Origin of the sequence: Vibrio sp. 779(2023), assembly GCF_033344285.1 — a bacterium.
Classification (GTDB): Bacteria; Pseudomonadota; Gammaproteobacteria; order Enterobacterales; family Vibrionaceae; genus Vibrio; species Vibrio alginolyticus.
Map to the genome: position 1 here is coordinate 1 of NZ_JAWPOM010000003.1, position 114,498 is coordinate 114,498.

Annotated in this window: 113 protein-coding genes (1 of these 113 only partly in view); 61 read left to right on the forward strand and 52 right to left on the reverse strand. The window is 44.9% G+C overall.

What is annotated here, in order from left to right; genetic code table 11:
• Together R8O70_RS05040 and R8O70_RS05045 are read left to right on the forward strand one after the other, a co-directional pair.
• The coding region (locus R8O70_RS05040; RefSeq protein ID WP_318184070.1) for a UTRA domain-containing protein at positions 1-516 on the forward strand (516 nt) is incomplete at its 5' end.
• Between the two features lie 66 nt (positions 517-582).
• A complete protein-coding gene (locus tag R8O70_RS05045) occupies positions 583-1,488 on the forward strand; it encodes an EamA family transporter (protein WP_053349359.1) in 906 nt (301 codons plus the stop codon).
• 68 nt (positions 1,489-1,556) lie between these two features.
• On the opposite strand, the gene R8O70_RS05050 is transcribed toward R8O70_RS05045, so the two are convergent.
• The gene (locus R8O70_RS05050) at positions 1,557-2,108 is read right to left on the reverse strand and encodes an outer membrane beta-barrel protein (RefSeq protein WP_062731083.1); all 552 of its coding nucleotides are present in this window, start codon (positions 2,106-2,108) and stop codon (positions 1,557-1,559) included.
• 12 nt (positions 2,109-2,120) lie between these two features.
• Positions 2,121-3,047 carry a VirK/YbjX family protein gene (locus R8O70_RS05055; protein WP_005384371.1) on the reverse strand — a complete coding sequence of 309 codons (927 nt, stop codon included), beginning with the start codon at positions 3,045-3,047 and terminating at the stop codon, positions 2,121-2,123.
• Positions 3,048-3,459: 412 nt separating this feature from the next.
• Here R8O70_RS05055 and R8O70_RS05060 point away from each other — a divergent pair, with 412 nt between their 5' ends.
• The 5 genes from R8O70_RS05060 to R8O70_RS05080 all read left to right on the forward strand — a co-directional run bounded on the left by R8O70_RS05060 (position 3,460) and on the right by R8O70_RS05080 (position 9,118).
• Positions 3,460-3,819 (forward strand): DUF3316 domain-containing protein, encoded by a 360-nt coding sequence (locus tag R8O70_RS05060; RefSeq protein ID WP_053349357.1) that lies wholly within the window; start codon positions 3,460-3,462, stop codon positions 3,817-3,819.
• A gap of 219 nt (positions 3,820-4,038) precedes the next feature.
• Positions 4,039-5,439, forward strand: a complete 1,401-nt coding sequence (locus R8O70_RS05065; protein WP_053349356.1) for an FAD-dependent oxidoreductase — start codon at positions 4,039-4,041, stop codon at positions 5,437-5,439.
• Positions 5,440-5,552: 113 nt separating this feature from the next.
• Complete coding sequence (locus R8O70_RS05070) at positions 5,553-6,677, forward strand: M14-type cytosolic carboxypeptidase (protein WP_017819760.1); 1,125 nt, start codon at positions 5,553-5,555, stop codon at positions 6,675-6,677.
• 454 nt (positions 6,678-7,131) lie between these two features.
• Positions 7,132-8,112 (forward strand): OmpA family protein, encoded by a 981-nt coding sequence (locus R8O70_RS05075; RefSeq protein WP_005374035.1) that lies wholly within the window; start codon positions 7,132-7,134, stop codon positions 8,110-8,112.
• Positions 8,113-8,248: 136 nt separating this feature from the next.
• Positions 8,249-9,118, forward strand: a complete 870-nt coding sequence (locus R8O70_RS05080) for a LysR substrate-binding domain-containing protein (protein WP_115386473.1) — start codon at positions 8,249-8,251, stop codon at positions 9,116-9,118.
• A gap of 68 nt (positions 9,119-9,186) precedes the next feature.
• On the opposite strand, the gene R8O70_RS05085 is transcribed toward R8O70_RS05080, so the two are convergent.
• Entirely contained in the window at positions 9,187-10,062 is an 876-nt protein-coding gene (locus R8O70_RS05085; protein ID WP_318184074.1) for a LysR family transcriptional regulator, read from the reverse strand.
• Positions 10,063-10,310: 248 nt separating this feature from the next.
• Here R8O70_RS05085 and R8O70_RS05090 point away from each other — a divergent pair, with 248 nt between their 5' ends.
• Positions 10,311-10,547, forward strand: a complete 237-nt coding sequence (locus tag R8O70_RS05090; RefSeq protein ID WP_054579233.1) for a hypothetical protein — start codon at positions 10,311-10,313, stop codon at positions 10,545-10,547.
• A gap of 121 nt (positions 10,548-10,668) precedes the next feature.
• Here R8O70_RS05090 and R8O70_RS05095 read toward each other — a convergent pair whose 3' ends face one another.
• Positions 10,669-12,039, reverse strand: a complete 1,371-nt coding sequence (locus R8O70_RS05095; RefSeq protein ID WP_017819764.1) for an L-serine ammonia-lyase — start codon at positions 12,037-12,039, stop codon at positions 10,669-10,671.
• A 131-nt stretch (positions 12,040-12,170) separates the two neighbouring features.
• Between R8O70_RS05095 and R8O70_RS05100 the strand changes: the two genes are divergently transcribed.
• Complete coding sequence (locus R8O70_RS05100; RefSeq protein WP_054579234.1) at positions 12,171-13,013, forward strand: YdcF family protein; 843 nt, start codon at positions 12,171-12,173, stop codon at positions 13,011-13,013.
• Here the strand turns inward: R8O70_RS05100 and R8O70_RS05105 are convergent.
• Together R8O70_RS05105 and R8O70_RS05110 are read right to left on the reverse strand one after the other, a co-directional pair.
• Positions 13,003-13,659, reverse strand: coding sequence for a hypothetical protein (locus tag R8O70_RS05105; protein ID WP_005374025.1), 657 nt, complete (start codon positions 13,657-13,659; stop codon positions 13,003-13,005). The two genes, R8O70_RS05100 and R8O70_RS05105, sit on opposite strands and share 11 nt — an antisense overlap.
• A gap of 249 nt (positions 13,660-13,908) precedes the next feature.
• Entirely contained in the window at positions 13,909-14,175 is a 267-nt protein-coding gene (locus R8O70_RS05110; RefSeq protein WP_005374023.1) for a DUF333 domain-containing protein, read from the reverse strand.
• Positions 14,176-14,452: 277 nt separating this feature from the next.
• Between R8O70_RS05110 and R8O70_RS05115 the strand changes: the two genes are divergently transcribed.
• Positions 14,453-14,971, forward strand: coding sequence for an NUDIX hydrolase (locus R8O70_RS05115; RefSeq protein WP_005374021.1), 519 nt, complete (start codon positions 14,453-14,455; stop codon positions 14,969-14,971).
• A 434-nt stretch (positions 14,972-15,405) separates the two neighbouring features.
• On the opposite strand, the gene R8O70_RS05120 is transcribed toward R8O70_RS05115, so the two are convergent.
• The 4 genes from R8O70_RS05120 to flgA form a co-directional block, all read right to left on the reverse strand.
• The gene (locus R8O70_RS05120) at positions 15,406-16,152 is read right to left on the reverse strand and encodes a lytic transglycosylase domain-containing protein (RefSeq protein WP_031780892.1); all 747 of its coding nucleotides are present in this window, start codon (positions 16,150-16,152) and stop codon (positions 15,406-15,408) included.
• Entirely contained in the window at positions 16,133-16,570 is a 438-nt protein-coding gene (flgN, locus tag R8O70_RS05125; RefSeq protein WP_005374018.1) for a flagellar export chaperone FlgN, read from the reverse strand. The genes R8O70_RS05120 and flgN overlap by 20 nt, the downstream gene beginning before the upstream one ends.
• Positions 16,571-16,590: 20 nt before the next feature.
• A complete protein-coding gene (flgM, locus tag R8O70_RS05130) occupies positions 16,591-16,872 on the reverse strand; it encodes a flagellar biosynthesis anti-sigma factor FlgM (protein WP_005374016.1) in 282 nt (93 codons plus the stop codon).
• Between the two features lie 136 nt (positions 16,873-17,008).
• Positions 17,009-17,806 (reverse strand): flagellar basal body P-ring formation chaperone FlgA, encoded by a 798-nt coding sequence (gene flgA, locus R8O70_RS05135; RefSeq protein ID WP_318125872.1) that lies wholly within the window; start codon positions 17,804-17,806, stop codon positions 17,009-17,011.
• A 77-nt stretch (positions 17,807-17,883) separates the two neighbouring features.
• Between flgA and flgB the strand changes: the two genes are divergently transcribed.
• Genes flgB through R8O70_RS05195 form a run of 12 tightly spaced genes read left to right on the forward strand, consistent with a single transcriptional unit; the run spans position 17,884 to position 27,874 of the window.
• Positions 17,884-18,246 (forward strand): flagellar basal body rod protein FlgB, encoded by a 363-nt coding sequence (flgB, locus tag R8O70_RS05140; protein WP_005374013.1) that lies wholly within the window; start codon positions 17,884-17,886, stop codon positions 18,244-18,246.
• Positions 18,247-18,248: 2 nt separating this feature from the next.
• Positions 18,249-18,683: a flagellar basal body rod protein FlgC gene (gene flgC, locus R8O70_RS05145; protein ID WP_005374012.1), complete on the forward strand. Its 435-nt coding sequence runs from the start codon at positions 18,249-18,251 to the stop codon at positions 18,681-18,683.
• Positions 18,683-19,366, forward strand: a complete 684-nt coding sequence (gene flgD / locus R8O70_RS05150) for a flagellar hook assembly protein FlgD (RefSeq protein WP_005384410.1) — start codon at positions 18,683-18,685, stop codon at positions 19,364-19,366. The genes flgC and flgD overlap by 1 nt, the downstream gene beginning before the upstream one ends.
• A gap of 27 nt (positions 19,367-19,393) precedes the next feature.
• On the forward strand, positions 19,394-20,590 hold the full coding sequence (gene flgE, locus R8O70_RS05155) for a flagellar hook protein FlgE (protein WP_005374010.1): 1,197 nt from the start codon (positions 19,394-19,396) through the stop codon (positions 20,588-20,590).
• 12 nt (positions 20,591-20,602) lie between these two features.
• Positions 20,603-21,334, forward strand: coding sequence for a flagellar basal-body rod protein FlgF (flgF, locus tag R8O70_RS05160; RefSeq protein WP_005374009.1), 732 nt, complete (start codon positions 20,603-20,605; stop codon positions 21,332-21,334).
• A 24-nt stretch (positions 21,335-21,358) separates the two neighbouring features.
• Entirely contained in the window at positions 21,359-22,144 is a 786-nt protein-coding gene (gene flgG / locus R8O70_RS05165) for a flagellar basal-body rod protein FlgG (RefSeq protein ID WP_005374008.1), read from the forward strand.
• A 32-nt stretch (positions 22,145-22,176) separates the two neighbouring features.
• Positions 22,177-22,848, forward strand: a complete 672-nt coding sequence (flgH, locus tag R8O70_RS05170; RefSeq protein ID WP_017635111.1) for a flagellar basal body L-ring protein FlgH — start codon at positions 22,177-22,179, stop codon at positions 22,846-22,848.
• The gene (locus R8O70_RS05175; protein ID WP_086026720.1) at positions 22,833-23,969 is read left to right on the forward strand and encodes a flagellar basal body P-ring protein FlgI; all 1,137 of its coding nucleotides are present in this window, start codon (positions 22,833-22,835) and stop codon (positions 23,967-23,969) included. The genes flgH and R8O70_RS05175 overlap by 16 nt, the downstream gene beginning before the upstream one ends.
• Before the next feature lie 10 nt (positions 23,970-23,979).
• Positions 23,980-24,528 (forward strand): rod-binding protein, encoded by a 549-nt coding sequence (locus R8O70_RS05180; protein WP_005374002.1) that lies wholly within the window; start codon positions 23,980-23,982, stop codon positions 24,526-24,528.
• Positions 24,529-25,902 (forward strand): flagellar hook-associated protein FlgK, encoded by a 1,374-nt coding sequence (gene flgK / locus R8O70_RS05185; protein ID WP_005374000.1) that lies wholly within the window; start codon positions 24,529-24,531, stop codon positions 25,900-25,902. It begins immediately after the preceding gene.
• Positions 25,903-25,915: 13 nt separating this feature from the next.
• Positions 25,916-26,815 (forward strand): flagellar hook-associated protein FlgL, encoded by a 900-nt coding sequence (gene flgL / locus R8O70_RS05190; RefSeq protein WP_005373998.1) that lies wholly within the window; start codon positions 25,916-25,918, stop codon positions 26,813-26,815.
• Between the two features lie 18 nt (positions 26,816-26,833).
• On the forward strand, positions 26,834-27,874 hold the full coding sequence (locus R8O70_RS05195) for a flagellin (RefSeq protein ID WP_042523339.1): 1,041 nt from the start codon (positions 26,834-26,836) through the stop codon (positions 27,872-27,874).
• A gap of 88 nt (positions 27,875-27,962) precedes the next feature.
• Here the strand turns inward: R8O70_RS05195 and R8O70_RS05200 are convergent, their stop codons facing one another.
• Positions 27,963-30,626 (reverse strand): DUF2339 domain-containing protein, encoded by a 2,664-nt coding sequence (locus R8O70_RS05200; protein ID WP_054576171.1) that lies wholly within the window; start codon positions 30,624-30,626, stop codon positions 27,963-27,965.
• A 440-nt stretch (positions 30,627-31,066) separates the two neighbouring features.
• On the opposite strand from R8O70_RS05200, the gene R8O70_RS05205 reads away from it, so the two are divergent.
• From R8O70_RS05205 to R8O70_RS05220, 4 genes are all read left to right on the forward strand, one after another.
• Complete coding sequence (locus R8O70_RS05205; protein WP_005373994.1) at positions 31,067-32,866, forward strand: cation:proton antiporter; 1,800 nt, start codon at positions 31,067-31,069, stop codon at positions 32,864-32,866.
• Between the two features lie 238 nt (positions 32,867-33,104).
• Positions 33,105-34,124 carry a type 2 isopentenyl-diphosphate Delta-isomerase gene (fni, locus tag R8O70_RS05210; protein WP_258457521.1) on the forward strand — a complete coding sequence of 340 codons (1,020 nt, stop codon included), beginning with the start codon at positions 33,105-33,107 and terminating at the stop codon, positions 34,122-34,124.
• Positions 34,125-34,318: 194 nt separating this feature from the next.
• Complete coding sequence (locus R8O70_RS05215; protein ID WP_005373992.1) at positions 34,319-34,582, forward strand: DUF3012 domain-containing protein; 264 nt, start codon at positions 34,319-34,321, stop codon at positions 34,580-34,582.
• Between the two features lie 251 nt (positions 34,583-34,833).
• The gene (locus tag R8O70_RS05220) at positions 34,834-35,232 is read left to right on the forward strand and encodes a GFA family protein (protein WP_206954549.1); all 399 of its coding nucleotides are present in this window, start codon (positions 34,834-34,836) and stop codon (positions 35,230-35,232) included.
• Between the two features lie 93 nt (positions 35,233-35,325).
• Here R8O70_RS05220 and R8O70_RS05225 read toward each other — a convergent pair whose 3' ends face one another.
• A complete protein-coding gene (locus R8O70_RS05225) occupies positions 35,326-35,676 on the reverse strand; it encodes a rhodanese-like domain-containing protein (protein ID WP_151515805.1) in 351 nt (116 codons plus the stop codon).
• A 267-nt stretch (positions 35,677-35,943) separates the two neighbouring features.
• Here R8O70_RS05225 and R8O70_RS05230 point away from each other — a divergent pair, with 267 nt between their 5' ends.
• The 3 genes from R8O70_RS05230 to R8O70_RS05240 all read left to right on the forward strand — a co-directional run bounded on the left by R8O70_RS05230 (position 35,944) and on the right by R8O70_RS05240 (position 38,181).
• The gene (locus tag R8O70_RS05230; protein ID WP_005373989.1) at positions 35,944-36,234 is read left to right on the forward strand and encodes a co-chaperone GroES; all 291 of its coding nucleotides are present in this window, start codon (positions 35,944-35,946) and stop codon (positions 36,232-36,234) included.
• A gap of 33 nt (positions 36,235-36,267) precedes the next feature.
• On the forward strand, positions 36,268-37,866 hold the full coding sequence (gene groL / locus R8O70_RS05235) for a chaperonin GroEL (protein ID WP_005388702.1): 1,599 nt from the start codon (positions 36,268-36,270) through the stop codon (positions 37,864-37,866).
• Between the two features lie 105 nt (positions 37,867-37,971).
• Positions 37,972-38,181, forward strand: a complete 210-nt coding sequence (locus R8O70_RS05240) for a hypothetical protein (RefSeq protein WP_005373984.1) — start codon at positions 37,972-37,974, stop codon at positions 38,179-38,181.
• A 131-nt stretch (positions 38,182-38,312) separates the two neighbouring features.
• Here R8O70_RS05240 and R8O70_RS05245 read toward each other — a convergent pair whose 3' ends face one another.
• The gene (locus R8O70_RS05245; protein WP_258624656.1) at positions 38,313-38,924 is read right to left on the reverse strand and encodes a LysE family translocator; all 612 of its coding nucleotides are present in this window, start codon (positions 38,922-38,924) and stop codon (positions 38,313-38,315) included.
• Positions 38,925-39,033: 109 nt separating this feature from the next.
• On the opposite strand from R8O70_RS05245, the gene R8O70_RS05250 reads away from it, so the two are divergent.
• Both R8O70_RS05250 and R8O70_RS05255 read left to right on the forward strand, forming a co-directional pair.
• A complete protein-coding gene (locus R8O70_RS05250; protein ID WP_005388706.1) occupies positions 39,034-39,924 on the forward strand; it encodes a LysR family transcriptional regulator in 891 nt (296 codons plus the stop codon).
• Between the two features lie 59 nt (positions 39,925-39,983).
• Positions 39,984-40,355: a VOC family protein gene (locus tag R8O70_RS05255; protein ID WP_005373979.1), complete on the forward strand. Its 372-nt coding sequence runs from the start codon at positions 39,984-39,986 to the stop codon at positions 40,353-40,355.
• Positions 40,356-40,453: 98 nt separating this feature from the next.
• Here R8O70_RS05255 and R8O70_RS05260 read toward each other — a convergent pair whose 3' ends face one another.
• Positions 40,454-40,675 carry a hypothetical protein gene (locus R8O70_RS05260; RefSeq protein WP_017635120.1) on the reverse strand — a complete coding sequence of 74 codons (222 nt, stop codon included), beginning with the start codon at positions 40,673-40,675 and terminating at the stop codon, positions 40,454-40,456.
• 122 nt (positions 40,676-40,797) lie between these two features.
• Between R8O70_RS05260 and R8O70_RS05265 the strand changes: the two genes are divergently transcribed.
• Positions 40,798-41,325, forward strand: coding sequence for a TetR/AcrR family transcriptional regulator (locus tag R8O70_RS05265; RefSeq protein WP_005373975.1), 528 nt, complete (start codon positions 40,798-40,800; stop codon positions 41,323-41,325).
• 44 nt (positions 41,326-41,369) lie between these two features.
• On the opposite strand, the gene R8O70_RS05270 is transcribed toward R8O70_RS05265, so the two are convergent.
• Entirely contained in the window at positions 41,370-42,320 is a 951-nt protein-coding gene (locus tag R8O70_RS05270) for a helix-turn-helix domain-containing protein (RefSeq protein WP_161440815.1), read from the reverse strand.
• Between the two features lie 184 nt (positions 42,321-42,504).
• Here R8O70_RS05270 and R8O70_RS05275 point away from each other — a divergent pair, with 184 nt between their 5' ends.
• The 4 genes from R8O70_RS05275 (at position 42,505) to R8O70_RS05290 (ending at position 47,452) form a co-directional block, all read left to right on the forward strand.
• Complete coding sequence (locus R8O70_RS05275) at positions 42,505-43,917, forward strand: ethanolamine ammonia-lyase subunit EutB (RefSeq protein ID WP_005373972.1); 1,413 nt, start codon at positions 42,505-42,507, stop codon at positions 43,915-43,917.
• The gene (gene eutC, locus R8O70_RS05280; protein ID WP_017635123.1) at positions 43,910-44,794 is read left to right on the forward strand and encodes an ethanolamine ammonia-lyase subunit EutC; all 885 of its coding nucleotides are present in this window, start codon (positions 43,910-43,912) and stop codon (positions 44,792-44,794) included. Before R8O70_RS05275 ends, eutC begins: the two co-directional genes overlap by 8 nt.
• 11 nt (positions 44,795-44,805) lie before the next feature.
• Entirely contained in the window at positions 44,806-46,209 is a 1,404-nt protein-coding gene (gene eat / locus R8O70_RS05285; protein WP_318184075.1) for an ethanolamine permease, read from the forward strand.
• 187 nt (positions 46,210-46,396) lie between these two features.
• On the forward strand, positions 46,397-47,452 hold the full coding sequence (locus R8O70_RS05290) for an NAD(P)H-dependent flavin oxidoreductase (RefSeq protein ID WP_017635125.1): 1,056 nt from the start codon (positions 46,397-46,399) through the stop codon (positions 47,450-47,452).
• 38 nt (positions 47,453-47,490) lie between these two features.
• On the opposite strand, the gene R8O70_RS05295 is transcribed toward R8O70_RS05290, so the two are convergent.
• Complete coding sequence (locus R8O70_RS05295) at positions 47,491-47,970, reverse strand: peptide-methionine (S)-S-oxide reductase (RefSeq protein ID WP_017635126.1); 480 nt, start codon at positions 47,968-47,970, stop codon at positions 47,491-47,493.
• Positions 47,971-48,187: 217 nt separating this feature from the next.
• On the opposite strand from R8O70_RS05295, the gene R8O70_RS05300 reads away from it, so the two are divergent.
• A complete protein-coding gene (locus R8O70_RS05300) occupies positions 48,188-48,928 on the forward strand; it encodes a DNA-binding transcriptional regulator YciT (protein ID WP_054865466.1) in 741 nt (246 codons plus the stop codon).
• Here the strand turns inward: R8O70_RS05300 and R8O70_RS05305 are convergent, their stop codons facing one another.
• The 4 genes from R8O70_RS05305 to R8O70_RS05320 all read right to left on the reverse strand — a co-directional run bounded on the left by R8O70_RS05305 (position 48,929) and on the right by R8O70_RS05320 (position 51,774).
• On the reverse strand, positions 48,929-49,822 hold the full coding sequence (locus tag R8O70_RS05305) for a DMT family transporter (RefSeq protein ID WP_064354514.1): 894 nt from the start codon (positions 49,820-49,822) through the stop codon (positions 48,929-48,931).
• A 154-nt stretch (positions 49,823-49,976) separates the two neighbouring features.
• Positions 49,977-50,333: a VOC family protein gene (locus tag R8O70_RS05310; RefSeq protein WP_042523322.1), complete on the reverse strand. Its 357-nt coding sequence runs from the start codon at positions 50,331-50,333 to the stop codon at positions 49,977-49,979.
• Between the two features lie 29 nt (positions 50,334-50,362).
• Positions 50,363-51,016, reverse strand: a complete 654-nt coding sequence (locus R8O70_RS05315; RefSeq protein WP_053307171.1) for an isochorismatase family protein — start codon at positions 51,014-51,016, stop codon at positions 50,363-50,365.
• 32 nt (positions 51,017-51,048) lie between these two features.
• Positions 51,049-51,774: an NUDIX domain-containing protein gene (locus tag R8O70_RS05320; protein ID WP_005373953.1), complete on the reverse strand. Its 726-nt coding sequence runs from the start codon at positions 51,772-51,774 to the stop codon at positions 51,049-51,051.
• 298 nt (positions 51,775-52,072) lie between these two features.
• Between R8O70_RS05320 and pncB the strand changes: the two genes are divergently transcribed.
• The 4 genes from pncB (at position 52,073) to R8O70_RS05340 (ending at position 55,746) form a co-directional block, all read left to right on the forward strand.
• Positions 52,073-53,383 carry a nicotinate phosphoribosyltransferase gene (pncB, locus tag R8O70_RS05325; RefSeq protein WP_318184076.1) on the forward strand — a complete coding sequence of 437 codons (1,311 nt, stop codon included), beginning with the start codon at positions 52,073-52,075 and terminating at the stop codon, positions 53,381-53,383.
• 320 nt (positions 53,384-53,703) lie between these two features.
• Positions 53,704-54,063, forward strand: coding sequence for a hypothetical protein (locus R8O70_RS05330; RefSeq protein ID WP_005373947.1), 360 nt, complete (start codon positions 53,704-53,706; stop codon positions 54,061-54,063).
• Positions 54,064-54,277: 214 nt separating this feature from the next.
• On the forward strand, positions 54,278-54,796 hold the full coding sequence (locus R8O70_RS05335) for a glycine zipper 2TM domain-containing protein (protein WP_005373945.1): 519 nt from the start codon (positions 54,278-54,280) through the stop codon (positions 54,794-54,796).
• A 170-nt stretch (positions 54,797-54,966) separates the two neighbouring features.
• Positions 54,967-55,746 carry a class I SAM-dependent methyltransferase gene (locus R8O70_RS05340; protein ID WP_258624654.1) on the forward strand — a complete coding sequence of 260 codons (780 nt, stop codon included), beginning with the start codon at positions 54,967-54,969 and terminating at the stop codon, positions 55,744-55,746.
• Positions 55,747-55,808: 62 nt separating this feature from the next.
• Here R8O70_RS05340 and R8O70_RS05345 read toward each other — a convergent pair whose 3' ends face one another.
• Positions 55,809-56,690: a DMT family transporter gene (locus tag R8O70_RS05345; protein WP_005373940.1), complete on the reverse strand. Its 882-nt coding sequence runs from the start codon at positions 56,688-56,690 to the stop codon at positions 55,809-55,811.
• 93 nt (positions 56,691-56,783) lie between these two features.
• On the opposite strand from R8O70_RS05345, the gene R8O70_RS05350 reads away from it, so the two are divergent.
• The 3 genes from R8O70_RS05350 to R8O70_RS05360 all read left to right on the forward strand — a co-directional run bounded on the left by R8O70_RS05350 (position 56,784) and on the right by R8O70_RS05360 (position 60,292).
• Complete coding sequence (locus tag R8O70_RS05350) at positions 56,784-57,668, forward strand: LysR family transcriptional regulator (protein ID WP_005387224.1); 885 nt, start codon at positions 56,784-56,786, stop codon at positions 57,666-57,668.
• A 180-nt stretch (positions 57,669-57,848) separates the two neighbouring features.
• A complete protein-coding gene (locus tag R8O70_RS05355) occupies positions 57,849-58,463 on the forward strand; it encodes an outer membrane beta-barrel protein (protein ID WP_005373936.1) in 615 nt (204 codons plus the stop codon).
• Positions 58,464-58,624: 161 nt separating this feature from the next.
• The gene (locus tag R8O70_RS05360; RefSeq protein WP_017819787.1) at positions 58,625-60,292 is read left to right on the forward strand and encodes an ABC transporter substrate-binding protein; all 1,668 of its coding nucleotides are present in this window, start codon (positions 58,625-58,627) and stop codon (positions 60,290-60,292) included.
• A 75-nt stretch (positions 60,293-60,367) separates the two neighbouring features.
• Here the strand turns inward: R8O70_RS05360 and ompV are convergent, their stop codons facing one another.
• The 4 genes from ompV to R8O70_RS05380 form a co-directional block, all read right to left on the reverse strand.
• Positions 60,368-61,144: an outer membrane protein OmpV gene (ompV, locus tag R8O70_RS05365; RefSeq protein ID WP_054576164.1), complete on the reverse strand. Its 777-nt coding sequence runs from the start codon at positions 61,142-61,144 to the stop codon at positions 60,368-60,370.
• 222 nt (positions 61,145-61,366) lie between these two features.
• Positions 61,367-61,900, reverse strand: coding sequence for a copper resistance protein NlpE (locus R8O70_RS05370; protein WP_005373930.1), 534 nt, complete (start codon positions 61,898-61,900; stop codon positions 61,367-61,369).
• A 261-nt stretch (positions 61,901-62,161) separates the two neighbouring features.
• Positions 62,162-63,391 carry a quaternary amine ABC transporter ATP-binding protein gene (locus tag R8O70_RS05375; RefSeq protein WP_005373928.1) on the reverse strand — a complete coding sequence of 410 codons (1,230 nt, stop codon included), beginning with the start codon at positions 63,389-63,391 and terminating at the stop codon, positions 62,162-62,164.
• Positions 63,384-64,283, reverse strand: a complete 900-nt coding sequence (locus R8O70_RS05380) for a proline/glycine betaine ABC transporter permease (protein WP_318184077.1) — start codon at positions 64,281-64,283, stop codon at positions 63,384-63,386. Before R8O70_RS05380 ends, R8O70_RS05375 begins: the two co-directional genes overlap by 8 nt.
• A gap of 499 nt (positions 64,284-64,782) precedes the next feature.
• Between R8O70_RS05380 and R8O70_RS05385 the strand changes: the two genes are divergently transcribed.
• The 3 genes from R8O70_RS05385 to nqrM are packed head-to-tail and all read left to right on the forward strand — an operon-like array spanning position 64,783 to position 65,787.
• Positions 64,783-65,073 carry a DUF134 domain-containing protein gene (locus R8O70_RS05385; protein ID WP_005373924.1) on the forward strand — a complete coding sequence of 97 codons (291 nt, stop codon included), beginning with the start codon at positions 64,783-64,785 and terminating at the stop codon, positions 65,071-65,073.
• Positions 65,070-65,576 carry a NifB/NifX family molybdenum-iron cluster-binding protein gene (locus R8O70_RS05390; protein WP_005373923.1) on the forward strand — a complete coding sequence of 169 codons (507 nt, stop codon included), beginning with the start codon at positions 65,070-65,072 and terminating at the stop codon, positions 65,574-65,576. Before R8O70_RS05385 ends, R8O70_RS05390 begins: the two co-directional genes overlap by 4 nt.
• A gap of 1 nt (position 65,577) precedes the next feature.
• Positions 65,578-65,787: a (Na+)-NQR maturation NqrM gene (nqrM, locus tag R8O70_RS05395; RefSeq protein WP_017635136.1), complete on the forward strand. Its 210-nt coding sequence runs from the start codon at positions 65,578-65,580 to the stop codon at positions 65,785-65,787.
• Here the strand turns inward: nqrM and R8O70_RS05400 are convergent.
• Entirely contained in the window at positions 65,765-66,577 is an 813-nt protein-coding gene (locus R8O70_RS05400) for an aminoglycoside phosphotransferase family protein (RefSeq protein ID WP_213872733.1), read from the reverse strand. The two genes, nqrM and R8O70_RS05400, sit on opposite strands and share 23 nt — an antisense overlap.
• 187 nt (positions 66,578-66,764) lie before the next feature.
• Between R8O70_RS05400 and R8O70_RS05405 the strand changes: the two genes are divergently transcribed.
• A complete protein-coding gene (locus R8O70_RS05405; RefSeq protein WP_005373920.1) occupies positions 66,765-66,959 on the forward strand; it encodes a hypothetical protein in 195 nt (64 codons plus the stop codon).
• Positions 66,960-67,034: 75 nt separating this feature from the next.
• Here the strand turns inward: R8O70_RS05405 and fusA are convergent, their stop codons facing one another.
• From fusA to R8O70_RS05430, 5 genes are all read right to left on the reverse strand, one after another.
• Entirely contained in the window at positions 67,035-69,059 is a 2,025-nt protein-coding gene (gene fusA, locus R8O70_RS05410) for an elongation factor G (RefSeq protein ID WP_047102779.1), read from the reverse strand.
• Between the two features lie 293 nt (positions 69,060-69,352).
• Positions 69,353-70,345, reverse strand: coding sequence for an N-acetyl-D-Glu racemase DgcA (gene dgcA, locus R8O70_RS05415; protein WP_258624649.1), 993 nt, complete (start codon positions 70,343-70,345; stop codon positions 69,353-69,355).
• A 50-nt stretch (positions 70,346-70,395) separates the two neighbouring features.
• The gene (dgcN, locus tag R8O70_RS05420; RefSeq protein ID WP_139059311.1) at positions 70,396-71,400 is read right to left on the reverse strand and encodes an N-acetyltransferase DgcN; all 1,005 of its coding nucleotides are present in this window, start codon (positions 71,398-71,400) and stop codon (positions 70,396-70,398) included.
• A 101-nt stretch (positions 71,401-71,501) separates the two neighbouring features.
• Positions 71,502-72,383 carry a LysR family transcriptional regulator gene (locus R8O70_RS05425; RefSeq protein WP_005373905.1) on the reverse strand — a complete coding sequence of 294 codons (882 nt, stop codon included), beginning with the start codon at positions 72,381-72,383 and terminating at the stop codon, positions 71,502-71,504.
• Positions 72,384-72,537: 154 nt separating this feature from the next.
• Positions 72,538-73,746, reverse strand: coding sequence for an MFS transporter (locus R8O70_RS05430; protein WP_005373900.1), 1,209 nt, complete (start codon positions 73,744-73,746; stop codon positions 72,538-72,540).
• Between the two features lie 201 nt (positions 73,747-73,947).
• Here R8O70_RS05430 and soxR point away from each other — a divergent pair, with 201 nt between their 5' ends.
• Entirely contained in the window at positions 73,948-74,382 is a 435-nt protein-coding gene (gene soxR / locus R8O70_RS05435; RefSeq protein WP_258624646.1) for a redox-sensitive transcriptional activator SoxR, read from the forward strand.
• A 9-nt stretch (positions 74,383-74,391) separates the two neighbouring features.
• On the opposite strand, the gene R8O70_RS05440 is transcribed toward soxR, so the two are convergent.
• Both R8O70_RS05440 and R8O70_RS05445 read right to left on the reverse strand, forming a co-directional pair.
• Entirely contained in the window at positions 74,392-74,787 is a 396-nt protein-coding gene (locus R8O70_RS05440; RefSeq protein ID WP_005373896.1) for a DUF2391 family protein, read from the reverse strand.
• A gap of 13 nt (positions 74,788-74,800) precedes the next feature.
• The gene (locus tag R8O70_RS05445; RefSeq protein ID WP_005373890.1) at positions 74,801-75,646 is read right to left on the reverse strand and encodes a tetratricopeptide repeat protein; all 846 of its coding nucleotides are present in this window, start codon (positions 75,644-75,646) and stop codon (positions 74,801-74,803) included.
• Positions 75,647-75,846: 200 nt separating this feature from the next.
• Between R8O70_RS05445 and R8O70_RS05450 the strand changes: the two genes are divergently transcribed.
• Positions 75,847-76,317 carry an ASCH domain-containing protein gene (locus tag R8O70_RS05450; RefSeq protein ID WP_005373887.1) on the forward strand — a complete coding sequence of 157 codons (471 nt, stop codon included), beginning with the start codon at positions 75,847-75,849 and terminating at the stop codon, positions 76,315-76,317.
• A 54-nt stretch (positions 76,318-76,371) separates the two neighbouring features.
• On the opposite strand, the gene R8O70_RS05455 is transcribed toward R8O70_RS05450, so the two are convergent.
• Both R8O70_RS05455 and R8O70_RS05460 read right to left on the reverse strand, forming a co-directional pair.
• Positions 76,372-76,959: a class I SAM-dependent methyltransferase gene (locus R8O70_RS05455; RefSeq protein ID WP_005373885.1), complete on the reverse strand. Its 588-nt coding sequence runs from the start codon at positions 76,957-76,959 to the stop codon at positions 76,372-76,374.
• Positions 76,960-77,049: 90 nt separating this feature from the next.
• Positions 77,050-78,567: a phospholipase D family protein gene (locus R8O70_RS05460; RefSeq protein ID WP_258624643.1), complete on the reverse strand. Its 1,518-nt coding sequence runs from the start codon at positions 78,565-78,567 to the stop codon at positions 77,050-77,052.
• A gap of 518 nt (positions 78,568-79,085) precedes the next feature.
• On the opposite strand from R8O70_RS05460, the gene R8O70_RS05465 reads away from it, so the two are divergent.
• The 4 genes from R8O70_RS05465 (at position 79,086) to R8O70_RS05480 (ending at position 85,241) form a co-directional block, all read left to right on the forward strand.
• Entirely contained in the window at positions 79,086-80,243 is a 1,158-nt protein-coding gene (locus R8O70_RS05465; RefSeq protein WP_258624641.1) for an efflux RND transporter periplasmic adaptor subunit, read from the forward strand.
• A 13-nt stretch (positions 80,244-80,256) separates the two neighbouring features.
• Positions 80,257-83,415, forward strand: a complete 3,159-nt coding sequence (locus R8O70_RS05470; protein ID WP_053304607.1) for an efflux RND transporter permease subunit — start codon at positions 80,257-80,259, stop codon at positions 83,413-83,415.
• 324 nt (positions 83,416-83,739) lie between these two features.
• The gene (locus R8O70_RS05475) at positions 83,740-84,006 is read left to right on the forward strand and encodes a hypothetical protein (protein ID WP_005373876.1); all 267 of its coding nucleotides are present in this window, start codon (positions 83,740-83,742) and stop codon (positions 84,004-84,006) included.
• A gap of 395 nt (positions 84,007-84,401) precedes the next feature.
• The gene (locus tag R8O70_RS05480; protein WP_258624637.1) at positions 84,402-85,241 is read left to right on the forward strand and encodes a DNAase; all 840 of its coding nucleotides are present in this window, start codon (positions 84,402-84,404) and stop codon (positions 85,239-85,241) included.
• A gap of 507 nt (positions 85,242-85,748) precedes the next feature.
• On the opposite strand, the gene R8O70_RS05485 is transcribed toward R8O70_RS05480, so the two are convergent.
• From R8O70_RS05485 to R8O70_RS05525, 9 genes are all read right to left on the reverse strand, one after another.
• The gene (locus tag R8O70_RS05485) at positions 85,749-88,850 is read right to left on the reverse strand and encodes an efflux RND transporter permease subunit (protein WP_132696597.1); all 3,102 of its coding nucleotides are present in this window, start codon (positions 88,848-88,850) and stop codon (positions 85,749-85,751) included.
• Entirely contained in the window at positions 88,847-90,175 is a 1,329-nt protein-coding gene (locus tag R8O70_RS05490; protein WP_258624633.1) for an efflux RND transporter periplasmic adaptor subunit, read from the reverse strand. Before R8O70_RS05490 ends, R8O70_RS05485 begins: the two co-directional genes overlap by 4 nt.
• Positions 90,162-90,818 (reverse strand): TetR/AcrR family transcriptional regulator, encoded by a 657-nt coding sequence (locus R8O70_RS05495; RefSeq protein ID WP_021707693.1) that lies wholly within the window; start codon positions 90,816-90,818, stop codon positions 90,162-90,164. Before R8O70_RS05495 ends, R8O70_RS05490 begins: the two co-directional genes overlap by 14 nt.
• Before the next feature lie 192 nt (positions 90,819-91,010).
• Entirely contained in the window at positions 91,011-91,670 is a 660-nt protein-coding gene (locus R8O70_RS05500; protein WP_017633566.1) for an HAD family hydrolase, read from the reverse strand.
• A 2-nt stretch (positions 91,671-91,672) separates the two neighbouring features.
• A complete protein-coding gene (locus tag R8O70_RS05505) occupies positions 91,673-92,692 on the reverse strand; it encodes an ABC transporter ATP-binding protein (protein WP_005373862.1) in 1,020 nt (339 codons plus the stop codon).
• Complete coding sequence (locus R8O70_RS05510; protein ID WP_065969830.1) at positions 92,689-93,477, reverse strand: ABC transporter permease; 789 nt, start codon at positions 93,475-93,477, stop codon at positions 92,689-92,691. The genes R8O70_RS05505 and R8O70_RS05510 overlap by 4 nt, the downstream gene beginning before the upstream one ends.
• Before the next feature lie 2 nt (positions 93,478-93,479).
• Positions 93,480-94,370, reverse strand: coding sequence for an ABC transporter permease (locus R8O70_RS05515; RefSeq protein ID WP_158159465.1), 891 nt, complete (start codon positions 94,368-94,370; stop codon positions 93,480-93,482).
• Positions 94,367-95,191, reverse strand: a complete 825-nt coding sequence (locus R8O70_RS05520) for an alkaline phosphatase family protein (RefSeq protein WP_005373854.1) — start codon at positions 95,189-95,191, stop codon at positions 94,367-94,369. The genes R8O70_RS05515 and R8O70_RS05520 overlap by 4 nt, the downstream gene beginning before the upstream one ends.
• A gap of 12 nt (positions 95,192-95,203) precedes the next feature.
• The gene (locus R8O70_RS05525) at positions 95,204-96,271 is read right to left on the reverse strand and encodes an ABC transporter substrate-binding protein (RefSeq protein ID WP_005373851.1); all 1,068 of its coding nucleotides are present in this window, start codon (positions 96,269-96,271) and stop codon (positions 95,204-95,206) included.
• Positions 96,272-96,481: 210 nt separating this feature from the next.
• Between R8O70_RS05525 and R8O70_RS05530 the strand changes: the two genes are divergently transcribed.
• On the forward strand, positions 96,482-97,210 hold the full coding sequence (locus R8O70_RS05530; RefSeq protein ID WP_005387087.1) for a UTRA domain-containing protein: 729 nt from the start codon (positions 96,482-96,484) through the stop codon (positions 97,208-97,210).
• A 62-nt stretch (positions 97,211-97,272) separates the two neighbouring features.
• On the opposite strand, the gene R8O70_RS05535 is transcribed toward R8O70_RS05530, so the two are convergent.
• The gene (locus tag R8O70_RS05535; RefSeq protein WP_005373846.1) at positions 97,273-98,859 is read right to left on the reverse strand and encodes a BCCT family transporter; all 1,587 of its coding nucleotides are present in this window, start codon (positions 98,857-98,859) and stop codon (positions 97,273-97,275) included.
• Between the two features lie 303 nt (positions 98,860-99,162).
• Between R8O70_RS05535 and R8O70_RS05540 the strand changes: the two genes are divergently transcribed.
• Positions 99,163-101,571 carry a beta-mannosidase gene (locus R8O70_RS05540; protein WP_258645541.1) on the forward strand — a complete coding sequence of 803 codons (2,409 nt, stop codon included), beginning with the start codon at positions 99,163-99,165 and terminating at the stop codon, positions 101,569-101,571.
• A 101-nt stretch (positions 101,572-101,672) separates the two neighbouring features.
• On the opposite strand, the gene R8O70_RS05545 is transcribed toward R8O70_RS05540, so the two are convergent.
• Positions 101,673-101,927 carry a hypothetical protein gene (locus R8O70_RS05545; RefSeq protein WP_017819806.1) on the reverse strand — a complete coding sequence of 85 codons (255 nt, stop codon included), beginning with the start codon at positions 101,925-101,927 and terminating at the stop codon, positions 101,673-101,675.
• Positions 101,928-102,093: 166 nt separating this feature from the next.
• Here R8O70_RS05545 and R8O70_RS05550 point away from each other — a divergent pair, with 166 nt between their 5' ends.
• Positions 102,094-102,459, forward strand: coding sequence for a DUF6559 family protein (locus tag R8O70_RS05550; protein ID WP_054576155.1), 366 nt, complete (start codon positions 102,094-102,096; stop codon positions 102,457-102,459).
• Between the two features lie 137 nt (positions 102,460-102,596).
• Complete coding sequence (locus R8O70_RS05555; protein ID WP_042523267.1) at positions 102,597-103,631, forward strand: ABC transporter substrate-binding protein; 1,035 nt, start codon at positions 102,597-102,599, stop codon at positions 103,629-103,631.
• A 106-nt stretch (positions 103,632-103,737) separates the two neighbouring features.
• Here R8O70_RS05555 and tyrS read toward each other — a convergent pair whose 3' ends face one another.
• From tyrS to ppsA, 4 genes are all read right to left on the reverse strand, one after another.
• Entirely contained in the window at positions 103,738-104,997 is a 1,260-nt protein-coding gene (gene tyrS / locus R8O70_RS05560; RefSeq protein WP_258645539.1) for a tyrosine--tRNA ligase, read from the reverse strand.
• 82 nt (positions 104,998-105,079) lie between these two features.
• Complete coding sequence (locus R8O70_RS05565) at positions 105,080-105,886, reverse strand: response regulator transcription factor (protein ID WP_021707696.1); 807 nt, start codon at positions 105,884-105,886, stop codon at positions 105,080-105,082.
• A 193-nt stretch (positions 105,887-106,079) separates the two neighbouring features.
• Positions 106,080-106,859 (reverse strand): hypothetical protein, encoded by a 780-nt coding sequence (locus R8O70_RS05570; RefSeq protein WP_238852355.1) that lies wholly within the window; start codon positions 106,857-106,859, stop codon positions 106,080-106,082.
• A gap of 170 nt (positions 106,860-107,029) precedes the next feature.
• The gene (gene ppsA / locus R8O70_RS05575) at positions 107,030-109,402 is read right to left on the reverse strand and encodes a phosphoenolpyruvate synthase (RefSeq protein WP_318184080.1); all 2,373 of its coding nucleotides are present in this window, start codon (positions 109,400-109,402) and stop codon (positions 107,030-107,032) included.
• Between the two features lie 251 nt (positions 109,403-109,653).
• Here ppsA and R8O70_RS05580 point away from each other — a divergent pair, with 251 nt between their 5' ends.
• Positions 109,654-110,490, forward strand: coding sequence for a pyruvate, water dikinase regulatory protein (locus R8O70_RS05580; RefSeq protein WP_005373820.1), 837 nt, complete (start codon positions 109,654-109,656; stop codon positions 110,488-110,490).
• 76 nt (positions 110,491-110,566) lie between these two features.
• On the opposite strand, the gene ansB is transcribed toward R8O70_RS05580, so the two are convergent.
• Both ansB and R8O70_RS05590 read right to left on the reverse strand, forming a co-directional pair.
• Positions 110,567-111,631 carry an L-asparaginase 2 gene (gene ansB / locus R8O70_RS05585; RefSeq protein ID WP_017633573.1) on the reverse strand — a complete coding sequence of 355 codons (1,065 nt, stop codon included), beginning with the start codon at positions 111,629-111,631 and terminating at the stop codon, positions 110,567-110,569.
• Positions 111,632-112,001: 370 nt separating this feature from the next.
• Positions 112,002-113,258 carry an adenylosuccinate synthase gene (locus tag R8O70_RS05590; RefSeq protein ID WP_005373814.1) on the reverse strand — a complete coding sequence of 419 codons (1,257 nt, stop codon included), beginning with the start codon at positions 113,256-113,258 and terminating at the stop codon, positions 112,002-112,004.
• 105 nt (positions 113,259-113,363) lie between these two features.
• On the opposite strand from R8O70_RS05590, the gene R8O70_RS05595 reads away from it, so the two are divergent.
• Both R8O70_RS05595 and R8O70_RS05600 read left to right on the forward strand, forming a co-directional pair.
• Positions 113,364-114,233, forward strand: coding sequence for a LysR family transcriptional regulator (locus R8O70_RS05595; RefSeq protein ID WP_053349316.1), 870 nt, complete (start codon positions 113,364-113,366; stop codon positions 114,231-114,233).
• A gap of 19 nt (positions 114,234-114,252) precedes the next feature.
• Positions 114,253-114,498 carry the 5' portion of a ribosome recycling factor family protein gene (locus tag R8O70_RS05600; RefSeq protein WP_213879753.1) on the forward strand. It continues 147 nt past the right edge of the window, so 246 of the gene's 393 nt are visible here — the first part of the coding sequence; it begins with the start codon at positions 114,253-114,255; the stop codon falls past the right edge of the window.

Below are 114,498 nucleotides of genomic sequence, written 5' to 3' on the forward strand. Positions count from 1 at the left end.
TTTATTTCACCTGAGCCACTACGCTACGACCCTACTCAAACACTTAATTTTCCGAACATGGCGAAAGCGCAAAATCGTGTGCCAAAAACGGAGTTGGTCGCAGCAAAAGGAACCTTGGCAAACAAACAAGCCGCGCGCTTGCTGGACTTGCAGCCTTTCTCGGACGTGTATCGAGTCGACCGTGTGCGATACCTTGAAGATAGACCTGTGGTATTCGTAACAAACTACATTCGCCCAGAGCTGTTTCCGAACCTGCTGGACTACGATTTATCAAATTCACTGACGGACATTTACCGCGATCATTATGGCGTGACGTATCAAAAGATTCGCTACCGCATTTCAACCAGTACTTTGTTGGGTGAAATGGCTCAGGCATTGCGTGCGACAGCCGGTACGCCAGCGATGGTAGTGGAGCGCATCAACTACAACCAGCATGGTGAGTTGATTGATTGCGATATCGAGTATTGGCGACACGATGCCATCAGCATTGAATCTCTGGCGGAACTCAATCGTTAAGTGGATTTTCTCATTATCTAAGGCTCCATCTCGGGGCCTTTATTTTATTCAGACAGGAACATTGAAATGGATTTGTTGGCGATTGGTCTCGTCGTTTTTTCTGCTGTTCTCCATGCGGGTTGGAATATCCTTGGTAAAAGCAACTCAGGCTCTGGACTCGCGTTTACTATGGCCGCCAGCTTTTCTGCATGTTTCATTCTTACCCCTTATTTGATTTGGTATTTGGCAACCATTGGCTGGACATCATTACCGAGTGAGTTTTGGGGGTTGCTGTTCATTAGCGGCATTTCACAAATGGTTTATCTGGTTGGTTTGATTGTCGCTTATAAGCATGCTGACGTGGGTGTGGTTTATCCCATTGCTCGGGCACTGCCAGTGATGATGGTCGGCGCAATCAGTGTGGCATTGGGACATGAATTATCCAGTCAGCAGTGGCTTGGGTTCTTGCTGATTACCCTTGGTTGTATGCTGGTGCCACTGACGAATTTTCGTCAAATGACATTGGGCTCCTATTTGAACGTCGGTGTGTTCTGGGCATTAATTGCCGCAATAGGCACAACGGGTTACTCGGTGGTCGATAAAGAAGCGCTGAGTTTACTTACAGGGCAAGCATCAGAGATCTTGAATGATCAGTACAGTGCGATCTTTTACTTAGGCGTGCAGTTTTGGGCAATTGGTATTCCTGCCCTTGTGTGGTGCTTGGCTACAGGCAAGCCAGATGAGATTAAGACAGCGTGGCAGATCCGCAAAACAGCCAGCATGGCAGGGGTAATGATGGCATCCACCTACGGCTTGGTGCTGTTTGCGATGACCATGACAGACAACGTGAGTTTGGTGGTGGCACTAAGGCAAATCAGCATTGTGTTTGGGTTGTTTATGGGGATTTGGTTTCTGTCTGAGAAATGGTATCTCACCCGAGGGCTTGGCGTTACTTCGATCGTGGCGGGGATCATTCTCGCGCTTACGTATTGACCTATATTCACGAAAAAAGGCAGCGAATGAGCCTCTCGCTGCCTTTTGTATTAACTTGTAAGCCTTGTTTAAAAACGCAGTTGCGCACCAAACATCACACCGCTAGAGTCAAAATCGCTGTTTTTTGAGTACACATATTCTGCATTCAAACCAAAGTGTTTATAGCTCCAGCCGATACCGCCAGCCGCTTCACCTCCGACACTTGAGTGTTCGATGTTCTTGCTCTGACCGTTCACTTTATAAGTGTATTCGAGAGTGTAGAGAGTGATACCTGCCTTGCCGTACAGTTCGAAACCTGAACCCAGAGGATAGCTAGCATAGCCACTCAAGCGAGGTCCGGAGAAGCTCGTATCGGTGACTTCTGAAATCGGACTCACGAGTATCGAGCCGATACCGTCAAACGCGCCTTTATAACCTGCTTCGATACCAAAGTTATGTGTTGGCATGTAGCGGTAATATATTTCACCTAAGAACATGTCGCCTGATTCTTTGCTTGTCGGAGCATCGTAGTTCACATCGCCATAGCCAATGTTTGTACCTATGATGTGCTCACTGGTTTCTGCGTTGGCTGACAAAGAAAAAGCCGACAACACTAAAGCAGTAATGAATGAATAACGCATGAACGCTTCTCCTTAGCTTTTAGCTTGCTCGCCTTTTAATATTTGTTCGAAAGTGATCTTGGTGTTGTCTAGCCATTCATAACGGCGACGATACATCGAACGCTTAGAGCGCGACATGCCTTCGATATCTCGACGGGGTGCATTTACATCAATTGAGTAAAAATGACGATTGTATTCGGTGCCGCCCAATTCTTGCCAGAGTGCATCGTAATCCGTTTTGATTCGCCCTTTGCTGTAGCGCTTAGCTGCGTAAGTATGGGACTGCGTTTTCACTGCTAGAATCGTATTTACTTCCCAAATTTGTGCGAGCAAAGTGAGCAAGCTCACCATCAAGCTTTTTGGTCTCTGTCCGTAAAGCTTACGAGTTAGCTTTTTAATTTTCGCGTTGTTTTCTTCACTGCTTCGCGGTCCTTGTAAGCCGCCAATCATAATGCTGCGTCCAGATTCGATGTGACCTAGCGTAAAAGAGAGCGTGTAGAAGTTGCCATCTTCAGCGCTGTGCAGCACTAGGCTCATGTCGCCTTCTTTTTGATAACGTGCTTCGTATACTAATCTCACCGAGTACAGTATTTCGTCAATTTCAAAAGAGGCTAATGTTAGGCCTTTCGAGTCTGTGTAGATTTCTTCGATTGTTTGTTTAGAAAACAGTTCTGAAATCGTTTTGTAGTGATCAACCACCAAGTTAGAACGATCGAACGCTGAGTTGTTTTTGATGATATACGGACGAAACGGCTTCTCTAAAAATCGATGCGTACGTGTACAAAGCAACTCTAACAATGACGATTCAATATTGTCTGAAAGGTGCTTAAACGCACGTTTGTAATAAAGCGCACGTAAGATGAACTTAGCTCTGTAGGTCCAAATTGGCTTGTAGACATCAGCATAATCATCTGAGTAAATCGATTTGCTATGGTAAAAAATGGATTTGTTCGCGGTCATTTTCACTCCAGATTAACTTGTGCTCAATAGCGACAATTAAGAACCGACGGACGAGCAGCGAAGAACCCGAAAAGGAGGAATGCAAAGCACGACTGAAAAGGGGTGGTTTTTGCTGTGTCCGACGTTTGTGTAAGGTTTTGAACAGTGTTCTTTTGCTGGAATTCTAAGAGAAAATTGACCTTAGGTATTGTATGGTTTGGTAAGGAAGTGTCAGGTTGAAACCCATTGTTCAAAAGGAAGAAAATGCGAATGTCGGCTGAATATGACGTTGAGTTGCTAAGTTAATGTGAAATAAGTTGAACGAAAATTGAACATTATTTGAAATTGTTTTGACGTGTTTTAGGTCTTTATACGTACCTTATAAGTATCGAGCCAATTTTGGCCCGATGTAAAGGTAAGTAAGGAGAGGTTTATGAAACGCTTAACAACTTTAGCAAGTACGATTGCTCTGATTGCTGCACCTTCTATGGCTCTTGCTGGTGGTTATCAGTGGACAAACGATACCGAAACTATCCATGGCGACGTAATGGATAGCAAACAAGCGGCTTATGAAATGGGCCGAGACATGATCCAAAGCTACCAAAATAAATCATCTGGACAACTCCGTGATGAGTTTACGAGCCTTACAATGTATGTTGATCGCCAATCGTTTTCTATCACTGACTCAAAAGTCATGGTAAATGAGTTCTTGCAAAGTGACGGGCAAGTTGTTTACCAGCCTATTCTCAATGTTCAATACGAGTACCGCATGCGTGATACCGGTAAATACTAACCAGTAAGACGGACTTGAATTGTTTACCACTAATATTTTTTGCTGTTTGTTTTGGGGAGCCACGAGCTCCCCATTTTGTTTTTGTCGAAAGCGAAAATTTTCACACTCTCAGTGCAACATTTTCTATCGCTCAGCGTTAGATTTTCTTGCTCGTTGATTGTCATCATCGTTTGTAAAGTGTTTGCGGAAATGGATGTAACGCACTAACGAGGATACCCGATGACACATCATTCATATTGGTTCAAGCAGGCAATTGAAGCTGAGCAACCAGAAACGCCACAACCGTTACAGCAGAACATTAATACTGACGTTGCGATTGTTGGTGGCGGATACACCGGACTTTGGACCGCGATTATGATTAAGCAGCAATCTCCGGAAAAAAAGGTAGTCGTGATTGAAAAAGGCCTTTGTGGCAGTGGTGCATCGGGCGCAAACGGCGGTTGTATGCTGACTTGGTCGACAAAGTTTCCGACATTGAAACGGTTATTCGGTGAAGAACATGCTGCTTGGTTAGTAAAAGAGTCGGAACAAGCAGTGCTCGAGATTGACGACTTTTGTCAGCAGCACAACATCGATGCGCAATTATCGTTGAAAGGGGTTTATTACACTGCAACCAATCAGGCTCAAACTGGGGGAATGCAGCCAGTTGTGGACGAGTTAAAGCGATTAGAAGTGAACAGTTGGCGTCGTTGCTCGGTGGAGGAACTGCGTGCCTATGCGGGATCGCCGCGCAATATAGAAGGCTTTCACTCTCCAGTTGCAGCCAGCGTTCAACCTGCTTTATTGGCGAGAGGATTAAGACGCGTCGCAATGGAGTTGGGTGTTGAAATCTATGAGAATACGCCGATGACGCGTTTAGATTATGGAAAACCTGCCACTGTCTGTACACCTAAAGGAAATGTTCAAGCGCAGCAGGTGGTGTTGGCATTGAACGCATGGATGGTGGAGCAGTTTAAACAGTTTAAAAACAGTATCGTGGTGGTCTCTTCCGACATGGTGATCACCAAGCCGCTTGGTGACGCACTACCTCAATCTGGTTGGCAGGTAGGTTCTAGTGTGTTGGATTCTCGTATTTTTGTGCACTATTACCGAGATACGCCAGATGGCCGTTTGATGTTGGGGAAAGGCGGCAATCAGTTTTCTTTCAATAACCAAGTTGACGTAATGTTTAACAAGCCAACACGCTACCAAGGTCTACTGCGTAAGTCGTTCGATAAGTTGTTTCCTCGTTTGAGAGGCGAGGAGTTTGCTTATTCATGGACGGGGGGCTCTGATCGTTCTGCTACTGGTTTCCCTTTTTTCGGCGAGCTAGATAAACAGAGCAATATCTTTTACGGATTTGGTTATTCAGGCAATGGTGTAGCGCAGACTCGCATGGGCGGAAAGATCCTATCTTCATTGATATTGGGAATCGATAACGAGTGGACGAACAGTGGTTTAGCCAAAGGACCGTTGGGGTGTTTCCCACCAGAACCGCTTCGCTGGACCGGGGCTATGATAGTGCGCAACGCGGTACGTCGAAAAGAGGAAGCAGAAGATAACGAGAAAACGCCGTTTATCTGGGATAAGTGGCTAGCAAAACTCGCGGGACCAGCAGGCAAAGCGGATAAGCTTGACTAAACTGAAGACTTTAGCCACAAACGAGACAGTTTGCAGTGAAAGTCATTGGGGCGCGATGAAGCCTTGTGTTAGCCTCTGTCTTTCAAGCTCAGATTTAAAAGGTGAGTCATAAAATGAAAGTATTCAGCAACTTCGATAGCGGCAGCATTCACGTAGTGAAAGCGGACGACAAAAACGACATCCAACTCAAAATTCCTAACGACAATATGTCGGAATTCTACCAGTGGTTCCACTTCCGTCTTGAGACAGAAGCCGAGCAATCACACACCATCAAATTGCTTGATTTGGCTAAATCGGCTTATCCAGAAGGATGGCAAGGTTACGATGTGGTTGCGTCTTACGATCGTGAAGAATGGTTCCGAGTACCGGCAGAGTTCGATGGCGACACGCTGACTTTCACTGTAATCCCTGAGCGCAGCTCAATTTACTTCGCGTACTTTGCGCCATACACGTACGATCGTCATTTAGACTTGTTACACATGGCACAAAGCGCGCACCACTGCCAACTTGAAACACTAGGCCACACATTAGACGGCAACGACATGAGCTTGCTTACTTTCGGTGAGCCAGAAGAAGGTAAAAAGAAAATCTGGATGATTGCACGTCAGCACCCAGGTGAGACGATGGCAGAATGGTTCATGGAAGGTATGATCCAACGTCTGTTAGATGAAAACGACACGGTTGCGCGTGCATTGCTTGAAAAAGCGGTGCTTTACGTCGTACCAAACATGAACCCAGACGGTGGTATTCGCGGTCACTTGCGTACCAACGCAGTAGGTGTAAACCTAAATCGTGAATGGCAAACGCCATCAATGGAAAAGAGCCCAGAAGTCTACCTTGTGCGTCAGCGCATGCTGGAAACGGGTGTTGACATGTTTTTAGATATTCATGGCGATGAAGCGATTCCGTATAACTTCGTCGCTGGCTCAGAAGGTATTCCTTCTTACGATGAAAATCTTGCCGCTTTAGAGACATCATTTAAGCAAGCGTTACTGACTATTACGCCAGAGTTCCAAGATGAGATTGGTTACGATAAAGATGAGCCTGGTAAAGCGAATTTGACTGTGGGTTCAAATTGGGTTGCAGAGCAGTTCAAATGCTTGTCTTACACAATCGAAATGCCATTTAAAGATAACAACAATCACCCAGATCCACTTTACGGTTGGTCTCCTGAGCGTAGTGTCTTGTTTGGGCAAGATGTATTAGCTGCAACGTTAACCGTAGCGGATAAAATTTAGCGCGACGAGTTAACGCTTTTTCATTATTTCGAAAACAGCTCATTTAAATGAGCTGTTTTTTTGTGCTCTCCACATCCATGCTCCCCTGTAAAAATTTGTTGCCATTCACAAGCTTAAATGATGATTCTTAAATTTGAGAAAGTGGTTTTTTATGGTGATTTGCGTCACAGAAAGTTGGCTTCTTTGTGATATTCTCCGCAACGAATTGACTATGGCTAAACCAACGCAACGAACTTTATTTTTCGGTTGGGTATGCGGATGAAGCTCATGAATAGATGGTCTTGAGGTTACCTTTTTCCGTTTTACGTCATTGGCGTTTGAATATCATTTTTGATTCTTTCCTACGCTATTTAGCTATTTCTATTCGAAGAAAAGAGAAAGTTACGGCTTCATATTTTACGGCAGTATGCTGCCGCGATGTGTTGCTTTGTGTACAAGAAAAAGGAAAAGAATAATGAAAAAAATCGCTATAGCAGTGGCTACTGTACTTGCTGGTGGTGTGATCTCAAACGTTGCACTTGCTGACACTTACATGGGCGGTAAAGTAGGTTACAACTCTCTAAACGATGCGTGTTACCTAAACGAACCTTGTGACGACGACAGTTTTGCAGCATCTATGCACTTAGGCTACAGCTTCAACAAGTACGTTGCGGCAGAGTATGGTGTTGATTACCTTGGTGACTTCACTGCAAACTTCAAAAAGCCTGGCCTAAACACCGTTGATGGTGATCTTTGGGCATTGACGCTTGCTCCTAAATTTAACCTACCACTAACGGATTCTTGGAATCTATTCGCGAAAGTTGGTGCTGCATACATGATGGCTGGTGACGAGAAAGATTTCGTACCAACTGGCTCTCTGGGTGCTGAATACCAAATCAACTACAACTGGAGCCTACGTGCTGAATACCAACGCTACCAAGATATGTCTGATGATGTAATTGAAGACATGGATTCAGATTTCTTCGGTATCGGTTTCAACTACAAGTTTGGTTCTGAGCCAGTCGTTCAAGAAAAAGCCGTTGAAGAGGTGGTAGAAGCACGTCCTGCAACCCGCATTGTAGATCACGTTTACCCTGCTCAAACAACAGCGACAGTACAATTCGACTTAGAAAGTGCAGAAGTGAAAGATGCGTCGAACCTTTCTGGTACCGTTGATTTGATGAATACTTACCCACAAGCTCAAGTTGAGATCACGGGTTACAGCGATACGACAGGTTCTGCTGCTTACAACAAGCAACTCACAGAAAAACGTGCGAAAGCCGTTGCTGACGAGTTCCAAGCAAAAGGTATTGCGGCTGAGCGTATGACAGTGAAAGGCATGGGTGAAGCTAACCCAGTAGCAAGCAACGAAACACGTCAAGGTCGTCAAATGAACCGTCGTGTTGAAGTAGTTGTCCCTGCGTTTGAATACCAAACCACTGAGAAAGCAGAATAATTCCTGCTTAAGAGACAGTTCCAAAAGCCAGCGTGTATCACGCTGGCTTTTTTGATCCCGCTTAACAAACTCAGCACTTTCATCAATTTGTCATCACCAGTTCATACCATGGCTGCCAAGTATTTGGGAGAGTGTTATGCAAAGTTTACCGCCGCTTAATTTGCTCCGAGCGTTTGAAGCCACGGCGCGATTACAGAGCTTCACTAAAGCCGCAGAGGAGCTAAATGTGACCCGTGCGGCCGTCAGTCAGCAGGTGAAATCGCTAGAACTGCAGTTAAATGCAACATTATTCGAGCGCAAGGGTACGCACCTTACGCTGACCAGCTCAGCAAAAGAATACTGGCCTGTGGTTAACCATGTGCTTCAAACATTATCGACCACGACGCAGCATTTATTTACTCGTCCCAAGAATACGCAAGTTAACTTACATGTCGCTCACAGCTTTTGCTCTCAGTGGTTAATGCCAAGATTGGCTGATTTTCAGCGACAATTCCCAGACATTTCCTTTAAAGTCTCGACAACTGCTAATACAGTTCCAAACGCCAGTGCGATTGCGGATATCGAAATTATTAACGGAGATGGAGATTGGCAAGAGCAAGAAGCCATACGATTAACCCAAGAAAACTGGATTGTTGTCGCAAGCCCCGGCTTTATGCATTTAAACCCGATAAATGACCTCTCGCAGTTAGCTAAAGCGCCTAAAATCTGTACTAGTGGTTATCATGAATCTTGGCAAGAGTGGCTTTCACACCAAGGTTACCAAGGGAAGGTGAGCAAAGTCGTCGCCGAGTTTGAACACTCATTGCTTGCTATTCATGCTGCGATTAATCAACTTGGCGTGTTGCTGGTAAGAGACTTTCTTGTTGAGGATGAGCTGCAACAGGGCGTATTAGTCCAGGCTGGAAATTGGCATATGCCAAGTTCTGGTGCACATTATATGGTGGTTCGAGCATCCGAAAAATCACACGTAAACACCTTTGCTCAATGGTTAATACAGAGTCTTTAATGTTCGTTCAGCGAGTAAGTAGAGCGCATGTGTGGTTTGGCTATTATTAGCAGTAGCAAGTCATCAGTCTAGGACTGAGCGACATGCTTAATGACATCTAATAACCACTGATTTACCGGAGCTTGCTGTTGAGAGCGACGACAGCTCATCACGTAGCGAACATCAAGCTCTAGCCCAGCAGGAAGCGCGATACTCCGGCAACCCTTAGGAACATGTCCACTCATCGTTATGCCAAAATGATTCGTTTGCAGAAGCACTTTTTGAATCATCGCTGGATGCTCAATTTCCACTTTAGGTGTGGTTCTAAAACCCATATGTTTGAGCCTTTCCAACACTGGGTATCGGTAGTCGTTCCATCCCGGCGTTTTAAAAAGTATAAAAGGGTATTCTTCTAGTTCTTGGGAGTTTTGAGCGGGATGATCTTGTCGAACAAAAAATACCGCTTTTCCTCGCCCTAGTTCGGTCTGAACAATTGACTGTGGCAGATCTTCATCAAAGTAATGAATCGCAATGGCGTTTTCACCGTCAATTAATCGTTTTTTTGCTTCGCTACCCCAGCGCAAACATGAGAATTTTGCGTTTGGGGCGTGCTTTAGTAACTCCAAGTAAAACTTGTCACCAAAGTACTCCCAAAACAATGTGTTGGCATAAATAGTGATTGAACCGTCAAAATGAGCTGGTGAAAAATGCTGTGGTTTGATGGAATCAATACTGTTGATTATTTGCTCAAAATGCGCAATGTTCGCTTCCACAAAAGCTGTTGGTTCAAAGCCATTTTTGGTCTGAACGAATAGCGGCTCATTGAGCTGAGTTTTCATCTTTGTCAGATTTTTGCTGATTGCTCCTGACGTTTTACCGAGTGATTCTGCGACTAACCGGACGTTACGTAACTCATACATCCGTTTTAATACCAAAATATTTTGAATATCCAGATTAACGCTCATACATTGTCTCGCTTGGCTTTTGTCGACAAATCATATCGCTGAATTTCTTAAGAAAAGACAACGCTCGGTCAATTTAAGTTGCTGCCTTATCCCTGATTTATTGAAGGTAACGATAAGTTATTCTTGGTTACATCAGTTTATTAGCATGGATTTCCATTTGGTAAATAATGGCTTTCCTCGTATGAGCGCGTTTCTGTTGTTACAGTTTTTCCACCGACAGAAAGTAAGAACGATAATAGAGGTGATGTATGAAAAAACTAATCGCACTTGTTTTGATGGTTTGCTCAACAAACGTAGCATTTGCTGGTGATGGGTCATACACGGGCACGATTGATATGACGATGGCAACGAAAAATCAGGTTGACGTAGAGCGTTCAGATTCTCAATTGACGCTGAAGGGTCGCAATGAAATGGCCTATGGCGGTGTAACAATCCATTCGGATGCTGCAACTCAAAAAATTGAACTTCGTGGTCGACGTGATTAATCGAATAGTTTCTTGTTAAGAAAATGCCGCGAAGAACGCGGCATTTCTATATGTAATATCATCAGATCACAATTACCAGATAAGCGCATGGTGAGAAGCTAAGCGCAATGACCACCTGCCATTATTCGCATGGCGGTGCCATATGAATGACAGCTAAGCCCCCCAAAGAGGTTTCACGGTATTTTTTATTCATATCTTTACCAGTCTGATACATGGTTTCGATAACTTTATCTAACGAAATTAAGCATTTACTTGTGCGCTTTAATGCCATACGCGATGCATTAATCGCTTTCATTGCTCCCATGGCATTTCTTTCAATACAAGGTACTTGAACCAAGCCGCCAATCGGGTCACAAGTCATACCCAATGAATGCTCCATCGCAATTTCCGCAGCAATACAAATCTGCTCGTTACTGCCCCCTCTTAGCGCTGTTAAGCCAGCGGCAGCCATGGATGAAGAAACCCCAACTTCTCCCTGACACCCCACTTCTGCACCAGAAATTGACGCGTTAGTTTTATATAAGATGCCGATAGCGCCGGCGACTGCGAGAAAGTCTTTTAGCTGTTTAACATCGAGCTCTTTGATGAAGCGATGGTAATACATCAATACCGCCGGAATCACCCCTGCTGCACCATTCGTTGGAGAAGTAACGACTTGCCCTCCTGCTGCATTTTCTTCACTAACCGCAAAGGCGAAGAGATTGATCCAATCCATGATCTCCATCGGATCGTTTTCAACTGCAGCGTTGGCTTCGAGCTTTTTCAAAAGGTTTGGTGCTCGACGAGTGACATTTAGACCACCTTCCAAAATCCCTTCCGTATCGAAGCCACGTTGCATGCAGAGCGACATCACTTTCCAAATTTGCTCTGCTCTTTGGTTAATTTCTTCGTCTGAGCGAAATGCGAGTTCGTTTTGGAGGATCATGCCTCCCAAGCTGAAACCGTTCGTCTCGGCTTTTTCCAGCATCTCATCTGCGGATGTAAACGGAAATGGTACTGCGACCTCATCTTGTTGCGTGCCGTTCTCTAGTTCGTCGGCGGTGGCGATGAATCCGCCCCCAATGGAGTAATAAATTTCAAACGCTACTTGATCTCCAGCAGCGTCTAATGCCGTAATCGTCATGCCATTTTCATGCAGGGGAAGGTTGTCGCTATGAAAGACGATGTCATGGTCGTAGCTAAACTCAATCTGGTGTGTACCGGCGAGCATGAGCGTATTATTGTCTATGGTATTTTGTAGCGCACTTTTGGCACTGCTCATTTTGATGGTATCAGGTTTATTTCCCATCAAACCAAGGACCGTGGCTCGGTCTGTATGGTGCCCTCGACCTGTCAGTGACAATGAGCCATAAAGGTCCACTTGCACCCGATGCACTTTCGCCATAGAGTCGCTAACTAGCTGAGTGAAATGGAATCCGGCAAGCATAGGACCATTAGTGTGGGAGCTGGATGGCCCGACACCAATTTTAAATATATCGAAAATCGACAGCATAATTGACTTCCTTTAGCAGTGAACCTTTATAAAGGTCTCTAGAACAGTGTTGTTAACTAGATGTTAAAGCTTGTGGGTCGGGAGTGAAAGAAGATTTTTGTAACACTGCCAACTAAGCGCGAGATTTTAAAATGAAGTTAGACAACATCGTCATCGTTTTAGGTAAACGCCTCGTCAATAACAGGTTGACCTCTGAGGGCATAACCAGAGTCGAAGCTTTGTCTTGTAGGACTGCATCACTACCGATAGAGCGAACGGTGATTGTTTTTTGTGGCGGAGTAACGCAAGGACAAAGTGTTTCTGAAGCAGAGGCGATGTACGCGTATTTTAGAACCCTAAACGCAGACTCTGTGAATCCGTTCCCTGAACGTCATATACTCTTAGAAACGGAGTCGTTGAACACGTTTCAAAACATGCGTTATGTTTCCCAAGTTTTGTGCAAAAGTGGGTTGTTCGAGTTATGGTTGGGGCATCCGGTTGAGGTTATCTTGCTGTCTAATGACTACCACCTCGAACGAATCATTGATATCCAGAATTTGATGGATGAGCAAGGCTTATTACGAGTACTTAAATCCGATTGCGAATCCATGGGGGTGACCCTCAATATTCCACTGGATATCAGCAAACATATTAGCGTGCCATACCCACATAAAGGGCTTATGGCGGACACATTCTTGCTACTCGATGAACTCACAACCTACCGAGTTTATTTAGAAGGGGTCAAGCATGGCGTATTTTTCCGAGATTTATCAATTGTCCGAAAAAAGCCACTTATGATCGCAAGAGATACTATTCACAAATTGCTCTCTTTACCGCTCGATAAAGAGGCTTTGCAACATATTGAAGAAATGAAAAAGGCCGTCGAAATGACGGCCTTGGATGAATCTGTAGGTGCTGCGGAAAAGGCATTAAGTATCTTCCATCCGATACTGACTGCATTGAACCGTCGCTTTGATCCTGAGTCTATTCATTAAGCTCGCGTTTTGTGCGGACGGCGCTTAATGCGATCAAGCAGTAGCAAAGCAGTTCTATACCTTCTTCTGAGATATTTTTAACATCACGGATGTAATTTTCGTCCATCACTTGTTGCCAAAAACTACCCATACCATACAAACGAGAGAAGACTAATAATAGCATTACAGCACCAACTAATAGCTTCATATGTGGCACCGTTAAAATGGTCGCCATTTCGTTCATGGTACCTTTACCACCTTGGTAAGCTTTGGCGCAAGCCAGTGCGGTGACAGCAAGTGCTGGGAAAACCCAAGAGCCATGATGAATCATGTCTGTCCAATAGTCCGTTTCGCGAATAATCAGTACTGCAAAAAATCCTGCAATCAAAATAGCCGCATGCTTTAGCTGAGGCTGTTGTTTCGATAAGCTGAAAAACGACCATGATGCAATAGCAAGCATCACAAGCTGGAGCGTTTCTGTAACGGAAAGCTCGCCAAGGCTTGATCCCAACACGACATAATCAAGACGAAGACTAAGGTTAACGAGAATACTTATAGCGACAATCATCAAGGCGTTTAAGCTTGATTTATAGATAATGCGCTTTGATTTTTCAGTAACAACGTTGCTTGGGGCTGACTCGGCTTCTTTTACTATTTGTGTTTTCATCTTGCTCACCTGTCCCAGAAAATGTGGAAGAAATGTGAATTAGTGTGATCTGTGTTTGGAATTTTATTGTCCAAGTGGAAAGTTATGTCAGGGGAATGTCAAGAATAGAACACTGTTCGATATAGGGTCGATGTGCGGTAAAGTCAGAGATATGTAAAAACAACGTAAGAACACTTTGATAAATCAAATAAAAAAGGAGCCCAAAGGCTCCTAAGTGATAGAGGGAAGGTGACGTATCGATAAAAATAATTAGTAGTTGTCACCCTCATTTTCTTTGTGATTCTCGCGATAGTATTCCCATTGCTCGACGCGTTCATTGTCCGACAGCACACAGTAAGTGACACGTTCGCCGTTTTCCGACACGGTATCCAGCTCACCACCTTGCTGAACACAGTATACGGCTGCGGGATTTGCAACGGAGGTATACTCAGTTGATCGGGTCGCTCCCTCGTAAGTTGAACAACCAGCCAGTACCAATGTTGCAGCCATAGCCATCATTAAATTTGTCTTTTTCATTCTTTATCTCCGCATGGGGTGGGCGAGTATTGTATTGATTATAGGCAACTTTAAGAGATTATTGTCTTATCGATGTTAAAAGTAAGAGGGACGTATAAGAATTTAGATATTCTCATTTATTGCTGATTAGCACGTCACACTTCTGTTCTTGGCGTATTGTTGTGAAGGTCATATCAATCACTTCCTGACAAGCGCTCGAACGTACCTGGCCTACAACAATGATTTAAAGTGTGAAATTCGGTAATATGCGCACAAAACATTGACCGTGGTATTTTCGATGAGACATTTAAAATCGACCGTTCATCCAGACATAGAGCATTTGGATGACAAAATTGTTTTTCAGCGCAATGCAGCGCGAGCCATTGTACTTGATGGTGAAGATGTGCTGTTGCTCTATACAGAACGTTACCATGACTACACGCTACCAGGCGGTGGTATTGATGATGGTGAAGATGTCATTGCTGGATTAGTCCGTGAATTAGAGGAAGAAACGGGCGCCCAAAATATACATGGTATTAAGCCTTTCGGAATCTTTGAGGAGTTTCGTCCGTGGTACAAGGATGACGCTGACGTGATGCACATGGTGTCGTATTGTTATACGTGTAAAATCGAACGTGAGCTAGGCGAAACGGCGTATGAAGATTACGAAGTTAAAAATGGAATGCGCCCGGTATGGATGAACATACACGAAGCAATTGCACACAATGAAAAAACGATGGCAGAAAGCCCGAAAAAAGGCATGAGCATTGAGCGCGAAACGTTTTTACTTCAGTTGATTTCTAAAGAATTACTATAAACAGTTAGTTTGCATCATTACGACTTAGCTTCTGTTGGCTCTATTGTGGGCAAAGATTTTAGAGCAATAAAAAAGTCCGGACTCCCCCCCGGAACCCGGACTTATTCCAGACGCGCAAGCGAAGCGTCATCTTGATATGTTAGATTTGTTTCGAACTATGAAAACAATAGCTGTTTTACATTTAGTGTGTAAATAATTATTAGGTCTGACCATTGGTTTTCATGTTTTTTGCAAACACAATGTGACGCATATCTACCCAATTGCCAAGCGTAATTGGGGCGCTTTTTAGTAAACCACTACTCTTTCTTATCTTTGAGATACCTTACCTCAACTTTTTCGCACACGTTTGCATAGAGATCACGAGTTTTCAAATTCGCCGAACAGGATCTTGTAATTTTACGTTTCTCTGACATTGGGCTCTGTCGTAGCTTTTATCACAAATTAACTAGCGGAGGCAGTCGGCTAAAGTCGACCAGCGGTTGTGAAATCATAGGAGCGTCTGGAGCAAACAAGAGTAAAGGTTGAAATGATGAGGATTGTAACTGACCGATATCTATCAACTTTTCCAATGCATAGAAGCGGCTGACGTATTGGCGAGTCTCGTTAGGCAGCGTGAGTTGTTGGAAATCTCGACTTCCTGCTCGCTGAATAGCACGTGCAACACGTCCTTCTCCGGCATTATATGCAGCTAAAGTGAGAGCCATATTTTGATCGAATTTGTTGTATAAAAACGCCAGGTACTTGAGCGCGGCCGTTGTGCTAGCTTCTGTGTCAAAGCGATCGTCTTGTTTTGTATTTATCGTTAATCCGAATCGTTTCGCTGTGGCTGGTATCAGTTGCCAAAGTCCGGCGGCGTTAGCATGAGAAACGGCTTTGGGATTGTAAGAAGACTCTAACATTGGCACTAAGGCTAGGCTATTTGGTAATGAGTGGTTTTGAAGCTGTTTGAAAATGTGGTTAATTACCGGTTTGGATGAATCGAGACGCTTGGCAATTTGTGGCTTGTATGGGGCTAATACTTGATACTGCGTTTGAATATCGGCAGCATTTGGTTTTGCCTGGCATGTGATTGGAAGGTAGGACAGAAAGGCAATAAAAATAAAAAGGCCTACAGTACTCAGCCGAGATGGCGACTGAATCTGTAGGCAAGACGAACATCGTTTAGAACGATTTATCTTCATAAGTGTGTTGCACAGGTTGTTTGAGTTGACTGACCAACTCATGGAACGCCGCAGAGCTGTGGCCATTGCTCTGATTGTATTGTTGGCACTGACTTACCAACGTTTCCAATAGCGCCCATTGTTTTCTAGCTTGCATACCTATTTGGGCAGGCAAAGCATTGAAAATTCGTTTTACGCTGGCGTCATTACACGCTAACCCCAGCGCTCGCATACACTGGCTTCTGTCATTGGCGGAGCGGCTGAGTTTATTGAGTATCGGCATTTGTTTCTGAACATTGTCGTTCAGTGCCTCTCCATCAAACTTTAAGTACAATACCTTTTGCTGCTGCAGCAAAGGAAGCAGTTGTTGATAAAGCTTAATATCCTCAGATATAGAGCGAACAAATTGTTGAATTCGCTGCGATACTGCGCTTGCCATGATGTCTTCCTAGCGTTTTATTACTCGTGACCTGTATGGAACTGCATGATTGCCTTGGATAACACTTTTGTATCTAGGCTAAGTTCACCACGCGCTAATGCGTTGCGTACTTGTTCTACTTTTTCCATATCAACATCAGGTAGTGATGCCATTTCAGCTTGAGCGCGATCTATCGCTACGGTATTCGCTTGAAATGCAGGCTCGTGTACTTTGCTCTGTTCGACGACGTCGACAGGCTGTTTGCTTGCTTGCTGTAATTTTGTTTGTGGGACATGACCGCCCGCGACTTTGTCGATTTTCATGCTGTGGTCCTCATCATCATGTTCTAAATTAAGTAGGCGGTTAGAATGTGATAAACATTAAATATTTTTTTTGTACTCGAAGTTCAGTGTTACTGACGAGAGCCAAAATTAAAAAATGTTACCCCGAGTCAAAAAATCAAAATTGAGTATGAACCTGGTTTAATCCAGTTACGACTGCTCTTATGACCTTGCCCGAACTTGGGTTTTCCACGTCAATTTGTTGCCCTTTCGCTCCATCTTCTAAGGCGACTCCTTTTGTGCTGGCACTAAATCCATTTTTGCTCGCAATGACTATGACTTCATTGCCTTTCTCGATTAGAGGTGGGGCCGACAAATTGGATGGATTAACCACTTGTCCAGCCCGCAAACGACGAGAGGTTTCTAAGCCTACTGCTTGCTCGGGGCGAGTATAAAAATCGTCTTGGCGAGAGATGGTTCGGGTTTCAAGCTTTATGTGTTTAGCCGTTACGACTTCATTTCGGCCAACCGTGGTTGTCGCGACCAAAACAGGCAGAGTCAGCGAAGACTTTATCGTAACGTTAATTCGCCATGGTGATGCGATATTGTCGCAGCTGACTGAGCGCTTGAGGTTACCGACTGGCAACGTGTTGTTGTCACGACCTGTGATAACTAAAGGCGATTGACATTCTGGCAAGTGATTGGCTGAACCGGGCACCCACATGTCGAAGTCTAGTTTGTACTCCCCCCACTGATTGGAGAGCGCTACGCGATCCACCTCTTGTTCGAAATCCGTTGCTACAACGGACCTTATCTCTTCAACGCTTAGGGTTTTGTCATTGGTGTTGGCGAATGCTTGTTCTGATGCCAAAGCGAGTAACGTCAGCATTATTGTTGAGGAAGTAGACATTTTCCTCTTGTTTTTAATGCTTTCCGAGAACCGGAAGTTTGGCTTCCATCCTTGTTTGTAAATCATTGATATATATAGCTATTTTTTATGGCACGTATCTTGTTTGTATGTTGGCGTATTCGAGCCAACTGTAAGGAAGATGCATGGCGATCACATTTGAAAATGCTTTAGGAGTACATCCAGAGGCACTTAATTTTCGCGTTCAGCGTACCAAAGTCCTCGCCAGTAACCTAGCAAATGTTGACACCCCTGGGTATTTGGCGAAAGACCTAAGTTTCACCACCGTAATGAACCAAGTAACGGCAGGTGGTGTGAACAAACCGGTGCCAAAGTTCCAGGTTCAGGCCCAATACTCGGTGCCTTACCAGAATAGCAAAAATGGCAACACCGTAGAGCTTGGTGTTGAACAAGCAAAATTCACGCAAAACAACATGGACTTTCAAACTAGCCTGACGTTTCTCAACATGAAATTTAATGGCTTAGCGAAAGCGATTGAGGGACGTTAATTATGTCATTCACTGATATTTACTCGATCACTGGTTCCGCGATGACAGCACAAACTGTGCGTCTTAATACGGTAGCCAGTAACTTAGCAAACGCAGATGCAGTATCTGCAAATCCAGAAGATGCTTATAAAGCGCTTAAGCCAGTATTTGCGACTGTGTACCAAAAAACGCAAATGACAACAGAAAATGGAGCTTATCCCAATGCAGAAGTTCGCATTGTTGACGTTGTTAAAAATGCTGGAGATGCAGAGAAGCGTTTTGAGCCGAACAACCCACTGGCTAATGATGAAGGTTATGTGTTTTACCCAGATATTGATGTAGTTGCTGAAATGGCAGACATGATGTCCGCAACACGCAGCTTCGAAACGAATGTTGAAGTATTAGCCAATGTAAAAAGTATGCAGCAAGGTCTGCTTAGATTAGGGCAGGGTAGCTAATGAGTATTGCACAATACACCCCTTTATCGTCTGACGCTCCAGTAAATACAAAAGCAAAAGACAGCAACGGTATCTCACCAAACCCTAAAGACATGAACAGCGCTTCTTCATTGGAGAATGAGTTTATTTCTTTGATGGTGGCTCAAATTCAAAACCAAGACCCACTTAATCCCCTTGATGGTACGGAATACGTTGGTCAATTGGCTCAGTTCTCGCAGGTACAAAGTACCGAGAATATGTCTAAGACAATGCAACAGAGCATGGTGTTACTGGACAACATGCAAGTGCTATCAACAGCGGGCCTTGTTGGGCAAACGGTTTACGTCAATGCGGATGAATTTCAGCTTGGTGAAGACGTACAAAACGGAAAAATCGAACTCGCTCATAGCTCAAACCAAGTCACGTTAGTTGTTAAAGATGAATTTGGTCAATCAACTAAAGTGCCACTAGGTGCTCACGGCAAAGGTGACGTCGACTTTTCAATTAATCCTGAAGAACTTGGTCTTAAACCAGGCAAATACTCAGTGGCCGTAGAAGTGCAAGAAGGGCAAGCAAGTCCAAATGTGCTGATGGCAGGCACTGTTGAGCAAGTGCGCATTCCTAATACCGGTGGCGCAGCATTAGTCAATGTCCATGGCGTTGGCAACGTTCCTTTCTATCAAATCACTCAGTTTGGTGCTTAACCAAATACGGAAATCAGAGGTCTATTTATGAGTTTTAACATCGCACTAAGTGGTCTGGACGCGACCAACACAGAGCTAAACACAATCAGTCACAACATTGCCAACGCATCAACGTATGGTTTTAAAGGTGGCCGCACAGAATTCTCCGCTGTATATAACGGCATGCAACCTGGTGGTGTGGAAGTCGCGTCAATTTCACAGAACTTCGACAAAGACGGCAGTATCACAGGAACTGGCCGTGCGATGGACCTAGCTATTAATGGCGGTGGCTTTTTTGTTACTAAAGATAATATGGGTCAAATGTTGTACACACGTTCAGGTGTGTTCTCAACGGATAAGAACAACTTTGTTACGGCTAACAGCGGTGCAAAGCTTCAAGGTTACAGTGTCGATAGCAACAACAACCTAATGACAGGTTCTGTGGGTAATATTCAGGTATCGACTTCCTCACTGAATGCTAAAGCAACAGACAGCTTAGATTTTGTTGCGAACTTCGACGCAAGCGCGTCTGTTATTGATAAAGCCGTAACGCCATTCAATCCAAAAGATCCAAGCTCATTTAACTCGTCTTACACAACAAAAGTCTACGACTCACTGGGTAACTCGCACACGGTAACTCAGTACTTTACTAAGACTGCTTCTAACTCGTGGGAAGTGAACGTTCAAGTAGATGGCGGTACGACGCCAGTAGCAACTGTGCCTGTAACGTTTGGTAAAGACGGCTCGCTTTCAGCACCAACTGCGCCGTTTAATGTTTCATTCCCTGCTGCAGGCGCGAACGCGATGAGTGTAGACATTAACCTGAAAGGCAGCACGCAATTTGGTGCAGCTTTTGGCGTAAGTACTAATAGTCCTAACGGTTACACATCAGGTGAACTTGCAGGTGTACGCGTTGAAGGTAACGGCATGGTTTACGCGACTTACACTAACGGCCAATCACAGCTACAAGGTCAGGTTGTTCTTGCTGATTTTGCAAACACACAAGGCTTAGCGAAAGTGAGTGGAACATCATGGACTCAAAGCTTTAGCTCAGGTGCTCCAATTATGGGTGTTCCGGGTTCAGGTACGATGGGTGACCTAACTCCGGGTGCATTAGAAGGTTCTAACGTTGACTTAACCAGCGAGCTTGTTGCTCTAATGACTGCACAACGCAACTACCAAGCAAACGCAAAGACAATTTCTACCAGCGACAAGCTTACTCAAGCTTTGTTTAACGCGGTGTAATGGGAGTTTTGCATGGATAGTTTGTTATTTACGGCAACGTCGGGTGCCAGCCGAGTTCTTAAAGCGCAGCACGTTCGTTCAAACAACTTATCAAATGCTGATACTGCGGGTTTTCGAGCGGATATGGAGCGTGTGCGTAGTGTAGAGATGCAAGGCCCAGGTTTTGATGGTCGCACTATGGTTGTGACCAACTCTGCCTCAACACGTTTCGACGCTGGCGATATTGTGAAAACAGGACGTCCGTTGGACGTTGCGGTTATGGGGGAGGGATATCTCTCTGTAGAAACCCCAGCGGGTAACGAAGCTTACACCCGTGCAGGCAATATTCAGGTCGATACTTTTGGCGCTCTAACAATCAATGGGTTCCCTGTCCTCGGTGACAATGGTCCTTTGGTTGTGCCGGATTATCAAAAGATTGAAATCAGCGAGCGTGGTCAAGTCTCAGTGATCCCACCAGGTGGCGGCGCAGAAATTGTGGCAGGCACTTTGAAGTTGGTTAAACCGGAAATTAATCAGCTGCAAAAAGAGAGCGATAGCTTGCTGCACAGCGTAGATGGCGTGCCATTCGCGGCAGATGAAACCGTGCAACTCTCTCCTGAGCACATTGAGGGCAGTAACGTATCTGCTATTGATGAATTGGTTAGTGTGATGTCGCTGACGCGCAACTTTGAAATGCAAGTTCGCATGATGAAAACGGCGGAAACTCTAGCAAAAGCTGGTAACAAATTAATGGCGGCGAGCTAAGTCTCGCCCCGCAAGGAGTAAAAAATGCATTCAGCATTATGGGTAAGTAAGACAGGCATGGCAGCGCAAGACACGAAGATGACTGCCATTTCTAACAACCTAGCAAACGTAAACACGGTAGGCTTTAAGCGTGACCGAGTTGTATTTGAAGATCTTTTCTACAGCATTCAGCGTCAACCAGGCGCACAAGTAGACCAAGTTAACGAACTACCAAGTGGTATTCAGCTAGGTAGCGGTGTTCGCGTTGTTGGCACACAAAAAGTGTTCACGCAAGGTAATACCCAAAACACAACGCAAGAGTTGGATCTTGCTGTAATGGGTCAGGGTTTCTTCCAAATAGAAAACTCGGACGGACAGATCATGTATACACGTAATGGTCAGTTCCATCGAAACTCAGAAGGCTTAATGGTGAACAGTCAGGGCCTGCCTTTAGAGCCTCAAATCCAGATCCCAGACAATGCGGTCTCTTTCTCTGTGGGTGTTGATGGCACAGTGACTACAACAACAGCAGACGATCCAACACCTCAGCAGCTTGGTCAAATTACACTTGCAAAATTCATCAATCCAGCCGGCTTAGAGGCCATGGGTGGCAACTTATTCCGTGAAACGGAAGCTAGCGGTCCAGCTGATGAGCTGATTGCAGGAGCTGATGGCGCCGGCATTATCAAGCAAGGTGCACTGGAAGGGTCAAACGTACAAGTAGTAGAAGAGATGGTCGACATGATCACCACTCAACGTGCGTATGAGATGAATGCGAAAGTGGTCTCTGCTGCAGATGACATGCTGAAGTTTGTTTCGCAATCAATGTAAGTATGAAATTGGTGATGATGAAGGAAAAAGCAATGAAATGGCTTTCTAAGAGTTGGGCAGTAGCCGCCGTGTTGCTGGTGGGATGTGCTGGCCGTCAGGAATTTATTCCGCCTGAGCCGAATGCTGAGGAATATGCACCACCAACGCTCGATTACACGCTGCCGGAAACCCAATCTGGTAGCCTTTATCGTCACCAATACACGATGACTCTGTTCCAGGATCGTCGTGCTTACCGAGTTGGCGATGTATTAACGGTTCAATTATCAGAAGAAACCTCATCGAGTAAAAATGCGGGTACTAAGTTCGGTAAAAGTTCAGCAATTAACTTTGTGGCGCCGACCATAGGCACGAAAACTATCGATGAGTTAGGGGTTAGCGTGGATGGCAAACGTAACTTCGATGGCAGTGCATCAAGTTCACAAGGCAACAAGCTTCAAGGTGCCATTACGGTAACGGTACACGAAGTATTACCTAATGGCGTATTGCGTATCAGCGGTGAAAAATGGCTTCGTCTGAATCAAGGCGACGAGTTTATTCGTCTAACCGGTATCGTCCGTGTGGATGATATTAACCGCAGTAACCAAGTTTCTTCTCAACGAATTGCTGATGCAAGAATTACCTACGCAGGTCGCGGAGCGCTAGCTGACAGCAACGCAGCCGGGTGGCTAACTCAGTTCTTCAACAGCCCATGGGTACCTTTCTAATGAAGACAATGCAATCTTTCTTTATGTCTCTCCTATTGGTGTTGACCTTGGGACTACCAGGCACTTCACGTGCTGAAGCGGAAATTCCGATCATGGACTTGGTCGATGTTCGCGGCATTCGAGAAAACCAACTGGTTGGTTATGGTTTGGTAGTTGGCTTAGCCGGCCAAGGTGACCGAAACCAAGTGAAATTTACCTCTCAATCTATTACCAACATGCTACGTCAGTTTGGGGTTCAAATTGATGACAGTATGAACCCTAAGCTACGAAATGTGGCTTCTGTGAGTGTGACAGCGTCCGTTGACCCAATGGCAGGCCCAGGACAAACGTTGGATGTGGTTGTGTCTTCAATCGGTGATGCAAAGAGCCTTCGCGGTGGTACGTTATTGCTAACGCCTTTACGTGGTATTGATGGCGAAGTGTACGCGATTGCGCAAGGTAACGTGGTTGTGGGCGGCTTATCTGCAGAGGGGCGAAGTGGCTCCAAAGTAGAAGTAAACACACCAACGGCGGGTCGCGTTCCGAATGGTGCGACTTTAGAGAGAGAAATCAAAACCGATTTCAACCAACGTGATGAAATCACCCTAAACCTGCGCAAGCCTAGCTTCACTACAGCAAAAAATATTGCGCGTGAAATTAACAACACTTTTGGGCCTAACGTTGCAGTTGCGATCAATAAAGCGCGCATTGATATGCGTGCACCAAAAGATACACAGCAGCGTGTCGTCATGATGTCGATGCTTGAAGAAATGAGCGTCGTTGAAGGCCGTAAACCTGCTCGTATTGTCTTTAACTCTCGCACTGGCACCGTAGTGATCGGTAAGAGTGTCAAAGTGAGTGAAGCAGCAGTAAGTCACGGTAACTTGACCGTGCGAATTTCTGAATCACAACAAGTTAGTCAGCCTAATGCGTTTGCAAATGGCGATACGAAAGTCGTTAACCAAACGGACCTTGATGTGAATGAAGATCTCGCTCAGATGGTGATTTGGCCTCCAGGCACGGAACTTAACACCATAGTTAATGCGGTAAATAGTTTAGGTGCCACGCCTACAGACTTGATGTCTATCCTGCAAGCTTTGAGTGAAGCAGGTGCATTGAACGCTGAATTGGTCGTGATATAAGGAGTTAAGGATGAAGCTAGACAGTACCAATGAACAAACTCAGTTAAATTCGATGCTTTATCACGACAATAGTGCATTGGCTAACATCAAGCATAGTCGTGATCAAGAAGGCGCACTTGAAGTCGTCGCAGGTCAATTTGAGGCAATGTTCCTACAAATGGTGTTACGCCAAATGCGCAGCAGTAGTGATGCTCTTGCTGATAAAGACAGCCCGTTCGCCAGTCAGCAACAAGGGGTATTCCGTGATATGTATGACGGTCAGCTGGCGATGGAACTAGCAAAGAAACAGAGCTCAGGCATTGCCAATATGCTCATCCAGCAGCTGAGCCCGTCTATGCGTGAGGTTGCTTTCGATGCTGCGCGCAACATCTCATCCGCTAACGATGGTAAAGCTTCGAATTCTGAATCTATCTCACAAGTAGATTCTAAAGAGGTGGAGAAGAATTCAAGCCTATTTAATACCGCTTCTCAAGCCGTCGCCTCTGTTAAACAGGTATTCGGTGAGGCCGGTATGACTACCGCGTTTTCTCAGCCGTTGATCAGAAAAATGGAGCTGTAAATGAACCTAGTTAATATTGCCCTTTCAGGTTTAGGCGCGAACCGTGTGGCCCTAGACGTAACCGCGCAAAACGTGGCAAACGTGAATACCGTGGGTTACAGTCGTCAACAAGCGTTGATGGCGTCTGTCGATGATGGTAAAGCCAATCGCTTAAGTCCAGGTTTAGGGGTAGAAGTCACTAGCATTCGCCGCGTTACTGATCAATTTCTGATTAAGCAAACGTGGTCGACTAACAGTATGGCGGCATACGCATCTGGATACACCAGTAACATGAGTCAGCTGGAGAATACGCTTGGTGCCGATGGTTTCAGTATATCGGCTGGCTTGGACTCACTAAACGCCGCGCTTAACGATGCGACCGTTAAGCCAGAATCCATACCCTACCGCCAGCAGATCATTAACGAATCTGAAGCTTTGGCCCGCCGTTTTAATACGCTTACCGAGTCTTTATACAATCAACATAAAGACATGAGCGACCAACGTAATGCAGCGCTTAACCACGCGAATAGCCTTATGGAAAATATCGCGAAGGTGAACAAGCAACTGGTAGAGATGCAAGGTACAGGTGGTAACCCATCACAGTTAATGGATGAACGAGATAGGTTAATCGGTGAGTTATCTCAAACCATTGAAATCAAAACAACACAGCAGCATGACGGCAGTGTTCAGGTCACACTAACCTCTGGTCAACCGCTTGTGATGGGTACGGACCATGGCAAACTGGAAGCCATTCCTGACCCGAGTGATCCTTACTTGGCGGACTTACACGTCACGTTCTCGAATCAAAGCTTTGCGATTGGTGACTCGCTTGGTGGCAAATTAGGTGCGATTAATGACTATCAAACCGAAGTGTTGAAACCAAACCAACTGGCTCTGAATGACATGGCGAAAGCTCTCGCGGATGAATACAACGCCGTGCTTGCGACTGGCAAAGACTTAAATGGCAACCCAGGTAAACCTTTGTTCAGCTATGACCCAGCAAACCCTGCAGCCAGTTTGGATATTACCAAGCTAACTCCAGATGAGCTTGCGTTCTCAAGTGATGGAACACCTGGTAACGCAGATGCGTTGCAATCATTGATCGAGTTAAGCAACAAGCCAGTGGCGGTATCAGGTTACGGCTCAGTAAGCTTGAACGATGCCTTTAGTTCAATGGTGGGTCAAACCGCAATTAAAGCACGCCAAGCTAATGCTGATTATCAAGCGAAGTTAGCCATGAACAAGCAAGCGCACGCAGCTCGCGATAATGTTAGTTCCGTAAACAGCGATGAAGAAGCGGCTAACCTAATGATGTTTGCTAATGCGCACAATGCCAACATGAAAGTGATCAGCACAGCAAATCAACTGCTCGATTCTATTCTGCAGTTATTCTAAGAGGAAAGTTTAGATGCGAATTAGTGACAATCAATTTAGTCAAATGATGTTGCACAGCTTGCAGAGCAATAGCGCGGGATTAGGCGAAGCTCTGCAACAGATGTCTACTGGCAAGCGCTTGACCAAGCTGTCTGACGATCCAATGGCTTCGATCAAGTTGCTTAACTTAGACCGAGAAACCAGTGCGATTGCTCAGTACAAAAACAACATTGAAAACGTAAAAACGACGCTATCGAGTCAAGAAACCCATTTAGATTCGATCAAAGAAAGCTTAAAAAGCATGCGAGACATCGCGCTTTGGGGTGCGAACGGCTCTCTTACTGACGAAAGTCGTGGCGGTATGATTACAGAGCTTAAGAGTTACCGTGACTCTATTGAGTCGTCTTTTAACGCGCAGGATGAAGAAGGGCACTACCTTTTCTCTGGTACTAAAACGGATACTGCGGCTGTAAGTAAAGCGAGCGGCAGCTACGTAATTGAAGGTAATAGTGACAAGCGCGTAGTAACAATTGCTAAAGGTGTCACGATGGATTCCAATATGACTGCAAAAGAAATATTGGACCTTGGGGGAGGCCATAACGTGCTTAACCAAATTGATGCGCTGATCAAAGAGTTTGAGAGCCCTACCGCCAACTTCAGAGCTGAAGTTGAGGCGAGTATCAGCGCTATCGACGATACTTTTTCAAACGTACTAGGGACCATGACTGAGATTGGTGGTCGACACAACAACTTAGATCTTGTTGGTGGCGCGCACAGTGAAAACAAGCTGTTCGTTGACAAAGTATCTGGAGACCTCTCTGCTCTGGACTATGGTGAAGCGTCGGTACGATTGAGTAATTACATGGCCGCTTTGCAAGCAACGCAAGCAAGCTATGTGAAGATCGATGGTTTGTCGCTGTTTGACCGTTTATAAGGTTAGGAAGTTCTTTTTATGGTAATGAGTACAGTAGAGGTTAGACCCCATAGCATACGCTTAGGTGGACAAGAACAAGCCTCTATCATGCCGACCCGTTCTGCAGACTCAAGTACGGCAATTAAACCGCGCCCGGCGCAAATTCAGGCTGACACTGCGTCAGCCTACTCTGTATCTGGTATTCAGCTTACGCAGGGTCAGCAGCAAGCCACGGCGGTTCAGATCGCGTCCAAATCGCTGCAGGTGATTGGCAAAGAGCTCACGCAAATTAAACGTGGTTTGACGCAAGCTGTGAATCAAGGCGTACAAAATGTTCCTAGTTTGCAGGATACATTGGTTCGCTCTAAAGCCACCATCCAAAAAGTCGTTGAGCAAGCACGTTTCGATGGCCAGAAAGTCCTAAATAACGAACTGCACTTAAAACTGGATAAAGCGGACATTCGTCGCTTTTCTATTCCAGGTTTGAATGTTCATCGCTTAAGCGACAAGGCCGAGCAAATCCGTTTGGATTTTCCTCAAGGTCAAGCGGTGATGATTCAGTTTGATGGACAATCAGACGGTGAGCGAACGGTCAAAATGCTGGATCGCAGCTTGATTGCGTTAGGAATGCGAGCCTCATTAGCCGATGATGGCAGCATTTTATTTGAAGCCAGAGACAACGCTTATCAACAAATGCAGCAAAAGGTGATGGTAACGGGGGAAGGGCACCGATTCCCTGCGGGGCAGCCTAACGTTTTGAACTTAAAGTCTGAGCCAGATGGTATTGCGGAGCTCGGGTTTGATTTAGGCTCACGCGACGGCATCAAGCAGACGATTGCCAAAGTAAATCAGCATCTGAAACAAGTTCAAACGAGCTTGCAGGAGGCGAAAGCTTTTCATGGTGAACTGAATACTCAAATGCGTTCTATCCAAACCAAAACCGCACAGCTTTCAGTCAATGAGGTGAATGCAAAACTGGATGGATTCATGCAAAAGTCTGGCGAGTTTACTTCGACTTTTCAGGCATTGAATGCGCAAGCAAACGTGCGTCGTCATACCGTGGTCGCTTTACTGAAGTAACGAACACTCCAATGATTCCCGGCTTTACACTGTTATCGTCCCCCAATAACGAAAACAGCGCACTGTCGGGAATCTCTCTTTGACTCGTCTAGGGCTCGAGTGCTTTTGCCACCGAACGATTCAATTTCTGGAATAGCCATCCAAGTGCTATCAAAGATGCACCTAAGCCTAAGAAGCTTATTGCTCGCCAGAACCCATCCAGAGAGCTCACATCCCATAAGAATACTTTCAGTGCGACACCGGCAAGGACCACTAGACCGACACGCTGCATCATCAGCCCCTGTTGGGTCACGCCGCGCCAAGTCAGCAATCCACCTACGAGCAAGCCAGCCACTGAATAACTGAACAACTCTGCCATGCTGGTTGGCTGATACAGCATCATCGATGTGGTTTGCCAGAATTGACGGATAGACATCCCCAACCAAATGGCTGCAAGTAAAAAGCCTAGACTAGCAATCGCAAATCGATGAACTTGCAACGTATTCCAGCGTTTAAAGGTTGCGATAAGCAGGATGCAAGCTGGTAACAGCCAGCCGATACTCAGCATGTTAAAGATGGGAAGTGCTTGTGCCGAGACGTTATCAGTCACCAACGGCGATTCTGCCGTATTAAGCAAAATAATCAATATAGCGAACGCGCACCAAAGCAAGTAACTATAGATTTCGTAGATACGGCTTAAGCGTTGCGCAAATTGGCTGCGGTAGCTGTATACCAAACCCATAACTAATGCTTGATTGGCAAAGACTGCCGCACTTGTGAAGTCGATGTTCCCCAAGTAACCATATTGCCCCGTTAACCAGTAGTTAGTTTGGGTGAACAATGCCATTAAGAATACATGTAAAAACGCCCCTTCAAACCAGTTGGTCAGTTCTCGGTCCACTTGTTTTAGTGTTGAACGAGCATAAGACAAGATGAAGAGAGAAGGCAGATAACTCACCAGAACCCAAGCCCAATGCCCAGCTTCTACCGGTTGCCATTCGGGTATGAAAGGTAGCAGCGTGAGTCGGATAACCAGTATTCCCATTGCCACTTTAATCGCCCAACTCGCAGGTCGAAATAACCCGACTTGAGCCTGTAAGGCCATTATCGCAACTTGTATTGAGATTGCTGTTGTTAACCAAGTATCACTCAACCAAACAAAAGCGATACCTACGATTAAAGCATGCATAACGGCAGAGCATTCTAATGCCAACGAACGTGCACGCTGACCAAGCACAACGTAGTAAGTGGCCATCAATGCGCAGAATGCAGTCCAATACCACAGGTAGCCTTGCATAAATTCGTCAATATAAAACAACGTAATTAAGCTCATCGCGGGAGCCAGTACCAGCAGAAGCAGCCCACTGAGTTGCGAACGGTCACTAAGTGATTGGCAATATGTTCGATAGCAGATCAGCGCAATACTCACCGCCAATGCGAATAGGATGCTAGCTTCTCGCTCTAACATATACAGCGCATTAAAAGCGATGGTAAGAACAATCAGCGCGGTTGCTGAGACGAGAATGGATGGCAAAAATACACGTAATGACCAGCCTGTACGAAGTGCTGGTAGCCAGATGATCGCAACAAGCAGCGTATAACAGTACGCCATTTGTAGAGTGTTCAGATCCGGCATTCTGGTGACGGCAGAAAAGGTCAATAAAGCAGTTGCGAGAGCGGTAGCGGTCGGCGAGTTTGTCCACTTGCTTTGATAGTGACGAAAGCGAGGATTGAGCATCCAACCCATTCTCGGAACCGCGAAAATGAGATACAAAGTGATGGAGAGATAAATCGCGAGCCACGAGAACAACAGTTCTGTTGGTGTACTCTCAATCAACAGCAACATCCAAATGACATGTGGAATCGCGATACTTGGCGTAATCCATGACCTACGCACTTTTTGCATCAATAAGGTCGCCGCGAACGAAATTGCGCAGATGTATCCGGCTAACAAAAAGTAGTTGGGTTCATTACCCCCAATCCACAGTGGTGCTGTGTAGCCACCAATTAAGCCAAGCACGGCCATTAACGGCCCTTGTCGCAATGATAATGCTAAACTGAAAAATGCCGCTGAAGCCAAGATGATCAACGAGATACTCGGCGTTAGCATTTGATAAACCACAAAGGCAAAAATGACGGTGCAGTAAATGCCCGTTAATCCCGTACCGGTAACAGCAGCAGGAACATACGTAAAGCCTTGGGCTCGTGCTGCCCGTTGCGGATTCTGTTGTTCTTTACGGTGAAACCACTCGCCAACAAGCACCATAAGTAATGAGATCACAAAGGCAAAGGACACTCGCATAAATGGCGAAAACTGGATGTGACTACCAATCACCTGTACGAGATAACCTCCACCGATCAGCATGGCCAATGCGCCTACCCAAACCAACCAATTTTCTTGAATGTTGCTAAGCAGGCTCTGAACTTTACTCTGAAGGAATGACTCATTTTCTTGACTAAAAACATCCAGTTGCACTTCTCTTGTCTGGGCGTACCCTTGATTCGCAGCGCTCTGGTCCAAGTCTAGGTTGGCAGCTGGATCATGTTCCCCAGAGGATGAGACATTTTTCTGTGGTGATTCTATGTGAGGTGACGTCGCTACAGATGGTGTGTCTTTTTCGATGCTGGATTGTTGGTGCGCTTGTGGGTTTGAGCCCCCATGGACACTGGCTCGTAGTGATGTGACTTCCTCACGAAGTTTGGTTAGTTCTTTTTCTAAAAGTGCAGCTCGGTTGGCGGCTTTCACTCCGATGAGGATGGCGAGACACGCCATGAACAGTGCTAGTATTACGTACAATCCATTTCTCCTTGCGTACGTCGCGTGACCCACGATTCTTAACTTTGAGCACTTACGCTAAAGCTTAGTTCATGCTCTATGCCTTAGCCTCATATAGTGCTAGGTTCCGCGCTTTCTTCAGAAATCATTCTACATAATGAAACTCAATGCGTAATGATGAATTCGACAAAGTCGCACACTTGTGTGCCACTTTAAGACCTGATGAACAAAAATGAGTCGTTAAGTCATTGGGGGTCAACTATATTCATAGTTCTGATGCGATCGCCAAAGGACTTCAAACATGTGCGTTTCGTAGCGATGTCATCGAAGGTCAGTCGTTTGATTTGCACGTTCGGTTGTTTCTATTTGACCGTAAGGCTGAATGTATTCGGGTATAGCGCATTCACGCGAAAAAAGACAAAAACAGGTAATTATTGATGCAAGTGGGTAATGAAGCGCTGGTGCTGTCAGCGGTTGGGGTTATTGGTTTAGGTTGCCAATGGTTAGCTTGGCGATTGCGTTTGCCAGCGATTTTATTTTTGTTGTTGGCAGGGCTGATCGTCGGGCCATTTATGCAGTGGTTAAATCCTGATGAGATATTAGGTAATTTGCTCTTTCCGTTGGTCTCTTTGGCGGTGGCAGTGATTTTATTTGAAGGCAGTTTGACCTTAAATTTTAAAGAAATTCGTGGCGTGAGTGGTTCGGTATGGAGCATTGTTTCCATCGGGGCGATCATTTCGTGGGCGGCGACCAGTATCGCAACACACTATTTCCTCGGCTTTACTTGGGAGCTTGCCATGTTGTTCGGCAGCTTAACCGTAGTAACAGGGCCGACGGTCATCGTGCCACTTCTACGAACCGTAAGACCTAACAGTACGCTTGCTAACATTTTGCGATGGGAAGGGATTTTGATTGACCCGCTCGGTGCGCTTTTTGTTGTGATGGTTTACGAGTTTATCGTATCTCACAGCGCGATAAATAGCGTCGAAGTGTTTGGGACGATCATTGCTGTCGGTGTCATGCTAGGTGCGGCCTCAGGCTATGCAGTTGCGACGATCATGCGTCGCTCTTGGCTACCGGAATATTTGCAGCCATTTGCGGTTTTGATGGTGGTTCTAGGTGTATTTTCGGTCTCTAACCACATTGAGTCTGAAGCTGGGTTACTAACCGTCACCGTAATGGGTATGTGGCTCGCAAACGCTAAAGACATCAATATTCAGCAAATTCTGCACTTTAAAGAGCATTTAACCATTTTACTGATCACCGGATTGTTCATCTTCCTTGCGGCTCGAATCAGTCTGGATGATTTTGCTGCGCTAGGTAGCGGTGCGTTATTGTTGTTTGTATTTATGCAGTTAGTGTCGCGTCCGTTATCGATTTTTCTTTCAACCTTCCGCAGCAACTTGCGTCTTAAAGATAAGCTGTTTTTGTCTTGGGTTGCACCGCGCGGTATTGTTGCTGCTTCGATTTCGTCTCTTTTCGCGATCAAATTGACCGAATACGGCATTGATGAAGCGATTTTACTGGTCCCTATGACCTTCATGGTGATTATAGGAACGGTCGTGTTACAAAGTGCGACGGCACGTCCTGTAGCGCTGACGTTGGGCGTTGCAGAGCCAGCACCACGCGGCTTCTTGTTGATTGGTGCTAACCGAGTAGCAAGAGAAATAGGGCAGGCGCTGGCGCGTTATGACCGCCGCGTATTAATGACTGACTCAAACTGGGAGTACATCAGTCAGGTTCGTATGTTGGGGTTGGATTACTATTACGGCAACCCTATTTCTAGTCACGCGGACGACAACTTGAACTTGATAGGAGTTGGACAAGTGGTTGCATTAACGCCCGATCAGCATTTCAACATTATGGCTTGCATGCAATTCGTCGACGAGTTTGGGGAAGATAAAGTTCACTGCTTACAAAAAGTGAAAACCAACGGCAATGGCAGCGAGAAGCACTCCGTGGCTCAGGAGTACCATGGTAAATTGCTGATGGGCGGCAATGTAAGCTATACCCAGCTAGCCAGTATGTTAAGTCGTGGTGCAGAGGTTAAACACACGAAATTGAGCGATAACTTCACGTATCAAGATTATTTAGCGCATCACAAAGGTAGTTCAGTTGTACCGCTGTTCCATGTAGAAGAAAAAGGAAAAATTCAATTCTGTGATGATCCCGAACAGTTTGAACCAACGACGACAAGCACTGTTGTGTCGCTAATTCTGTCGGACAGCGTAAAGTAAACTACAGAGCAATGTGATCCATTTTCATCATGGGTATCGTACGCTGATTATCTCAATTTGAAGAGAAACTTGCCGGCTTGTTTAAAACGGAAAGCGAGTTTCTTTTCTTATAATGTCAGGGGCAGTCGAGATTCATTACTCGTTTCGGAAAAGTAATCCGGCAAATTCACAAAATTCGCATTGACGTTACTGATAAGGATCGCAATACTGCGCGACTGTTTTACTTTAGGGTGACATTATGGCTCCGCAAACTAACCGAAAAGATTTACACCTAGATGCTGTTTTACATCATGATATGAGCATGAAGCATAAAACGGCGGGTTTTGAGTCTGTCGAGTTTGAACACTGTGCGCTGCCAGAATGTGACTTTCACGCGATCGATTTATCGACAGAGTTTCTTGGTCATCAATTAGCGCTACCGTTTTTGATTAGCTCGATGACTGGCGGAGCAAAAGACGCAGAAACGATCAATTGTCGTTTAGCTGAAGCAGCAAGTGAATTAGGTATTGCCATGGGTGTGGGCTCGCAACGGATTAGCTTAGAAGAAAGTCAGCATTCGGGCTTGGGTAAAACCATTCGTGAGTTGGCGAAAGAAGTACCGTTGTATTCCAATCTTGGAGCCGCTCAATTGCTCGATAAAGGTAAACTCGATAATGCGCAACGTGCGGTTGAGGCGATTCAAGCCGATGCCTTGTTTGTGCACGTTAATCCAATGCAGGAAGCGTTTCAGAAAAATGGCGACCACAATTGGGTTGGTGTTTTCCAGGCAATTGAGATGCTTAAATCTCGCGTGAAGGTTCCTATCATTATCAAAGAAGTCGGTTTTGGTATTAGCGGACACGTTGCGCAGCGATTAATTGATGCTGGTGTGGATGCAATTGACGTTGCGGGCGCGGGTGGCACAAGCTGGAGTGCGGTTGAAGGGTATTGCCAAGATAATCCGAAAATGCAGCGTGCAGCCGAGCTTTTCCGCGATTGGGGTGTCCCTACAGCAACATGTTTGGCTCAAATCCGCGCACTGCATCCTACATTACCCTTGATCGCCTCGGGAGGTGTTCATAACGGACTTGAAGCGGCGAAAGCCATTCATTTGGGGGCTAATCTCATTGGGCAAGCTGGTGCGGTATTAAAAGCTGCGACGATCAGCACGCAGTCTGTCGTCGATCACTTTGAACAAATGGCATTAGAGCTGCGTTTAACGTGCTTTGGTACTGGCTCTTCTAAGGTTGGTGAGCTAACGAAAGCGCGCTGCCTATAGCTTTTAGAATGGCGCGCTTTACACAGAGTCGCTCAATAATTTTTCGGTGTCTTAACACGTAGACTGATAATTTCGTTATAGTTGATACAAAAGTCACTTCAGCTAGTGACGCCTTTATTCAGACATTTGAATGGGCTCGTGTTGAAGAGATTGAGTTTAATTTTACTATTGTTTGCAACTGGAACCTTAAATTTATGAAAAAACTAGTCATGCTGATGTTGGCGGCTTCTGCTTTGACCGCTTGTAGTGATGAAGTGGGCACTGAAGGCTGGTGTAACGACATGCGCGATAAGCCAAAAACAGAATGGACAGCAGACAACGCGGTAGACTTTGCAAAGCATTGTGTTCTGCAAGATGGTGTCGGCAGCGAGCAATGGTGTGAAAACCTGAAAGATAAGCCGAAAGGTGACTGGACTGCAAACGAAGCGACCAGCTTTACTAAACACTGCATTTTTTAAGCACAGCGGAAAGCGCCTTTTCTGAGGCGACATTCTGTGAGGTAAACACCAAGCGTTATTGCTTGGTGTTTTTGTATCTAAAATAGCTCGATTTTTCACGTGTCAGCGCACTTCCCTCTGAATGGAAAGTTTTACATTTTCGTTTCATTTTTGAAAACCTGTATTGCCTGTCTTTAATTTTTCGTATTGCAATGGCATGGTGTCGAGATAGCCATCTAATTCAATTAGATTCATAACAAAAAGGAATTCAAATGGAAGTACTAAAAGGCTCATGTCTGTGCGGCAAGGTAAAGTTGGAAGTGGCAGATGAATTTAAGTACATGGGAAATTGCCATTGCTCTGAATGCCGCAAGTTCACAGGTTCTGACTATTCATCTGCCGGTGGTATTGCGTTGGATAAACTGCTTATTATCCAAGGGAAAGAAGATATTCAAACTTATCAGAAAAGCGAAAATACCATGCTATGCTTTTGTCGCCACTGCGGATCGAGCCTGTATTCGAAAAAGAACAATGGGATCGTCAATATTCGCCTTGGTATCTTGGATGACACACCTTCTCACAAGCCTGATTTCCATATTTTTGTCGCGTCGAAAGCGCCATGGATCGAGATATCGGATAACCTGGCTCAATTTGATGCAGGGCCAAAATAGAGTTGTTGTAGATAAGTATTTAGAAACAGAGCGCGTTACAATACGCTTGCGACACGCTCTGTGCTTTTACTTTGTATATTAGAACGGAGACGACTATTTGGCGTCTTGTAGTTCTTCTAAGCCACCGGCATTGTGCAGATTCGTAAAGCCTTGTGATTGTAAGTATTGATACGCTTTGCCAGAGCGGTTACCACTGCGACAGTACAACACGATAGCTTGATCTTTATCGACGTCTTGAAAATGTTTATCAAGTTCAGATAAAGGGAAGTTGACGGCATTATCCAAATGCCCTTCAGAAAACTCTTGCGGCGTGCGCACATCGACAATCATCGCGCCCTTGTCAATCAATTGCCACCCTTGTTCAGCGCGTTCAGAAGCCGACACGTTGGGGGAGAGGAAGCTCACGCACAACGTTGCAAGAAATAGAGATACGGCCTTTTTCATTGTTTGATTATCCTTTTTAAGAGTACGTAACCACTCTAGATTTGATTGAGCATATTTTCCATCATAAAGAGATGCTAAGTAGTTGTGAGTGCGATAATTCGATAGAAAATTTTATTTAATTTAATAAAAAATTTTTATCAAATTCACCTCTTGAACTCTAATTTTTCGACCTTATTATTTTCATCGAAAGCGAGCTGTCGACTCGCAAATCCATCTTGATGTTTATTTTGTCTTTTATTTTTGGTTCCAAGTAGGAGGCACTTAAAAATGAAAATTCGTCCTTTAAATGACAAGCTAATTGTTGAAAGACAAGAGGTGGAAAATAAATCTGAAGGGGGAATCGTTTTAACTTCTCAGTCGGTGAAAAAATCAAACCGCGGGAAAGTCATTGCTGTTGGTTTAGGTAAACGTCTTGAAAATGGCGAACGCGCTGCGATGGAAGTCAAAGTGGGCGACCAAATCATTTTCAATGACGGTTACGGCGTGAAAACCGAGAAAATTGACGGCGCAGAATACTTAATTCTGTCCGAATCTGATGTGTTAGCAATCGTTGAGTAATTATTTTTGTAGTAGTTTTTTGAGGAGATAACCATGGCTGCAAAAGACGTATTATTTGCTAATGACGCACGTCAAAAAATGCTGAAAGGTGTGAACTTACTGGCGGACGCAGTAAAAGTGACACTAGGCCCGAAAGGCCGCAACGTTGTGCTTGATAAATCTTACGGCGCGCCAACCATCACCAAAGATGGCGTGTCTGTAGCGAAAGAAATCGAACTGAAAGATAAGTTCGAAAACATGGGCGCACAAATGGTGAAACAAGTGGCGTCCAAAGCGAATGATGAAGCGGGGGACGGTACAACGACCGCTACCGTACTGGCGCAATCTTTCATCAATGAAGGTCTTAAAGCGGTAGCCTCTGGCATGAACCCAATGGACCTAAAACGTGGTATCGACAAAGCCACTGAAGCGGCGGTTGAGAAACTACGTGAAATGTCTAAGCCATGCAGTGACAAAGAATCCATCACCCAAGTGGGTAGCATTTCTGCAAACAGCGATCGCGCGATCGGTGAAATCATTGCAGAAGCGATGGAGAAAGTGGGTCGCAATGGCGTGATTACGGTTGAAGAAGGCCAAGGTCTAAACAACGAATTGTCTGTGGTTGAAGGTATGCAATTTGACCGCGGTTACTTGTCGCCATACTTCATCACTAACCAAGAAAATGGCAGCGTCGAGCTAGACAACCCTTACATCCTATTGGTGGACAAAAAAGTCAGCAGCATCCGCGAGCTATTGCCTGTACTAGAAGAAGTGGCGAAATCTTCTCGCTCGCTATTGATCATTGCTGAAGACATCGAAGGTGAAGCGTTAGCGACATTGGTTGTGAACAACATGCGCGGCATCGTGCGTGCGACCGCGGTGAAAGCGCCTGGCTTTGGTGACAACCGTAAAGCGATGATGGAAGACATTGCGGTACTAACTGCTGGTACGGTCATCTCTGAAGAAATCGGCCTAGAGCTCGAAAAAGCAACGTTAGAGCAACTAGGTAGTGCGAAGAAAGTGACCATCACCAAAGACACAACAACCATTGTGGGTGGCGCAGCAGAAGCAAGCGCGATTGCTGATCGTGTGGCTTCGATTGAAAAACAAATAGAAACAACCACTTCTCAATACGACAAAGATAAGCTTCAACAACGTGTTGCGAAGCTATCTGGCGGCGTAGCGGTGATCAAGATCGGCGCTGCAACCGAAGTTGAGATGAAAGAGAAGAAAGACCGCGTGGACGATGCGCTACACGCTACCCGCGCAGCGGTTGAAGAAGGTATTGTTGCTGGTGGTGGTGTTGCCCTAACTAAGATCGCGAAAGAATTGGCGGATCTAAAAGGCGACAATGATGACCAAAACGTGGGTATCCGAGTTGCGCTACGTGCAATGGAAGAGCCTCTTCGTCAAATCGCAACTAACGCAGGTGACGAAGCTTCTGTTGTGGCGAACGCTGTCAAAGCGGGTGATGCCGATTACGGTTACAACGCTGCAACAGGTGAATACGGCAACATGATCGAAATGGGTATCTTGGACCCTGCGAAAGTAACACGCTCAGCGCTTCAATTCGCTGCGTCTGTTGCTGGCTTGATGATCACCACTGAAGCGATGATCACCAACCACGTTGAAGACAAAGAACTTGATATCTAACGTCATCAATCATTAGTGATTAAGTAAGCGTTAAAATAACAATAACATTGTAAAACCTAAGCGGGCTCGCTTGAGCCCGCTAATCAGTCATTTGAGGTAAGTGTTATGACCCGTTTACCTGCGTTTTCTTTCTCAATATCTGAGCCGGGCGGTAATGAAGCTTCGTCAACGTGGCCGACTGCTATTCACTTCCCCCTCGTTCCAGCTGGGCCAGAGTTTTCGATCGAAAATGCTCTGCCTAAACGTCCGACAGTGACGATATTCACTATCGATCTGTCTCAGTTATTTAAAGGGGACGCCCGGGTCATCCATTAACTGTATCGAAACAGCCAGCGTACGTTGGCTGTTTTTTTCTAATTTAAAGTATTGATAATGTAGATTTTTAATTGATTACTGCCACTTGTTCAATGATCAATTTGAATTGGGATAATCGGACCGCAAGCGTACTACACCTTTAAGCCCAGCATCGCGCCGAAAATGATCAATCCCGCCCCACATGCTTGACTGAGTCGATGCTTAATCTTCAACAAGAAAGCTTGTAGCTGGGATGACGTGAATAAAACAGCAACGATAGAAAACCAAATACCATGCAGCGCAATCATATAAATCCCGTAAAAAAAGGCGATGTGTTGCTGACTAGAGTCGGGAGAAATCACTTGGCTAAAAATACTCAGAAAAAACAGCATCGTCTTGGGATTGAGTAAATTACACAGAAATCCCTGCATGAAAAATCGCCACATTGAATACTCGCTCTGTTGAATGGTTTCTGAGTTTGACGCAGGCTGTGAGGAGAATATTCCTTTAATCCCAAGGTAGACAAGATAAGCGGCCCCAAGATAGCGCACGAGATTAAACAACCATTCATTTTGTGAAATTAAATAACTGATCCCCAGCATGGAGTAAGCTATGTGGATGCTGATCGCCATGCTGATACCAATCGCACTGTACACGCCTGCTTTTCGTCCTTGATTTAAGCTATTTCTTAATACCAAAACAAAGTCTGCGCCAGGGCTAATAACAATAAGCACACCTAATAACGCAAGAGTTACAAATTCCATATCGGTTTCCTGTTTGAATGATGAAGTCTGGGATGTAGCGGAATTGTAGGCGTCTTTATTACTGACTATAATCGAAAAATATTCCCATATTGGTGAGAAAAACTCACAGATGCGTCACCTGAAATCTTTTTATGTCTTCCACGTTGCGGCGAGTTCTTCAAGCTACACTGAAGCGGCTGACAAACTGAACATTACTCACGGAGCCGTGAGTAAGCAGATCAAGCAACTTGAGCAATATCTGTCTCAACCTTTGTTCTTCAAAGAGGGCAGGAAAGTCGTGTTGACGGCGGAAGGCGAATTACTCAAGACATACACAGAAACGGCATTCCAAACGCTAGAAACAGGCGTGAATACGCTTATTCAAGAGAAGCATCAGCATCTTGAAGTGTCTTGTGAACCGACATTAACCATGCGCTGGTTGATGCCAAGGTTGGCCGCGTTTAATGATGAACACCGTGCTGATGTTCGTTTGTCGACGGCTGGTGGCCCGGTAACATTAGGATCAACTGGGCTTTCGATGGCGATTCGTCGAGACGATTTTGCGCAGCATCACGATTACGACAAAACCATTCTTGTGGAAGAGTGGGTGGGGCCGGTATTTTCTCCTGAGTATTGGCAATCCATTAAAGACAATTTGAAAGCAGCTCGATTGTTGAATAGCCAAACCAGACCGAATGCTTGGGCGGATTGGCAGCAATCAACACGTTGTGAAACTTTCAACGGCAACACTCAGCAATCATTCGCGCATTTTTATTTTTGCATACAAGCCGCAGTGGATGGCTTAGGCGTCGCAATGGGATCGTATCCTTTTGTCATGGACGATATTAAGCGTGGTAATTTGGTCGCACCATTTGGGTTTTCTCCATCAAGTTGCAATTACGTTTTATTGAGTCAAGATAAAAAGCGTACAGAACTCGAACATAAATTTATCACGTGGTTACAAACGCAAATGGCAGAGTGTGTGCCACTGTCATCACAGCAGATTACGCAAGGCGAATAGAAGGCATAGAGCGAGATTACGTCAGTCAGTTTTATGGAAAAAGGCTTAGGAAATTGGAAATGGAAAACCTCAATATTGTTGAAATCAAATCATTTGTTCCGGCGAAAGATTACGCGCTATCAAAACGCTTTTATGAGGCGATTGGCTTTGAAATGGCGTCGGACTTCGGTGATGTAGCATACTTCTCTCAAGGTAGCTGCGCGTTTCTTTTACAGAATTTTTATGAGCCAGAACACGGCAATAACTTCATGATGCACTTGCTCGTAGAAGACGCAGAAAGTTGGCATCAGCACTTATCCAAAGTGGGTCATGAGGAATTTGGTTCGCGTTTGACAGAGCTAGTCGAGCAACCTTGGGGCATGCGCGAATGTTGTTTGTTTGACCCTAGTGGCGTTTTATGGCGAATTGGCCAGAACATGAATACTGACTAAAGCCAGTCTTATTTTCACCGCATCTACGCGCAGGTATTGAGATCTCGATATCTGCGCGTTTTCTTTTTTACTTAGCCTTGCCAACGTTTGTAGCGCACTCACGCCTTTTTCGAGGTGGTGTGCGATGGGCTAACGCCAAAAAACTCCTCAAGCAGCATGGCTTTGAGTTCCGCTCTGACTTCTGCGCCACCGATTAACGCCAAAAGTGCGAGTCCTCCTGGAATAAGGATGACCATTAATATCGGTCTTAAAATATACGAAAAGCAGAAGATGGTCGGGAAGAAAATCAATCCTTGGCCTAGTTTGTTTAATACGTACATGAGCGATTCCTTTTGTTTTTATATAAAATGAGCATGCTCAATTTTATAAATGAGCGCGCTCAATTTGTCAATCTCAACCACGCAAGGTATGATCCTTTCAGGCTCATTAAGCAGACACATCAATGACGAAGCGACAACAAACCAGAGATAAAATTCTAAAAGCCGCATGGGCATCTTTTGCTCAAAATGGCTATGACATGACGACCACAAGGCAGATAGCGAGAGAAGCAGGAGTAGCCGATGGTACAGTGTTTAGCCATTTCCCGACTAAACTGTCGATTTTGCGCGAAGGGATGCTGGCGCAACTGCAACAGATCAGCCAAGAAACGCTAGTCAGTGTGGAAGGTAAAACCGATATCGACATTGGTTTGGCGCTGACGGAGAAATACTATCGCTACTATTTTGCGAACGTTGAGCTGAGCCGAGCTTTGTTGAAAGAAGTGATTTGGGATTTGGATTATTATCAGTCGTTTAACCAAGCTTTGTTTCAATCTGTAAACGGAAGCTCCGTCCTTGAGGGAAAAATACCGCTGATTTTTGACTGCTATTTTATGACGTTAATCTCGCACTTGAGCCGTGCAGAACCGGATGTTGAAGCGGCACTTGAAGAGCTTCATGCTAAGTTTCAGCAAATCATTGCGACTGCATAACATGGCCCCAACGCAGGATCTGAAAGAATATACTGCCTGTCATTTTATTTGCTGGGCTCCCATTTTCTCGTTTCAGTTGGCGTCTCACCAAATAGCCGCTTGTAGCTTTGACTGAACTGCCCGAGATGGAAAAAACCAAAGTCAAAAGCGATTTCTGCAATTGTTCGATTATCTTCAGGGTTTTGTAGCACTCTACGTACTTGATTCAGGCGCATTCGATGTATGAACTGCTTTGGGGAAGTATTACAGCAATGTTCAAAGGTGTACTGTAGTGTGCGACGACTGACGTGTACTGCGTCACACAGTTCACTGACGGTTATCGGTGTACGGTAGTCTAGATCCTGTAGCTGTTGTTTTATACGGTGCATCACGTGTTGACGATGAGAGATTGATATCGGATGGCTCGTGTGCAGTGAACTGAGTGAGAACAACTCCAGCACAATATCTTTTAAGATTGCTTGATGTGTGGTTTCAGACCATCTTGGCTCGGCGGAACCAAGTAACGTGCCTAAGTAGTATTTAAGTTGTTGAATGTGTTTTTCCGTCAAACCCGTTAAGTGTAATGTGTTGTTTTGGATACTCCCAAGCTCAAGTTGATTTTCTATGATGTGAACGAAGTTTTTGTCGAGCACTATTCCATAGATAGAAAACTGCTCCGGTGTCATTAACTCAAAATCAGCGCCACCTTGCCTAAGCAAAAGTTGGCTTGAATTAAACTGACTGTGATTTAGGTGTAGCGGCTTATTTTCCGCACTCAAACCCAACCAAATACCTCCCTCTTCAACCCTGCATTGCTGTCTTAGCGAGCGGTTACTGTCTTCACGAAACACATGGAAATTGGGAAATCGTCGTTCTCGAATTTGACCTAAAAATCGACCATCGCTGAGTTGGTCATATTCCTGTTGCCAGTTTATCAGACTCGCAGCTTGTTGGTTTGCATCCTTAGTGTGATGGATGCACAGCATTGGTGCAGTTTGGGGCATTTGGTTACTCATCCTTGTGATGCTCATTCCTTTTTTGTGAGTCATGTTGGAGCAGTATTTACATAACTTATTGTTTATTATTGGTTTATAAATGTTGCCAGTTTTTGATAACGCTACGGAACACATTTGGCAATACTTTCTTAAAGCTTATTGATAGTTCAGCAAAAAGCGAACCAAATAGTGAAGAGGAAGAGCAATGACGGCAACTTATCGTCGGCAACAAGGAAGTAAAGTCTATACCTTTAAGTCATTAGCTGACTTGATGGCGAAAGCGACACCGGAGCGCTCAGGCGATGCGTTAGCCGGGGTTTGTGCTCAGTCAGCGGCAGAACGTGTAGTCGCACAAATGGCGCTGTCTGAGTTACCACTTAAAACGTTTCTTAACGAGGCGGTTATTCCATACGAAAGCGACGATATCACTCGCCTAATTATCGATACGCATGACCTTGAAGCCTTTAAGCAGATTGAGCACTTGACGGTCGGAGATTTTCGAAATTGGCTGCTGAGTGAAGAAGCCGATGGTGAAACGTTGGCTAAAATTCGTCAAGGTTTAACACCAGAAATGGTGGCCGCAGTCAGTAAGATTATGCGCAACCAGGATTTGATTCTCGTTGCTAAAAAATGCCAAGTTGTCACGGCTTTTCGGAATACGATAGGTTTGCCGAGTCGCCTGTCTACTCGCTTACAGCCGAATCATCCCACTGATTCTCTCAACGGTATCGCAGCGACCATTTTTGATGGTCTGATGTACGGAAATGGCGATGCGGTTATCGGTATCAATCCGGCAACAGATAATGTGCCTCAAGCTATCAAGTTAATGAACTTAATGGATGAGGTGATTCAACACTATCAAATACCGACTCAGTCTTGTGTGTTAACTCATGTAACGAACACGATCGAAGCCATTGAAATGGGCGCACCAGTCGATCTCGTTTTTCAGTCGATAGGCGGCACGCAAGGGACGAATGATACCTTCGGAATCGACTTGTCGATTTTGAAAGAGGCCCATGAAGCCGCGTTGTCTTTGAATCGAGGTAGCGTAGGAAACAATGTGATGTATTTTGAAACCGGACAAGGTACCGCGCTGTCTGCGAATGCATTTCATGGGGTCGATCAACAGACTTGTGAAGCCCGTGCTTATGCTGTCGCGAAACAGTTCGATCCTTTGTTGGTTAATACAGTTGTTGGGTTTATTGGCCCTGAGTATCTGTTTGATGGCAAACAGATCATTCGTGCTGGGCTTGAAGATCATTTTTGTGGGAAGCTGCTTGGTTTACCCATGGGTTGCGACATCTGTTACACCAATCATGCCTATGCCGATCAGAATGACATGGATAATTTGCTGACACTGTTAGGCGTGGCCGAGTGCTCTTTCATCATGGGTATTCCAGGGTCTGATGACATCATGCTCAACTATCAAACTACCTCATTTCACGATGCCCTTTACGCAAGAAAAGTACTCGGTCTGAAGCCAGCTCCAGAGTTTGAACAATGGTTAATGGAGATGCAGATTTTCGAGAGCGTGCAAGACGTTCGGTTAAGTGAGCAAATCTCTCGCTCGTTTTCGGGAGCAATTAACCAACTGAATAAGGGGTATTCTCATGGGTAAAGTAATCACCATTGCTCAGTCCCCACAAGATGAGTCTGAAGTTGTCACATACAACCCGTGGGGCAAGTTACGTGACTTCACCTCTGCTCGGATCGCTCTGGGTCGTAGCGGGAACAGTGTACCAACCAACGAGTTACTCTCATTTCAGCTGGATCATGCCCAAGCTATGGATGCAGTGCATTGCAGTTTGAATATTGAGTCTCTCGTTGCTGGTTTGTCGGACTCTTACTCGATTCTTGAAAATACCTTAGAGCCTCCAGTGGTAGTGAGCAGCCGAGTAAGTGATCGGCTTATGTACCTGCAAAGGCCCGATTTAGGAAGGCAACTCGATGAATCTTCTTGGCAAACGCTCAACTTGATAGCAAATGAGCATAACACTGACATTGATCTTGCGATTGTTATTGCTGATGGACTTTCTTCCGTCGCAATTCAAAACCATGCCGTGCCTGTTGTTACTCGATTGATTTCTCTTTTAAGCGCTGATGATGAACATCAATGGAAATTCGCACCTATCACAATCGTAAAGCAAGGAAGAGTAGCGGTAGGGGATGATGTCGGTGAATGTTTTAACGCCAAGGCCGTGCTGGTTTTAATTGGAGAGAGACCCGGTCTAACTTCTCCGGATAGCATGGGTATGTATCTCACTTGGGGGGCTAAACGAGGCTCTAAAGATTCCCAAAGAAACTGCATTTCCAATGTGCGTCCCCAGGGACTCAACTATGACGATGCCTGTGAACGCGCATTTTACTTGCTCAAGGAGGCTCGAAAATTACAACTGTCAGGAGTGAATCTGAAAGATCGCTCAGATATCAATGAGCCAAGTGGCGCAAGCGTTGAAGATAAACACAGCGACAACTTTTTAATTTCATCAAAGTAGAAGGATTTACTATGTCTAAACATCAGGAGTACTTGGCCAAAAGGCAGCTAAAAAGAGGCACCGCAGGTTGGATTTTACTTGCGGGCTTAGGTGTCTCGTATGTTATATCTGGTGACTTCGCCGGTTGGAACTTTGGCATCGCTCAAGCAGGATGGGGAGGCTTTCTTATTGCTGCTATCGCGATGGCAGTAATGTATTTCACGCTAGTATTGTCTTTAGCTGAAATGTCTGCGGCTATTCCTGCTGCGGGTGGTGGTTACAGCTTCGCAAGACAGGCGATGGGGCCGACAGGTGGCTTTTTCACTGGCTTATCAGTTTTGATTGAATATGCGCTCGCGCCTGCTGCGATAGTGATTTTTATTGGCTCAGCAGTTAATGAATTGGTTGGTATCGATGGTCCTGTTGTTTACGCACTTTTCTACGCCGTCTTTATCGCTATTCATATGGCAGGGGTTGGCGAAGCTCTCAAAGTAATGATGGTCATCAGCGGTTTGGCTGTGCTAGCTATTCTAATTACTGCTGCTGTGCTTATTGGTCACTTTGACGTTAATAACTTATTCGATATTGCTCCGGCGACGGCTCAGGCAACAGAAATCTTGCCGTTTGGGTGGTATGGCGTATGGGCTGCGTTGCCGTTTGCAATGTGGTTGTTTCTTGCGGTTGAAGGTGTGCCTTTAGCGGCAGATGAGGCAAAAAATCCGGCAAAAGATGTTCCCAAAGGCATCATTGGTGCGATGCTGTTTTTATTGCTAACCGCAACTCTCGTAGTCGTCCTTTTAGCTGGTGCGGTTGGCTCAAAGGTCATAGGCGATAGCGCGGTGCCATTAGTTGACGCCCTAAAGCTTACGGGCAATTCAACGGTAGCAATGGCCGTGAACTTACTCGGGTTAGCTGGCCTTATCGCTTCTTTCTTTTCTATCATTTATGGTTACAGCCGCTTGGTGTTTGCGCTTTCCCGCGCGGGTTATTTACCGCAAACTTTGTCATTAACCAGTGACAAAAAAGTGCCTTCTCGTGCGCTGTTGGTTCCGGGCGTTTTTGGGTTCTTGGTTTCACTTACGGGTGAGGGGGACTTAATCTTGGCGATGGCTGTTGTCGGTGCGACTGTATCGTACGCATTAATGTCCTTGAGCCATATTTTATTGCGAATTAAACAGCCTGAATTAACTCGTCCATATAAAACGCCTGGTGGGATAATTACTTCGAGTATTTCTCTGGTGCTTTCTTTGATCGCAATGACAGGTGTTTATGCTTTTGATCCCTCAGCCTTTTTCATGACAATGGGATTGTTTCTTATCGGTGGTGTTTATTATGGGTTATACAGCCGCAACAAATTGGTGGCAGCAACCGCCGAGGAAGAGTTTGCCATGCTGTCTGTAGCAGAGCTAGAGCTTGAGTCAGATGTCGTACGATAGTCACTCTGATTCTTGTTATTCAGCATATTAAGGGAGCCATAGGCTCCCTTTGTCATTTCTATCAAAAGTGCATAGCGCACAAATGCATCACTTTAACTTTATAAGTGGTTAATCATGTGAAAGTCTAGTCTGGATAACGATGGCGCAGATCCATCACAGGTAAAGGTTAAGTTTTCAAGGAAAGGTCATGATAAATAAGGTATTTAATACACTTTTGGGAACAGAGTTACCGATTATTCAAGCGCCAATGGCCGGTGTGCAAGACAGCCAAATGACCATAGCCGTCAGTAATGTTGGCGGGCTTGGCTCGTTACCTTGTGGAATGCTGAACAAAGACGCCATCGTAAAAGAACTTCAACTTATCAAGCAGGCAACTAACCGACCGTTTAACCTCAATTTCTTTTGCCATGAAATGCCGGAGTATGACGGCAACAAGCACGAAAAGTGGCAAAAAACGCTGCAACCGTATTTTTCCGAGGTTGATGCAACCGTTCAGGCTCAGCCAAACGCTCCGACAAGGATGCCTTTCAATCATGATATTGCTGACGCGATTGAACCATTTGCACCGCCAGTGATCAGTTTCCACTTTGGTTTGCCAGACGATGATCTGTTAGCTCGAATTAGAGGGTGGGGAGGGAAGATCCTTTCGTCAGCGACCACGGTGGACGAAGCACTTTGGCTAGAAGCAAAAGGCGTTGACGGTATTATCGCCCAAGGCTTGGAGGCTGGTGGACACCGAGGTATGTTTTTATCGGATGATTTAACTACTCAATTAAGTTTGATTGCGTTATTACCACAAATCGCCAAACGGGTGAATTTGCCTGTTATTGCTGCAGGCGGAATCGCTGATAGAAGAGGGGTGGAAGCCGCGTTGAGATTAGGAGCGAGTGCCGTTCAAGTTGGCAGCGCCTATTTGTTGTGTGATGAGGCGAAAACATCGTCTTTACATCGATATGCCATTGCCAGTGAACGCGCGCAACATACCGCTGTGACCAATGTTTTCTCGGGCCGACCAGCGAGAGGCATTGTGAATCGCGCGATGTCGGAGCTAGGCTACATCAGTGAGTTTGCGCCGAAATTCCCATACGCCTCCATTGAAATGGCTCAACTAAGAGCGCTTATGGAAAAGCAAAACCGAGATGAATTCACTCCGTTGTGGTGCGGACAAAACTCGTCGGGTTGTAAGGAAATATCGGCGGCAGAAATGACATTGTCATTAGTGGAAGGCATCGATTTAAACTGATGTGCGTCTTACCTTTTAAAGCGATGCCGACTGAACGGTTACGAGTTATCCCTATACTTATGTAGTAAATCTAATGGGATGTGGCAGTAATCATTCGGAAAGTTTGTGAGTCTGTCTTGGTGCTCATCATCACTTGGTACATAATTTGTGAGTGGCAGTACTTCTACGGCGATCTTGTCGGCGTCCGGTCGCGCTGCGATAAACGCTTTCGCGATGGTGAGATGCTGTTCGTTTTGGCTATAAACACCAGTACGGTACTTCTTACCTACGTCTTCACCTTGCTTGTTAACGCTGTAAGGGTCGATTATCTCAAACAAATACCCCATTAAAGTTTCAACCGAAACTTGCTCAGGGTCGAACTGGGTTTTCACGCACTCTGCGTAGCCATCGTATTCGGATTGAGTGTTATCCGTTGTGCCATTTGCTCGCCCTGCTTCTGTGTTGATTACGCCCGGAAGGTGGCGCATAAATTCTTGCACGCCCCAAAGGCAGCCGCCAGCGAAGTAAATTTCTTCCATCACTTTTATCCTAGTCTTTACCGTTGTTGGGATGTAGGGAGCTAACCCCTCTTCTTCCATCCCATTTTCGTTGCCCTATTATCTGTTGATGGGAGCGATATTCGCAAGGTGCAGCTTGGCTAATCAGACCACGTGCTTTTTCCTTTTTACTTTCAAGTTCTTTTCATATGAAACATCAGGTGAGTATACTGTAAGCTCATCAATAAGGAGCGAATCTGTGAACCCAAGACAAAATGAAATTCTGCAATTAGTGAACGACCGTAAACGCGTTCAAGTCACGGAGCTTTCTGACATCATTGGCGTGTCGGGCGTGACCATCAGACAGGATTTGAACTTTCTGGAGCAACAGGGCTACCTAAAGCGCGTTCACGGCGCAGCTACCGCGTTGCAAAGTGATGACATTGATGCCCGCCTGGAAGTTCGTTTCGATATTAAACAATCGCTCGCAAACCAAGCTGCGGATTTGGTCGCATCGAATGAGACAGTGCTGATTGAAGGGGGCAGTGCCAATGCGTTGTTGGCTCGGACTTTGGCTGAGCGCGGCGATGTAACCATCATTACGCCATCGGCGTATATCGCCCATCTCATCCGTAACACTTCTGCCAACATTATCTTGCTTGGTGGCGTGTATCAGCACCAAGGCGAGAGCTTGGTCGGACCGCTGACTAAGTTGTGTATTGAGAACATTCATTTCAGCACAGCCTTCTTGGGTATTGACGGCTTCCATCAAGACACTGGCTTTACTAGCCGCGACATGATGCGTGCTGAGATCGCAGAAACCATCATTGCGAAAAAAAGGCGCAATATTGTTCTAACGGATTCTAGTAAATTTGGGCAAATTTATCCCTCATCAATTGGTAAGACTGACGAAATATCAGTGCTGCTGACTGACAAAGCCGCTCCGAAAAGCGACCTTGAACAAATCAAAAAGCGAGGTGTGGAAGTTATATTAGGCTGATTAAGCAACGCTTTGTTTTCGCTTCGCGAGCATTGCTGTTGGGGAGAAACCGGTGACTAGCATAGTGCCGCTAAGCACTAGAATTGTTCCTATGATGGTGTTAGAGCCGACGGGCTCATCTAGCACCAAGTAGCCCCATAAGATACCAAAAACAGGAACAAGAAAAGTGACAGTCAGTGCTGACGCTGGGCCGATATCAGAAACTAAGCGGAAATAGAGCAAATAAGCGAACCCTGTGCATACAACGCCGAGCGTGACAACAGAGCTCCATTCGAAATGACTTGGTTCTGCACGCATTGGTAAGAATGGTAGCAGCGGCAGTACCCAAATAACCGCCGCCCACATGCTGCCGTGAGCATTGTCAAAAGCTGGTACTTGTGGCGCATTTTTAGTGTAGTTGGTAGCAATGCCATAGCTGAAAGAAGCCATCAAACTGGCGGCAATAGGGAGCATGGCTTCTTCACCTATGGTTGAAGTATCTAAGCCGACCAAGACTGCAACGCCTCCAATGCCTATTAGCATACCGAGAACAGATTTCGCTGTGAGTGGGCTGCGGTACCAAACAAAGCCAACTAGTGCTCCCCATATTGGGGCGGTTGAGTTCAATATTGCTAAAGTTGATGCATTCAGTGTCTGGGCTGCGTACGCAAAGAGTAAAAATGGAACTGCGCTATTGAATAAGCCAATAATAAAGAAGTGTTTAGTATGTGCAGTTAACGTGAGTTTCTTCTTCAAATATACGGCGATCAATAACAAAGCGACGGCGGCAAATGTAACTCGAAATTCGATTAAGTAAGCCGGCCCGAATGTGTTGGCGGCGACTCGCATAAACAGAAACGAGCCACCCCAAATAGCAGCAAGGCAGAGTAAGCGAAAAAAACTGACGGCAGTCATTTGACATCCTTGGTCGAGGTCTAGCGCCTCATCGATTAATTGTTGCGCTAACAGTGAATTAAACCAAGGATGAGGTCAACCAGAAATGTAATGCCAGTTCCGGATCTGGCTAGCTTGGGCTCACGTTGATGGTGTGTTGTTGATTTGTGATCACTTAATGGCTCTCTGACCATACTGCGAATTCATTTCCACTCGGTTCAGTGAAGTGGAATCGACAGCCGCCGGGGAATTCGAAAATAGGGCGGATAATTTTTCCACCATGCTGCTCTACTTTTGTCTGAGTGGCCTGAATGTCTGAGCTATAAAATACTAAAAGTGCGCCACCATTTGCGGTTTGGTTTATAAACTCAGATTTGAAGAATCCGCCATCCAACCCTTGTCCTGAAAATGCAGAATATTCTGGACCATAATCGGTAAAGCTCCAGTCAAAAGCACGCTCAAAAAATTGTTTGGTCGCACTGACATTAGTGGAACCAAATTCAACGTAATTCAATTTTTCATGTTGATGCATGGTGAAATCCTTCTCGGTTACTATCGTTTCTAAGCGAACTTTTCTACGATGATGTCGTCCGCTTTTTCGACAAATAATGCGCCATTATCTCTGAGCTCTGTCAGCACATTCTCTACATTATCAGGCAGCACCGCACGAGTTGAAGCAAGATTAACTACCACATTGTAGCCAAGTTCCAGCGCTTGCATGACGGATTTTTTCACGCAAAAGTCTAAGGCAAGGCCACCGATAACTAAGGTATCAATCCCGTTGAACTTTAGAAATTCATGCGCGCCTGTCGTTTTGGTGTCGGCAATATCATGGAAAAAAATACCGTAAGGGTGTGCGTCAGGATCCATACCTTTATTAACTTGAAAATCATAGTCCAACACGGGTGGTAAGCCATCTAGCAGCTCAGAACCTGTTGTGCCAAGCACACAGTGACGGTTCCACTTTATATCCACATTCGGTAAACCAACGGGCTCAAGCATATTGGATGGCGATTCTGCATCCCACTTTGCTTTTGGTGGGTGTAAGTCACGACTGACCAGTTTTAATCGGCCTTTGGCATGATTGTTCAAAAGTTCCGGTACGATTTCCAACGCACCTGCAACGGGCAGTTCATCTGGACATAACTCACTAAAGCCTTTCTCTGGATCAACGTCGATCACTGCTGTAGTTTGATAGTTTACTCGAACAGTCATGGCAGACTCCTTGTCTGTCTGATTGTCTGCGTTTATCCACGCAAACAGTTTTGAAAAAAGGTTACTTCGTCGCTAGTCAGCGTATATACCATTGCGGGTTTTCCACCTTTGCCTTTGTTGGTTGAAGCGACTTTATTAGTGGGTTTTAGTACGCCTGAATCTATCAAGCGGCGCTTAATCGTCATTCGGCTGATATCAATACCAAACTCTTGATAAGCAGAAATGATGTCCGCAACCAAAAACTCTTTGTCTAATGCAAACAAAAGAACCGATGTGTATTCAATGGATGCACGAAGCTTTTGCCACGCTTTTTCAATGGTTTTTTGATGATCAAATGCGAGAGTCTCTTCTCCATTGAGAATAGCCTGTAGCGAAAACCATTTAAGTTGGCATTCCGGTACACCTGCATTATTTATTTGCTCTACATTGTTACGATCAACTAAGGCGTAGTGCGTAATGTTTAAGCTCCAGTCTTCTGGATCGCGTTTTGGATCACCGTCGATAAACGCTTCGCTAAAATGGCGAGGGTAGGTATGGATTTTCTCACGGCAAATTCGGCGACGCGCCGCTTCAAAGTTTTCATCGGCCGGGCGTCCGCCTTCACTGGTTAAGTCTTTATCAAAGACAAATCCGCCCGGTAGTGCCCAGACTCCATGGTATGGCCGATTTGGATTTGAACGTTTAATCAACAACACTTCCAATCCCTTATCGGCACAGCCAGATAGCCTGAATGGAATAATGTCGACAGATACGATCATGGTTGGGTCCTAATATTGATTTGTAAATAATCTAGCGCATAACAAGTGGTCAATCAATGGGTAAGTAACGAGTTGTTAGAAACGTTTTTGGTAGTGTTCGTAATACGGTTTGAGCATAAATTTACGGATGACTCTGACTTATTCACAATGCTTGTTCGAATTCTAGACAAAAAAACCTTATAAAAATGAGTGGTTAGTAACAAAAGTTGACAAACTATAGATGGGTGTTTATTGTTTACGCAAATTAGTTAGTAACAAAAAGTTATATACCCAGGAAGGGCATGTAGAAGGGCACCTAATGACCACCAAACTATTTTCTTCCCGCATCATTCAAAGCGCTTTGGATTTCGATGTCTACAAAGTCAATATGATGAGTGCTGTAACAGCGCTTTACCCTGATGCGATGGTGTCATATAAGTTTATCGTGCGCAGTGAGGAAGACCTTTCTGAGCTTTTGCCTGAGGTAAAAGCCGAAGTCCTTAAACTGCAAGATATTCAATTTACGCAAGAAGAAATTGAATATATTAAGCGTGTCGCGCCTTACCTGAATCCTGACTTTGTTGATGCACTGCGCCATTTCCGTTTCAACCCACAAAGCGATGTCTCTTTCCATAACAAAGCCATGGCTGATGGCTCAAGCCAGTTAAGAATTACTATTAACGGTTTGTGGCGAGATACCATCTTGTACGAAACGATCATCATGAGCATCGTGTCTGAAGTTCGTAGCCGTCAGCGTTGGTCAGATATCCCTGTTGTGCAATTTACCACTGTTTTAGAAGAGAAAGTTCGGCACCTAAAGTCGGAACTAAAACGTCGTAACATCACTAACTTTAAATTTTCTGACATGTCGACGCGTCGACGTTTTTCCTTCCAAGCTCAGCGCACTATGCTGGAATATTTGTGCCAGGAAGTGCCGGAATGTTTGACAGGAACAAGCAACTATCACTTAGCAAAAGAGCTAAACTTGACGCCTATCGGCACCGTTGCTCATGAATGGTTTATGGGACACCAAGCTCTGGTGAATGTGCGAGATTCGCAAAAAGTGGCGTTGCAACGTTGGCAAAAAATGTTTAATGGTGCACTAGGCATTGCGTTAACCGATACGATTGGTATCGATGCTTTCCTTAAAGACTTTGATGAAGAACTAAGTAACGCGTACTTCGGTGTACGTCACGATAGTGGTTGCCCTTATAGCTGGGGTGAAAAAATGATTGCACACTACCAGTCACTGAATATAGACCCATTAACAAAAACACTGGTGTTTACCGACGGACTTAACTTCGAACAAGCGTTAGATATTTGCGAGTATTTCCAAGGACGTATTCAGGTGAGTTTTGGGATCGGTACTTTTCTTGCCAATGATATGGGTGATTATGTCAATAAAGATGGTGAAGCCTACCAGCCACTTTCTATCGTGATAAAAATGGTCACGTGCAATGGTTCACCGGTCGCCAAAATCAGTGACGAACCTGAGAAAGCCATGTGTGAAGATATCTTCTTTTTGATGAATCTCAAGCGCCGCTTTGAACAACCTCTTGATTTAAATGAGTGTCGTAAAATGATCGATCGTTTAGAAACTGAAGGTCGAAATTATCTCATTGACGCGTAGGCGTTATCCTCTCTCCTTGATAAGCACCCTCTATCGTTACGACAAATTTATATAGGTAAACGTGGAGGGTGATTTCGTTATAGTAATATACAGAAGTAACCAGATACAGCGCAGGAAAGCACTCAAAAGTTGATGTGTTATCTGCCTTTGATTGGTGTAAATCGATACGTTACAGCATCGTGGACGGTGTATCTCATCCGACACTAAACTCAGTCTAATCACGTAGTTTATTCCCACGTACCATGAGCTCACTCGGGTATAGACGTCTATCTGCTTTTATGACTTTGGGCTTCACGTAGTTGCTTGAATCAGGAGTCAAAATGAACCTAGTAGTACATTTGCAAAAGAAAGCGATCCGAAAATATGGCTATGAGATGGCCACTCGCCAAGCATGGAAGTGTGGTATCAAGGCAAATCTTGTAAAGCGCGTGATTGGCCTTTTTAAAGGACAAATTGTTTGTGTGGTTGAAGGTTGCCGAGCAGAGTTTTCTTCTCCTCTTAATAACCCCCTTCACGAAGATGACAAGCAGGGGCGATATGTGTTTGTTGGCGGTGTATGCTGGGAACCAAATAACATTATAGCGCCTGGTTTCCCTGATTTTATGTTTATGCACGTGCGTAATCTAAGCCACCGTCATAAGTATTTAACGGATGACGAACTATTTTTGAGCTTGGCTTAAAAATAAATCTCATAGACTAGTCCAGCCCAATCATAATCAGTAGTGATACAGTTTTAGCTCTGTTGACATTCTGCTGAGTGTTTCTTGACGTACCTCTTATAAAACAGTGTTTCTTTACTTGTTAATAACAGAGGGTTTGTTTTCGTCTGATGTGATTTCCCTTTTGCGATTTACCATAACGCTCATCAAAGCAAACCATACTGGGATGTAAATCATGAATATGAAATCTATCGCAATTGCAACGGCAGTTGTTGCTGTACTAGCAGGCTGTAAAGACAAAACGCCACCAGCTCCAACTCAAGCAAACATTACTTTGGTTGAAGCGGTGACTGAAACGGTGAAAAAGCCGCACCAAGTATGTAAAGACGTGGTAGTAACCGAGCAAGTTGCCCCTGCGGATGACAATAAAATTATTGGTACGGTTGGTGGCGCAGCAGCTGGAGCAGCGCTGGGCAACCAAATCGGTGGTGGCTCAGGTAAAGTGATTGCAACTGCAGCTGGTACGATTGCTGGTGCACTGACAGGTCGTAAGATCCAGGAGAATGTGCAAAAAGGTGATGTAGTAACAACGACGAAAAAACAGTGTCATACAGAATATACGACATCTGATAAAGTAGTGGGTTACGACGTCACTTACGAAGTTTCAGGTGCACCAACGACGGTTCGTTTGGCGAGCAAGCCAGCGACAAAAACGTTCCCAATTCAAGATGGTAACGTTGTTCTACCACAATAGTTAGCGACTTAACCGAAGCGATTAACAAGTCCTTTTATCTTTGAGATGAAAGGGTTTTTTCACATAAGCGGCGTTTTCATCTGTTTTCCCATTGGAATGTGCGGCCAGAAATACCCGTTAATTTCCGCGTTCGATACAATCACTTTTCTTAAAGTACGAACGGAAAAAACATGGAAGATTTTTACCTGACCGAGCACGGTCTGGCTGGTTATTTCGAAGCGCAATGGTTCGACAAGTTCATTGAGGATCAACAGATTGAGATGATAACCAGTCGCTCAAAACAAGTCCCACTTTCTTTTTTGTCATCACCTCACTGCTCCCAAGTTGCTGATTTTATTGCGCAGGCGGTAATCGAAAGCAGCGTTCAGCCGTATTCCCTACTTGAGGTTGGGGCGGCGCTGGGAAGAAATTATTATGAGTTAGTGCAACGCTTACCTAACCTTAAAGAAGCGACGCTTGTGGAGCCTTCAAATAGGTTAATGGATGGCTTGAAGCAACTATTAATAGAAGAACAACGCGTCGAGCTTACTTACCTTCACGATGTGAACACCTTAAACACTTTAGAGGTAGAGAATAGAGATATCGTACAGAAATGTGCTCATGTTGATTTGACGCTAATTAACCAGCCTTTTGAGCTTGATACTCTCCAATCTCGCTTTGATTTAGTCGTATGTTTAAATGTGATTGATCAATGTGAGTCGCCACTTAGCGTGATCAATGCTCTAAAAAAAACCACCAAGGTGGGTGGGCTGATCGTTGTCTCTTGCACTTATCAGTGGAACGCGAAACACATCAAAAATAAAGAAGAGGCGGTTGATGATATCAAAGAATACTTTGCTGAAGGCTGGCGTCTAGTGTCGGAAGCCGAGCATGAATATCGCATCCGGTTTAATGATCGCTTTGCAAGGCAGTTTTTATCTCACGTAGTCGCTTACGTAAAAAACGATTAGAGCCACATAAAAAACCGAGCACTTACGGCTCGGTTTTTTAGTCTTTGGGCTAGAGCACAACTTTAAGTAACGTGCGCTTCTTGTTGCTCTTGCAACTTTTTCTTGCGACGCTCTCGTTTAGAAAGCCAAACCAGAGGCACAACAATCATAATGGTTCCTATTGCCATAAATATATCTGGCACTTCTCCAAACCAAATCAATCCCACAAACACGGCACCAATTAAGCCACTGTATTCAGCGCTAGCAATTTTGTTGCTATCGATCGAGCGGTAAGCGATGACACATGTTGCTGCATAAATCATGATGAACAAACTTGAGCCAGCAGCAACAGGGAAAGCACTCCAGTCCCAAGGTTCTGCTTCGATCAGAACAAGCAAGAAGGCTACTGGAATACCTGCCAAGTTTGTCATCAATAACGTTTGCATCACAGACTGATTTTTTGGCAGTTTTCGAATGAGCAAGTTATTGATTGCTAAAGTAATTGCAACAACTAAAGCTGAAATGGCTGCCCAATCGATTTGGTCTGGACGAATGATGACCAATACACCGGCAAAGCCCATTATCGCTGCAGCGACCGATTGCTTAGACAACTGTTCTCCAAAAAAGATTGCTGCAAGTGGCAACATGATCAATGGCGCGGCGTAAAAGATCGCGTTCGCAGTTGCGAGCGGTAAAGATGAGATCGCCAAAACCATGAATATTGCACCAAGTAACCATACGTGAGCGCGAACAGCATGCCACTTAAACCCTTCAAGAAAAGGCGCATTTTTTGTTAGCAGGTAGACTGGCAGCAGGAAAAGCACCGCTGATATTTGTCGGAAAAAGACAAATTGAAAAATAGGCACTTCATTTCCGACACTTTTAATTAAAGAGTCCGAAAGCACCGCAATGAGATTTCCAACAATTAATAGCAGCATCGCTGCTCCGACCGATGTAACTTTCACTTTTTCCTCTCCTCTTTCTTTGCCAAAGAGTAGGTGATGTCATAGGATGAAGTGAAGTGATATTTATTAGTTTAAGTATGAGATTTTTAGATAATGAAATTGCCACCACTCAGAGCGGTTCACTGTTTTGAATCTGTTGCCAGAAACTCTAGCTTTTCGCTTGCTGCTGAAGAACTCAATGTGACGCAAAGTGCCGTTAGCCACCAGATACGATTATTAGAAGATTATTTGGGTGAATCATTATTTATCCGTCAAGGCAGAAAGCTCTCTTTGTCCGATACGGGCACCCGCTATTTAGAGGATATTAGCCCAGCAATTAGCTCAATTGCGATGGCCAGCCAAAAGGTGCGAGAAGGGGACAAAGGCAGCATACGGTTGGCGATTTATAGCTCGCTTGCCGTAAAGTGGCTTATTCCGCGTTTGTCTGATTTTAAGCGCTTACATCCAGAAATCGATCTGACACTCAATATGGTCGTTGGTGATCCTGAACAGACAGACAGCGTTGGCGATTGTTTCATCACGGTAGAAAAGCCAAAGCGAAACTACATGTCGGTAAAGTTGTACGCGGAGACGCTGTATCCGGTCTGCAGCCATAAAATTTGGAAAGAGTTGCAAGATCAACCGATTCCAGAAGCGCTTTGGCGATACCCTATTTTGTCGACAGACTCAATTTATCGTGAGAGAGGAAAAGACTGGGCTGAGTGGTGCAGAGCGGGCGGTTACACCTTGCCGAAAGATGTCGATGTTCAACATTTTAGTCATATGTTGTTGGCAATAGAGGCGGCGCGTTATGACCAAGGCATCGCATTTGCGAATGATTTTATGCTCAATGAAAGAGATAAAGCGCACGATTTGGTGTACATCCCTTCTCATGGATTGGAAACCGGAGACAGCTTTTATTTTATTCATAAAAAGAGTCGAGCCAAGCAAGCGGAAATCATCAAGCTCACTAACTGGTTGAAGCAGCAATGCTTGTGAAATGACTAAATTGTCAAAATTAAGAAAGAAAGTGGCAAAGTTGTGTCTAAATATTTCATGTTTTATTGAGTTTTTATTCATTAACATCCACTTGGTTTTGAAACCAAGTGAAATGGACAGCATGGCATGCTTAAGGATGGGCAAAACACAACCTCAATAATTAACAGGCAGTGAAATACAATGTTTAAAAAAACATGGCTAATGACAGCCCTTCTAGCAACATGTTCTGTTGCAAACGCAGCTCCTTACGTTGGTGCATCTGTAGGTCAAGCATCGTTTGGTGATGTTAATGGCTCTATCAATGGTGGTGGTACTAACGCTAGCACTAAACTTAAACTTGAAGATGACTCAAGCCTTTCAGGCAAAGTATTCGGTGGTTACAAATTCAACGAATACATTTCTCTAGAAGCAGCCATTGGTGGCTACGATGCTTTAGACGGCAAAGTTGTTACTGTTGGTGACATGAAGTATCTATCGATTCAGCCAAAAGCGACTCTACCGATTGGCGATCGTTTCAACCTTTTTGCTAAAGCTGGTCTTTCTTACTTCAATGCTGAATTCAAAATTAGCAACTCTGTGATTGACGGTAGCGCAGGCCATACCACCATTTCTGACAGCACTGTAACAGGCATGTACGGTTTAGGCGCAGAGTTCGCTATTACTGAAAACTTTGCTCTACAAGTTGAATGGGAATACATGATGCCTGAGCTAGACATTGCGAAATTTGGCAATGAAAAAGTAACGGTTGATGCAGACATCAATGTGTTCTCTGTAGGTATGAGCTACCGTTTCTAAGAATACTTATTCAAGTTACCTCTTGGCTTAGTAAACGTTTTTGACTTCTGTTGGTCGAGCTGAGTCCAAGCTTTGAATTTGTTTAGATATAGCACAGGAAGTTTAGTTGCTAAGCGTCCTGTGCTATTTTTTTTGCTTTGGAATAACTCTTAGGAATCTTTGTGAACGATGTCAATCTTAGGTATCTGGATCTACTGTTAAAGCACTTTGAACCTCACCAGTATCACCTTGTTACGCTTTCTGAGCTAGAAGCGGTGATTTGCACGTCGAGGCGCAATGTTTCTATTGTGATGAAAAAGCTTGCCACTTACGATTGGGTCGATTGGCAACCTGCGATTGGCCGAAGTAACGCTAGCCGTCTCAGTATTAATATTTCCCTCCAACAAGCGATGACCGAGTTTTTGGTTGAGGAGCTTGGCAGAGGAAGAATGAACTCAATAACGAAACTTATTGATTGGTTCGGTCAAACCGCGGTTAGAGCACTAACTATCGCATCTGAAAAAGTGAATCGATTGAATGAATCAAATAACGCTATTTTGATTTCTTCTTACCCTTGGGTATCCAAAATCGACCCTGCGAATACTTACCGTCACACTGAATTACACGTCGCGAAAAGCGTTTATGACGTATTGCTGACCCAAAATTCCAATGGTGGTATCGAGCCATCGTTAGCACACGAATGGAAAATGGAAGGCAAGGTAATGACGTTATGGTTGCGGCCAGGCATATATCGCCATGATGGCGAACCCCTTAACATACAGGATGTGGTTTGGAGTATAGAAAGACTTAGGGAGATAAAAGGACCAGTTCACGAGCTCTGGCAATGCATTGATAGCGTGGTTGCAGAAACATCTAACTGCTTAAAAATCATATTGAAGCATCCGAACAAGTTGTTTCCATACATGCTAGCAACTCCTCATGCGTCTATTCTGTGTCGAGATGTCGTCTCTTTCGGTTCTAGTTATTCCTACCACATAGGGACTGGGCCATTTAAAATCAGCGGCTGGAACCAGGAGAGTATGACTCTTGAAGCGCACAAAGAGTATTTTTCAGCACGCGCATTGTTAGATCAAATAACGCTGTCTCATGGTGATGTTAAAACCTTAAATATGTTGAGCTTTAACCAAAGCTCCGATCACGTTGAAGTGGAAAAAATTAGCGCATTTTCATATGTGACCTACCGCGAACGCGCGGAATCCCAACTCACAAAAGAAACTTGGTATCAACTCGCTGATTACATCCATGTGCAAAAGCGAATTTATGATGCGCCAAGTGCCGTTGACAGCATTCAGTTAGAGACTCACGAGCAAGATTTATCAATAACAGATGGTGTTGTGATACCTAAACTGAAAGGTAAAGTGGTATTAGCTGAACCTGTCTGGACGATTCCGAGTTTAATTCGTCATTCCGAATGGTTGCACAGTGTGATTCGTGCAACGGGATTAGAGTTAGAGATCATTGTTATTGATGACATTAGTTTTCCTGAGGTAGTGTCTCACCAAGCAGATTTGCTCTTCATTGAGGAAGTCATGGAAGCACCATTTGAATATGGCATCTTCGAATGGCTGTCGATAGCAACTGGACTGCGTTTTAGTTTTGATCAAAGCCAGATGTTAAGCCATAGAGAAAAGGTTCGCAGGGCGATGGCAGATGATCACTCGCTACAGTCTTTATTAAACCTAGAGAAAGCGCTGCGCGATCAGTACCTATATTTGCCTTTGTTTGTTGGCTACGAAGAAGTGACAAAAACACAGCAAGTGCGAGGTGTGCAGGTGAAGAATACAGGCTATAGCGATTTACATAGGTTATGGATTGCTCATTCACACTAGAGTCGGTGTTCAAGATTATGCAAATGTCCAACGCATAAAGCCATCGAAATGATGGCTTTATAAGGGCGTATCGGATTAGAAGTTGTACGACACACTTGCGCCAACAACCCATTGGTTTGCGCTATCAACGATAGAAGAGTCGCTGATACCGCTGCCTAGGCGCGTGTATTGTGTCATTTGGCTTACTTGCCAGTTGTCGTTGATTGGCATAACAAGTTTGTAGCCCACACCATAGCTTACCGTTGAATCACCTTTGTATGCTTTGCGGTTTGCGTTTGCTTCGCGTTGTTTCACACCAAAGTAGTAATCTACGTAGTCTTCACTTTGATAAGTTAGGTTAGCAAAAGGAACAAAATCAACACTACCGAATTTCATGATGTGGAAGTAAGTCGCGCCCGCTAAGTAACCTTTGTAAGCACCGCTGATATCGTGCTGAAGGTATGTAGAAATGACGTTGTTTTGATCCAGTGTAAAGTCTGCGTTTAAACCTAGATCGACGGCGAAACGGCGTTTATCTGTGCCTTTCAGGCTTTTCGCTGTATCACCGTCGCGCATTACACCACTACCTACAAGGTAGGCACTCATGTTGATTAACTCATTGGTGTTACCGAAGAAGCGGTAGTTAATGCCACTTAGGTCGGCATTAAAGTCGTCACCATGGTAACCACCGTTGAGAATTGGTGCTGTATTATGCTTTTGATCTTTGAAAAGATCGCTGCCTTGAGCCACACCAGCTTCTACGTTCCAACCGCCTTCGTTGTTGTAGATGTTACCGTTACGAATGTAAGTATCGCCAGCGAAAGCTGAGCCAGCAGCTGTCAGAGTAAGTAGTACAATTAATGTTTTTTTCATCATTTTTCCGAGTTGTTCTGTTTTGTTTTGAACACTGTACAAAATGACGTTGTAAGCATCTATCGGCAAAGCGTATGGAAATGTAATGAACAATCAGGGTAAGAAGCAGAATGTTGCTTCAGAATAGAAAGGTTGCTGGAATAGCTTTCGTTAAAACAGCGAAAAAATCCGAGCTGGGGTGGCTCGGATTTGGGGTATTTATCAGGTATTGATACTAACTTCTTACTGTTTCGTTAAGTTGTATAGTGGTGCTAGGTCACCCGTTACTTTTTCGCCATTCATGTCTAGCTTCATAAGTACGTTTTCACCAACAAAGTATTGGTTTGGTGCATCTTCATTTGTCAACGTTACGATGCTGCCATTTGCGTCCCAAGTGAATTGACCTTCAGATTTTGATTGACCGTCTTCTTTGTCTTGGTAGCTTTCTTCAAGTACGTAAGTGCCATCTTGATTTAGTGTGATGGTCATATCGATACCAGCACAATCCGCGCAAGGTAGTGTTCCTTTGTAGGTGCCGTTCCAGTCCAGAGCACTTTGTGCGTTGTGTTCAGAGTCTACAAATGTCTCTTCAGTAATTACCTGTTCTTCTTCTACTGGTAACGTGTCAATTGTCTCAGTCGTAACGTCTGCACTGGTGGTGACTTCAGTTTCCGTTGCCTGAGGTACTTCAACTGCGCTTGTTTCGGCAGGTTTCTCATCTTGACAGCCTGCAAGAATGATTACCGCGCCTGTTAGTGCCAACATTGTCTTTTTCATTTTATCCCTCTTTAAATCAAGATTTTGTATGAGAGTAATAGTAGACATTTATCGAGGATTTGCGTCATCAAAAAGCAATAGAATGATCTAACTATGTCAATAAAACCGGATATGAGCATGAAATTGTCAGGAAAATCAGAACAATGTAAATGTTGCTTTGGGTATCAAGCTTGAGCCCACAGATAAATATCTAAAAAGGGGAGTGGGAGCGAGTTAATTGATAACAGCCCACATTATTGTGAGTTGTATTATCAACATCATCTAAGAAACGTTATTGAAGCTTGAGCGTGAAGTGCCTCGTTTTGTGCTTCGTTGATCAGAAAACAGCTCCGCAATAACCTGACGATTTAATTCGCCTTTCAAATGGCCGTGCTCATCGATGACGGGCAGTGAATGTTCACACGACATGACTTCAGTCAGCACTTGCTCAATGGCTAAATGTGGAGAGATGATAGGCACCTCTTCATAGATATCATCACGCCAATCTGATATATGAGTTAACTTCGCTGCGTTTAGCAATCCTTGCTGTGTTATCACGCCTTGATAGCCTGCATTGGTCTCATGGTAGGCATAATCACGTTTAACACGTTTCATTTCACTTAGTGCATCTTCAATGGTTTCAGCGCGAACACAGTACGAAGGTGGCTGCATCAGCGTTTCGACTGTCAGTGCTCGCGCTCTATTGACGTCTTTTACAAAGGCTTCAACGTACTCATCGGCAGGATGCAGTAAAATTTCGTCTGGTGAACCTTGTTGGACAAGTTCACCGTCTTTAAGAATCGCGATGCGATCGCCAAGTCGAAGCGCTTCATCTAAATCATGAGTAATGAAAATAATGGTTTTGTGCAGCTTCTGTTGCAGCTCTACCAGCTGATCTTGCATTTCGCTCCGAATCAGAGGGTCCAATGCTGAAAAAGCCTCGTCCATCAACAGTATTTCGGCGTCGGTAGCCAGTGCCCGTGCAAGGCCCACACGCTGTTGCTGTCCACCCGATAGTTGAGCAGGATACTGGTGCTTATAACCCGTCAGTCCAACGGTTTCTAACCATTCATTTGCTTTTTCTAAGCGCGCCTCTTTATTCATTCCCTGAACTTCCAAACCATATGCGATGTTGTCGATAACAGTGCGATGAGGCAGCAAACCAAAGCGCTGGAACACCATAGACATCTTGTGACGGCGAAACTGTTCAAGCTCTTTGTTCGAAAGTTGCATGACATCCACCCCTTCTACCAAAATCTGCCCCATGGTTGGATCGATTAATCGGTTGAAGTGGCGAATCATGGTGGATTTTCCAGAACCGGATAATCCCATAATGACAAAAATTTCACCCTTTTGAATTTGCAGGTTGATGTCTTTTAGTCCGACCGTGTGGCCCGTTTCCGTTAAAACCTGCTCTTTACTATGTCCCAACTTAACGCGCTCAATCACGCTATTGGGCTTGGGGCCGAAGATTTTATACAGACCGCTGATTTCGATAAGTGGACTAGTCATGTTTTGAGTCTCCTAAATGAGCTTGAGTGCGTTTCGCATACGCTTGTGAAGCACGATCAAAAAGGATTGCTAGGGCGACAATTGCTAAACCATTGAGAAGACCAAGAGTGAAATATTGATTGGTAATAGACTTTAGAACAGGCTGACCTAAACCTTTTACCCCAATCATTGATGCGATGACCACCATTGACAGTGCCATCATGATCGTTTGGTTAATTCCCGCCATGATGGTTGGCATTGCAAGCGGAAGCTGAACCCCAAAAAGCCGTTGCCGAGTGCTGGCACCAAATGCGGTTGCGGCTTCCAATACTTCTTTATCAACTAGACGAATGCCCAAATTGGTTAAACGAATAACCGGTGGAATCGCGTAGATCACTACTGCAATAAGGCCAGGAATTTTCCCGATGCCCAATAACATCACAACTGGAATGAGATACACAAATGCCGGCATGGTCTGCATGACGTCGAGTAATGGTGTTACCACCGACTGAATGCGATTAGAGCGCGCCATAGCGATACCGATAGGGATACCGAGTGCAATGGCAAGCATGGTACACACAGTGATGATACTGAGCGTGCGCATAGTGTCTTCCCACATTCCGAAATAGCCAATCAGAATCAGCGAACCAAAACATGCAGCGGCCAGTTTCCAAGAGCGGCTGGCGGCATAAACGAGAGTGGTGCAGACACCTAAAATAATGAACCAAGCTGTAGAAATCAGAAGTTTTTCAAACCAGACAAGAAACGCAAGGAGCGGATCAAACAGAGACTCAATGAGTTCACCATACTCGCGAGAGAAATCTCTGTAGGCGCCGTCGAGTGTTTTGCGAATCGCCCTGAGATCAGAGGCATCCATTTCCGGGAATTCGCTGAGCCAATTTGAGTCAGACATATGTACTTCCTTTTTCTGATATACCTAAGCGCTTTCAAGAAACTTAATTTGGCAAGAAGAGTAGGGCACCTAGGCCAAGTAATGGTCGTTCGACAGGTTCTTTATCGAACGTATTACTCTTTAAGCTCAGGCGAATATCGTCAAACTTCTCTTTTTCGTTCCTTAGGTATACATCCTTTAAATAAAACAATCATTAGTGTTCAAACTAATGATTTGCTTGGATTATAGTTTTTCTTCTTCAATAAAATGAACACATTAGCGTGTATTTGTATGAAAAATCTGCGCAAATTAACGTTTTTATTATCCGGTTAATTAGAATTGATCTTTTTGCTCGTTTGTCATCGAAATTTCTAAATTATTAGATGTCTAATTAATGCTGATGTATTACGTATTTGTCGTGTTGATTTTTGCAAACTTAGTTTATTGGCATATGCTAAAAATGTTATTGGCATATGCCAGTTTAAGGCGTAATTTGACTCTGTGTTTTTGAGGGACAATGATGGCAAGACCAAAGATAGAAAGACGAATATGCGGACGTGCGGCTCACCACTGCTTTAAGCCCAATGGCATTCCATTTAATCAGTTGGAGCAAGTCGCCATATTACCAGAAGAGTTAGAAGCGCTACGTTTAGCCGACTTAGAGGGGCTTAGCCAGCAGCAAGCTGCGGAGCAGATGGGCGTTTCTAGACAAACTTTTGGTAACACAGTAAAAAGTGCAAGATTGAAAGTCGCAAAAAGTTTAGTTGAAGGTCATGCATTAGTTTTTCCGAATGAGGAGTCAAACTTATGATTTATGCTATTCCTAATGATGGTGAGCGGGTGGCAAACCACTTTGTAAAAGCACCATACATCGCTATTTATTCTGATACTGACGGTATGCTAAAAAACTTAGCGAACATTGCTTCTATGCCACAAGCGGGTTGTAATGCGAAGTCTCAGTTGATTCAGTCTCTACAAGGGTACAATGTGGATGCTGTTCTTGTGCGAAATATTGGTGAACGTGTATTGGCAAAGCTACTTAGCAGTGGCACGCCAGTATTTAGGCTGTCTACTCGTAGTTCATTGGAAGATGTGCTTGCGGTTCCAAGAGAGCCTTTGATTGAGCCCTCTCAAGGACGCCCATCAAACAATCATAAGAAAAGTGTTCACAAACAAAAAGGCGGCTGCGGCTCCTGTGGTTGTGGTGGCCAAAAATCAAAAACCTCCTTGTTGGCAAGACCTAAAGCGCTACTCAAAGCAACATCTAGCCCTGCTATACTTAAGCTAGAGTCGATGGCTAATAAGGCAGGTTAATATGGTTTGGTTATTTACCTTTCTTGGTTTTCTCGCAATCATTTTGTTGATGTCACTTGGCGTCATTTTTCATAACAAGCGTATTCAAGGAAGTTGCGGCGGTTTAAACAACGTCGGTGTTGATAAAGTATGCAACTGCGAAACCTCATGCGCAGAACCTGAAAGGCGTTTATATCAAATCTCAGAGCCTAACTCATCACCTGAGCGCTAAGGCTTTTGGCCCATTGCGGCAAGGTTCGTCGAAACCAGTCCAAATATTTGCTGGTCTGCGGATTTTTTCTGGAGACCAGTATGTTGACTACCTCGACGACGATCCACGCTTTTGCTAATCCGATATCGCGCGCCAATTCTGTTGTTTCACCTTTCTCGGCGCACTTTACATACTTGCCTGCCACCTTCAAGTAATCATCAAATGTGCCCATGCCCTCGATGAGCGGCGCTAAATCTATCGCGACATGCCCTGTAGAAAAGCGTTCCCAGTCGAACAGCACTAGCTCGCCATTTTCGCGCTGTCCCCAGTTTCCAGCATTCGAGTCTCCGGAGATCAAGTTCTGCCTATCAAAAAGGTGCGCCGCTCGTTGTTGTAGTTGGTGGAAGAACTGTTCTGTCTCTGAGCCCAGTTTAAGTGTAGTGAGTGCTTGTTGAGTCGCTTGTGGTGTCCACTGGTGGCGGTGATAAACACCATCTGATGTTGGTGGAAGTCGGTGCAGTTTGACGAGCTGTTCAATGACCCGAGGATCTTCAAGTAAGAATGCTTGCTCGACTGCGTGGGGAACGTATTCAATGTGCAGAACGTTTTTCTGGTCGTCGAGTTGAATCAAGCGCGGTACGTGTATTCCAAGCGCGTTAAACTGCTCGGCATAGCGTTGATAAAACGCCACTTCTATTTGAGTAGGGTTACGTTTTTCTATTACTTGAACGCCATCTTTTTCGATGAGAAAAACTTTGGCACTGCCCATTTGATTGAGTTCTTGTTGCGACACCGGACTTCCTGTCTTCATGTAGAGAAATCTCACCTTAATCGCTGTACTCACGTTTGCCAATAGCCACGACAAAGTGCCTCAAAAATATTAAATGCAACTGTTTAAATATGATTTTGCTGTGAGTGTCTAAATTTTACACAGTCTCGCCTGTACTCCGATAAATTCGTTCTACGCTTACTATTCGTCTTAATAAAGGAGAACCAAAATGGCTGTAATGAAGCAGGATATTCCAAATCGTGTAACGGTTTACCATGACAATATCGATCAAGAACAAGAGCTGAAAAATGCGATGCTGCCAGAGAAACCGCGCTACTTTAACGGTGCTCCGACTTACAAAGCGAACAGCATCGAAGAGTTTGAAAGCAAAATCAGTCAGATAGGTTTGTCTCTCGATAAATAATTTTTCTTTTACCTAAAAGCGCCCTCAAAATGAGGGCGCTTTTTTGTTTATGTGATTGATTTGAATCTTAGGGAATTAACCTTGTTGTGTACTGCCTTGGCAGACCTGTTTTTGCACTGCTGGTGGCGCAGGCTCGTAATGGCTTAAGGTCATACTAAAGCTGCCTTCACCACCAGTGATAGAGCGTAATCGACGAGCGTAATCTTGCAGCTCGTTTACAGGTGACTTGGCTCTGAGTAAGGTGAAGCTGCTGTCGATTGGCTCAGTGCCTTCGATTAAGCCTCGGTTTCCAGATAAATCTCCAGAAACATCGCCAACGTTCGCGGTTGGGATGTGCAGTTCCATCTGGACAATGGGTTCTAGCACAATAGGATCTGCGTTGTTAATCGCATCTAAAAAGGCTTTCTTACCTGCGATGACAAACGCAATTTCTTTCGAATCGACGGAGTGATATTTACCGTCATAAACGGTGACTTCCACATCCTTAATTGGGTTGCCAGAAATCGCGCCTTCCTCTAACGCTTGCAAAATACCTTTTTCAACAGCAGGAATGAGCGCGGTTGGAATGGCGCCACCCACTACTTTGTTGATGAACTTAAATCCGGCACCACGTTCGAGTGGACGAACCTTCAATTGCACTTCACCAAACTGGCCTGCACCGCCACTTTGTTTTTTGTGTCGATAATGCCCTTCGGCAGGTTTGGTGATGGTTTCAAAGTATTCGACGCTTGGTTGGCAGGTTTCGACGTCCAGTTTGTACACGTTCGCCATCTTTTCTAATGCGACTTTGAGGTGAAACTCCCCTTGGCCGCTGATGATGGTTTCGTTGGTGCGAGCGCGATGTTCGATGCGCAGAGAAGGGTCTTCACTGGCAATTTTATTCAGCACATCTCCTAATTTTTGCTCATCTCCACGCTTAAGAGGCTTCAAGCACAAAGAATACATGGAGTCAGGAAGGTCCAACGTTTTGAGTTGAACTCCATCTTCTTCGTGAGAGTCATGAACGATTGAATCGAATTCGAGATCATCCACTTTGGCTAAAACGCAGAAGTCGCCTGCAAGCGCGCGAGGGATCTCGGTTCTATCTTTGCCCTGCAGTTGATATAAGTGCCCAACTTTAAATGCCTTGTTGCTTTCGCCAATATAAAGCAGGCTGCCCGCATTGATTTCACCCTGATACACACGTAAGTAGGCAAGTTTTCCCATATATGGGTCGACGCTGACTTTGTACACGTGTGCGACGGTGTGCTCTAAGGTTTCGCAATTTACTTTGATTTTTTTGCCGTTCTTTTCCAGTAGAGGAGGGTTACCCTCGTTTGGCATGGGCATGATCTCCGCCAAGGTGCGCAGCAGCAACTCGACGCCCGCGCCGGTTTGTGCTGAGACAAAACAGACCGGAATCACATGTCCAGTTCTCAGTGCTTCTTCAAACGGATCATGCAGTTGCTCTGCGGTGAGTTCGGAGCCTTGTTCCAGATACAGTTCCATCAGTTCTTCATCGACTTCGATGACTTGGTCAATTAAGGTCTCATGAGCTTCATCTACCGTTGCAAGTAAGGTTTCTCGTCCCAATTCTGGTTCGAAATAGCAGTCAACTACAGATTCCCCGTCAGCCGAAGGTAAGTTGATCGGCAAGCAGTGGTCACCAAAATGCTCAACGATGTTCTCCATCAATCTTTCTAACTGATTACCGTGGTTATCGAGCTTATTGATGATGATCATCTGACATTTTTGCTGCTCTTTAGCAAAGGTGAATAAGCGATCGGAAGTTTGGTTTAGTGGGGTTTGAGGGTCGATGACAAGGGCAGATGTTTCAACGGCAGGAAAAACGCTGATAGTACGGCCAAGTAACTCGTTTTGTCCCGGAGTGTCGATGATATTGAGCCGGTGTTTATTCCAGCGCAGTGCGACTGGCGTTGCTTCAATACTGTGTTGATATTGGATGGATTGAGGGTCGAAGTCGGTAACGGTATCGCCTTTTTCTACGCTGCCTAAATGGTGCGTGGCATCGCAGGTGAAGAGCAGTTTTTCTATCAGCGTGGTTTTACCGGTCCCGGTTTGACCGACAAAAGCGATATTGCGTATTTTATTGATAGGCATAGAGCCTCCTTGCAAGATGGCGTGAAAAACCTACGAATTGCTAGGAAGTGGGTTGTTATAGAAACCCACGCACTGCATTGGAGTAGGGCGGGATTACCGCCTATTCGTTTTCCACGTCATTTTCCGGATGACTCGATGCATAAGACCACCTTCTTGGACTACTGGAATCTTAGCATGCCTCAATAACCATATAATTTATGTGACTTATTTCATGATGGGGCTGATTGTCTTTTAATCGAGATCATAAACTCAGAGGTTGTGACTTTTGGAGCAAAACCTCTGGATTGTTTAGGCTATTTGGAAAGAACGATTTCGCCGTCGCAATAAACCAAGCTTGGCGTTACATCTTGTCCGAGCAGCACCGGGCCATCAAGATCGACAACGCTTGCCTGAGCTGCAATAGGTAACGCGGCTCGCATCGCCAGCGACGTCCCCAACATACAACCGGACATGAGGCTAAAACCGAGTTTTTGGGCGTCGTCGGCTAATAATAGTGCTTCAGTGAGCCCGCCAGTTTTATCTAGCTTAATATTCACCATTTCATATTTGCCAACCAACTGATGCAATTGCTCTCTGGTGTGACAACTTTCATCGGCGCAAAGTGGAATGGGGTGCGGAATGCTGGCGAGTACGTCATCGCAGTCTTGTGGCAACGGTTGTTCGATCATGGTGATGTCTAGCGGTTCGAGTTGAGCAAATACCGTCGCGAGGTCGAGGCCTTGCCATGCTTCATTCGCATCTAAAACAATTTGCGAGTGCGGCGCAGCATCGCGTACTGCTGCAACGCGATCAAGTACGTGTTCACCATCCAGTTTTACCTTTAGCAGTTTTGCGCCTTGACTAACGTAAGCTTGCGCCTGTTTGGCCATCGCTTGCGGCGTGTCGATAGAAACCGTCATCGCCGTCACAATCGCCTCTGGTAACGCAAAGAGGTCGTTAACCTGCTGCTTGTGGCTCAAAAGCGCGTGAAGATGCCAAAGGGCGCAATCCAATGCATTTCTTGCCGCCCCCGCGGGCAATAACGATTGAAGCTGGCTTTTGAGAACCATGACATCAGCTTCGCCTTTGGCATACAAACTTTGCAGTTCATGTGTGGCGTGAGAAATCGCCTTAATCACCGATTCAACCGATTCACCATAACGAGGGTATGGCGTGCATTCACCTTGGGCGGTCATGCCTCGATGTTCAATTGTCACTCGGACTACGTGGCACTCTGTCCGACTGCCGCGAGAGATGCGAAATGGTGTCGCCATGGCAATCGTGACAGGTTCTACATGAATTTTCATCTCACTAGTTTTCCCTAAACCGCAGTTATTTTCTAAACCGTAAATGTTTCTTAAATCGTAAGGAGCCTATCTGCAACCGCATCAACGCCAAAACGTACAGGGTCGGTGACGGGCACTTGGTATTTGTCGCTCCAATCCTGGCATAACTGGGCAGCATCTTCTTCGCTGAGCGCCGAAGTGTTTAAGCAAATACCCACTAATTGAGCGTTTGGATTTGTTAGGCGAGCAGCGGCCAGATTCGCTTCTATCGTTTGTTCAATGGTTGGCAAGCTCGCATGTGGTAAGTTGCGGATGTGCGGGCGACCAATCTCATGGCACAGTATCAGAGCGTCAGCTTGTGCGCCGTGAAGTAAGCCCAAACTTACGCCAGCAAACGAAGGGTTAAACAATGAACCTTGCCCTTCGATGATGTCCCAATCGTGATCGGTGAACTCAGGGCTGATCGCTTCTACTGCGCCGGAGATAAAATCGGCAACTACGGCATCAATCGAAATGCCACTGCCTGCGATGAGAATTCCGGTTTGACCCGTTGCTTTGAACTCTGCACGACAGTTTTTACGCTTCAATGCATGCTCAATGGCAAGGGCAGAGTACATTTTGCCAACGGAGCAATCTGTCCCTACAGTAAGTACTCGCTTGCCTGCGCGAGCTTTGCCATTGCCGACCTTGAGCGGGGCATCATAATGGCGAACATCATACAGTTTGGTTAATCCGCGTTGTTCTAGATCGGCAAGAGGAGCAAATTCCGCCAAACGTTGGTGCATGCCCGATGCAATTTCAAATCCCATCTCTGCCGCTTCAAGTAAGGTTGCTTGCCAAGCTTCGGGAATGACGCCTCCTGGATTTGCCGTGCCAAGCACCAGCGTTTTTGCTCCTTGCTGCTGCGCTTGTTGTAGTGTCATGTCGGTTAAACCAAGCGATACGGTTTCTGGCGTCAGGCGGATTTGGCCAAGACAAATCTCAGGTCGCCATTGGTATATGCCACGCGCGGTTTTTGCTGCGAGTGGATCGGTTACATCGCCAAGAAAGAGTAGGTAAGGTTGAGCAATTTGCATGATGGTTCCCTTCGTCATCGTTATTGCTCATTAATGTAGCCAGACTGATTTAGGAAACCGAATGCTTATTTGTTAGGCAGGTATAACTTCAGGTTATACCTTTAACCCATCTGTTGTTTTAGGGCGGTGATAAATTGCTTTGTCGCAATGGATTGAGGTGTGTGCTCTGCGAATAAAATAGAGACGGAGAAGGACATATTTGGCTCCAAAGCATGCACGGAAACGGCATTATCTTGGCGATATTGTTTTGCAGTCCAAGGGTCTACAATCGCGAATCCTGCTTCGTTTTTCACCAGTTCAGCCGCCGCGGAGTAGCTGCGGACGGTAATGGCATGTTGATAATGCTCGTCACGCGCTGACAAGGTTTGATGTAACAGCAAGCCCAGAGGGTCTCGGCTATCTAAACCGATAATGGGTAAATCGTGACTGATGAGTTCTTCTAAAGTGACGGTTTTTTCTGTGGGTATCGCTGCGCTTTTAGGGGCAATTAGCGCCAAGTTTTCTTTTAATAACATGTGTCCCATGATCGCTGGTGGCGTTTCTTCACCGAACGCAATGGCGACATCCAGTTCATGTTTCAGTAAACCTGAGCACAGCTCATCGCGATTAGCCGTTGAGAGCTCAAAGGAGATGCCGTGCTCTTTCGACAGCAACGCGACAGTCGGCGCTAACAAGTGTGCGGCCAAAACAGGCGGAGCACCGACTCGTAAATGTTGAGTTCCCTGTTTGACTTTGTTGGTCAGAGAGCGAAATTGTCCGAGTTGTTGATAGACTTTTTCAGCCTCTGGCAATAAGGCTTTGGCTTCTTGAGTTGGAACGAGACGGCCCTTTACACGCTCAAATAAAGCGAAGCTCAGTTGTTGTTCTGTATGGGCGAGAACTCGAGTGACATTAGGTTGGGAAACGTGCAGTAAGCGAGCCGCGCCTGACACCGTTCCTGCTTGCATAATGGCGTAAAAGACTTCTAATTGCCTTAAGTTCACTGCGATTTCCCTCTGCTCATGTTGGTCACCTCAGAATACCCAACCTTGCTGATAAGCGATAGAGGTAAAAGTGCTGGCGTAAAAAATAGGAAGACGATGTTGGTTGCCTTCCTATCTCGCTTTTTCAATTTCTCAACTTCTCAATTTCTATGCTTCACTTTGCTGCTGCATGAAGGGGTAGGTCGTTAAACGGCTCGACGTCTCGACTGAGTAATCCCATCAAAATCACTGCTAACACCATGACAGCAGCCGCGATTGCAAAACCGTATTGTGTTAGTTCGTAATGACTCAATATTGCAATCAGGACGTAACTGAGAGATTGAATGGTGGTGGCAAACATGCTGATGCCGCCATCGACGCGACCTCGTTGATGAACCGCTACGGTGTGATGCATCCAGTTGACTCTCGCAATGCGATTTAGCGCGTTAAATACGCCAAACAGCGCCGTAAACAATAAGATGGTCAGCGGGCTCATCGCAAAACTCATCCCGATAAGCGCAAAAGAGACCATAACCATCGAAGCGAACATAATGTGGCTATGGGAGGCACGGCTTAGCACTTTGGTGACAATAAAGCCGGTTAGCAACGAGCCGAGGCCAAAACTGATGTTGAACCCTGCAAACCAATCGCCAGAGATGCCTTGTTCAGAAAACCAAATCGGCACCAGTTTGCTCAAATACGTCAATGCAGGATAAGAGAGGCAAGAGAGCAGAATAAAGCCATAAAATCGGGGTTCGAGACGGAATATTTGTTTGCTCTCTTTGAGTTGCGCGATGAAAGCAACGGATTTTGATGCCCTTAATTGTTGGGTATAAGGCGTCAGAATATAGAACATCGCTGCTAACGCAGAGGCGCTGGCCGCAAACAAAGCAAACTCTTTCATACCCCACATTTCAAGCAAAACAATACCCAACGCGCCAGCTCCGAGGGTCGTGGATTGCATTACAATTTCTTGCTGACCCGAAATTTTCGCATACTCATGGTGCTGATAATTTTCTTGGGTGAAGGCATTGTTGGTCGTCCATGCAAAATTACTCGAAACCCAATACACCAATTGCGCAAAAGCCAGCAACCAGTGTGACTCAAACCCTAACCAATAAGCAATGAACACCACCAAAGCCATACCCGATTGAATCCATTGATTGAGCACGAGTAGTACTTTGCGTGAATGTCGGTCAATTAAAGTGGAAAAGAAAGGCGTTGCTAGAAAAGCAATCGCGGTGCAGCTCAGAGAAACTAAAGCGACGAATGTACCCATGTTAGGTTCGGAAAGCATGACCCATGGCAGTGCCATCATGAACAAGCCAGAGGAGATGCTGTCGAAGAAGCGGCCAGCTAAGTACGGCTGAGTTTTATTTTTCATTATGTTTGCCTCTAACTCCCGATGGATTTCAAAAGGTTGATGTCCAACTGTCTTGTGTTTAACAACCAAGTCGTTCGCGCTGAACACATTATCTTGAGATCGCCGGGGTTTAGCGTTAATTAAGATGGTGCAACTTTAAAACCTCAAGTAAACTTGAGGTAGAGCATTTTTTTAACAAAATTGATACACAGGGAGTCAAGGATGGAAATCAGCGTAGGAGAAGTGTCAAAACGTTCTGGAGTGAAAGTATCTGCCCTACATTTTTACGAGCAAAAAGGGCTGATTTCGAGTTGGAGAAATCAAGGTAATCAGCGTCGCTACCATCGCAGTGTGTTGCGCCGTGTTGCGGTGATCAAAGCAGCGCAGCAAGTTGGGTTGTCGTTAGAAGAAATTAAACATGCGTTAGATGAACTGCCGAAACACCAAGCCCCTAACAAAGCGCAATGGGAAGAAATGGCAAGCCATTGGCATGAACAGTTAGAACAAAAGATTCAAAAACTTAAAGCGTTGCAAAACGATTTAGGCGGATGCATTGGCTGCGGGTGCTTGTCGTTAGAAACCTGTGCACTGCGAAACCCAGAAGATGTATTAGGGAAAGACCACTCGGGGTCGAACTTAACGTTAGAAGAAGAGTAGCGATTATCTCTATTCTTTGTCGAAACTGTCGACTACGATCGCGCCCATCGAAGCAGGCATTGTGATGACGATAACGCGCTTTATCGCAACCAAAGGCTCATTCATGAGTGGCAGTTTATCAAGACAGAAAAGAACTAACGCTACCACAACGGCCGCAATGAGGTACGCGATAACCACACGAAAAATAAAGATGGATACGCGATTCTTGATGTGGCTTTGAAACACGCTTTGATACGCGAAAAAACTGAGGAAAATGACAGAAAGACTTAACAGCATGAGCAAGTTTGCCATTGGTAGGCTCTCACCCAATCGCCACGCTTCCTCCGAAAATGAGATCGGGACTGCTAGGGCAAAAGCACCAACCAATACTTGGCTAGCGTCTTCTAGATTAAAGTGGCTGCTCATGCTGTTTATTCCATTATTCGCTTGCTAGATGTAAGAGCTTTTCAAAACGCTCATTACCGTGCAGCAATTCGAGGTCTCGTTCTTCGGCAAGTAAATCACGAATGGATGGGCTGTATTCAATTGCGCGTTCCAAGTCTTCAATAGCTTGCTCTTCGATACCAAGGCGAGAGTATGCACACGCGCGTTGATACAATGCAGGGCCGTTGGTGTAATCGACTTCAAGTACGCGGTTACAAATGCTAAGTGCCCAATGGTATTCGTTGATTTCCATCGCTGCGTCGGCTTTGTAAGTCAACGCTTCTAAATCACCTGGACGAATTAATAAGATTTCATCATAGATTTCAATACGTTGTTCTGGAGTTTGAGAGCTTTGTGCACGTAGCCATAAGTTATGGATCTCGTTGATTTTCTCAATCTCTTTGTTGTTTTCGCTGATAATGCGAGTTTTGCGTTTTAAATCTCGCTCAAGGGCGACAAACTTTTTCTCATATTCTTGGGCGATCTTCTCCAATCGTTTATCAGCCATCTCTTTGGTGTTGTGTTTAAACTCGCGCAGAGATTGCCATCCGACAAAGGCAATCAGCGATGCGACACCAGCAATGATGTAGAAGAAGTATGTAACGGTCACGTTGGCATAGTTCAACGATTTATCTGCGACCGTTAGCTCGCGATCGGTGATCTCTGTGATCATTCGCTTTTCTAGGCTTTGATAGTCCTGACGCAGCGCTTTTAGTTCATCTAAAATATAGCGTTCCATTAATGGTCTATCTAACAGATCCGATTCTGAATACTTTTCCTCCGATGCCATTGTTGGCAAGGCAAGTATCAGCGAGAAAAAAATACCAATAAATAAGCGCATATAACGTCCTTTCACGAGAAGAGTACAGATAGACCATGCAACAATAGCAAATAGCACAAACGTTTAGCAAAGTTATTACAAAAGAAATAACAGTCGTCTTCGTAGAAGTCATATTCTTGTTGTTTTTCAGTTTGTTCCTGGTGGTTATTTGTTGTGATATCTTTTATCCTCCTTGCGAATTTATGATTAATGGAGTGAGCATGGACGCGCGAGCTAAGGATTACTTAGAACAATTCCTAGAATTATTATCACCAGAACAAAGGGAAGCTGTACCATCAGTCAGTGCTGACTATTATTGTGCCGACGAATACAACGCGAATGTATGCGCAGATTTGGTTCGTATTGGACAGAAAACTGCATCGTGCAGTTTGGAGCTTTGGTATCGAGAACATGGTGAAACCATGCCCCAAGTCGGTCATTTACAAGTAGTGACGAATTGGGATGGGGACCCGGTTTGCGTGATACGAATTACTGACGTAAGTACATGCAAATATGAGGATGTAACCGCAGAGTTTGCCTTCGCAGAAGGCGAAGGTGATAGAACCTTAAACTGGTGGCGTGATGCTCATACTGCATTTTTTAAAGCTGAATGCGATGAGTTGAACATCGATTGGCATGAGAAACGTACGCTGGTTTTAGAGCGTTTTGAAGTGGTGTATCCCGTCAATTAATCTCTGATAGCAGCACTGATTTGAAGTGCTGCTTTCTTTATCGAGAGACCATTTTTAGCGCTTTCGAGCGGTCACACTAAACATGTGCCAATGTTTTTGGCTTCCGACTACAGTGGTCCCGTCTTCATCTCTTTCATGCAATGAAATGAGGTCGTAACCTTCGAATAAGCTTTCCACTTCCTTTTTCGTTAATGCGGTAATGTTTGGATGCATTTCGGAGGTCACCCAGGAGTCTTTCACTCCCAAGAAATCGCCGCAGAAGATACCGCTCGGTTGTAATGCGCTGTCTATTTTTGTCCAGACTTGTTTGAAGCCTTTGTCAGGGCAAAAGAACAAACTGGCATTTGCGATAACCAAGCTGCACTGAGGATAATTAAACTCAGTAAAACAGCACTGCGAAACCGAAAATCGTTTGTTACCTTCAAAGCGTGTTAAACAAGTTTTTACTGCATCTTCATTGCTATCACATGCGTGAACCTTAAATCCCTTTTCGAGGAGAAAGTGGCTGTCTCGACCTATTCCGCAGCCAATATCAAGAGCGACTTTGCCTTCTATCTTAAGTCGATTTACGGCATTTTCCACGCTTGGGCGGTGAGGTTGGCTTAAAATTTTCTGATAGTATTCATTCCATTGCGCTGGCATTGAGCTTCCTTATGTTGGTTGTGTCCCCTGCCCAAAACTAGCGTCCATTTTGTTTTGCTTGACTGGGGAGGTTTGCAGTATTGGCAGCTGTTATAGCTGATCTTCAATCGGTAATATTCCGGAGAACCAAGCGCCCATTTTTCGCCATACTCCTGCTTCTGGTTCGGAGTCGTATTTTTCGCCTGTTTTTACGTTGGTCCAGACAATGTCCCCGCCGCGCAGAGTTAAGGCGTAGGCGTTACTCGACAGTTGATTCGGCAGTTGTTCTAGAAACATTTGCACATATTCTGGCTGTTCGATAACAACGGCCATTTCGGTATTCAAAGCTGCCGAACGTGGGTCCCAGTTCATTGAACCAACGAAAAGTGTTTTGTTATCAATCGTCATTGCTTTAGCGTGTAAACTTGCTCTGCTACTCCCCGTAAGGCTCCACTTACTTTTGAGTTTTGCGCTCGCTTTTACTTCCCAAAGCTTGATTCCAGCTTCGAGTAGATCTTTTCGATATTTTGCGTACCAACCATGCACGGCAAACACATCGTTAGACGCGAGGCTATTGGTCACAATCGTGATATCAACGCCTCGCTTGGCCGCGTTACTTAATGCTTGAGTACCTACTTCAGTTGGAACGAAATAAGGAGAAATGAGCACAAATGAATCCTCAACACTTTTAACCAGTTCCGACAAATTATCAATAAGTTGGCTCTCTCGGGTTGCGACTTTATCGGGCAGATCAAACCATACTTTCGCTTCTCCCCAGTAGAGCTTGAGTTTGCCTTGTTTTAGATCTTGGTACATATCCAGTTGGGTGAAGTCATAGCGGCCGGTTGAAAACTTTTCCTCTAACCGGAGTTTATTGACCTGCTTTTGAATCGCTTGGTCGGTAATTTGCTGTGAATTCGGTGTAATCCATTCCATTGGTATCGCATAGGCGCTATTCCAGTAGAGGTCGAACTGATCGGCAGTTTGTTGTACCGCCTCACCATAGAGCAGAAGATCAAAATCACCAAACTCAACTTGCGATTCAAAAGAGAAGTATTCATTGCCGATATTTCTACCTCCGACAATGGCGGAAACACTGTCTGCAATCAGAGACTTATTGTGCATACGACGATTAAGACGTTCAAAATCGCTAGCAAGAGCGAACCAACGGGAGTCGCGATACTGATGCGGGTTAAATAAGCGGATTTCTATATTAGGATGTGCATTGAGGGCAGCCATCACATCGTCGTTTCGCTTTTGCATATCGTCAAGCAACAGCCTTACTCGAACACCACGCTTTGCCGCTTCATACAAGCGCCACGTTATTAGCTGACTCGTTTCGTCACCGCGGTAAATATAGTATTGAAGATCAAGGCTTTTCTGGGCGGACTCGATCAAAGAGGTTCGAGCAAGAAGGGCATCGTGTCCCTGATTTAACGGTGCAAAGCCAGTTATGGACTTAGGAGCTCTCCCGTAAGCTTCAAAGTACTGCGCAAGAACAGAATCCTTTTGATAACCGAGCTGAAAGCTGGTGGACTTTTCACTGGCGTCATTCAACGATACGGATGAGCATGCCGATAAAATAGTGAGCAGCGAGGGGAAGAGCAACTTGGCGAGCGTTTGTAACAAAGCACATTTCCTTGTCTTACAGAGTGTTACCTACTCCAAATTATAGACTTAAGCTGACGCCACATGCACCCAGAACCGTTTGATAACGAGCGATTAATCAATGAATTGCCATAGAGCCTGCACCAAGTTCAACTTTTAGAGCGCAGATAATCATTTATTTTAATTATCATTATGGCCGTATTGGTCATAATCACTAATATCTGGTGATTATGACCAATAGCACACTGGATAAAATAATGGTTTTTATATAACCATATGATTTTTAATAAATAAATGCTTGGCATGTCATTTGCTATTTAGAATAAAAGTTAAGTCAGAGCAACTTGCGCAGTTGGTTAATTTTTTGTTAATTTTATTAACTTTGAATTGGCAATAACTATCTAGTTAGCTGCTTAAAAGACTAGGCAAGTGCCGCTTTGATGTTTATTCAAATTCAATTCTCTCACCACCATGCTTACCGGGAGCAATGGACTGAATAAAAGTGTGGTGTTGAAAACAACAATAAAAAAGGATTTTCGATGTTAGCAAAACCCATATTACGTTGGCTTTTACCCTTCGTCGTCGTTGGAGGCTCTTATGCAGGATATGCTGCAATTGCCGCAACTGCGCCGGAAAAAGAGTCAACCAAAGATGCAATTACAGAACCTACTGTTCAGGCTTCTTCTCTTTTTCCTACTGATCACAAAGTGGTGATTACCAGTCACGGTGAATTAGTCCCTTTTGAAAAAACACACCTTTCCGCGCAAGTCAGTGGTGAAGTGATAAGTTGGCACCCGAATTTTGTAACGGGTGGCATCGTGAAACGAGGAGAGGTTCTTTTCACAATTGAAAGTGACAACTATGAAGCGTCGGTTTTACAAGCTGAAGCCGATTTAGCTAGTGCACGCGCAAACTTGATTGAGGAACAAGCGAAAGCCGAAGTGGCAAAACGTCAGGCAAAGAGACTGAGCGATAAGCAAGTGACGGATTTGTATTTACGCAAACCTCACGTTTTGAGCGCACAAGCCCAAGTGAAGTCGGCTCAAGCGGCACTCAAACGAGCAAAAAGAGAGTTAGAAAATTGCAAAGTCGTTGCACCTTACGATGCGCTGGTTGTTGAGCGTGATATTGGTGTTGGTCAATTTGTTACATCTGGTTCTCGAGTTGCCACGTTAAACAACATCGAAGTGGCAGAGGTGCACGTACCCATTGCCGGTTTTGATAGTGCATTTTTACCCGAATCCATTGGTGAACTCACTGCGACAGTGACGCAGCAAGGTGTCTTTTCTACCACTAGAGAAGGTCGAGTAGTTCGTGATTTAGGCATGATTGATAGCGCTACCCGAATGATTAACATGGTCATTCAAATCGCGGACCCATACGGTGTCGATAACCAGCAGCCTCCAATTAAATTCGGCTCCTACGTTGAAGTGAGTTTCACTGGTAAGGAACTTAAGCATATCTATCGCTTACCACAGGAATTAGTTAAAAACCGTACCGTGTGGGTGGTGAATGGCGATAATCAACTTCAACCCAGAACCGTCACGGTTTTGAGAGCAGAAGGTAAGTTTTTGCTGGTTGGCGAAGGTTTAGAGCAAAGTGATAAGTTGGTACTGACCTTACCAGAGTACCCTCAAAAAGGCATGGCGGTACAAATCGCAAAAAAGAGTGACGACTCCGAAACCGTCGTACAGTAAGTAGGAGTATGTCATGGAAGATACTAAACAAAAGGGCTTAATTGCCTATTTTGCGAATAATCCCGTCGCTGCCAACCTTTTGATGGTGTTCATCATTATCATGGGTGTGGTGAGTTTTCTCTTTATTCAAAGGCAGATGTTTCCGAATATTGAGGTGAACTACATTGATGTTCGTGCGACTTATCCTGGCGCTTCTCCTCAAGAGATAGAAGAGAGTATTCTCGTTAAGGTCGAGGAATCGATTAAAGACGTCACCGGGATTAAAAAAGCAGTCTCAACGGCCTCTAGAGGTAGCGCGTATGTTTCCATCGAGGTAGACGTTAATGCCGATATCAAGCGTGTCTTAGATGATGTAAACCAACGTATTGATACCTTGTCTAACTTACCAGCGGGTATGGAACCAATCAATGTCTACCAAGTTGAATGGCGCCAAGATGTAATCGAAATGGGGTTAGTTGGGGACCGACCGCTCGAGGAGCTTAAACCGCTTGCTAAGCAAATCGAAGATGAATTACTTCAGTTAGAAAACGTCATGCTGGTGTATCTGAGTGCGCCAGAAGAAGAAATAGCGATTGAAGTTGACCCACTTGTTCTTCGTAAATACGACCTGACGTTGAGCGATATCAGCAGCGCGATCAGCCGTTATTCAGCTAACTTTTCTGCGGGCGAAGTAAAAACAAATTCAGGGATGATTGCAGTAAGGATTGAAAACCAATACTACCGTGGTGATGAGTTTAGAAATATTCCTGTAAAGCTTGGCGCAAATGGTGCAAAGGTTCTGTTGCAAGATATTGCCACAATAAAAGATGGCTTTACGGAAGAAGAGCGCTACTTTGAATACTCAGGGCAAAATGCGATCTACATGTCTGTTGAAGCAACTCGTGATCAGAACATTATCCCTGTTGCACAGTCCGTTCGTAATTATATTGAAGCAAAAAACAAGACATTGCCGCAGGATGTTAAGCTCAAAGTCTTGGTTGATACGACTTATTATTTAAATGGGCGTCTCGACATGATGTTGAAAAACTTGCTGCAAGGCGCTGCATTAGTCGCGATTATGCTGACCATTTTCCTACGTTTCCGCTTGGCTATGTGGGTAATGATCGGCTTACCAGTGTGTTTCCTTGGTGCGGTGATGATGATGCCAGCTTTGGGTATTACAGTGAACATCGTCTCGCTGTTCGCTTTCATCATGGTGCTCGGTATTGTAGTTGATGACGCCATCGTGATGGGAGAGAGCGCTTACAGCGAAATTGAAGAAAAAGGCGGTGGCGTCGAAAACGTGGTTCGTGGTGTAAAACGTGTTGCCACACCAGCCACTTTCGGTGTGTTAACCACAATTGCGGTGTTTGCCCCTTTCTTGTTGTCTAGCGGTATTGATAGTGCCTTCTTTTATGGTATCGCGGGGGTCGTGATTCTTTGTTTGATCTTCAGTTTGATTGAATCAAAGTTGATCCTACCAGCGCACTTGGCGCATACCCATTTTAAGCCAGTTAAACCAGGTGGCTGGCGTGACCGATTTAACCAACGTTTTTTTGGTTTTGTAAATGGTCCATATCGTAACTTTGTAACAACATGCACCCATTGGCGCTGGACAGTGTTTGCGGTGTTCTGTGGTTTACTGCTGATCAGCGCGGCTTTGATCAACGCGAATTATGTTCGGGTGATCCCTAACCCTAAAGTGCCGACTGACTATCCTGCGATCACTATTGAAATGAATGATACCGTTTCAAGTGAGCAGACAATCAGTGCACTCAAGACTATTGAACGTGTCATGCAAAAGATCGAATCTGAGACCATTGCAGAACATGGTCAAGGAATGATTCGTGATGTGCTGTCGTACAACAGAAGCCGCACCGAAGGTCGTGTATTAGTACCTCTGGTTGATGAAGAGTTACGCCCGTTCAATACATTTGAACTGGCTCGACGTTGGCGTGAAGCTATGCCTGTTATTCCAGGTATGAAGAGCATCAAAATCCGCGAGCAGAGTGCGGGTGGTGGTGACAGGGATGAGTTTGGCTACTTGTTGTTTGGTTCTAACATCAATGAGCTCAACGAGGCTGGGCGTTACTTGATAGAGCGTTTACAGCAGGAAGAAGGGTTATATGATATTTCATCTTCTATTGATTCTGGAAGCAAAGAAGTACTCCTGTCTCTTGCGCCTGTAGCGTACGATCTCGGTCTGGATCTCACCATGATCGCAGAGCAAGTTGGTGGCAGCTTTTATGGTGGCGAAGCACAGCGCATTATTCGTGATGGTGAAGAAATTAAAGTTATGGTGCGTTACCCGCAATTGACGCGTGAAGCATTCTCATCATTGCGTTACGCTGTGATTACCACACCAGCAGGTAAGAAGGTCATGTTGGGTGATGTGGTGAAGATCAATGAGCAGCCGGGCGTGAGTAGCATTCGACGTGAAGGCGGGTATCAAACCGTTTATGTCTATGGTTCGATAGACGAAGAATTGGTTGAACCTCAAGAAATCGTGAAGGTCATTGACGACAATATCTTACCGGATATGAAGCAAGCCTTCCCAACTGTGAAAACAGAATTGGGCGGTGATATTGAAGAGCAAGCTGCGCAGCGTAATGAACAGATTTTGTTCTTTATTGCAGGCATGATCATCGTCTACATCTTGTTAGCTGTACCGTTAAAAAGTTATACCCAACCTTTGATTGTAATGTCCGTCATTCCGTTTAGTCTGACTGGGGCGATTTGGGGCCATTTCTGGCTAGGTTTAGACATCAGTATGATGTCGACATTTGGTTTGATCGCTGCTGCTGGCGTGGTTATTAACGACTCTCTGGTTATGACAGATTACGTAAACCAAGTGAGAGAAAAGGGTATGAACATCAAACAAGCGGTTGTTGAGGCGGGTTGTGCTCGTTTTCGAGCTATCACGCTCACCTCAATAACGACGTTTGCGGGTGTATTGCCGATAATGTTTGAAACGAGTTTGCAGGCGCGTTTTGTCATACCGATGGCTGTCGCTTTGGGCTTTGCGGTGTTGTACGCAACGGTTCTGACTTTAGTGTTGGTGCCTTGTTTGTATTTAATGCTTGAAGATATTAAAAATATTTTCAGATCGATTAAGAGGTTTATCCATCGTTTGATTAATCGTTTCAGAAAGTCGCCAGTGACGTCGAGCGTTGAAGCAAGCGTATCGAGTTAACAAGCTTGATGTTAACGATTAGGAGCAGCCTTCGGGCTGCTTTTTTGTTTCCGCATTTTGATTCAAAGTGATTTTTTAGTGGGCAGTTACGTAATTATCTGATGAGAAAACTGCCTGACAAAGTATTTCTAATATGTATGTTTCTAATGTTTTAAATTTGCATGGTTAATTTGACACTTGGTTAGCGAAATTTACCAGACGAAGATAACGTTGAATATGAGGTTTTATTTAAGTTGTTGAAAAATAACAAAATAAAAGTTGGCATCGTATGTGCAATATATAAATTGTAATTAAAATTAACTGCTAATCCTCAAGGAGCTTATTATGAAAAGCGTATTTCTATCTACTCTAAGTCTTATTGCTGTAATGTCATCACCAATCGCTGCTGCTAACACTTTAGACAAAGAGGAGTGGAGCTCAGATTTACGTCAGGACTTTTCTGAAATGAAACATGAAGCTATAGCAGATATTCAGCAAATGAACATGGATGCCATTCACGCACGTGATGAGCGTATCGTGAAAAACATTAAAGATGAGCAAGAACAGTTAGTAAAGGTAACGTGCCACAAAGAGAAAGCAAGCAAGTCATAAACGCCGATAAAAGAGACTAACAGACGAAAATGAATCCAATACGAGTTCGGTGTTAGTTAGCAGTAAGCACTGACCTTGTTGCTCTACTTGCCAGCCTTTTAAGGCTGGCTTTTTTGTTTCTCATTTCATGGGTGGAGATCAGATCCTCAAGCCTATTATCAATAGTTGGCGTGTTTGATGAGCTATTGCTGGATGGAGCGGATGTAACTTTCAAAAGTGTAGATTTCAGTAAAGTGGAGGTGATGTTAGATATTTAAAATTTAGAAAAGATCCGATCTCCTTTTTGACCTTCATACTACCTTAGTATGTGGCTTACCTTTACTTGAATTAGAACTCATATTGCAGGCTCTCGTTTAAAGGTATTGATGCATATTTGAAGAATAAGAGATAGACATATGAGTTTTATTAAAATGTGTAAAGATGGTTTTAGAGGAAAGCCGGATTTCTCTAATTTATTACATAATGCGTTCCAGATAGATGACTTAGTACTATCATTTGAATGTCCGAACAATATATATCAAGGTCATGTATACCAAGATTTTATTGAATTACAACGATTCAATATTGATTCAAAAGTAGAGCGGCATGAAAAGCTTATAAACTTGGCCACGATTTATTTCTCTTTTCAAAATAAAATAATAAATCCACTATTACCAATCAATAAACAAGGTAGCTTATATATTCGGTTAAGGATTAAATCTTCAGATAAATATATTACTAGTGTTAATCAACTATCTTCATTTATAGAGAAAGAGTACGTGGATTTTTATCATGCTGTAGAGTCACCTGACGGTTCTCAAAAAGGTGATCATACAGAGTTGATGAATGATGCCATTGCGTATGCAAATCATCGTTGGGGAATGGACCCGATAAACGAAGAAAAAAAGAGAGCGAAAGAAGAGTTCCTTGTAGGAGAGTTTCTTCGTGGTTATCCTCCAATCAAATGCCAAGATATCAAGATTGGTGAAAATACATTTTCAAAATATGTAGAAGGAAATTTGGAGTATAAAAAAGACTATCGAAGAGTGTACAATTTGCCTATCAAAAATGAGTTTTACTTTAGTATTGAATTTTTATATGAAATCGAGCCTATGTTTGCTCAAAAAAAGTTTTTAGATTGGGTAAGACACGCGGATGAAATCTTTGAAAAAAATGTTTTAGAGTTGCTAGCACTGTCTCCGCTTATTGATTCGCATACTACCTCCAAATCCGAAAGGTTGGCAAAAAAAAGTTGATCCAGAGCGTTCATACTTAACTTAAAGAAAAAAGCCCGCGAAGAATACCTTCACGGGCGAAAAAAGGGCACCAAATTGGGTGTCTATTCATTTTGGAGGTGGTCGAACGTCCATATAAAACTGACAATAGGCTTGGTGAGAGGCTTACCACCAGCGCGACCAACGAGGCTAAAGTTAACATTGTTGTAATGATTGTTAAAATGTTAATTCTTCAATCAATGTTTTCATTATCGTGAGTTTAAATTGTGAATGTGTTGCCTACGTGTATTTTTACTCTGTGAAATTCCGTTTTTGACAATAAGACATATTATAAATCTTGTGTTGGTTATTTGATTTGGTTATATAAAACTCAACATACTTAATCCTTAACTGTTCATATTCACACTTAATGAGACACAATAACCCTCTGTTTGTTAAGTGATTGTGTGTTTTTTAACGTGTTGGTATTGAACAAAAAGCGACCTAAGCCGCTCTTGTTCATTTTGATAAGTTTACTTATCAGTCGTTTTAGATTTCTTCGTGCTTATGGACTAGGCCGAAGTCAGCTAAAATGGCATACGCAGCAGGGATCATAAACAACACCAGCAGAGTGGATGCGAAAATACCAAACACGATGGAGATAACCAGTGGTTGGATAACCTGTGCTTGCAAACTGGTTTCAGTCAGCAACGGAAGCAAACCTGCTGCAGTGGTCATTGATGTTAGGAATACTGCTCTAAAGCGTTCCCGACTGGCTTTGACTACCGAGTCATGCACATTATCCCCTTCATCCACATGATGGCGTATGTACTGAACTAACAGAATCGAGTCATTCACCACAATCCCTGCTAATGAGACGAAGCCCATCATACTTGGCATACTTAATGAGTGACCGAGTAGGATGTGTCCCCATACCACGCCAATAAAAGCGAGGGGAATCGCAAGCATGACCACGAATGGTTCCAAATAACTGCGGAATTGGTAACTCAGAATCGCAAACACGCCAAACAAACCAAGCAAGAAGCCTTTACCCATTGATGCCCCAGTTTCAGCGGTATCTTTGGCTTCGCCTTCAAAATCAAAGCGAAGACCAGGATACTTTTGCATAAGCTTTGGCGCTTCATCCTGTTGGAACTGACGAATAATGGCGGTTGAGTTGGCTTTCGTATTATCGATATCGCCGAATACGCTCACAGTGCGCAAGCCATCAATGCGCTGGATTCTTACGTAATTACGTTGGAAATCCAAAGTTGCAATGGTCGCGAGTGGGATTTGACTGCCATCGGACAAGATTATTGGGAAGTTTGCCAATTGCTGTAAGTCACCAGCTTGTGCTTTATCGAGGCGAACTTCGATGGAAATGTTTTCTACCCCAACTTGGATTTCGTCTGCGGTTTGGCCAAAGAAAGCCGCACGCAATTGATTGGCGATGAGCTGGCCGTTAATCCCGTAAGCTTCTGCGCCTGGACGCAGTTTAACCAAGACTTCTTCTTTACCCATACGCATGTCATCCAATACGCCATGGACACCGTCAAACTCATTCAAGTATTGTTGAATGTCGATAGAAGCTGCTTTGAGCGCATCCAGATCATCATGCTTCGCTCGAATTTCAATTGCTCGTCCACCCGGCCCCATGGTCGGTTGTTTAAATACCAGTGAGATAGGATCGGCAAGTTCACCAATGTCTTCGCGCCATGCATCGATAAATTCATCGATGAGTGTGTTACGACTCTCGGCGCCCAGCAAATCCAGACGTACCGTGGCAATGTGAGGGCCAGACTCATTCGCGTCGGCGTTAGCATTGAATTGACTGGTGATGTGCAGAACCAATGGGTTGCCGTCTTCCACTTTCTCTGTCCATTCTTTATCTAGCTTTTGAGCGGAAGCGACGATCTTATCGACGACAGCTTCCGTTTGAGACAGAGAAGAACCCGGAGGAAGAATAATGCGCGCTTCTGCAATGTCGCCATCCAACTCAGGGAAGGGTTGGAACTTGAGTAAACCACCGACTAACGTGGCAGCGGAGATAAGAAGCAAGGCAACCACACCACCCATAAAGGCATAGCGATACTCGACCACTTTATCCACTGCGTTGACCAAGGTGGTGTTGCGGAAGTTTTCAAAAGAAGCGAGCAGCTTTTGTTTGAACTTCGGTGTTTTTCGCTCTTGCTTTTGTTTATGTAGCGAATGAGAAAGGTGGTTAGGTAGGATCAAGAAGGCTTCCACCAAACTCAAACTCAAAACGAGGATCAGAACTTGAGGAACTGCTTTAAGTACCGCACCCATTTCACCTTGCAGGAATAACAAGCTACCAAAAATACACACCGTAGTTAGGAAGGAAGAAATTACCCCTGGCAGTACCTTTTTCACTCCTTTGATAACGGCATCATCGATCTCTTCTCCTCGGTCGAGGTGAGCGGCAATCGATTCGGCAATAACGATGGCATCATCCATCATGATACCGATGGCCATGAGTAACCCGACCAAAGACATGATGTTGATGGACAGGCCAAGTTGCGCCATCAAAAATAAGCCACCCAAGAAGGCTACGGGCAAACCAGCTGCGACCCAAAAAGAGTAGCGAAAACTAAAGAACAACCACATGGTGGCGAAAACCAGAATGATACCTTGCCAACCGTTTTTGACCATCATGGTCAGGCGATCCCAAAGCACGGATGAAAGATCATTGGTCATTTGTAGCATCACACCATCTGGCGCAATGGCTTGTTGTTCTTGGACAAATTGAGCTACACGTTCTTTAATGCGCAGTGCATCGTCTTCTTTGTTTTTGCTGACTTTTAGTAGGGCAGATGGGTGACCATCAAAGAGGACTTTCTGTTCGTCCAATTCAAATCGGTCGGTAATCGTCGCAATGTCTCTTAGACGGATGATTGATCCATTTGGACCAGAGCCCACGACAATAGTCTCAAGCTCTTCTGGTGTCACGCGTCGTTCGTCAAAGCGGATCAGAAAGTTCTTATCTGGCGTTTCGACATTACCACTTGGCAGCTTGACGTTCTGACGACCAATCTGCTCAGCAATATCACCAACACTTAAGCCAAGTTGTCGAATAGCTTGAGTATCTAACTCTACTCGGTATTGGTGGTCAGAGAAGCCTGCAACTTCAACCAAAGACACATCATAATCGAGCTTTAATGTGCGTTTAAGTTGTTCTGCATAGGCTTTTAGCTCTGGCCATGTGGTGTCTGCAGTGATCGCGACATCCACAACGGGCTCATTCCAATCTAGCTCTTGGACCACAGGAGACTCAATTTCTTGTGGGAAGTCATTAATTGAGTTGATTTGAGTCTGAACGTCGACCAACATGCGACCGATGTCGGCTTCTTCATTCAGTTTTAAGATAAGACGCGCAGAGCCTTCAATCGCTTCACATTGCGTTTCTTCAATGTTAGCAAGGCCATCAACAGCATCTTCCATGCGGACACAGATACTCTCTTCGACTTCTTGCGGGGAAGCGCCAGGGTAAACCACACCAGCTAGGATGTAGGGCGGATCAAACTCAGGAAAGGTTTCCCGCTTAATCGTGGAAAGTGAAGAAATCCCCAATATCAGCAGCGTTAGCATCAGCAAGTTGGCTGCTGTTGGGTGCTTGGCGAAGAATCGGATCATGAATCAGACTCCTCAATAGCCGTTTCTGACTGTTCAGGTGACTCTTTCAATAGCATGCCGTTAATCGCAGGCAGCAAATCGTTGATGATCAGTTTCTGACCTTGCTCCAATTCGCCATCGATCACCACTTGGTTATTTCGGCGATATAACACTTCAACCGTCACGACTTGCAGACGATTGTCATCGCCCATCAGGTAAATCTTATCGCCATGAAGCGCACGCTCTGGGATGACCCAACTCGGGTTCTCTTGTCCCTCAATCAAGGCTCGCACAAACATGCCGTTCACTAGTGGAGGCGCAGAGGTTGGGTTTAATGCACGGTAGTCTTGTTCAATTTCCAGAATCACACCGGCAGTCGCTTGGCTTGGATCAACCGTTTCACTGATGCGTGCAACTTTCGCAGGCCAGCTTGCAGAGAGGTTACCGCTGCTGAGTTCAATGTTGGCATGAATCGCATTCATATCAGGTTGTGGAATACCAGATTCATCACGAACAAACTCACCGATGCTCGCAGCCAAAGTTTGCATGTCATGAATGGACAGTTGAGCTTCAACCTCCATAACATCAATACCATGCCCGGTCACCATGGTCTGTTGTAGATTAACCACTTGGTTTTGCTCAATCTCGACTTCTGCAATGCGCAAATCGTAAGGAAGGGTGATGATGGTTTTATCAAGCGAGCGTTCGGCCTCATCCACTTTTGATGCATTAACTTTAACTAGGGCTTCCGCGACTCGTTTCTCATCCGGCATCAAACCAATTTGATTTTCAATATCCAGTACTAACTTACGTTGAGAGAGCGCGCTTTGCTCTTGCTGATCTACATCCGATTGAGACGTTAGGCCTTTTTTACGTAGGTTTTGTTTACGGTCTAACTCTTTGTTGGCGATAACCAGACGGTTGGCTTCTATCTTGAGTGTGCTTTTGAGATTCGCTTCTTCTTGGTTCAGCTTAGCCAGAGAGGTTTGAGCAGATTTGAGATCGGCTTGAGCTTGAACCAGTTTCAGTTCGTAATCGAGTGGGTCGATTCGCAAGATTTCTGTCCCTGCTTGCAACACTTGTCCTTTTTCCAGCTGCGGATGGCGGTAGACCACTTTCCCCGTCACTTCGGCTATCGCTTTCCATTCCACTTTTGGGGCGATCTTGCCAAACCCTATGGCTACTGGAGCAATGGCTTTGAGCTCAAGTGGAATCGTCTCGACCAACCGTGCACGATCTCCAGCGGGTTTTACGGGCAAATCTGGTTTGAGGCTAATCGCCAAAAACAGAATGACGACCCCCACCGCAAGAGCAGGAAAGAACAGCAGCTTTTTATTTATCTTCATATTGGTCGCCCGAGTCTAAAAATCCATGTTTCATCAGTTGTATGTTGTGTTCGAATAATCGGTTCAAGAAGGCTTCAGAAAGTTCAATGCCATGAATGGCGAGCAGTGCTGGTGGTGCCATAAAAGGAAATACCATCAAGCTGATGTAAGAGACGCGACAAAGTTGAGGGTCGGCGTCTTTTCGTAAAACGCCACTGTCGATCAACTTATCAAAGATCACGCCTTGCATTGGCTTACTGATATCTGCGAAGACTTTTTCGAGCAGTTTGCGTTGGGTTTCCGATGGGGGCATATTCATAACTTGGGCAACTAAGCGTGGGAACTGTGGTACCTTGATCATTTCGCGGTAGTAGGTGCGCATTAGATCGAGAAAGTTTTGCTCGTTACTGTTGGATACCAACGTCTGCATCTGCTTTTGCATCGGTGACAGTGTTTCGCGCAACATGGTCTCGAACAAGCCTTCTTTGTTGCCAAAGTAGTAACGAATCATCGCCACGTTCACGCCTGCTTTCTGCGCGACTAGGCGAGTAGAGACCTTGTCATAAGCCATAATGGTGAAGAGTTCGCGCGCGTGGAAAATCAGTTTTTCCCTTGCGTCGATATTATCTGTGGGTCTTCCCGCCCTTCGATGCGCTTCCGTCACAATCTTCTCTCAAAATATTAAACATTTGATTAATTATAAGACGCTGATTTCTCATGCGACATGTGAAAAATTAATCAGTATTTAATCAAGTGATTAATTTGTGATGAAGAGAAGTAAAAAAGAGCAGAAAGAACTGCTCTTTGAACAAATAGAAAAGTATTTACTTAGGAAGAACGGTCTTGTGAGGCTATATCACCCCCAACTTAACACACTCCAATTCGGTCTGTTGGCGTGTTCTTTTAGTTGTGGGCATGGATTTACCAGATAAGCGTAGTTCGCGTATTCACAAAGCGGTAAATCGTTGATTGAATCGGTATAGAAATGGATTTCGGAATAAGGCTCAGGCTGATTTTCTAGCCACTGTTTTAATCGCGTGACTTTGCCTTCACGATAACTCGGGATACCGTCGATTTCAGCAGTATAACGGTTGTTTTTCTCGATTAAATCAATTCCGAGTGCGGTTGGAATATTAAGACGGCGACCAACGGCTTCCACCAAAAAAGTGACGCTGGCAGAGATGATAACCATATCTATACCATCACGAGACAGTTGCTCAATCAGGGTTTTGGCTTGAGGGAACTGTTTAGGCAAAATATGGCTTTCAACACATTCTTCAACCAAGGCATTTACTTCTTCAATCGGCATGTTTTCTAGTGGCTTCATGGAGAACGCTAGATAGTCTTCCATGTCCATTTTGCCTTCAGAGTACAAGGCCATTAGACGCTGATCTTCCATAATAAATAAAGGATCAGTCGCGATGCCTTTCTCAACCATAAACTCGTTCCAAATCATTGCGCAGTCAGCGTTTATTAGGGTTTCATCCATATCAAAAACATACAAAGGTTTGGACATGTTTAGGCTCTCACTGGTTGAATTTCGTTTAGGTTAAAGAGTAGCTCTAGTTGGCTGCCATTCGCTAGTAAGCGTTCTGAAGAGCGGTTAAGCAAGTCAACAGTGAGCTCACACTCTTCAACGTTCACTTGATAGCGAATAACATTACCTAGAAGCTGGTGGTTGGTGATCGTACCTACTTGTGGCGCTGAGATGTGGCTATCATATTGACGACCTTGCTCTTTTACATATATAGACTCTGGGCGAATCGCTACTTTCCATTCGGTATCAATGTTGAAGAGTTGCTTGGCTTTATTGGCCTCTACAAGGTTGTAGTGCCCCATGAAACCGGCCACAAACTCGTTAGCAGGATGAGTATAAATTTCTTCAGGTGTTCCTGCTTGAACAATTTCCCCTTTACTCATTAGGAAGATACGATCAGACATAATCATCGCCTCTTCTTGGTCATGAGTTACGAAGATAGTGGTGAGATTCATCTCTTTCTGAATGTCTCGGATTTGCTGACGAAGGTGTTTGCGGATTTTGGCATCAAGCGCAGAAAGTGGCTCATCAAGCAATAATATGCGAGGTTTCACCACCAATGCTCGAGCGAGTGCGACACGCTGGCGCTGACCGCCAGAAAGTTGATGCGGATAGTGTTTTTCTTTACCTGCCAGATCCACCAGTTTGATGACTTTAGCCACTTCACGTCGAATATCATCATTCGCAAGCTTTTTCATTTTTAAGCCAAATGCAATGTTGCCTTCGACGGTCATATTGGGAAACAGCGCATACGATTGAAAGACCATCCCAATACCACGCTCTTGCGGGACTTGATGCGTGATATCTTCTCCGTTTACCCAAATCTCGCCTCCATCGACAGGGTTAAGCCCAGCAAGGCTGCGAAGTAGTGTCGATTTACCACAACCGCTAGGGCCCAAAAGCGTAATGAATTCACCTTGCTCGATGTTAAAGTGAATGTCCTCAAATACGGTGTTATCACCAAAACGTTTAGTCAGATTTTTCGCTGTTACGTAGCTCATTGTTTGACTCCTCGGCTGAAACGACTTGCCAACCAAGTCAGTAAAAAAATAAATAGGAAGTAGGTCATCACTAAGGCAGACGTAAAGTGGCCGCTCGTCTGACGCATGTTATACAAGTAGATTTGCAGGGTTTCATAACGTGTGCCGACTAAAATATTGGCGAACACAAACTCTCCCAATAGAAATGAAAATGAAAGGAAAAGCGATGCCATCAGTCCTTTTTTGAGGTTAGGTAAAATGACCATCAAAAACGCTTTGGTTGTGCTTGCCCCTAGCAAGTGTGCAGCGTCCATTAAATCGTTAAGGTTAATTGCTTCGAAGCTATTAGAAATCGCACGATACATGAACGGTAACGCGATGGTGAAGTAAGTACCTACTAGAATCCAAGGAGTACCGATAAGGGAGATTTCACTGTCAGCATAAAGTTGAAGCAAGCCGACGGAGGACACCACTGGTGGTACAGCGAATGGTAGCAAAATCAATACGTTCATGAGCTTATCGAGCTTCGGAAAGTAGTAAAACACCACGAATATCGCTGGCAGAACCAGAAGCACACTGAGGGTTAGCGAAGCAATACAAATAAACAGCGAACGCCCAAACGCTTGCAAAAAGCGTGGGTCGGTCAGCAATTTAACGTACCAATCAAAAGTGAAACCATCTGGAAGCACCGTGGCACCCCAGCGTGATGAAAGCGAATAGACAAAGGTCGCTAAAATCGGGATGAGCATGATCCCAACAATGGAATAAACCACTGTTTTATGGAATCGAGTATTAACGTTGTGCATGACTACTTCCTACCTGCATAGCTTTTCGAAATGAGCCATTGGTTAATCAATGTGATAAAGGCAAGTAACACCATTAGAACCACCGAAATTGCAGCGGCGAGATTAGGTTCAAGGAACAGGTCTCCCGATACCAGACTCGCAATTCGAATTGTGATGACGTTATAGTTACCGGAGGTCAACGCATAAACACTCGCATATGCGCCGATTGCGTTGGCTATTAAGATAATAAAGGTACCGAATAAGGCTGGTGAGAGCACTGGCAGCGCGATTTTCGCCCAATACTGTGATGTTTTGGCTCCCAGTAGCGCAGCAGCTGCTTGCCAATCATCACTCAACGCATCGAACGCAGGGTAGAGCAACAACACCGCCAGCGGGATTTGGAAGTAGATGTAAATGGCCAGCAGACCCCATTTACCATAAAGGTCGAAATCACCGAGTAAGCCATACTGCTTGAGCAAAAGGGTAATCGCCCCATTGGTGCCCAAAATAATGATAAAAGCGAATGACAGAGGTACGCCTGCAAAGTTGCTGCTCATGTTCGTAAACGCAATCACACCGTCGCGGACTTTAGAATCGACTCTGCGTAGAGAAGAGACCAACAGAGTCGCAATGGCTAAGCCAAAAATGCTCGACCACACAGCTAACCACAAACTGTTGCCAAACGCCTGCATCATAAAGGCGGAGTCGAGCACTTCAATGTAGTTATCGAAGGCAAACTCGCCATCGTAGATAAAGCTGTTTAACAGCACCCAAATCATCGGTGCGAGTTGAAATAGATAGAAAAACAGTGCGAAAGGTGCCAACCAAATGGCTGGCTTAAAGCGCTTTAACCAAGTACTTGCCAAATTTGAACGTGATTCGCTAGAGCTTGGGGAGAGGACTGAACTGCTCATAGTGCTAACAATTCCTGAGTGTATGGCTTCGTGTGGTCAAGGTTTAGCAATTGACAAACGGTGCCACAAATATCAGTTTGCTTAATATGACAATCTTGATGGGTAAACTTATCACCAATGACAAACAGGGGAACTTCTCGTTCTTCAGGTAAAATCCCACCGTGAGAAAGATCGTTGTTCATGCCATGATCGCTGGTCACAATGATTTGATACCCATCAGCAAGCCATTGATCGATGTAGTTGGAAAGAATAATGTCTGCACCTCGCGCACAATTGCGGTATTGGCGAGAGTCTAGGCCAAACTTATGTCCTGTATCGTCGATATTCATCGGATGGATCAATAAGAAATCAGGTTGATAGTTGCGGCGTAAATACTCTGCGTCCAGGAACAAGGCTTCATCAGGATAATGATCCCAATGGTAAAAGCAGCCGTGCTGGATATTCAGGGTTTCATCATGCGTGAAACGATCGCGAACAGGTTCAAATGGCGCGCGATTATAAAGCTCACTTACCCAGTGGTAGGCAGCCGCAGCGGTCACTTTTCCTTGGGCTTTTGCCAAACTGAAAATGGAATCGTGTTTGGATAGACGAACGATATTGTTGTTTACGATGCCGCTTTCTACAGGGCGAACGCCCGTTAAAATGCACTCATAAAGTGGGCGAGACATAGAGGGCAGCTCACACTGCACAGGATAAAGCGTTGCGCGAGTTTCTTGTTGGGAACGACTTTGCTCTAGAAGACCATTGAGGTAGCCCATGCAATCACGGGCTACCTGATAGTTCAGTCCATCTAGAACAACAAGGATGACCTTATTGCTCATAACGACTTACTCTTATTGCTGGTGGATTAAGACACTTTCTTGCCATTGACGTGGCAGCTTACGTGCGGACTTTTCCCAAGCTGAGAAGTCAGTCACTGGGTGAACATTGCTGTATTGGTCATTAGCAATTAGCTTGTCTTGCACTGCTTGAGGCAGTGTGATGTTGGTGCGGATTGGACGCGCATAACCTTCTGCTAAGTTGATTTGCCCTTGATCGCTGAAGATGTATTCACGAGCAAGCTTTGCTGCATTAGGGTTCTTCGCGTATTTATTGATTATGGTTGTATAACCAGAAATCACAGAGCCATCTTGAGGAATGCTCACTGTAAAGCGGTCGCGGTCAATTTTGTCGCGGTAGTTCAATGCATTGAAGTCCCACATGATCGCCACTTCAACTTCGCCTTTTTCTAGGTTGGCGATGTTCGGATCGGTAAATGAAAGACGACCTTGCTTCGCGAGTTCAGAAAAGAATTTGAGCGCAGGCTTGAGGTTGGATTCGTCCCCACCGTTGGCGAACGCTGCGGCGAGAACCGCGTTGTTTGCCTGTGCTGCTACGCCTACGTCCCCTACGGTCACTTTGTAGTCGCCTTTTAATAGGTCATCCCACGTTTTTGGCGCGTCTTTTACGAGGTTATTGTTGGAGATAAAAGAAATAGTGCCAGTGTAAGCAAGTGCCCAATGACCATCTTCGTCTTTTGCCCAATCTGGGATGTCATTCCAAGTTGTTGGTTTATATGGCTGAGTGACGCCTTTTTTAACCGCTACACGTGCGAAGGCAAAGCCTACGTCACCAATGTCTGCGGTCGCGTTTTTCTTCTCAGCTTCGAATTTTGCGATTTCTTGAGCCGAGCTCATATCCGTGTCTTGGTGCTTAAGGTTGTAATTTGACTTTAAATCAGCCCAAGTGTCTTTCCAGTTTGCCCAACTGTCAGGCATACCCACACTGTAAACCGCCCCTTCTTTTTGTGCTGCTGCTACCAAAGATTCAATATCGGCTTCTTTCGCTACTGTTGGCGTAGCGAGCGTTACCGCAATGATTGCCGCTGGTGCGGTAATTGAACGACTTAGCAAAGTTTTCATTGTCTCCATCCTTCTGGACTAGGTCAGTAAGTTCGCTTTGTATGCTATGGATGGAATGTGACGATTTAGCGCAAGTAATTTGACAGTTTTGCTGATTTTATGTGGCACTTATATTTCATACGTTCAGTATGTGTTCTGTTGATTAATGTCATATTTTTGTTACGTAAACGCCTTATGTTATTCGTCAAATTATCGTTGGACTAGATCAGAATGAGAGCGACAGGCACCGGACAATTTGGTACCCAATTAGGAAAAATTAGAAGCAGCTTAAAACAGCAGATTCTTTCCGGCATCATGTCGGAAGGACAAAAACTGCCGTCAGAGAGAGAGCTCAGTGAGCTGTTTTCTACAACTCGAATCACTATCAAAGATGCGTTGGTGTCTTTGGAAACGGAAGGTCTTATTTATCGAGAAGAGCGCCGGGGTTGGTATGTATCTCCTGAGCGTATCTGTTACAACCCGTTGTCTCGTTCTCACTTCCATCAGATGATTCGAGAGCAGCATCGTATTGCAGAAACTAAGTTACTCAACGTGCGAAGTGAAATGGCCGCAGGTGAGTATGCCAAATCGTTAGAGGTGGAGCGAATTACCCCAATTTATGTAATTGAACGGTTACGTTTTATTGATGGGCGAGCGGTATTGTTTGTTGAGAACGTGCTCAAAGCGGCACTGTTTGAGGGTATATTGTCTGAGAACCTCACCATGTCCCTGACGGGCATTTATCGTGAGAAGTATGGTTACGAGACAAAGCGCTCTCGTTTTGATGTGATTCCAACGTCAGCTCCTGCTCATGTCGCTAAGGCGTTGAACCTAGCTGAAGGACAACCCGTTCTGAAAATTCGGCGGGTAAACTACAAACAAGATGGGCATTTAATGGACTGCGAATTCGAGTATTGGCGTCCAGACGCCGTGATGATTCGCATTGATAGCGTAGGATAAAGCGCAGAATTAAAAAGAGCCCAATGAAGGGCTCTTTTTCGCATATTGGTTAGAGAGGCGGTTTAAACGAGGCCTTGCTCTTTTGCCATTCTGCTTGCAATGCCGGGTGCTTTCCAAATGCTTGGCAGCAAAATGAAAGACACAGGTACGGCAGTAATTACAATGAAAGACTGCAATGCAGAAATACCACCAGAGCCCATTGAGATAAGCGCAATAGCGACAATACCCATAATCAGACCCCAGAACGAGCGAATCACTGCGTTTGGTTCTGTTGAGCCCGTCATCACTACACTGATTGTGTAAGTCATCGAGTCACCCGTCGTCACGATAAATGTTGTCGTTAAGATCAGGAACAGAACCGAAATGATCATAGGGTAAGGTAATTCACCAGTAATCGCTAGCAGTGCTGCAGGCAAGTTAAAGCCTTCAAACGCAGATGAAATCAAACCTGGGTTATCAAGTTCAAACGCAAGGCCACTGCCACCAACGATACTAAACCAGAAGCAAGTAATCAGCGGTGCCGCTATGCTAATAGACATGATTAATTGGCGAATTGTACGACCACGAGAGATACGAGCAATAAAGATCGCCATCATTGGGCCATAACCGATAAACCAACCCCAGAAGAATACTGTCCACCAGCTTAGCCACCCTGTATCACCACGGTAAAGTGCCATAGGGAAGAAGTTATCCACCATACGGCCAACGCCTTGCACGTAGCCATCAACGATAAAGCTTGTCGGCCCGAAGAACAGGATGTAACCAATTAACAGTACAGACAAAATGATGTTGTAACGACTGACGATTTGAATACCCTTGCTCAAACCGCTCAGTGCGGAAAGGGTATACATCAGGATCGCCGCCATAATAACCATACTTTGCGTTACGAACGTATCTGGCAGGCCAAACAATGAATTTAGCGCGTAGCTAATTTGTAAACCTAAGAAGCCGATAGGACCGATGGTTCCTGCTGCTACTGCAATGATGCTACATGCGTCAGCAACATCACCAATCCAGCCTTTAATGGCTTTATCACCAAACACAGGGTAAAGCAGAGTACGCGGCTTAAGAGGCAGGCCTTTATCGTAATGCAAGTGCATTAAGACAATGGAAGATAGACCACCAAGGATCGCCCAAGCTAAGAAGCCCCAGTGCATAAAAGACTGAGATAGGGCATTGATTGCGGCAGTTTTCGGTGAGGCTTCCCCGTATAGAGGCGGAGCAGTCACAAAGTGCGCGATAGGCTCAGCTGCGGCCCAGAACACACCACCACCTGCAAGTAGAGTACAGAGTACGATTGACAACCACTTAAAGTTATCAATATCAGGTTTCGCTAGACCACCTAGGCGCACATAACCAGTGCGACCAAACGCAAGAGCCAAACCAATTAGGAAATTCAGAAGAAGCAGTACTTGCCAGTAAGCTCCGAAATATTTAGTAGCAAAGCCGAAGCCGGTGTTAACCATTGCGGTTAGAGAGTCGGTATTCGTTAGAGCAAGTAAAACGAATAGAGTGAGGAAGCTACCACTCAACCAAAAGACAGGATTGGTGAGTTCGAGGCGCTTGAGTAAAGATGGGGGATGAATAGCAGAATAGTCAGCATCCTGAATAGGCGCTGTGTGGGAGGCGGCATTCGTCATATTTGACATAATTACTTCGCTTTTTAGGGCTATGAAGCCGTGCATTTCCCCTCACATCGTTTCAACGAAAAGTGTGAGGATGTTCAAAAAGCCGATGATGTTAACATGTCGAAGTTGCAAATATAACCTTAGATTTCGATTAATTTTTAACAGGTTAGCCAAGTTGCTGATTTTTGGGTAGAGATCAAAAGAAAGAGTTTTTACGTGAAATGCACCGCATTTCGTATGTAATTAACATTTCCCTTGTTTTTGCATGGGATTATCAGGATTACATTGAGAAAACATGTTTTTCCCAAGCTAAGGTTTAACTCGATGGCTCACTTCGAACTTAACGGGCAGTGGATGCTTACCTCGCCACAGCGCCCCAATCTTGAAATTCCAATGTTTATTCCGGGCGATAATGTGTCGGCGCTTTTACAAGCAGAGCAGATTCCAGATCCTTATTTTGCCGATAATGAAAACAAAGTTCGATGGACTGAAGAGTGTGAGTGGCATATCTCACGTGAGTTTGACGTCGACGCGTTTACGTTGTCTGCCAAGCAAATTTGGATGACGCTAACTCGTGTCGATACATTGGCAACCTTCTATGTTAATGGTGAGCTAGCACTAACTTGCAGCAACATGTTTACCCAGCAACGTGTGGATATTAAACCGCATTTAAAGCAAGGCACTAACACGATTCGGGTTGAGTTTGCTCGGGCGGATTTAGAAGGTATCGCAAGAGCAAAAAAACTGCCATTTCCTATTCCATCGGCAATGGGCAACAACCAAATTCCACACATGAACTTGATCCGCAAAACACAATGCCATTCCGGATGGGACTGGGGCATTTGCTTGATGGTATCGGGTATTTACGACCCCATTCAAATCGACATTGTGAATGAGCTTTGGCTCAAAGGCTTCTCGACAGAGCAGCAATGGCAAGCCGATGGGAGTGTGTTTCTTGATGTAGTAGTTGAAGTGGAAACGGACAGTCAACGCCATGAAATGATGGTTGAATTTAATGGTGAGCGTCAATGTATTCAAACAAAAGGAAGTGGTCACTATCATTGCCAGTTCCACATTTTGGAGCCTCAACGCTGGTGGCCATCGGGTTATGGCGAAGCGTATCTCTATCCCATTACCATTTCTTGCAGAGAGCAAAAGTTAACGCACAACATTGGTTTGCGTCAGTTAACCCTAAATAACCAAGCTGATGAGCACGGCTCTGCAATGGAATTTATCGTCAATGGCGTACCGATTAATGCTAAAGGTGCCAACTGGATCCCTATTGACGCAATGCCGGGGCGAGAGTACGAAACACGTTATCGCAACCTTTTGCAAAGTGCGGTTGACGCCAACATGAACATGATTCGCGTATGGGGCGGTGGTCAGTACGAGAGTGAAACCTTTTATAACCTTTGTGATGAACTTGGCTTGTTGGTGTGGCAAGACATGATGTTCGCCTGCTCGTTGTACCCATCAAACGACGAGTTTTTAAAAGACGTAGAAGAAGAACTTAGATTCCAAATCCCGAGGCTTAAGAAGCACCCATCAATCGCACTTTGGTGTGGTGACAATGAAGTGATTGGAGCTATTGGTTGGTATGACGAATCTAAGCGCAGCAAAGTCAAATACACGGTTAACTACGATCGCCTCAACCGCATGATTGAGAAGGAGATTACCGAGCAAGATAGCACTCGCCGTTTCTGGCCAAGTTCCCCATGTAATGGTGAACTGGATTTCGGTGATGCGTGGCATGATGATAGTAAAGGCGATATGCACTTTTGGGACGTTTGGCATTCAGGAAAATCATTCAGTGCCTACCTTGACGTGAATCCTCGTTTTTGCTCTGAGTTTGGTTTTCAATCTTGGCCATCTTTTGCTGAAGTTAAGCGGTTTGTCCCTGAGCAAGACTGGAATATTACATCCCCAACTTTCGAACAACATCAGAAGAACCCTCGAGGTCATAGTATTATTACAGAGATGTTCACGCGCTATTTTCGTTTTCCCTCTGGATTTGAGAGCATGCTGTATTTAAGTCAAGTTCAGCAGGCAATCGCGATCAAAACTGCATGCGATCATTGGCGTGCCATTTCTCCAGTTTGTCGCGGCATGCTGTACTGGCAACTCAACGACAATTGGCCTGTCAGTTCTTGGTCTAGTTTGGAATACAGTGGTCGATGGAAGCAGTTGCACTACCATGCAAAACGCTTTTTTGCGCCGCAGTATTTGGTATTTTCCGAGCATACAGGCGAGTTGAGCCTACATTTGCTCAATGATGCCAAAGAGTCCGCAAGCGTCAACGCATTGCTCAAGTGGGTAGATTGGCAAGGGGAAGAAAAGCAATGTTGGAGCTTAGAACAAACAGTCATAGCAGACAGCAATACGATTTTGTGGCAGTTGGATGAATTGATCGAGAAGGATGAACTTACGTCAGGCTTCTTCTATGTTGAAGCGCAAATCGGTGAAGACAGAATAAGTAACACATGGTTTAGTACTCACGAGCTAAAAACCTTGCCGATAGCGAAAGCCAATATTGGTGTCTCTATTGAAGGGAGGCAAATTACTTTGATTGCGGATAAGCCTGCGTTTTTTGTTCATTTGGAGAGTGATGCTGATGGAAGGTTCAGTGACTCTAGTTTTACTCTGTTGGTCAATGTTCCAATGACGGTTGAGTATTTAGGTGATGATGTTTCAGGTATGCAGCAGTCGTTGAGGGTATACCACCTTAATGATTAAAGCGGGCATAGAACATCTATATGCTGATAACTAAAAAGGGAGCATTTGCTCCCTTTTTAGTTATTAAGTATCCGTTATTAAGCTCAGGTTGAGACAGAAGTTTATTTAAGTTTCTGATGGACCCGATAGCTAACGACAAAGCCAATGTAGAATAGTGCAGCAAGAGTAATCACTGCCGTCGCGTACGCCAGCAGGCTGTTTAACCCTAAACCAAAAGCCAGAGTGAAGGCGATACCATGAATGGCTTCCGCAGGGATTCGGTACCAAGCAGAGTGGACGGAAGATCCGAAGAGGATAAAGGTACTAAGTAAGACAATCGTGCCGCCTATAAAGCCGACCCATCTGCTGTTGTTCATGTTGCAGTCTCAGGGGTTACCGAGGTAACGTAACAAAATATTTCAGGATCGTATTATACAACCGATCATCGCGAAAAGCGCTAGAGAAATTTCGCGGATAAAACAGAGTGTTTTAATTCGAACAAAAGAATACGACATAGCCAACTTAATACAGGAATAACAAAACATGTTGAGATTTATACAACGTCGCCGCATTAAGAAAGTGATTAAGCTAATGAGTACCAGATTGATAGTGGGATACGGCAGTCGTGAGTACTTTTCGGTTGGTCAGGTAAAGACGAGCACCAGCGAGTTAAGCTTAAGCGCGTGCCAACAAAAAATTGCGTTGGCGTTGTATGCGAATCCGCAAGATCTTGATTTGGAAAACCAACCAGAATTGCAAGCAATACGCTCAGACGTGGCGCATGATTTCTTTTCTGGTGCCGATTATACCGCTCAAGATGTGCTTAATTTACTCGGCTCTGGTGGCTGGAAAGGCGGTCGAATGGAAGATGGAATGTCTCATCATTTTGGTATGCACAGTCGCTATTAAAAACATGCGTTAATTTTATAAATTCGATAAATATTTTTGCTGTTAAAGATTAATTAAATTTTCTTTCAATTGGGTAACAATTACCTAATTATGCACCCGAATCCCAGCGCGTCGCTGGACTGGTTGGATTGCATACCATGAAATTAATCATCAAAGGATTGGGGCTGAGTGCTCTTGTGCTCAGCATGTTTGCTCATGCAGATAGCAAAACGTTGAACGTTTATGCATGGGGTGGCTATTTGCCGGAAGCATCGTTAAAAGCGTTTGAAAAACAAGAAGGTATTACGATTAATTATTCGACTTTTGAGAATAATGAATCAATGTATACCAAGCTAAAATTGCTAAAAGGTTCTGGCTACGATGTGGTTTTTGCTTCTGCGTACTTCATTGAAAAAATGGGGCGAGAAGGGCTGCTTTCGAAAATAGATCACGCTCAAGTGCCAAACATGCAAGACACAATGGACGGTTTACTTGGCCAAGCGCACGATCCTAAAAATGATTACTCGCTGCCTTATATTTGGGGCATTACCGGGATCAGCTACAACGAATCCATGGTTGAGCAACCAGTGACCAAATGGGCAGACTTATGGGAGTCTCAATACGAACAACAAGTCATGCTGATTGATGACGTTCGCGATGTGTTCGGTATGGCGCTGAAGAAAAATGGCCATAGCGTGAACACAAAAGACGAAGCAGAAATCGAGCAGGCTTTTGATTCTCTAGTCGCGCTGAAAAACAACGTATTACTGTACAACTCAGATGCGCCGCAAGTCCCTTACGTGTCCGGTGAAACATCGGTCGGCATGCAATGGAACGGCAACGCATTCCAAGGACAGGTTGAAATGCCTGAGCTGAAGTTCGTGATGCCGGAAGAGGGCGCGGTATTGTGGATGGACAACTTCACTATTCCGTCTGGCAGTAAAAACAAAGCATTGGCGCATAAATTTATTAACTTCATGTACCAATCAGAGAACCAAGCGGAAATCGTGACCAGTTTGGGTTATGCGTCGGCAACGAACGCTGGGCGTGACAAATTGCCAGAAGAGTTGAAAAATAACCGTACTATTTTCCCTTCATCAGAAGACATGAAAAAAGGCGAGTTTATTAATGATGTTGGCGCAGAAACGTTAGCGATTTACGAAAAGTACTGGCAACGTTTAAGAACGCAATAAGCAACGCCTTTGCCTATTGTTAGGCTTAAAATCGTTCAAATTTGAATTCCCCTCATCACGAAAGCGGTGAGGGGAATTTTTTATGTGCTTTGTACTACGAGTGTTACTACGCGGCACGCTTCACGAGGCAGAAGTGCTTTTTACCGCGTTGCAGTAACCAATATTGATCAAACAGTGGGAAGCTCAAACTTGGGTTATCAGCTGACACTTTTTCACCGTTTACACTGATGGCGTTGTTGCTGATGTGTTCGCGTGCAACACGCTTCGAACTTGCTAAGCCCGACTCAATCAACAGCTCAACCAAATCTTGTTGTGTGCTCTCAATGCTTGGTAAACCATCCAACTCCAACTGTTTTAATTCACCCAAACTCAGTTGTTGCACATTACCGCTGAATAAAGCTTGAGTGATACGCTCGGCACTGGCTAGGCCTTCTTCGCCATGAACAAATCGCGTCATTTCTTCAGCGAGAATACGTTGTGCTTGTGGCTTACCTTGGCTTGCTTGGTCTTGCGCTTCAATGCTGGCAATTTCTTCGCAGCTCAAGAATGTGTAGTAACGCAAGAAGTGGTAAACGTCGGCGTCTTCTGCGCCAAGCCAGAACTGGTAGAACGCGTAAGGAGAGGTTTTGCTAGGATCTAGCCATACTGCACCGCCTTCGGTTTTGCCAAATTTGGTGCCATCGGATTTGGTGATCAGCGGCAGAGTTAAGCCAAATACTTGCTCACCATTTTGACGGCGAGTTAAATCGATCCCGCTGACGATGTTTCCCCATTGGTCATTGCCACCGATTTGCAAACGGCAACCGTATCGACGGTTTAGCTCGGCAAAATCGTACGATTGCAGTAGGGCGTAGCTAAATTCGGTGAAGGAGATACCTTGGTCAGGTCGTTGCAGGCGTTGTTTTACCGATTCTCGGTTGACCATAGTATTGATTGAGAAGTGCTTACCCACATCGCGGAAGAAGTCGATCACATTGATCGCTTTCATCCAGTCAGCGTTGTTTACCATGATCATCGGCTTGGCCAGTTGGTGATTCATCAACTGCTGAATTTGATTAGAAAGATCGTTAACCCAGCCTGAGACGATTTCCTCTGAGTTCAGACTGCGCTCAGTCGCTTTAAAGCTTGGGTCGCCAATCATGCCCGTTGCACCGCCAATCAAGGCAACAGCTTGGTGTCCGGCATCTTGAAAGCGCTTAAGCATAATCAAAGGCACGAGGTGGCCGATATGTAAGCTGCCAGCTGTAGGATCGAAGCCGCAGTAAACGGTTTGTGGCTGTGAGAGAAGTGTCTGAATTTCTTCCAAATCGCTGGCTTGTGCAATCAAGCCGCGATCTTGTAAATCTTGCAGTAATGGTGTCGTCATTCTTTTTGTCTGTTTTAGTGGTTGTTACATTCAGACTAAAACGCGACACCTTTTCTCGATATATCCCTTAAGGGACAGTTTTTTATCTTGAATGGAGAATGAGGTGATTGAGGAAAAGCTGGAATAACTCACTCAATGAAGACACATTTAATTGCGAGTAAATTCGCTTTCGATGATTTTTGACCGTGCCTTGAACTAAGTGTAACCGCGCGGCAATTTCTTTGGTGTCAAACCCTTGAGCGAGAAGCGAAGCCACCTCTTGTTCGCGACGGGTGAGTGATTCTACGCCAAACGTTGCTAAAGCTTGCTCAATGGCTAATCGCATACTGCCAGAATAAGCACTCTGTGCAAAAACAGGCTCAGAAAAGGTAAATTCCGTTTGTTTCCAATGCTGCTGACAAAGCGACTGAATTATCGGGAAATAGGGCTTTAGCTTATTGATTTGTTGCTGAGAAAAGTATTTTCCATCAGTCATATATCCGAAGTACAGCATGACCCAACGGCCAGATTCAACTTCGACTAGCATGCTAAGTTCGTCTTTCCACCCTGTTTGATGATAGAACTGCTCGCAGTATGAGGTGAAGTCAACGCCTTTACGCGCCACGTCTTTGAGCGTAAATACGCCTTGTTGCTTTGTCTCGTTTAGTTTGAGAAAAAAAGGGTCATTTTGAAATGAGTCAGTAAGGTAGCGTTGAAAAAGTAACTCTCGCTCGTTCTCAATTGAGTCGTAGAGATAAATAGGATGTTTACCTTCTCGGTAACCTAAAATAACTGCGCAATCAAAATGAAAAAGAGTGCGAATGACACGCATAAGTTTAGGAGTAAAGTTAGGCGTGTTAAGAGCAGAAATTGCTTCTGCTAGCAGATTATTAAAGTTATTGTCAGGCATGGGATACCGAATTGCAGGTGGTTTTGCGCAAGCATAACCAAAAGCAATCCAACGAGAAAGGGAAGTCGCCATCTTCTGGTGACTTCCATAGAGAAAGTTGCGTAAGTGCTCAGTTTTGAGGAATCATATCCCCGTTAACTTATTGATAAGGGTGCATAACAACGGTTTTATTTAAGCGATTAGTTGCTATGCATTACTGCGAGTTAGTGAGCTCTTCGTTAACCCAATATTTAGAACCAGACACGTTAGCATCGATGAGCAAACCTTTAGCGTTCAACTGATAGACGGCGACGCCGCTGTTAAATTGTTTTGAAAGTTGCTCTGAATCTTCGCCCGCAACAGCAGAGGCTTCACTTGTGGCCTCCCATCCTTCGTTGACGAACGTATCAAAGTCTTCTTTGCTGTCAAACAGAACCACTTGTTGGTAAAATTTGCCGCCAGCCCCAAGTGCAACGCCCAAACCAAACATATTCATATAAGTGCGTTCTTCTGTTTCCTTATTCACTGCGACTCCTGACCCTGAGTTGGTGTGAAACAGCAAAGATAATTTACGAGAATCAAAGACCGCGTAGCCGTACGCGTTGTCGTAAATAGCTTTTGCCTCCGGCTTTTCATTAAATAACTTGAGCAAAGCGCTATCTGCCATTAAGTCCACGGCTTGGCGAGCTTCTTCTGGCGTATCGCCTTCCATCAGCTCATCAATTTTTTTGTCGGCAGCATCTATCCATTCTTTGCTTTTCTCGATGCTGGCTTCTGTCCATTCGCCTGCGGTATTGATCGCTTCCTCGGACCAGTTCGTGAAATCTTGCCACGCTTGTTTTGAAAACGCTTTGGTGTCGTCCCAAGCATCTTGTGCAGTATCAGAAACTGCGTCGCCAAGCTCAGACATTTTATTGGAAATTTCATCCCAATCGGCATAAGCAGGGGATGCCAGGAGCATCAATGTAGTAAGGAGTGCGATAGGCTTTTTCATCAAATTCTCTCTGGAGTTATCGATATACCATTCATTTTAGGTCATCAGACTTTGATAATGAAATTGACTAAATGGCGAACTTGAGAGAGGAATCACGAACTGATTGTGAAATGACGTGTGAATAACAAAGCCCTCACAAGTGGAGTGTGAGGGCTAGAGTTTATCGTGTGTTACTTGCTGCTAACTTTACCGAGTTTTAACCAAGTATCGATAACCGTATCTGGGTTTAGTGATACAGAGCTAATTCCTTGATCCATTAGCCATTCCGCTAGGTCGTCGTGGTCTGATGGGCCTTGACCACAAATACCAACGTATTTGCCTGCTTTTGTTGCCGCGTCAATCGCCATCTGAAGCATCACCTTAACCGCTGGGTTGCGCTCATCAAATAGATGTGCAACATCGCCAGAGTCACGATCAAGTCCAAGCGTTAGCTGAGTCATGTCGTTTGAGCCAATCGAGAAGCCATCAAAGTACTTCAAGAACTCATCGGCAAGGACCGCGTTGGATGGCAGTTCGCACATCATGATGACTTTAAGACCCTGATCGCCACGGCGCAGATCAAACTTCGCTAGCAAATCAATCACTGATGCTGCTTCGCTTGGTGTACGCACAAATGGGATCATGATTTCAACGTTTTTCAGACCCATTTCGTTACGAACGCGTTTGATTGCTTGAGTTTCTAGCTCGAAGCAGTCTTCAAACACTGGAGAAATGTAACGAGACGCGCCACGGAAGCCAAGCATTGGGTTTTCTTCATGCGGTTCGTAGGCTTTACCGCCAACCAAGTTGCTGTATTCGTTAGACTTAAAGTCAGACATACGAACAATAACACGTTTCGGCCAAAATGCCGCAGCAATGGTTGCGATACCTTCTGTCAGCTTGCTTACGTAGAAATCGATAGGATCTTTGTAACCACGAATACGCTGAGTGATTTCTGCTTTTAGCTCATCGCTTTGTGCATCAAAGTTAAGTAATGCTTTCGGGTGGATACCAATCATCTTATTGATGATGAATTCAAGACGAGCAAGACCAACACCTTCATTTGGAATTTGTGCGAAGTCAAACGCGCGATCAGGGTTACCCACGTTCATCATCACTTTTGTTGGTAGCAGTGGCAGTTCATCAACAGAAGAGCGTTTTACGTCAAACTCAAGTTCACCTTGGTAAACGTAGCCCGTTTCACCTTCTGAACAAGATACGGTCACGGTTGTGCCATCGGTTAACTTGCTTGTCGCATCGCCACAGCCAACGATTGCAGGAATACCAAGCTCACGAGCGATGATGGCAGCGTGGCAAGTACGGCCACCACGGTTGGTTACGATTGCAGATGCTTTTTTCATCACTGGTTCCCAATCTGGGTCAGTCATGTCTGTAACTAGCACGTCACCTTCTTGGACTAAAGACATTTGGTCCAGAGAGTCAACCAAGCGAACCACGCCTTTACCGATGCGCTGACCGATTGCACGACCTTCAACCAAAACATCCGCTTTGTTTTGTAGCTCGTAGCGCTCAATCACGTTTTGTTCCGTTTGTGAACATACGGTTTCAGGACGCGCTTGAACAATGTACAGCTTGCCATCAATGCCATCTTTTGCCCATTCAATGTCCATTGGACGCTGATAGTGCTTTTCGATGATCATTGCTTGTTTTGCGAGCTCTTTGATCTCGTCGTCGTTCAATGAGAACGTGTTGCGCTCTTCATCAGAAGTATCAACGATATCAACTTGTTTGCCGATTTCTTGGTTATCTGAGTAGATCATTTTGATCAACTTAGAACCAAATGTTTTCTTAACGATTGGGTGTTCGCCGGCTTCAAGCATTGGCTTGTGAACGTAGAACTCGTCAGGGTTTACTGCACCTTGAACGACCATCTCGCCTAGACCCCATGAAGAGGTGATGAAGACAACTTGGTCGAAACCCGATTCAGTGTCTAGTGTAAACATAACACCCGATGAGGCTTTATCTGAACGCACCATACGTTGGATACCCGCAGATAGCGAGATGCCACGGTGGTCGAACTCTTGGTGAACGCGGTAAGAAATCGCACGGTCGTTAAATAGAGAAGCGTAAACGTGCTTAGTTGCTTCTAGTACTGCGTCGATGCCTTTCACGTTCAAAAACGTTTCTTGCTGACCAGCAAAAGAAGCATCAGGTAGGTCTTCTGCCGTAGCAGATGAACGAACTGCGACTGAAAGCTCAGGATTGCCTTCGATCAGTTCTTGGTAATTTTCACGAATTTCTTGTTCAAGGTCCGCAGGGAAAGGGGCCTCTAATACCCATTGACGAATGTTTGCACCTGTCTTACGCAGAGCTTCTACATCTTCAACGTCTAGTTCATCGAGTAATTGGTGAATACGCTCATCCAAACCTTCGTGGTCAAGGAATTGGTTAAACGCGTATGAGGTTGTCGCAAAACCATTTGGTACAGAAACGCCTGCGTTTGCTAGGTTAGATACCATTTCGCCAAGTGAAGCATTCTTACCGCCGACTTTGTCGACATCATCCATGGATAGGCCATTGAACCAGAGGGTGTTCTTTTGCATGTCTTTCTCCAGAAACATTGCAGCTTAGTAGGGGGACTTAAATCGATCTAAACAATCGCATGTTGGCTGTTATTACACGTTGACCATACATTGCTTCATTCAGATTGATATCAAAGGCAAACGATTACGTTCTGGCTGAAAAAAATTCAAAAGAATTTTTAAAGCTGTGGTGAACCTAACTGAAAGCCAAACTGATTTATTAATATTATGTGTACCATCCTACTCAAAAGATTTTGAAAAATTAAACAGAAATGCAAATAAATAACCAAAGTCGTGATGTGTTCTATGTTTCTGACGGTACGGCGATAACATGTGAGACATTAGGGCATGTTGTTCTCGGTCAATTTCCGTTCATTCCTAACGAAAAAACCTTTCCGTTTGTAGAAAGCCAGGACAAAGCTACTGACGTAGTCAAAGAAATTGAAACTTCCTACCAGCGCAATGGCGTCAAACCTCTGGTCTTTTTCTCAATTGTCGTTCCAGAAGTACGTGAAATGCTGCTTGAAGCGCCGGCATACAGTTACGATGTGTTGGAGAGTATTGTGCAGAAAGTGCAAGACGACATTCAGATGGCACCAAAGCCTAAGTTGCAGCGTTCTCGCAGTGTGGGGAAAGATTCCGACACCTATTTTGACCGTATTGCGGCTATTGAATACACATTGGCGCATGATGATGGCATCACGCTAAAAGGGTTGGAACAAGCCGATATTATCCTGCTGGGAGTATCGCGCAGCGGAAAAACGCCGACTAGCTTGTACATGGCGATGCAATTTGGTTTACGTGTTGTGAACTATCCGTTCATTGCGGAAGATGTGAAGATGATGCGTTTGTTGCCTGAGTTTGAGATCCATCGTCATAAGTTGTTTGGGCTGACTATCGATCCCGAGCGCTTGACTGAAATCCGTGAAAATCGTTTGTCTGGAAGTGATTACGCTAGCACAGAGCAGTGCAAGCTGGAGCTAGACACTGTTGAGGCGTTGTTTAGAAGAGAGGCGATCCCATATATCAATACGTCCTCTCTGTCTGTTGAGGAAATTACTACGCGTATTCTGGAAAAAGCAGGAATGAAGCGTCGCTTGTTTGGCTAACAAGAGACGCTCATGTCGCTATGTGTAAGAGGAGGTAAGGTGTGTACCTCCTCTATCGAATGAACCTTAGACAGAATTAATAGTATTGGAACATCTTTTGGATGTCTTGATAGTTTTTGGTCTGAGTCAGTGACAGCATCAGTAAGATACGTGCTTTTTGTGGGTTCAATGTACCAGCGGCAACAAAGCCGTATTTTTCGTCATCAATTTCAGCATCCAAAGTGGTTGAGCCGCTAGGCGTTCGGGAGCTTCTTACAACAATAACGCCATCTTTACTCGCTTTCTCTAGCTCATCAAACACAGTGTGGTACAAGTTACCATTACCGACACCAGCACTTACGATGCCGTCAAACTTCGCATCCACAAAGGCTTTCACTGGCAAATTGGAGGCATTTGCATAGTTATAAACAATACCGACCTTAGGCAACTTAGTAAGCTTTGATACATCGAATGGGGTTTCTGTCGTATGTTTACGCTCTGGGCTTCGTTGATATTTAGCATCGCTATTATGAATGTAGCCGATAGCACCAAAGTTGGGTGACTGGAAAGTGCTGACGGAGGTTGTATTGGTTTTTGTCACATCTCGCGCATCGAAAATCGTGTCATTCATTGCGACTAGCACGCCACGTCCTTCTGAATCTTCATCGGTGGCTGTTACGACTGCATTGTATAAGTTGACTGGTCCATCAGCACTCATTGCGGTGGAAGGACGCATTGCACCGACGATCACGACAGGCTTTTTGCTCTTGACGGTCAGATCAAGGAAGTAAGCGGTTTCCTCTAACGTATCCGTACCATGAGTAATGACGATGCCGTCAACATCATCTTGAGCGAGTAGCTCATTAACTCTTTTCGATAATTTTAGCCACACTTCATCATTCATATCTTGTGAACCGATACTGACCACTTGCTCTCCAGAAATATCGGCAATGTTGGTCATACTCGGCACCGCAGAAATCAATGATTCAACGCCGACTTTACCTGCTGTGTAGTTTGACTCTGTTGCAGATTGACCTGCGCCTGCTATGGTGCCGCCAGTGGCAAGAATTTTAATGTTCGGAAGATCGGATTGCGCGAAAGACAAAGAACTAAGGCACAAACCAAGGGTTATCGTACTGAGGCGGAAAAGATTTTTCGTCATGGGAATCACCTGCTGTTAGGTTGGATGTTGGGGAACTCATCTATCCTAAAAACAGCGGGTTAGATTTTTTGAGTACTAGTTCAACAAATTGCAGATGAAGATCGTGATCAACTAATCACTTAAAGAATATCAAATCAACCAGTTAACCTAATTGACGTGCTTCTTTAACAAGTGAGATGTGCTAGTAACGTGCACAACGTGTTAAGCCCTATAATTTATTGATTTATAAATAAAGGCGGTAGGAGTCTCGTGATGAGGTTACTAAATATGAATTTAGCCGTGTAATTTTCCAAAGTTTACAGTGTAAAAAAAAGCGGCTTTACCCCGGAACAGATAAAAGCCGCTTGCCAATGATGTGTTAATTCACATCTTATCGCATAATCATTTGTTCACGACCAGGACCCACAGACACCATTTTTACTGGTACGCCCATGAGTTCCTCAATGCGTAGAACGTATTTCTGTGCTGCTACTGGAAGCTCTTCAAACTTACGACAACCTGTGATGTCCTCGCTCCAGCTTTCCATCTTCTCGTAGATTGGCGCAAGAGAGGCAGTTTGAGGCCAGATTGGGTTTTCGCTGTGGTCGCCTTCGTAGCCAACACAGATTTTCAGATCGTTAAGGCCAGTCAAACAGTCTACTTTCGTTAGTGCAATTTCAGTTGCGGCTTGCAGTTCAACGCCATTCTTCGTAGCGACTGCGTCGAAGTAGCCCATGTCGCGTGGACGACCCGTAGTTGCACCGAACTCGCCAGCAAGTTCGCGGAAAGCGTCTTGCTCTTCCATTGCAGTGATCAACGTACCAGTACCCACTGATGAGCTGAAGGCTTTTGCAACCGCAATAACGCGTTCAGGACGAAGTGCCGGAAGGCCACTACCGATACCCGCGTACATTGATACAACGTTAGAAGATGTTGTCCAAGGGTACTCACCGTAAACAAGGTCACGACCCGCGCCAAGCTGCGCTTCGAACAATAGAGTTTTGTCTTTCGCTTGTAGTTCTTTTAGAGGAAGCGTTACGTTGCAAATTGAATCGCGCCAAGGTGCAGAGACTTCTAGCAGCCAGTTCGCCAGTTCTTCAGCAGTTTGTTCAAACTCGAACGTCGGGTAAAGTGCACGCAGTTGCGGCAGTTTCCAATCCATCATGAATTGAAGGCGTTCAACCAATACTTCTGGTTGCTTCAACCAACCAACTAGGATGCCTTTCTTCATTACGCGGTCACCGTACGCAGGTGCAATACCTTGACGAGTTGAACCGTATGCTTTGTCGCCTAAACGTTGTTCTTCTAGCGTATCTTCTAGTGCGTGTAGAGGTAGACACAGTGTTGCGCGATCTGAGATGCACATATTCACTTTTACGCCTGCTTCTTCAACTTCCGCAATCTCCTGAGACAGCAACGCAGGGCTGATAACCATACCCGGACCTAACACTGCCAAACAGTCTGGGTTGAATACGCCACTTGGTAGCTGGTGCAGCTTAAACGTACCTAGATCGTTAACCACGGTGTGACCCGCGTTGTTACCACCTTGGAAACGAATGCTCGCAGAAGCTTGCTCTGCCAAAAAGTCAACGATGCGGCCTTTGCCTTCATCACCCCAGTTTGCACCCACAACAACGATAGACGACATAATTTAATCTCCAAAAACAGATGCAAAAATCTTAAGGTGTTCGCCATAATAAGAGAAATTAATTATACTCATTAACTTGATAAGAATCTCATATCGGAATTGGCAATGTTAGATTTGAACTGGCTGCGAACCTTCGTAACTCTTGCAGAGGTAAAACACTTTGGTAAAACAGCGATGGAACTCCACATGACACAGCCGAACGTAAGTTTGCATATCAAGCAGTTGGAGCAAGCCACGCGCACGAAATTGATTGAGCGAAATCCTGTGCATTTGACGCAAGCGGGGAAGCGTTTGTTAGCTACGGCGCAGCGGATGCTCAATGAGCTGCAAATTTGTCAGTCGGATCTCAATGCCATCAACGATCTTACGCAGGGGACGCTTTCTATTGCGGCGAGCGATATTGTTTCACGTTTACTGCTTATCAAACCATTTCAGCAATTCAAAAGTGAATATCCGGGGATCGACTTGGCATTGTTCAATACCACATCTTCTCAAGCGGTGGATTTGGTGAAAAGTGCGCGTGCCGATATCGGCTTTGTTATCGCACAAAAAGAGAGTCAACCGCTGCATTTTACGCCTCTCACGCAGATTCACTGGTGTGCGTTTGGCGATAACATTTTTGAGTGGCAAGACAATCGAAAAGAGAGCCAGACGCTGATCCTGCTAGGGCACGATACTCGAACCCGAGAGCTGATTGATGCGTCTTTACCTGAGCTAAATCTGCCTAAGCATCGCGTGATGGAAGTGGGCAGTGTGGAAGCACAAATCGACTGGGCGGAAGCGGGGTTTGGGACTGCTATTGTGCCGGATTTTTCGCTCGATCCGAGATTAAAGCTTTCTCGAGAAGTTACGCCTTTGCCAAGTTTTCCAAACACTGATTTCGGCTACATCGTGCGTCAAAATCAGGTGTTATCTAAAGCGGCAAAACAGTTGTTGGCTTGGGTTGGCGAGAATGTGTCGGTGGTTGAGGGCTAAGACGATGAAAGAAAAGGCCATGAAAGAGACGAAGATTACGATTTCGCTCCCATCCTTGATTCACCGTATTGGGGGCGACCATGCCAGGCGAGCGAAAACACTCGCAGCAGAAAAACAGTGCGATCTTAAGCGAATTAGACGATCTCGTCACTGGCAAATCTCAGGCGAGGCTTTGGATGTAAAAGCGTTTTTAGAGCATCTCAAAAACGAAGAAGCAGAGACGATGCGATTTGCGATCAACAAAATCGAACAAGCTCTACTTGCT

Excerpts from the sequence above, each read along its gene's own strand:
- R8O70_RS05255 (WP_005373979.1), top strand. The coding sequence starts at position 39,984 with ATGGAAAACCTCAATATTGTTGAAATCAAATCATTTGTTCCGGCGAAA.
- R8O70_RS05430 (WP_005373900.1), bottom strand. The coding sequence starts at position 73,746 with ATGAAAAATAAAACTCAGCCGTACTTAGCTGGCCGCTTCTTCGACAGC.
- R8O70_RS05310 (WP_042523322.1), bottom strand. The coding sequence starts at position 50,333 with ATGCATCAACATGAAAAATTGAATTACGTTGAATTTGGTTCCACTAAT.
- R8O70_RS05115 (WP_005374021.1), top strand. The coding sequence starts at position 14,453 with ATGAGACATTTAAAATCGACCGTTCATCCAGACATAGAGCATTTGGAT.
- flgF (WP_005374009.1), top strand. The coding sequence starts at position 20,603 with ATGGATAGTTTGTTATTTACGGCAACGTCGGGTGCCAGCCGAGTTCTT.
- R8O70_RS05595 (WP_053349316.1), top strand. The coding sequence starts at position 113,364 with ATGTTAGATTTGAACTGGCTGCGAACCTTCGTAACTCTTGCAGAGGTA.
- fusA (WP_047102779.1), bottom strand. The coding sequence starts at position 69,059 with ATGCCTATCAATAAAATACGCAATATCGCTTTTGTCGGTCAAACCGGG.
- R8O70_RS05260 (WP_017635120.1), bottom strand. The coding sequence starts at position 40,675 with ATGTACGTATTAAACAAACTAGGCCAAGGATTGATTTTCTTCCCGACC.
- flgN (WP_005374018.1), bottom strand. The coding sequence starts at position 16,570 with ATGGCAAGCGCAGTATCGCAGCGAATTCAACAATTTGTTCGCTCTATA.
- R8O70_RS05385 (WP_005373924.1), top strand. The coding sequence starts at position 64,783 with ATGGCAAGACCAAAGATAGAAAGACGAATATGCGGACGTGCGGCTCAC.
- R8O70_RS05060 (WP_053349357.1), top strand. The coding sequence starts at position 3,460 with ATGAAACGCTTAACAACTTTAGCAAGTACGATTGCTCTGATTGCTGCA.
- R8O70_RS05355 (WP_005373936.1), top strand. The coding sequence starts at position 57,849 with ATGTTTAAAAAAACATGGCTAATGACAGCCCTTCTAGCAACATGTTCT.
- R8O70_RS05340 (WP_258624654.1), top strand. The coding sequence starts at position 54,967 with ATGGAAGATTTTTACCTGACCGAGCACGGTCTGGCTGGTTATTTCGAA.
- R8O70_RS05295 (WP_017635126.1), bottom strand. The coding sequence starts at position 47,970 with ATGGAAGAAATTTACTTCGCTGGCGGCTGCCTTTGGGGCGTGCAAGAA.
- R8O70_RS05455 (WP_005373885.1), bottom strand. The coding sequence starts at position 76,959 with ATGCCAGCGCAATGGAATGAATACTATCAGAAAATTTTAAGCCAACCT.
- R8O70_RS05330 (WP_005373947.1), top strand. The coding sequence starts at position 53,704 with ATGAACCTAGTAGTACATTTGCAAAAGAAAGCGATCCGAAAATATGGC.
- ompV (WP_054576164.1), bottom strand. The coding sequence starts at position 61,144 with ATGAAAAAAACATTAATTGTACTACTTACTCTGACAGCTGCTGGCTCA.
- R8O70_RS05245 (WP_258624656.1), bottom strand. The coding sequence starts at position 38,924 with ATGGAATTTGTAACTCTTGCGTTATTAGGTGTGCTTATTGTTATTAGC.
- flgB (WP_005374013.1), top strand. The coding sequence starts at position 17,884 with ATGGCGATCACATTTGAAAATGCTTTAGGAGTACATCCAGAGGCACTT.
- dgcN (WP_139059311.1), bottom strand. The coding sequence starts at position 71,400 with ATGCAAATTGCTCAACCTTACCTACTCTTTCTTGGCGATGTAACCGAT.
- R8O70_RS05100 (WP_054579234.1), top strand. The coding sequence starts at position 12,171 with ATGAAGTTAGACAACATCGTCATCGTTTTAGGTAAACGCCTCGTCAAT.
- flgK (WP_005374000.1), top strand. The coding sequence starts at position 24,529 with ATGAACCTAGTTAATATTGCCCTTTCAGGTTTAGGCGCGAACCGTGTG.
- R8O70_RS05270 (WP_161440815.1), bottom strand. The coding sequence starts at position 42,320 with ATGAGTAACCAAATGCCCCAAACTGCACCAATGCTGTGCATCCATCAC.
- R8O70_RS05540 (WP_258645541.1), top strand. The coding sequence starts at position 99,163 with ATGGCTCACTTCGAACTTAACGGGCAGTGGATGCTTACCTCGCCACAG.
- R8O70_RS05350 (WP_005387224.1), top strand. The coding sequence starts at position 56,784 with ATGAAATTGCCACCACTCAGAGCGGTTCACTGTTTTGAATCTGTTGCC.
- R8O70_RS05390 (WP_005373923.1), top strand. The coding sequence starts at position 65,070 with ATGATTTATGCTATTCCTAATGATGGTGAGCGGGTGGCAAACCACTTT.
- R8O70_RS05500 (WP_017633566.1), bottom strand. The coding sequence starts at position 91,670 with ATGTCCAAACCTTTGTATGTTTTTGATATGGATGAAACCCTAATAAAC.
- tyrS (WP_258645539.1), bottom strand. The coding sequence starts at position 104,997 with ATGACGACACCATTACTGCAAGATTTACAAGATCGCGGCTTGATTGCA.
- R8O70_RS05470 (WP_053304607.1), top strand. The coding sequence starts at position 80,257 with ATGGAAGATACTAAACAAAAGGGCTTAATTGCCTATTTTGCGAATAAT.
- R8O70_RS05200 (WP_054576171.1), bottom strand. The coding sequence starts at position 30,626 with ATGGCGTGTCTCGCCATCCTCATCGGAGTGAAAGCCGCCAACCGAGCT.
- R8O70_RS05065 (WP_053349356.1), top strand. The coding sequence starts at position 4,039 with ATGACACATCATTCATATTGGTTCAAGCAGGCAATTGAAGCTGAGCAA.
- R8O70_RS05555 (WP_042523267.1), top strand. The coding sequence starts at position 102,597 with ATGAAATTAATCATCAAAGGATTGGGGCTGAGTGCTCTTGTGCTCAGC.
- R8O70_RS05290 (WP_017635125.1), top strand. The coding sequence starts at position 46,397 with ATGATAAATAAGGTATTTAATACACTTTTGGGAACAGAGTTACCGATT.
- R8O70_RS05305 (WP_064354514.1), bottom strand. The coding sequence starts at position 49,822 with ATGACTGCCGTCAGTTTTTTTCGCTTACTCTGCCTTGCTGCTATTTGG.
- R8O70_RS05505 (WP_005373862.1), bottom strand. The coding sequence starts at position 92,692 with ATGAGCTACGTAACAGCGAAAAATCTGACTAAACGTTTTGGTGATAAC.
- groL (WP_005388702.1), top strand. The coding sequence starts at position 36,268 with ATGGCTGCAAAAGACGTATTATTTGCTAATGACGCACGTCAAAAAATG.
- flgL (WP_005373998.1), top strand. The coding sequence starts at position 25,916 with ATGCGAATTAGTGACAATCAATTTAGTCAAATGATGTTGCACAGCTTG.
- ansB (WP_017633573.1), bottom strand. The coding sequence starts at position 111,631 with ATGACGAAAAATCTTTTCCGCCTCAGTACGATAACCCTTGGTTTGTGC.
- R8O70_RS05370 (WP_005373930.1), bottom strand. The coding sequence starts at position 61,900 with ATGAAAAAGACAATGTTGGCACTAACAGGCGCGGTAATCATTCTTGCA.
- R8O70_RS05120 (WP_031780892.1), bottom strand. The coding sequence starts at position 16,152 with ATGAAGATAAATCGTTCTAAACGATGTTCGTCTTGCCTACAGATTCAG.
- R8O70_RS05215 (WP_005373992.1), top strand. The coding sequence starts at position 34,319 with ATGAAAAAACTAGTCATGCTGATGTTGGCGGCTTCTGCTTTGACCGCT.
- R8O70_RS05565 (WP_021707696.1), bottom strand. The coding sequence starts at position 105,886 with ATGCCTGACAATAACTTTAATAATCTGCTAGCAGAAGCAATTTCTGCT.
- R8O70_RS05265 (WP_005373975.1), top strand. The coding sequence starts at position 40,798 with ATGACGAAGCGACAACAAACCAGAGATAAAATTCTAAAAGCCGCATGG.
- R8O70_RS05525 (WP_005373851.1), bottom strand. The coding sequence starts at position 96,271 with ATGAAAACTTTGCTAAGTCGTTCAATTACCGCACCAGCGGCAATCATT.
- R8O70_RS05045 (WP_053349359.1), top strand. The coding sequence starts at position 583 with ATGGATTTGTTGGCGATTGGTCTCGTCGTTTTTTCTGCTGTTCTCCAT.
- R8O70_RS05580 (WP_005373820.1), top strand. The coding sequence starts at position 109,654 with ATGCAAATAAATAACCAAAGTCGTGATGTGTTCTATGTTTCTGACGGT.
- R8O70_RS05380 (WP_318184077.1), bottom strand. The coding sequence starts at position 64,283 with ATGTCTGACTCAAATTGGCTCAGCGAATTCCCGGAAATGGATGCCTCT.
- R8O70_RS05230 (WP_005373989.1), top strand. The coding sequence starts at position 35,944 with ATGAAAATTCGTCCTTTAAATGACAAGCTAATTGTTGAAAGACAAGAG.
- R8O70_RS05250 (WP_005388706.1), top strand. The coding sequence starts at position 39,034 with ATGCGTCACCTGAAATCTTTTTATGTCTTCCACGTTGCGGCGAGTTCT.
- R8O70_RS05240 (WP_005373984.1), top strand. The coding sequence starts at position 37,972 with ATGACCCGTTTACCTGCGTTTTCTTTCTCAATATCTGAGCCGGGCGGT.
- R8O70_RS05590 (WP_005373814.1), bottom strand. The coding sequence starts at position 113,258 with ATGTCGTCTATCGTTGTTGTGGGTGCAAACTGGGGTGATGAAGGCAAA.
- R8O70_RS05375 (WP_005373928.1), bottom strand. The coding sequence starts at position 63,391 with ATGACTAGTCCACTTATCGAAATCAGCGGTCTGTATAAAATCTTCGGC.
- R8O70_RS05220 (WP_206954549.1), top strand. The coding sequence starts at position 34,834 with ATGGAAGTACTAAAAGGCTCATGTCTGTGCGGCAAGGTAAAGTTGGAA.
- flgE (WP_005374010.1), top strand. The coding sequence starts at position 19,394 with ATGAGTTTTAACATCGCACTAAGTGGTCTGGACGCGACCAACACAGAG.
- ppsA (WP_318184080.1), bottom strand. The coding sequence starts at position 109,402 with ATGCAAAAGAACACCCTCTGGTTCAATGGCCTATCCATGGATGATGTC.
- R8O70_RS05085 (WP_318184074.1), bottom strand. The coding sequence starts at position 10,062 with ATGAGCGTTAATCTGGATATTCAAAATATTTTGGTATTAAAACGGATG.
- flgG (WP_005374008.1), top strand. The coding sequence starts at position 21,359 with ATGCATTCAGCATTATGGGTAAGTAAGACAGGCATGGCAGCGCAAGAC.
- R8O70_RS05070 (WP_017819760.1), top strand. The coding sequence starts at position 5,553 with ATGAAAGTATTCAGCAACTTCGATAGCGGCAGCATTCACGTAGTGAAA.
- R8O70_RS05485 (WP_132696597.1), bottom strand. The coding sequence starts at position 88,850 with ATGATCCGATTCTTCGCCAAGCACCCAACAGCAGCCAACTTGCTGATG.
- R8O70_RS05445 (WP_005373890.1), bottom strand. The coding sequence starts at position 75,646 with ATGCGCTTATTTATTGGTATTTTTTTCTCGCTGATACTTGCCTTGCCA.
- R8O70_RS05450 (WP_005373887.1), top strand. The coding sequence starts at position 75,847 with ATGGACGCGCGAGCTAAGGATTACTTAGAACAATTCCTAGAATTATTA.
- R8O70_RS05110 (WP_005374023.1), bottom strand. The coding sequence starts at position 14,175 with ATGAAAAAGACAAATTTAATGATGGCTATGGCTGCAACATTGGTACTG.
- R8O70_RS05490 (WP_258624633.1), bottom strand. The coding sequence starts at position 90,175 with ATGAAGATAAATAAAAAGCTGCTGTTCTTTCCTGCTCTTGCGGTGGGG.
- R8O70_RS05320 (WP_005373953.1), bottom strand. The coding sequence starts at position 51,774 with ATGATCGTATCTGTCGACATTATTCCATTCAGGCTATCTGGCTGTGCC.
- flgC (WP_005374012.1), top strand. The coding sequence starts at position 18,249 with ATGTCATTCACTGATATTTACTCGATCACTGGTTCCGCGATGACAGCA.
- flgH (WP_017635111.1), top strand. The coding sequence starts at position 22,177 with ATGAAATGGCTTTCTAAGAGTTGGGCAGTAGCCGCCGTGTTGCTGGTG.
- R8O70_RS05055 (WP_005384371.1), bottom strand. The coding sequence starts at position 3,047 with ATGACCGCGAACAAATCCATTTTTTACCATAGCAAATCGATTTACTCA.
- R8O70_RS05465 (WP_258624641.1), top strand. The coding sequence starts at position 79,086 with ATGTTAGCAAAACCCATATTACGTTGGCTTTTACCCTTCGTCGTCGTT.
- flgD (WP_005384410.1), top strand. The coding sequence starts at position 18,683 with ATGAGTATTGCACAATACACCCCTTTATCGTCTGACGCTCCAGTAAAT.
- nqrM (WP_017635136.1), top strand. The coding sequence starts at position 65,578 with ATGGTTTGGTTATTTACCTTTCTTGGTTTTCTCGCAATCATTTTGTTG.
- fni (WP_258457521.1), top strand. The coding sequence starts at position 33,105 with ATGGCTCCGCAAACTAACCGAAAAGATTTACACCTAGATGCTGTTTTA.
- R8O70_RS05315 (WP_053307171.1), bottom strand. The coding sequence starts at position 51,016 with ATGACTGTTCGAGTAAACTATCAAACTACAGCAGTGATCGACGTTGAT.
- R8O70_RS05090 (WP_054579233.1), top strand. The coding sequence starts at position 10,311 with ATGAAAAAACTAATCGCACTTGTTTTGATGGTTTGCTCAACAAACGTA.
- R8O70_RS05075 (WP_005374035.1), top strand. The coding sequence starts at position 7,132 with ATGAAAAAAATCGCTATAGCAGTGGCTACTGTACTTGCTGGTGGTGTG.
- R8O70_RS05480 (WP_258624637.1), top strand. The coding sequence starts at position 84,402 with ATGAGTTTTATTAAAATGTGTAAAGATGGTTTTAGAGGAAAGCCGGAT.
- R8O70_RS05195 (WP_042523339.1), top strand. The coding sequence starts at position 26,834 with ATGGTAATGAGTACAGTAGAGGTTAGACCCCATAGCATACGCTTAGGT.
- R8O70_RS05475 (WP_005373876.1), top strand. The coding sequence starts at position 83,740 with ATGAAAAGCGTATTTCTATCTACTCTAAGTCTTATTGCTGTAATGTCA.
- R8O70_RS05275 (WP_005373972.1), top strand. The coding sequence starts at position 42,505 with ATGACGGCAACTTATCGTCGGCAACAAGGAAGTAAAGTCTATACCTTT.
- R8O70_RS05095 (WP_017819764.1), bottom strand. The coding sequence starts at position 12,039 with ATGCTGTCGATTTTCGATATATTTAAAATTGGTGTCGGGCCATCCAGC.
- R8O70_RS05205 (WP_005373994.1), top strand. The coding sequence starts at position 31,067 with ATGCAAGTGGGTAATGAAGCGCTGGTGCTGTCAGCGGTTGGGGTTATT.
- eutC (WP_017635123.1), top strand. The coding sequence starts at position 43,910 with ATGGGTAAAGTAATCACCATTGCTCAGTCCCCACAAGATGAGTCTGAA.
- R8O70_RS05515 (WP_158159465.1), bottom strand. The coding sequence starts at position 94,370 with ATGAGCAGTTCAGTCCTCTCCCCAAGCTCTAGCGAATCACGTTCAAAT.
- R8O70_RS05510 (WP_065969830.1), bottom strand. The coding sequence starts at position 93,477 with ATGCACAACGTTAATACTCGATTCCATAAAACAGTGGTTTATTCCATT.
- R8O70_RS05535 (WP_005373846.1), bottom strand. The coding sequence starts at position 98,859 with ATGTCAAATATGACGAATGCCGCCTCCCACACAGCGCCTATTCAGGAT.
- R8O70_RS05405 (WP_005373920.1), top strand. The coding sequence starts at position 66,765 with ATGGCTGTAATGAAGCAGGATATTCCAAATCGTGTAACGGTTTACCAT.
- R8O70_RS05335 (WP_005373945.1), top strand. The coding sequence starts at position 54,278 with ATGAATATGAAATCTATCGCAATTGCAACGGCAGTTGTTGCTGTACTA.
- R8O70_RS05545 (WP_017819806.1), bottom strand. The coding sequence starts at position 101,927 with ATGAACAACAGCAGATGGGTCGGCTTTATAGGCGGCACGATTGTCTTA.
- flgA (WP_318125872.1), bottom strand. The coding sequence starts at position 17,806 with ATGATTTACAAACAAGGATGGAAGCCAAACTTCCGGTTCTCGGAAAGC.
- R8O70_RS05570 (WP_238852355.1), bottom strand. The coding sequence starts at position 106,859 with ATGAAAAAGCCTATCGCACTCCTTACTACATTGATGCTCCTGGCATCC.
- soxR (WP_258624646.1), top strand. The coding sequence starts at position 73,948 with ATGGAAATCAGCGTAGGAGAAGTGTCAAAACGTTCTGGAGTGAAAGTA.
- R8O70_RS05530 (WP_005387087.1), top strand. The coding sequence starts at position 96,482 with ATGAGAGCGACAGGCACCGGACAATTTGGTACCCAATTAGGAAAAATT.
- R8O70_RS05175 (WP_086026720.1), top strand. The coding sequence starts at position 22,833 with ATGGGTACCTTTCTAATGAAGACAATGCAATCTTTCTTTATGTCTCTC.
- R8O70_RS05180 (WP_005374002.1), top strand. The coding sequence starts at position 23,980 with ATGAAGCTAGACAGTACCAATGAACAAACTCAGTTAAATTCGATGCTT.
- pncB (WP_318184076.1), top strand. The coding sequence starts at position 52,073 with ATGACCACCAAACTATTTTCTTCCCGCATCATTCAAAGCGCTTTGGAT.
- R8O70_RS05400 (WP_213872733.1), bottom strand. The coding sequence starts at position 66,577 with ATGAAGACAGGAAGTCCGGTGTCGCAACAAGAACTCAATCAAATGGGC.
- dgcA (WP_258624649.1), bottom strand. The coding sequence starts at position 70,345 with ATGAAAATTCATGTAGAACCTGTCACGATTGCCATGGCGACACCATTT.
- R8O70_RS05225 (WP_151515805.1), bottom strand. The coding sequence starts at position 35,676 with ATGAAAAAGGCCGTATCTCTATTTCTTGCAACGTTGTGCGTGAGCTTC.
- R8O70_RS05520 (WP_005373854.1), bottom strand. The coding sequence starts at position 95,191 with ATGAGCAATAAGGTCATCCTTGTTGTTCTAGATGGACTGAACTATCAG.
- R8O70_RS05050 (WP_062731083.1), bottom strand. The coding sequence starts at position 2,108 with ATGCGTTATTCATTCATTACTGCTTTAGTGTTGTCGGCTTTTTCTTTG.
- R8O70_RS05550 (WP_054576155.1), top strand. The coding sequence starts at position 102,094 with ATGTTGAGATTTATACAACGTCGCCGCATTAAGAAAGTGATTAAGCTA.
- flgM (WP_005374016.1), bottom strand. The coding sequence starts at position 16,872 with ATGAAAATCGACAAAGTCGCGGGCGGTCATGTCCCACAAACAAAATTA.
- R8O70_RS05105 (WP_005374025.1), bottom strand. The coding sequence starts at position 13,659 with ATGAAAACACAAATAGTAAAAGAAGCCGAGTCAGCCCCAAGCAACGTT.
- eat (WP_318184075.1), top strand. The coding sequence starts at position 44,806 with ATGTCTAAACATCAGGAGTACTTGGCCAAAAGGCAGCTAAAAAGAGGC.
- R8O70_RS05440 (WP_005373896.1), bottom strand. The coding sequence starts at position 74,787 with ATGAGCAGCCACTTTAATCTAGAAGACGCTAGCCAAGTATTGGTTGGT.
- R8O70_RS05080 (WP_115386473.1), top strand. The coding sequence starts at position 8,249 with ATGCAAAGTTTACCGCCGCTTAATTTGCTCCGAGCGTTTGAAGCCACG.